109 protein-coding genes, 3 tRNA genes and 1 pseudogene (1 of these 113 cut by a window edge) are annotated in these 114,571 nt (G+C 60.3%); 40 read left to right on the forward strand and 73 right to left on the reverse strand.

Features of this window, described 5'->3' with window-relative positions; translation table 11 throughout:
- Positions 1–147 precede the first annotated feature (147 nt).
- Positions 148–1,341 (reverse strand): hypothetical protein, encoded by a 1,194-nt coding sequence (locus HQL44_12685; GenBank protein MBF0269437.1) that lies wholly within the window; start codon positions 1,339–1,341, stop codon positions 148–150.
- Between the two features lie 10 nt (positions 1,342–1,351).
- Positions 1,352–1,858, reverse strand: a complete 507-nt coding sequence (locus tag HQL44_12690; protein MBF0269438.1) for a toxin-activating lysine-acyltransferase — start codon at positions 1,856–1,858, stop codon at positions 1,352–1,354.
- A gap of 313 nt (positions 1,859–2,171) precedes the next feature.
- On the opposite strand from HQL44_12690, the gene HQL44_12695 reads away from it, so the two are divergent.
- Positions 2,172–2,684, forward strand: a complete 513-nt coding sequence (locus HQL44_12695) for a hypothetical protein (protein ID MBF0269439.1) — start codon at positions 2,172–2,174, stop codon at positions 2,682–2,684.
- 162 nt (positions 2,685–2,846) lie between these two features.
- Positions 2,847–4,154, forward strand: a complete 1,308-nt coding sequence (locus tag HQL44_12700; protein ID MBF0269440.1) for an HD domain-containing protein — start codon at positions 2,847–2,849, stop codon at positions 4,152–4,154.
- Positions 4,155–4,196: 42 nt separating this feature from the next.
- Here the strand turns inward: HQL44_12700 and HQL44_12705 are convergent, their stop codons facing one another.
- The 3 genes from HQL44_12705 to HQL44_12715 form a co-directional block, all read right to left on the reverse strand.
- On the reverse strand, positions 4,197–4,541 hold the full coding sequence (locus HQL44_12705) for a type II toxin-antitoxin system HicB family antitoxin (GenBank protein ID MBF0269441.1): 345 nt from the start codon (positions 4,539–4,541) through the stop codon (positions 4,197–4,199).
- Positions 4,534–4,749: a type II toxin-antitoxin system HicA family toxin gene (locus HQL44_12710; GenBank protein MBF0269442.1), complete on the reverse strand. Its 216-nt coding sequence runs from the start codon at positions 4,747–4,749 to the stop codon at positions 4,534–4,536. Before HQL44_12710 ends, HQL44_12705 begins: the two co-directional genes overlap by 8 nt.
- Before the next feature lie 67 nt (positions 4,750–4,816).
- Complete coding sequence (locus HQL44_12715; protein ID MBF0269443.1) at positions 4,817–5,038, reverse strand: hypothetical protein; 222 nt, start codon at positions 5,036–5,038, stop codon at positions 4,817–4,819.
- Between the two features lie 175 nt (positions 5,039–5,213).
- On the opposite strand from HQL44_12715, the gene HQL44_12720 reads away from it, so the two are divergent.
- The 3 genes from HQL44_12720 to ychF are packed head-to-tail and all read left to right on the forward strand — an operon-like array spanning position 5,214 to position 7,632.
- Complete coding sequence (locus HQL44_12720; protein MBF0269444.1) at positions 5,214–5,915, forward strand: 50S ribosomal protein L25/general stress protein Ctc; 702 nt, start codon at positions 5,214–5,216, stop codon at positions 5,913–5,915.
- A 15-nt stretch (positions 5,916–5,930) separates the two neighbouring features.
- Positions 5,931–6,530: an aminoacyl-tRNA hydrolase gene (locus HQL44_12725; GenBank protein ID MBF0269445.1), complete on the forward strand. Its 600-nt coding sequence runs from the start codon at positions 5,931–5,933 to the stop codon at positions 6,528–6,530.
- A 1-nt stretch (position 6,531) separates the two neighbouring features.
- Positions 6,532–7,632, forward strand: coding sequence for a redox-regulated ATPase YchF (gene ychF, locus HQL44_12730; protein ID MBF0269446.1), 1,101 nt, complete (start codon positions 6,532–6,534; stop codon positions 7,630–7,632).
- Positions 7,633–7,676: 44 nt separating this feature from the next.
- Here the strand turns inward: ychF and HQL44_12735 are convergent, their stop codons facing one another.
- The 3 genes from HQL44_12735 to HQL44_12745 are packed head-to-tail and all read right to left on the reverse strand — an operon-like array spanning position 7,677 to position 9,660.
- The gene (locus tag HQL44_12735; GenBank protein ID MBF0269447.1) at positions 7,677–8,018 is read right to left on the reverse strand and encodes a hypothetical protein; all 342 of its coding nucleotides are present in this window, start codon (positions 8,016–8,018) and stop codon (positions 7,677–7,679) included.
- A complete protein-coding gene (locus HQL44_12740; GenBank protein ID MBF0269448.1) occupies positions 8,015–8,362 on the reverse strand; it encodes a hypothetical protein in 348 nt (115 codons plus the stop codon). The genes HQL44_12735 and HQL44_12740 overlap by 4 nt, the downstream gene beginning before the upstream one ends.
- A gap of 17 nt (positions 8,363–8,379) precedes the next feature.
- Entirely contained in the window at positions 8,380–9,660 is a 1,281-nt protein-coding gene (locus HQL44_12745; GenBank protein ID MBF0269449.1) for a hypothetical protein, read from the reverse strand.
- Positions 9,661–9,854: 194 nt separating this feature from the next.
- Here HQL44_12745 and HQL44_12750 point away from each other — a divergent pair, with 194 nt between their 5' ends.
- Positions 9,855–10,280, forward strand: a complete 426-nt coding sequence (locus HQL44_12750) for a DUF933 domain-containing protein (protein MBF0269450.1) — start codon at positions 9,855–9,857, stop codon at positions 10,278–10,280.
- Positions 10,281–10,284: 4 nt separating this feature from the next.
- On the opposite strand, the gene HQL44_12755 is transcribed toward HQL44_12750, so the two are convergent.
- The 3 genes from HQL44_12755 to HQL44_12765 all read right to left on the reverse strand — a co-directional run bounded on the left by HQL44_12755 (position 10,285) and on the right by HQL44_12765 (position 11,993).
- Positions 10,285–10,983 carry a DUF1223 domain-containing protein gene (locus tag HQL44_12755; GenBank protein MBF0269451.1) on the reverse strand — a complete coding sequence of 233 codons (699 nt, stop codon included), beginning with the start codon at positions 10,981–10,983 and terminating at the stop codon, positions 10,285–10,287.
- Positions 10,984–11,009: 26 nt separating this feature from the next.
- Positions 11,010–11,252 (reverse strand): hypothetical protein, encoded by a 243-nt coding sequence (locus HQL44_12760; GenBank protein MBF0269452.1) that lies wholly within the window; start codon positions 11,250–11,252, stop codon positions 11,010–11,012.
- A gap of 138 nt (positions 11,253–11,390) precedes the next feature.
- Positions 11,391–11,993: a TetR/AcrR family transcriptional regulator gene (locus HQL44_12765; protein MBF0269453.1), complete on the reverse strand. Its 603-nt coding sequence runs from the start codon at positions 11,991–11,993 to the stop codon at positions 11,391–11,393.
- Between the two features lie 122 nt (positions 11,994–12,115).
- On the opposite strand from HQL44_12765, the gene HQL44_12770 reads away from it, so the two are divergent.
- Both HQL44_12770 and HQL44_12775 read left to right on the forward strand, forming a co-directional pair.
- Positions 12,116–13,366: an amidohydrolase family protein gene (locus tag HQL44_12770; GenBank protein MBF0269454.1), complete on the forward strand. Its 1,251-nt coding sequence runs from the start codon at positions 12,116–12,118 to the stop codon at positions 13,364–13,366.
- A 1-nt stretch (position 13,367) separates the two neighbouring features.
- Positions 13,368–16,811 carry an acyl-[ACP]--phospholipid O-acyltransferase gene (locus HQL44_12775; protein ID MBF0269455.1) on the forward strand — a complete coding sequence of 1,148 codons (3,444 nt, stop codon included), beginning with the start codon at positions 13,368–13,370 and terminating at the stop codon, positions 16,809–16,811.
- Between the two features lie 60 nt (positions 16,812–16,871).
- On the opposite strand, the gene HQL44_12780 is transcribed toward HQL44_12775, so the two are convergent.
- A tRNA-Lys gene (locus HQL44_12780) sits at positions 16,872–16,947 on the reverse strand.
- Between the two features lie 327 nt (positions 16,948–17,274).
- Between HQL44_12780 and HQL44_12785 the strand changes: the two genes are divergently transcribed.
- From HQL44_12785 to HQL44_12795, 3 genes are read left to right on the forward strand one after another with little or no spacing between them, the layout of a single operon-like run.
- Positions 17,275–18,123: a MoxR family ATPase gene (locus tag HQL44_12785; GenBank protein ID MBF0269456.1), complete on the forward strand. Its 849-nt coding sequence runs from the start codon at positions 17,275–17,277 to the stop codon at positions 18,121–18,123.
- Positions 18,124–18,141: 18 nt separating this feature from the next.
- Positions 18,142–19,329 (forward strand): VWA domain-containing protein, encoded by a 1,188-nt coding sequence (locus HQL44_12790; protein MBF0269457.1) that lies wholly within the window; start codon positions 18,142–18,144, stop codon positions 19,327–19,329.
- Entirely contained in the window at positions 19,326–19,739 is a 414-nt protein-coding gene (locus tag HQL44_12795) for a hemerythrin domain-containing protein (GenBank protein MBF0269458.1), read from the forward strand. The genes HQL44_12790 and HQL44_12795 overlap by 4 nt, the downstream gene beginning before the upstream one ends.
- A 4-nt stretch (positions 19,740–19,743) precedes the next feature.
- Here HQL44_12795 and HQL44_12800 read toward each other — a convergent pair whose 3' ends face one another.
- The 18 genes from HQL44_12800 to HQL44_12885 form a co-directional block, all read right to left on the reverse strand.
- Positions 19,744–20,496 (reverse strand): tetratricopeptide repeat protein, encoded by a 753-nt coding sequence (locus HQL44_12800; protein MBF0269459.1) that lies wholly within the window; start codon positions 20,494–20,496, stop codon positions 19,744–19,746.
- 104 nt (positions 20,497–20,600) lie between these two features.
- Positions 20,601–21,593, reverse strand: a complete 993-nt coding sequence (locus tag HQL44_12805) for a UDP-3-O-acyl-N-acetylglucosamine deacetylase (GenBank protein MBF0269460.1) — start codon at positions 21,591–21,593, stop codon at positions 20,601–20,603.
- Positions 21,594–21,828: 235 nt separating this feature from the next.
- Positions 21,829–23,469 (reverse strand): cell division protein FtsZ, encoded by a 1,641-nt coding sequence (gene ftsZ / locus HQL44_12810; protein MBF0269461.1) that lies wholly within the window; start codon positions 23,467–23,469, stop codon positions 21,829–21,831.
- Positions 23,470–23,523: 54 nt separating this feature from the next.
- Positions 23,524–24,777 carry a cell division protein FtsA gene (gene ftsA / locus HQL44_12815; protein ID MBF0269462.1) on the reverse strand — a complete coding sequence of 418 codons (1,254 nt, stop codon included), beginning with the start codon at positions 24,775–24,777 and terminating at the stop codon, positions 23,524–23,526.
- A gap of 4 nt (positions 24,778–24,781) precedes the next feature.
- Positions 24,782–25,651, reverse strand: a complete 870-nt coding sequence (locus HQL44_12820) for an FtsQ-type POTRA domain-containing protein (protein ID MBF0269463.1) — start codon at positions 25,649–25,651, stop codon at positions 24,782–24,784.
- The gene (locus HQL44_12825) at positions 25,639–26,550 is read right to left on the reverse strand and encodes a D-alanine--D-alanine ligase (GenBank protein MBF0269464.1); all 912 of its coding nucleotides are present in this window, start codon (positions 26,548–26,550) and stop codon (positions 25,639–25,641) included. Before HQL44_12825 ends, HQL44_12820 begins: the two co-directional genes overlap by 13 nt.
- Complete coding sequence (murB, locus tag HQL44_12830; protein ID MBF0269465.1) at positions 26,547–27,470, reverse strand: UDP-N-acetylmuramate dehydrogenase; 924 nt, start codon at positions 27,468–27,470, stop codon at positions 26,547–26,549. The genes HQL44_12825 and murB overlap by 4 nt, the downstream gene beginning before the upstream one ends.
- The gene (locus tag HQL44_12835; protein MBF0269466.1) at positions 27,470–28,894 is read right to left on the reverse strand and encodes a UDP-N-acetylmuramate--L-alanine ligase; all 1,425 of its coding nucleotides are present in this window, start codon (positions 28,892–28,894) and stop codon (positions 27,470–27,472) included. The genes murB and HQL44_12835 overlap by 1 nt, the downstream gene beginning before the upstream one ends.
- The gene (murG, locus tag HQL44_12840) at positions 28,894–30,018 is read right to left on the reverse strand and encodes an undecaprenyldiphospho-muramoylpentapeptide beta-N-acetylglucosaminyltransferase (protein MBF0269467.1); all 1,125 of its coding nucleotides are present in this window, start codon (positions 30,016–30,018) and stop codon (positions 28,894–28,896) included. The genes HQL44_12835 and murG overlap by 1 nt, the downstream gene beginning before the upstream one ends.
- Positions 30,009–31,133 (reverse strand): putative lipid II flippase FtsW, encoded by a 1,125-nt coding sequence (gene ftsW, locus HQL44_12845; GenBank protein ID MBF0269468.1) that lies wholly within the window; start codon positions 31,131–31,133, stop codon positions 30,009–30,011. Before ftsW ends, murG begins: the two co-directional genes overlap by 10 nt.
- Positions 31,130–32,521 (reverse strand): UDP-N-acetylmuramoyl-L-alanine--D-glutamate ligase, encoded by a 1,392-nt coding sequence (locus HQL44_12850; protein MBF0269469.1) that lies wholly within the window; start codon positions 32,519–32,521, stop codon positions 31,130–31,132. The genes ftsW and HQL44_12850 overlap by 4 nt, the downstream gene beginning before the upstream one ends.
- 5 nt (positions 32,522–32,526) lie before the next feature.
- Positions 32,527–33,615, reverse strand: a complete 1,089-nt coding sequence (locus HQL44_12855) for a phospho-N-acetylmuramoyl-pentapeptide-transferase (protein MBF0269470.1) — start codon at positions 33,613–33,615, stop codon at positions 32,527–32,529.
- A 10-nt stretch (positions 33,616–33,625) separates the two neighbouring features.
- On the reverse strand, positions 33,626–35,044 hold the full coding sequence (gene murF, locus HQL44_12860) for a UDP-N-acetylmuramoyl-tripeptide--D-alanyl-D-alanine ligase (GenBank protein MBF0269471.1): 1,419 nt from the start codon (positions 35,042–35,044) through the stop codon (positions 33,626–33,628).
- Positions 35,041–36,486: a UDP-N-acetylmuramoyl-L-alanyl-D-glutamate--2,6-diaminopimelate ligase gene (locus HQL44_12865; GenBank protein ID MBF0269472.1), complete on the reverse strand. Its 1,446-nt coding sequence runs from the start codon at positions 36,484–36,486 to the stop codon at positions 35,041–35,043. Before HQL44_12865 ends, murF begins: the two co-directional genes overlap by 4 nt.
- A 1-nt stretch (position 36,487) precedes the next feature.
- Positions 36,488–38,245 carry a penicillin-binding protein 2 gene (locus tag HQL44_12870; GenBank protein ID MBF0269473.1) on the reverse strand — a complete coding sequence of 586 codons (1,758 nt, stop codon included), beginning with the start codon at positions 38,243–38,245 and terminating at the stop codon, positions 36,488–36,490.
- A 26-nt stretch (positions 38,246–38,271) separates the two neighbouring features.
- Positions 38,272–38,802: a hypothetical protein gene (locus HQL44_12875; protein ID MBF0269474.1), complete on the reverse strand. Its 531-nt coding sequence runs from the start codon at positions 38,800–38,802 to the stop codon at positions 38,272–38,274.
- Positions 38,799–39,731: a 16S rRNA (cytosine(1402)-N(4))-methyltransferase RsmH gene (rsmH, locus tag HQL44_12880; protein ID MBF0269475.1), complete on the reverse strand. Its 933-nt coding sequence runs from the start codon at positions 39,729–39,731 to the stop codon at positions 38,799–38,801. Before rsmH ends, HQL44_12875 begins: the two co-directional genes overlap by 4 nt.
- Positions 39,728–40,183 carry a division/cell wall cluster transcriptional repressor MraZ gene (locus HQL44_12885; protein ID MBF0269476.1) on the reverse strand — a complete coding sequence of 152 codons (456 nt, stop codon included), beginning with the start codon at positions 40,181–40,183 and terminating at the stop codon, positions 39,728–39,730. Before HQL44_12885 ends, rsmH begins: the two co-directional genes overlap by 4 nt.
- A 397-nt stretch (positions 40,184–40,580) precedes the next feature.
- Here HQL44_12885 and HQL44_12890 point away from each other — a divergent pair, with 397 nt between their 5' ends.
- The 4 genes from HQL44_12890 (at position 40,581) to HQL44_12905 (ending at position 44,825) form a co-directional block, all read left to right on the forward strand.
- Positions 40,581–41,945 carry a phosphoglucosamine mutase gene (locus HQL44_12890; GenBank protein MBF0269477.1) on the forward strand — a complete coding sequence of 455 codons (1,365 nt, stop codon included), beginning with the start codon at positions 40,581–40,583 and terminating at the stop codon, positions 41,943–41,945.
- A 106-nt stretch (positions 41,946–42,051) separates the two neighbouring features.
- On the forward strand, positions 42,052–42,861 hold the full coding sequence (gene thiD / locus HQL44_12895; GenBank protein MBF0269478.1) for a bifunctional hydroxymethylpyrimidine kinase/phosphomethylpyrimidine kinase: 810 nt from the start codon (positions 42,052–42,054) through the stop codon (positions 42,859–42,861).
- Between the two features lie 7 nt (positions 42,862–42,868).
- Positions 42,869–43,678, forward strand: coding sequence for a methyltransferase domain-containing protein (locus HQL44_12900; protein MBF0269479.1), 810 nt, complete (start codon positions 42,869–42,871; stop codon positions 43,676–43,678).
- A 106-nt stretch (positions 43,679–43,784) separates the two neighbouring features.
- Complete coding sequence (locus tag HQL44_12905) at positions 43,785–44,825, forward strand: hypothetical protein (GenBank protein ID MBF0269480.1); 1,041 nt, start codon at positions 43,785–43,787, stop codon at positions 44,823–44,825.
- Between the two features lie 5 nt (positions 44,826–44,830).
- Here the strand turns inward: HQL44_12905 and lysA are convergent, their stop codons facing one another.
- Both lysA and argH read right to left on the reverse strand, forming a co-directional pair.
- A complete protein-coding gene (lysA, locus tag HQL44_12910) occupies positions 44,831–46,102 on the reverse strand; it encodes a diaminopimelate decarboxylase (protein ID MBF0269481.1) in 1,272 nt (423 codons plus the stop codon).
- A gap of 130 nt (positions 46,103–46,232) precedes the next feature.
- Positions 46,233–47,618, reverse strand: a complete 1,386-nt coding sequence (gene argH / locus HQL44_12915) for an argininosuccinate lyase (GenBank protein MBF0269482.1) — start codon at positions 47,616–47,618, stop codon at positions 46,233–46,235.
- Positions 47,619–47,642: 24 nt separating this feature from the next.
- Here argH and HQL44_12920 point away from each other — a divergent pair, with 24 nt between their 5' ends.
- From HQL44_12920 to cobA, 4 genes are all read left to right on the forward strand, one after another.
- Entirely contained in the window at positions 47,643–48,218 is a 576-nt protein-coding gene (locus HQL44_12920) for a TlpA family protein disulfide reductase (GenBank protein ID MBF0269483.1), read from the forward strand.
- A 37-nt stretch (positions 48,219–48,255) separates the two neighbouring features.
- On the forward strand, positions 48,256–48,831 hold the full coding sequence (locus HQL44_12925) for a TlpA family protein disulfide reductase (GenBank protein ID MBF0269484.1): 576 nt from the start codon (positions 48,256–48,258) through the stop codon (positions 48,829–48,831).
- Positions 48,832–48,890: 59 nt separating this feature from the next.
- Positions 48,891–50,945: an excinuclease ABC subunit UvrB gene (gene uvrB, locus HQL44_12930; GenBank protein ID MBF0269485.1), complete on the forward strand. Its 2,055-nt coding sequence runs from the start codon at positions 48,891–48,893 to the stop codon at positions 50,943–50,945.
- A 110-nt stretch (positions 50,946–51,055) separates the two neighbouring features.
- Complete coding sequence (gene cobA, locus HQL44_12935) at positions 51,056–51,811, forward strand: uroporphyrinogen-III C-methyltransferase (GenBank protein MBF0269486.1); 756 nt, start codon at positions 51,056–51,058, stop codon at positions 51,809–51,811.
- Positions 51,812–52,059: 248 nt separating this feature from the next.
- Here cobA and HQL44_12940 read toward each other — a convergent pair whose 3' ends face one another.
- The 9 genes and pseudogenes from HQL44_12940 to gluQRS all read right to left on the reverse strand — a co-directional run bounded on the left by HQL44_12940 (position 52,060) and on the right by gluQRS (position 60,148).
- Complete coding sequence (locus tag HQL44_12940; GenBank protein ID MBF0269487.1) at positions 52,060–52,929, reverse strand: M48 family metallopeptidase; 870 nt, start codon at positions 52,927–52,929, stop codon at positions 52,060–52,062.
- 39 nt (positions 52,930–52,968) lie between these two features.
- Complete coding sequence (locus HQL44_12945) at positions 52,969–53,325, reverse strand: DUF805 domain-containing protein (protein ID MBF0269488.1); 357 nt, start codon at positions 53,323–53,325, stop codon at positions 52,969–52,971.
- A gap of 152 nt (positions 53,326–53,477) precedes the next feature.
- Positions 53,478–53,771 (reverse strand): hypothetical protein, encoded by a 294-nt coding sequence (locus tag HQL44_12950; protein ID MBF0269489.1) that lies wholly within the window; start codon positions 53,769–53,771, stop codon positions 53,478–53,480.
- Between the two features lie 60 nt (positions 53,772–53,831).
- Positions 53,832–54,122, reverse strand: a pseudogene (locus HQL44_12955) (integrase).
- A 34-nt stretch (positions 54,123–54,156) separates the two neighbouring features.
- The gene (locus tag HQL44_12960) at positions 54,157–54,684 is read right to left on the reverse strand and encodes a biliverdin-producing heme oxygenase (protein MBF0269490.1); all 528 of its coding nucleotides are present in this window, start codon (positions 54,682–54,684) and stop codon (positions 54,157–54,159) included.
- Positions 54,685–54,707: 23 nt separating this feature from the next.
- Entirely contained in the window at positions 54,708–56,948 is a 2,241-nt protein-coding gene (locus HQL44_12965; GenBank protein ID MBF0269491.1) for a GAF domain-containing protein, read from the reverse strand.
- 315 nt (positions 56,949–57,263) lie between these two features.
- Positions 57,264–58,682: a pentapeptide repeat-containing protein gene (locus HQL44_12970; GenBank protein MBF0269492.1), complete on the reverse strand. Its 1,419-nt coding sequence runs from the start codon at positions 58,680–58,682 to the stop codon at positions 57,264–57,266.
- A gap of 177 nt (positions 58,683–58,859) precedes the next feature.
- Positions 58,860–59,099, reverse strand: coding sequence for a hypothetical protein (locus HQL44_12975; protein ID MBF0269493.1), 240 nt, complete (start codon positions 59,097–59,099; stop codon positions 58,860–58,862).
- A 206-nt stretch (positions 59,100–59,305) separates the two neighbouring features.
- Positions 59,306–60,148, reverse strand: a complete 843-nt coding sequence (gluQRS, locus tag HQL44_12980; protein MBF0269494.1) for a tRNA glutamyl-Q(34) synthetase GluQRS — start codon at positions 60,146–60,148, stop codon at positions 59,306–59,308.
- A gap of 86 nt (positions 60,149–60,234) precedes the next feature.
- Here gluQRS and HQL44_12985 point away from each other — a divergent pair, with 86 nt between their 5' ends.
- Positions 60,235–60,789 carry an HNH endonuclease gene (locus tag HQL44_12985; GenBank protein MBF0269495.1) on the forward strand — a complete coding sequence of 185 codons (555 nt, stop codon included), beginning with the start codon at positions 60,235–60,237 and terminating at the stop codon, positions 60,787–60,789.
- Here HQL44_12985 and HQL44_12990 read toward each other — a convergent pair.
- Both HQL44_12990 and HQL44_12995 read right to left on the reverse strand, forming a co-directional pair.
- Positions 60,786–61,271 (reverse strand): disulfide bond formation protein B, encoded by a 486-nt coding sequence (locus HQL44_12990; protein ID MBF0269496.1) that lies wholly within the window; start codon positions 61,269–61,271, stop codon positions 60,786–60,788. The genes HQL44_12985 and HQL44_12990 overlap by 4 nt on opposite strands.
- 11 nt (positions 61,272–61,282) lie before the next feature.
- Positions 61,283–61,873, reverse strand: coding sequence for a DedA family protein (locus tag HQL44_12995; protein ID MBF0269497.1), 591 nt, complete (start codon positions 61,871–61,873; stop codon positions 61,283–61,285).
- A 146-nt stretch (positions 61,874–62,019) separates the two neighbouring features.
- Here HQL44_12995 and HQL44_13000 point away from each other — a divergent pair.
- Positions 62,020–62,105 (forward strand) — tRNA-Leu (locus tag HQL44_13000).
- A 22-nt stretch (positions 62,106–62,127) separates the two neighbouring features.
- Here HQL44_13000 and HQL44_13005 read toward each other — a convergent pair.
- The 10 genes from HQL44_13005 to HQL44_13050 form a co-directional block, all read right to left on the reverse strand.
- Positions 62,128–63,507: an anion permease gene (locus tag HQL44_13005; GenBank protein ID MBF0269498.1), complete on the reverse strand. Its 1,380-nt coding sequence runs from the start codon at positions 63,505–63,507 to the stop codon at positions 62,128–62,130.
- Between the two features lie 2 nt (positions 63,508–63,509).
- Entirely contained in the window at positions 63,510–66,170 is a 2,661-nt protein-coding gene (gene alaS, locus HQL44_13010) for an alanine--tRNA ligase (protein MBF0269499.1), read from the reverse strand.
- A gap of 199 nt (positions 66,171–66,369) precedes the next feature.
- Positions 66,370–67,446 carry a recombinase RecA gene (recA, locus tag HQL44_13015; GenBank protein MBF0269500.1) on the reverse strand — a complete coding sequence of 359 codons (1,077 nt, stop codon included), beginning with the start codon at positions 67,444–67,446 and terminating at the stop codon, positions 66,370–66,372.
- Positions 67,447–67,596: 150 nt separating this feature from the next.
- On the reverse strand, positions 67,597–70,035 hold the full coding sequence (locus HQL44_13020; protein MBF0269501.1) for a PAS domain-containing protein: 2,439 nt from the start codon (positions 70,033–70,035) through the stop codon (positions 67,597–67,599).
- On the reverse strand, positions 70,007–71,077 hold the full coding sequence (gene flhB, locus HQL44_13025) for a flagellar biosynthesis protein FlhB (GenBank protein ID MBF0269502.1): 1,071 nt from the start codon (positions 71,075–71,077) through the stop codon (positions 70,007–70,009). The genes HQL44_13020 and flhB overlap by 29 nt, the downstream gene beginning before the upstream one ends.
- Positions 71,078–71,080: 3 nt before the next feature.
- Positions 71,081–71,839 carry a flagellar biosynthetic protein FliR gene (gene fliR / locus HQL44_13030; GenBank protein ID MBF0269503.1) on the reverse strand — a complete coding sequence of 253 codons (759 nt, stop codon included), beginning with the start codon at positions 71,837–71,839 and terminating at the stop codon, positions 71,081–71,083.
- An 8-nt stretch (positions 71,840–71,847) separates the two neighbouring features.
- The gene (fliQ, locus tag HQL44_13035) at positions 71,848–72,114 is read right to left on the reverse strand and encodes a flagellar biosynthesis protein FliQ (GenBank protein MBF0269504.1); all 267 of its coding nucleotides are present in this window, start codon (positions 72,112–72,114) and stop codon (positions 71,848–71,850) included.
- Positions 72,115–72,143: 29 nt separating this feature from the next.
- Positions 72,144–72,458: a flagellar hook-basal body complex protein FliE gene (gene fliE / locus HQL44_13040; GenBank protein ID MBF0269505.1), complete on the reverse strand. Its 315-nt coding sequence runs from the start codon at positions 72,456–72,458 to the stop codon at positions 72,144–72,146.
- 70 nt (positions 72,459–72,528) lie between these two features.
- Positions 72,529–72,939 (reverse strand): flagellar basal body rod protein FlgC, encoded by a 411-nt coding sequence (gene flgC / locus HQL44_13045; protein MBF0269506.1) that lies wholly within the window; start codon positions 72,937–72,939, stop codon positions 72,529–72,531.
- A 12-nt stretch (positions 72,940–72,951) separates the two neighbouring features.
- Positions 72,952–73,356 (reverse strand): flagellar basal body rod protein FlgB, encoded by a 405-nt coding sequence (locus HQL44_13050; GenBank protein ID MBF0269507.1) that lies wholly within the window; start codon positions 73,354–73,356, stop codon positions 72,952–72,954.
- A gap of 395 nt (positions 73,357–73,751) precedes the next feature.
- On the opposite strand from HQL44_13050, the gene HQL44_13055 reads away from it, so the two are divergent.
- Positions 73,752–74,141, forward strand: coding sequence for a hypothetical protein (locus tag HQL44_13055; GenBank protein ID MBF0269508.1), 390 nt, complete (start codon positions 73,752–73,754; stop codon positions 74,139–74,141).
- A 90-nt stretch (positions 74,142–74,231) separates the two neighbouring features.
- On the opposite strand, the gene htpG is transcribed toward HQL44_13055, so the two are convergent.
- Positions 74,232–76,100 carry a molecular chaperone HtpG gene (gene htpG / locus HQL44_13060; GenBank protein MBF0269509.1) on the reverse strand — a complete coding sequence of 623 codons (1,869 nt, stop codon included), beginning with the start codon at positions 76,098–76,100 and terminating at the stop codon, positions 74,232–74,234.
- 94 nt (positions 76,101–76,194) lie between these two features.
- Between htpG and HQL44_13065 the strand changes: the two genes are divergently transcribed.
- The gene (locus tag HQL44_13065) at positions 76,195–76,677 is read left to right on the forward strand and encodes a hypothetical protein (GenBank protein ID MBF0269510.1); all 483 of its coding nucleotides are present in this window, start codon (positions 76,195–76,197) and stop codon (positions 76,675–76,677) included.
- Positions 76,678–76,765: 88 nt separating this feature from the next.
- On the opposite strand, the gene HQL44_13070 is transcribed toward HQL44_13065, so the two are convergent.
- From HQL44_13070 to HQL44_13080, 3 genes are all read right to left on the reverse strand, one after another.
- Positions 76,766–77,389, reverse strand: coding sequence for an NYN domain-containing protein (locus HQL44_13070; GenBank protein MBF0269511.1), 624 nt, complete (start codon positions 77,387–77,389; stop codon positions 76,766–76,768).
- Between the two features lie 114 nt (positions 77,390–77,503).
- Positions 77,504–79,642, reverse strand: coding sequence for a bi-domain-containing oxidoreductase (locus HQL44_13075; GenBank protein MBF0269512.1), 2,139 nt, complete (start codon positions 79,640–79,642; stop codon positions 77,504–77,506).
- Positions 79,639–80,268 (reverse strand): LysE family transporter, encoded by a 630-nt coding sequence (locus HQL44_13080; GenBank protein MBF0269513.1) that lies wholly within the window; start codon positions 80,266–80,268, stop codon positions 79,639–79,641. Before HQL44_13080 ends, HQL44_13075 begins: the two co-directional genes overlap by 4 nt.
- 88 nt (positions 80,269–80,356) lie before the next feature.
- Between HQL44_13080 and clpS the strand changes: the two genes are divergently transcribed.
- Both clpS and clpA read left to right on the forward strand, forming a co-directional pair.
- Complete coding sequence (gene clpS / locus HQL44_13085; protein ID MBF0269514.1) at positions 80,357–80,680, forward strand: ATP-dependent Clp protease adapter ClpS; 324 nt, start codon at positions 80,357–80,359, stop codon at positions 80,678–80,680.
- Positions 80,681–80,684: 4 nt separating this feature from the next.
- The gene (gene clpA / locus HQL44_13090; GenBank protein MBF0269515.1) at positions 80,685–82,982 is read left to right on the forward strand and encodes an ATP-dependent Clp protease ATP-binding subunit ClpA; all 2,298 of its coding nucleotides are present in this window, start codon (positions 80,685–80,687) and stop codon (positions 82,980–82,982) included.
- Between the two features lie 7 nt (positions 82,983–82,989).
- Here the strand turns inward: clpA and HQL44_13095 are convergent, their stop codons facing one another.
- The 3 genes from HQL44_13095 to HQL44_13105 form a co-directional block, all read right to left on the reverse strand.
- Positions 82,990–88,197, reverse strand: a complete 5,208-nt coding sequence (locus HQL44_13095; GenBank protein MBF0269516.1) for a FecR domain-containing protein — start codon at positions 88,195–88,197, stop codon at positions 82,990–82,992.
- Between the two features lie 281 nt (positions 88,198–88,478).
- The gene (locus HQL44_13100; GenBank protein MBF0269517.1) at positions 88,479–88,928 is read right to left on the reverse strand and encodes a cupin domain-containing protein; all 450 of its coding nucleotides are present in this window, start codon (positions 88,926–88,928) and stop codon (positions 88,479–88,481) included.
- The gene (locus HQL44_13105; GenBank protein ID MBF0269518.1) at positions 88,925–90,007 is read right to left on the reverse strand and encodes a ribulose 1,5-bisphosphate carboxylase; all 1,083 of its coding nucleotides are present in this window, start codon (positions 90,005–90,007) and stop codon (positions 88,925–88,927) included. The genes HQL44_13100 and HQL44_13105 overlap by 4 nt, the downstream gene beginning before the upstream one ends.
- A 74-nt stretch (positions 90,008–90,081) precedes the next feature.
- Here HQL44_13105 and HQL44_13110 point away from each other — a divergent pair, with 74 nt between their 5' ends.
- Both HQL44_13110 and HQL44_13115 read left to right on the forward strand, forming a co-directional pair.
- Positions 90,082–91,704, forward strand: a complete 1,623-nt coding sequence (locus HQL44_13110) for a cation:proton antiporter (protein MBF0269519.1) — start codon at positions 90,082–90,084, stop codon at positions 91,702–91,704.
- A 72-nt stretch (positions 91,705–91,776) separates the two neighbouring features.
- The gene (locus HQL44_13115; protein MBF0269520.1) at positions 91,777–92,961 is read left to right on the forward strand and encodes an EAL domain-containing protein; all 1,185 of its coding nucleotides are present in this window, start codon (positions 91,777–91,779) and stop codon (positions 92,959–92,961) included.
- 1 nt (position 92,962) lies between these two features.
- Here HQL44_13115 and HQL44_13120 read toward each other — a convergent pair whose 3' ends face one another.
- Positions 92,963–93,688 (reverse strand): MgtC/SapB family protein, encoded by a 726-nt coding sequence (locus tag HQL44_13120; GenBank protein MBF0269521.1) that lies wholly within the window; start codon positions 93,686–93,688, stop codon positions 92,963–92,965.
- 109 nt (positions 93,689–93,797) lie between these two features.
- Here HQL44_13120 and HQL44_13125 point away from each other — a divergent pair, with 109 nt between their 5' ends.
- Positions 93,798–94,340, forward strand: coding sequence for an LEA type 2 family protein (locus HQL44_13125; GenBank protein ID MBF0269522.1), 543 nt, complete (start codon positions 93,798–93,800; stop codon positions 94,338–94,340).
- Here the strand turns inward: HQL44_13125 and HQL44_13130 are convergent.
- The 6 genes from HQL44_13130 to HQL44_13155 all read right to left on the reverse strand — a co-directional run bounded on the left by HQL44_13130 (position 94,337) and on the right by HQL44_13155 (position 99,839).
- Positions 94,337–95,140: a hypothetical protein gene (locus tag HQL44_13130; protein ID MBF0269523.1), complete on the reverse strand. Its 804-nt coding sequence runs from the start codon at positions 95,138–95,140 to the stop codon at positions 94,337–94,339. The two genes, HQL44_13125 and HQL44_13130, sit on opposite strands and share 4 nt — an antisense overlap.
- 48 nt (positions 95,141–95,188) lie before the next feature.
- Positions 95,189–95,686: a CarD family transcriptional regulator gene (locus HQL44_13135; GenBank protein ID MBF0269524.1), complete on the reverse strand. Its 498-nt coding sequence runs from the start codon at positions 95,684–95,686 to the stop codon at positions 95,189–95,191.
- A 289-nt stretch (positions 95,687–95,975) separates the two neighbouring features.
- Entirely contained in the window at positions 95,976–96,308 is a 333-nt protein-coding gene (locus tag HQL44_13140; GenBank protein ID MBF0269525.1) for a ferredoxin family protein, read from the reverse strand.
- A 76-nt stretch (positions 96,309–96,384) separates the two neighbouring features.
- A complete protein-coding gene (locus HQL44_13145; protein MBF0269526.1) occupies positions 96,385–97,134 on the reverse strand; it encodes a TerC family protein in 750 nt (249 codons plus the stop codon).
- Positions 97,135–97,404, reverse strand: coding sequence for an RNA-binding S4 domain-containing protein (locus HQL44_13150; protein MBF0269527.1), 270 nt, complete (start codon positions 97,402–97,404; stop codon positions 97,135–97,137).
- A complete protein-coding gene (locus HQL44_13155; GenBank protein ID MBF0269528.1) occupies positions 97,401–99,839 on the reverse strand; it encodes a disulfide oxidoreductase in 2,439 nt (812 codons plus the stop codon). The genes HQL44_13150 and HQL44_13155 overlap by 4 nt, the downstream gene beginning before the upstream one ends.
- A 167-nt stretch (positions 99,840–100,006) precedes the next feature.
- Between HQL44_13155 and HQL44_13160 the strand changes: the two genes are divergently transcribed.
- From HQL44_13160 to fliP, 5 genes are all read left to right on the forward strand, one after another.
- Entirely contained in the window at positions 100,007–100,162 is a 156-nt protein-coding gene (locus HQL44_13160; GenBank protein ID MBF0269529.1) for a hypothetical protein, read from the forward strand.
- 129 nt (positions 100,163–100,291) lie between these two features.
- Positions 100,292–100,564, forward strand: a complete 273-nt coding sequence (locus tag HQL44_13165) for an EscU/YscU/HrcU family type III secretion system export apparatus switch protein (GenBank protein ID MBF0269530.1) — start codon at positions 100,292–100,294, stop codon at positions 100,562–100,564.
- Complete coding sequence (locus tag HQL44_13170) at positions 100,561–100,887, forward strand: hypothetical protein (protein ID MBF0269531.1); 327 nt, start codon at positions 100,561–100,563, stop codon at positions 100,885–100,887. Before HQL44_13165 ends, HQL44_13170 begins: the two co-directional genes overlap by 4 nt.
- Complete coding sequence (locus tag HQL44_13175) at positions 100,838–101,185, forward strand: flagellar biosynthetic protein FliO (GenBank protein ID MBF0269532.1); 348 nt, start codon at positions 100,838–100,840, stop codon at positions 101,183–101,185. Before HQL44_13170 ends, HQL44_13175 begins: the two co-directional genes overlap by 50 nt.
- A complete protein-coding gene (gene fliP / locus HQL44_13180; protein ID MBF0269533.1) occupies positions 101,182–101,916 on the forward strand; it encodes a flagellar type III secretion system pore protein FliP in 735 nt (244 codons plus the stop codon). Before HQL44_13175 ends, fliP begins: the two co-directional genes overlap by 4 nt.
- Here fliP and rnd read toward each other — a convergent pair.
- Both rnd and HQL44_13190 read right to left on the reverse strand, forming a co-directional pair.
- Entirely contained in the window at positions 101,913–103,094 is a 1,182-nt protein-coding gene (rnd, locus tag HQL44_13185) for a ribonuclease D (protein MBF0269534.1), read from the reverse strand. The genes fliP and rnd overlap by 4 nt on opposite strands.
- Positions 103,094–104,071 (reverse strand): magnesium transporter CorA family protein, encoded by a 978-nt coding sequence (locus tag HQL44_13190; protein MBF0269535.1) that lies wholly within the window; start codon positions 104,069–104,071, stop codon positions 103,094–103,096. The genes rnd and HQL44_13190 overlap by 1 nt, the downstream gene beginning before the upstream one ends.
- A gap of 149 nt (positions 104,072–104,220) precedes the next feature.
- On the opposite strand from HQL44_13190, the gene dctP reads away from it, so the two are divergent.
- The 3 genes from dctP to HQL44_13205 all read left to right on the forward strand — a co-directional run bounded on the left by dctP (position 104,221) and on the right by HQL44_13205 (position 109,424).
- Positions 104,221–105,246: a TRAP transporter substrate-binding protein DctP gene (gene dctP / locus HQL44_13195; GenBank protein ID MBF0269536.1), complete on the forward strand. Its 1,026-nt coding sequence runs from the start codon at positions 104,221–104,223 to the stop codon at positions 105,244–105,246.
- Positions 105,243–107,675, forward strand: coding sequence for a PAS domain S-box protein (locus tag HQL44_13200; GenBank protein MBF0269537.1), 2,433 nt, complete (start codon positions 105,243–105,245; stop codon positions 107,673–107,675). Before dctP ends, HQL44_13200 begins: the two co-directional genes overlap by 4 nt.
- 729 nt (positions 107,676–108,404) lie before the next feature.
- Positions 108,405–109,424: a GHKL domain-containing protein gene (locus HQL44_13205; protein MBF0269538.1), complete on the forward strand. Its 1,020-nt coding sequence runs from the start codon at positions 108,405–108,407 to the stop codon at positions 109,422–109,424.
- Between the two features lie 25 nt (positions 109,425–109,449).
- Here the strand turns inward: HQL44_13205 and HQL44_13210 are convergent.
- Positions 109,450–109,523, reverse strand: a tRNA-Gly gene (locus HQL44_13210).
- A 201-nt stretch (positions 109,524–109,724) separates the two neighbouring features.
- On the opposite strand from HQL44_13210, the gene dapD reads away from it, so the two are divergent.
- The 3 genes from dapD to HQL44_13225 are packed head-to-tail and all read left to right on the forward strand — an operon-like array spanning position 109,725 to position 112,272.
- Entirely contained in the window at positions 109,725–110,567 is an 843-nt protein-coding gene (gene dapD / locus HQL44_13215; GenBank protein ID MBF0269539.1) for a 2,3,4,5-tetrahydropyridine-2,6-dicarboxylate N-succinyltransferase, read from the forward strand.
- On the forward strand, positions 110,564–111,691 hold the full coding sequence (dapE, locus tag HQL44_13220) for a succinyl-diaminopimelate desuccinylase (protein MBF0269540.1): 1,128 nt from the start codon (positions 110,564–110,566) through the stop codon (positions 111,689–111,691). Before dapD ends, dapE begins: the two co-directional genes overlap by 4 nt.
- Positions 111,688–112,272 carry a hypothetical protein gene (locus HQL44_13225; protein MBF0269541.1) on the forward strand — a complete coding sequence of 195 codons (585 nt, stop codon included), beginning with the start codon at positions 111,688–111,690 and terminating at the stop codon, positions 112,270–112,272. The genes dapE and HQL44_13225 overlap by 4 nt, the downstream gene beginning before the upstream one ends.
- Here the strand turns inward: HQL44_13225 and HQL44_13230 are convergent.
- Genes HQL44_13230 through apaG form a run of 3 tightly spaced genes read right to left on the reverse strand, consistent with a single transcriptional unit; the run spans position 112,269 to position 113,941 of the window.
- Positions 112,269–112,766 carry a hypothetical protein gene (locus HQL44_13230; protein ID MBF0269542.1) on the reverse strand — a complete coding sequence of 166 codons (498 nt, stop codon included), beginning with the start codon at positions 112,764–112,766 and terminating at the stop codon, positions 112,269–112,271. The genes HQL44_13225 and HQL44_13230 overlap by 4 nt on opposite strands.
- Positions 112,767–112,823: 57 nt before the next feature.
- Positions 112,824–113,492, reverse strand: coding sequence for a GTP cyclohydrolase I FolE (gene folE, locus HQL44_13235; protein MBF0269543.1), 669 nt, complete (start codon positions 113,490–113,492; stop codon positions 112,824–112,826).
- Positions 113,493–113,548: 56 nt separating this feature from the next.
- Entirely contained in the window at positions 113,549–113,941 is a 393-nt protein-coding gene (gene apaG, locus HQL44_13240) for a Co2+/Mg2+ efflux protein ApaG (protein ID MBF0269544.1), read from the reverse strand.
- Between the two features lie 219 nt (positions 113,942–114,160).
- Here apaG and rpsD point away from each other — a divergent pair, with 219 nt between their 5' ends.
- On the forward strand, positions 114,161–114,571 hold the 5' portion of the coding sequence (rpsD, locus tag HQL44_13245) for a 30S ribosomal protein S4 (GenBank protein ID MBF0269545.1). It continues 204 nt past the right edge of the window; 411 of the gene's 615 nt are visible here — the first part of the coding sequence; its start codon is at positions 114,161–114,163; the stop codon falls past the right edge of the window.

A 114,571-nucleotide genomic window follows, 5' to 3' on the forward strand; every position in this document is an offset into this window, starting at 1 on the left:
CCCTTTGAACCGATTCAACAAACCCTGTGGGACAGCAGTGACTCTGACCCCAATTCTCCCGCAGATTGGCTCCATTTGGTGGAGTATCAATATAAGCAAATCCAGAGAAGAAGGCAGCCGTTGATTGAGACGCCATTTTTATCTCCCTTATTGTAGATTTGTTATGTCGCTAATTTTTAGTGCACTTCCAGAATATAAAATGCGGCTGCCATCTGGATTTTCACAAATATTAACCGGGCCTATTCTATGAGATTTGTTATCATTATCCGTAGCCACACGTTCATAGCTACACACATTTTCAATAAATTTTACATATCCGTTAATTGACTTATAATAAACAGGAATGGATACCGAAAGGCGCATTCCCCTATCTTTTCTTAAGAAAACCTGCACTTGATCAATTTCAGAAAACGAGCTGCCCTTAATAAATATTTCGTGCGGATATTTAACAGATGTATTGTTATGAAAGTTTTCAATTGATATATGACGATACCAAGGAGGAAAGTTGTGCTCTATTTGCAAAGGGCATTTGTGAGAATTATCTTTTTCCTGACATGCAACGATAATGTTCGTGCTTTCATGATGTAATTTTGTTTGGAATCTATCCCAAATTTCTTTTCTAATTTTAACCCCTGCCACTCCAATAAACCTATTGGCGGGACTAATCAGTTCCTTTCTATTTTGCTCAGTCCCCAGTTGCCTCCCATAGTCTTCCTGAGCTTTAACTTCGTATGCCTCGACCTTCTCAAGAACAATAGATCGAGATTCGTCGGGAAGTTCTTCCAATTCATAGTGAATCTCAACCACATTCGGATCGTCGAGATTATCGATCCACAAAATTGGTGGACGAAATCCCTTTCTAACTTCCTTTGCTACCGGAAAGGTCCAGAAAAAACCTGTAATATAATGGCTTGGGGTTAAAAAACAGTTGGAACCCAATAAAGGAATAACCAGCCCGCCGTTATCCAACTGGTGGGTTAAATACGCTCTGCTCATACGATATCTTCTCTTCTGGTCGAAGATCACGAATGGGATAAGCAGGGCTGTCCCAATCGCCTCGTCAGGCGCCCAATAGCCATCACAACGCACCCTTTTGGTTACAACCATGGGCTCGTTGTTATAACGCAGGTGAAACTTCACCTCGATTACTGCGCGTCGGTCCAAAAGGAAGCTGAGCAGCCAGATACCCTTGCCGTCATCGTAATATTCGGTCACGGCGACCAAAGCCGATAGAGCCAGCACAGAGGCCAAGAGCCACCGACGAAAACGACGTGGCTTCTTCCCCGTGCCTTCAACAAGGGGGGCCTGATCCTTCGGCATGTTCTGCAGTTCAGTCATCATCTTCCCTTATTCACGCTGCCTTTTCCTTGACCCGCACTTCGCCTGCGACCGGCTTGCCGTCCTTGCCGGGTTGCAGCAGCTTCAGCGGCTTGTCAGCGAACAGGCGTTGCTTGATTTCTTTCAGCACCGCCTCTTGCCCACCGAAGGGTGCGACGAGATCGACGATCCAGGCGCGGTCGCCCGAGTTCCAATCAGATGGCCTCAGGCGCGTGTGACCCGCCATCAGACGTTGTTCGGCTTCCTCGTTCAGCATGGCCCAGGTAACGAAGGCCTGTGGTTTGTCTTTGCCGCGCACCAGCCTGAACTGGCGCAGCATGACCGGCGGCAGCACCAGCCATTCCAGATCGGCGATGAACAGGTGTTTGTGGTTGGGTGATTGCGTCATCAGCCAGACCACGTCGCCCAATACCTCGGCAGGTCCATTGGGCTGGCGCAGTGGCGTTGGCGGGGCCGCGTCGGCTACCTTGGCTTCTGCTTGCTTGGCGGATTTATCTTTTGAACTAGCCTTGCCGGACATACCGATCTCCCTGAAGAACACAGACTCAACCGCAAGAGATCGCCTATTCCATTCGGAACAAGGCCCCTCTTTTCAGCGCATTCATGGTCCCGCAGGCAGGCTTGTTTTTGTTTGATAAGCTGGCTGAAACTCTAGCCAAAGGCCTTAGAGAGTCAACACATGAAGCGGGGTCATCCTGGACGGCGCATAGGCACAGATGATGGAAGGCGCCGGGGCTGTCTCAGTGCAAGGGAGGTTGGCTTGCTTTCTGCCGCGGCTCGGTTAGGCTTGCTCCCGCTGAAATCCAGATGAAACTCAGCCTAAGGGTCAATCGATGAGCCGTTTTCTATCCGATGGACGCAGCCTTGATCAATTTTTTCATAGCCAGTTGGTTGCCTGTCCGCAATGCGGCAAGCGGACGGAACTGTTCTATCGGAACCAAGAGGTGCGGCTTGCCTGTTTGATGTGTGGACACAGCCGGAACATGGGTTGCCTTTCCAACCCCGAAGGCGACCCTGCCATTGTCAACGGAACGCCGGGGGTTGATTTTACAGCTTCCCGGTTTTCATGGTCGCTTGCGGCATGGAAGTCGGTCAGGCTTTGGCTGAGAACGCCTTGCTGCGGCGAGGAGCTGTGGGCCTATAATTTGGAGCATCTTTTGTATCTGAAGGCATATATTACCGCCAGCCTTCGAGAACGCCGTCAAGAACGGCGCACCCCCAAAAGTCCTTTGGCCTGGCAGAATACGGCTTTGATCAGCCGCATGCCGCAATGGATGAAGGATCGTAGGAATCGGGATGCCATTCTGTCCGCCATCGCCAAACTGGAGCGGATGGCGCGGTCATAGTAGGAAGGGCCAACCGCCACCAGAAGTTATAGACCTTAATCTGCCATTTATTTTGTGGGCGAAACGGGTTGGGGCGCTTCCTATCTTTACATCAATACAACTCCGGGAATTCAAAAACGGATGACATGACGTTCGGGGCGTCGCACAGCCAAGGAGGCGTCGATGCCGATGCAGGGGGAAATGGATATCCACTTCGACACGCAGGGGCGGCATGCTCTGCCGCGCGCCCAGCAGGGGGGCGGCCTTCGCTTCGATTTGTCGCAGGCAGTGACGGCCCTGTCTTCATCGCTTGATCTGATCGGCCAGCAACATGTCTATCATATGCGCCGGGTCGCCGTGATGGCCCTGGCCATGGCGCATGAGATGAACTGGAGTTCGGAACGCAAACGCGACGCCATGTATGCCGGGCTTGTCCATGATTGCGGCATCAGCTCGGAACGCGAATTCAACGATTTGTCCGTCGCCGTCGAATGCGCCAATCCGCATCCTCATTGCGAGCGAGGCGCTGCCTATCTGGCCGAATGTTTGCCGCTGTCGCGCTTTGCGCCCATCGTTGCGCACCATCACACTTCCTGGAAGGCGCTGTGCCGGATGGAGGAGATGCCAAGCGACACCCGTTTGCTGACCAATCTGGTGCAACTGGCCGATCGCGCCGACGTCATGCATCACGGCATGCGTCTGAAGGGCCGTCACGAATGGGAAGTCATCGGGCGCGAGCTGGCGCCCTATGCGGGCAGGCTGTTCAACAAGGAACTGGTCGAATGTTTCAGAGGGCTGGCCGAAACCGACGCCTTCTGGCTGCGCCTGTTGCCCGAATATGTCGAAACGGTTCATTACGATTTCGATCTGCCCGACGATCTGTCGTCGCACGGATTTGCGGAAACGCGCAGCCTGGCCCATCTGTTCGCCCGCATCGTCGACGCCAAAAGCACCTTCACCGGCGAGCATTCGCTGGGCGTCGGGCGTCTTTCGGTATCGCTGGCGCAAAGATCGGGCCTGGGCGATGAATTGTGCAACCAACTGGAAATCGCCGGGCTTTTGCACGATATCGGCAAAATGCGGGTCCCTATCGAGGTGATCGACAAGCCGGGCAGCTTCTCGCCCGAGGAGCGCCGCCTGATCCGACGCCACAGCTATGACAGTTTCCGCATCCTGGCCCCGGTGTTCCAGGGCACGCATATTCCCCGCTGGGCCAGCCAGCATCACGAGCGTTTGAACGGTTCGGGTTATCCTTTCGGCCTGAAGGCCGACGACCTTGATTTGGGCGCCAGAATCATCGCCGTCGCCGACGTGCTGCAAGCCCTGGCCCAGACCAGGCCCTATCGGCCGGCCTTCTCGCGCCCCGAAATCATCAAGACGATGAAGGAAATGGCGGATCGCGACGAGCTGGATTTCGGCCTCGTCTGCTTTGTGGCCGAGGATTTCGAGAATCTTTACGCCCAGGCCATCGGCGCCGAGGGCAAGGGGTAGGACATATCCGATATTTCCGAGATGAAGGATAAGGAACCCGTACTACTCCCGCTTCCCGATTCCTTCCGCCAGCAGCGCCACGCACAACGTATTGAAACTGACGCCTTCCAAGGCGGCTCGTCGCGCCAGGGCGGCATGAAGCGACCGGGGGACGCGCTGGCTCCACTTGCCGCTGAAGGCTTCCTCGCCCGCCTTGGGGATGGGGCGGCCCAATTCCTTCAAGGTCTCGACATAGGATTGCAAGGCGTCTCGCCCTTCCTCAATAGCTTCCTCCGGCGTCTCGCCATCGGCAATGCAGCCCGGATAATCTGGAAAACGGATCAGATAACCGCCTCCGTCTTCCTGGGAAAGCGGCTCTATTTCAAAACGCGGCAAACTGTTACCCATGGTCTTCACTTTCAATCTGGTCGATCATGTCGAGAAACAGCTTCACATAAATCGGCTTGATCGGCTTTCGAGCGGGAACCGGCAGCGGCAGCAGACCTGGGTAGCTGAAAGTTACGTGGCTGGTGCCGGGTTGGCGGTAGTCGATGCCGTATCGGCCGGCAATCCGCTTCAAATCCTCAATCCGCTGATCTCGCGGATTGTTGCGCATACGGGCGAGCGTTTTCTCGATTTTCATCACGCCAGAATGGTATCATATATGGTGCCAATTTCAAGGCCTACCCCACCCTGTTCCCGGCTTCCAGCTTGCGCCCGTCATGGGTCCAGCGCGTATCCGAAACCAATTCGGCATATTCCAGCCAGCAGCAGCCGTCGCAAGGGCATTCCCTGAATTCCCATTCCACCGGCCCCTCGCCTTTCCAGGCGAAGGGCGGCGCATCAATCTTCTGAACTTTCAAGGGCGTATTGCAGCGGGGGCACATGGGAATGGGGCGGGTCATGCCGGCGTTTCCTGATGGTATTTCTATGAAATAGGCGTCTTTTGTAGCGTTCCGCCCGCCTTGAAAGCAATTAAATCTGGCCTTTCCGGCCAAATCGTGGCATTAACCCCGCCTTCAAGAGCCGTGGCACCCCTGGAGGCCCGGTTCGGCATCTCGCATTCATTAGGAGAGAGCAATGACCGATATTCATGTCCTCGCGGCCAGTTCGCGAGAGCGGGCCGGAAAGGGGGCCGCCCGCGCCACCCGTCGTTCTGGGCTGATTCCTGCCGTCATTTATGGCGACAAGAAGCCCCCGGTGATGGTGGCGCTGGAGCCCAAGACCTTGATGACCGAATTGCACAAGGCCGGATTCCGCACCACCCTGTACGACGTCAAGGTCGGCAACGAAGCGTACCGCGTTCTGGCGCGCGACGTTCAGTTCCATCCGCTGACCGACAATCCCTTGCATGTCGATTTCCAGCGCGTGGGCGCCAGCTCGACCATTCACGTCGCCGTGCGCGTCTTGTTCGAAAACGAACTGAAGTCGCCGGGCCTGAAGCGTGGCGGCGTGCTGAACGTCGTGTTGCACGAAATCGAACTGGTTTGCCGCGCCGACAGCATTCCCTCCAAGCTGGTCATCGATCTGGCCGGTATGGACATCGGCGATTCGGTTCACATGAGCCAGATCGCCCTGCCCGACGGCGTTCGCCCTTACAACACCAGCCAGAACTTCACCGTGGCGACCATCGCGCCGCCCACCGTGATGAAGGCTTCCGACACCCAGGCCGAACAGGCGGCGGCGGCGGCGGCTTCGGCGGCTTCGGCGGCGGCGGCCGGCAAGGCTCCGGCTCCGGCGGCGGCGGCCAAGGCGCCTGCCAAGGCGCCCGCCAAGAAGTAACGCGCGGCTTTCGCAATGTTCCTCCTGGTGGGCCTTGGCAATCCGGGACAGGAACATGCCAAAGACCGGCACAATATCGGATTCATGGCGGTGGACGAAATTGTCCGCCGCCATGATTTTTCGCCCTGGCGCAAACGCTTCCAAGGCGAAACGGCGGAAGGCAACATCGGCCAGCAACGCGTGCTGGCTCTGAAACCCGCCACCTTTATGAACCTGTCCGGTCAGGCGGCGGGCGAAGCGGCGCGTTTCTTGAAAATTCCGCTCGAGAACATCCTGGCCTTGCATGACGAGTTGGACCTGTTGCCCGGCAAGCTGCGCGTCAAAACCGGCGGCGGAGCGGGCGGACATAACGGCCTTAAAAGCCTGGATGCCCATCTGGGCAACGGCTATAAGCGTCTGCGCCTGGGCATCGGCCATCCGGGGGACAAGGACACCGTGACCGGCTATGTGCTGTCGGGTTTCTCCAAGGTCGACAAGGACTGGCTGGACCCGTTCTTGGAGGCGCTGGCCAAACATATCGGCCTGGCGCTGTCGGGCAATGACAACGAATTCATGAACAAGGTGGCGCTGGCTTTGAAACCGCCGCCGCCCATAGAGAAAAAGAAGGACGCGTAAGATGGGATTCAATTGCGGCATCGTCGGCCTGCCCAATGTCGGCAAGAGCACGCTGTTCAACGCGCTCACCAACACGGCCGCCGCCCAGGCCGCCAATTATCCCTTCTGCACCATCGAACCCAATGTCGGACGCGTGGCGGTTCCCGATCCCAGACTGGAGCGGCTGGCGGCAATTTCGAAAAGCCAGAAGATCATCCCCACCCAGCTTGAATTCGTCGATATCGCCGGGCTGGTGCGCGGCGCTTCCAAGGGCGAGGGTCTGGGCAACCAGTTCCTGGCCAACATCCGCGAGGTGGACGCCATCGTGCATGTGCTGCGCTGCTTCGAAGATTCCGACATCACCCATGTCGAGGGATCGGTCGACCCGGTGCGCGACGCCGAAACGGTGGAAACCGAACTGATGCTGGCCGATCTGGACAGCGTGGAAAAGCGCGTCATCGCCGCGCAGAAAAAAGCCAAGACCGGCGACAAGGAAGCCAAGGAACTGCTGCAGGTTCTGGAACCGGTGCTGACCGCCCTGCAAGCCGGTCTGCCCGCGCGCAAGGCCAAGATCGATGCCGATCTGAAACCTCTGCTGGCCAAGCAGCAGCTTCTATCCGCCAAGCCGGTCTTGTACGCCTGCAATGTCGAGGAAGCCTCGGCTTCGACCGGCAACACCTTCTCGGCCAAGGTGGAAGAGATGGCGGCAAGCCAGGGCGCCGCCACCGTCATCATTTCCGCCGCCATCGAGGCCGAGGTGGCGCAGTTGGCCAGCGACGACGACAAGCGCGAATTCCTGGCCGCCCTTGGCCTGGACGAAACCGGACTGGCCCGCGTGATCCGCACCGGCTACGAGTTGCTGCATCTGGTCACCTTCTTCACCGTCGGCCCCAAAGAGGCCCGCGCCTGGACCGTGCACAAGGGCGCCAAAGCCCCCGAAGCCGCGGGCGCCATCCATACCGATTTCGAGCGCGGCTTCATCCGCGCCGAAACCATCGCCTTCGACGACTTCGTCTCGCTGGGCGGCGAAACGCCCTGCAAGGAAGCGGGCAAGATGCGACTGGAAGGCAAGGAATATGTCGTCGCCGACGGCGACATCTTCCATTTCCTGTTTAATGTGTAGCCATTGAATAGATTTGCGCGCAACTACTCATCAGAAGCGATGTTTTATAGGTTACACATTTTCAATCCACGCTGAATAAGTTTGTCCGTCGCTCCTAATATTATGTGCTCGAATTGGGGGTGTCGTGCCATTTGACTTTTCGCGTCTGGGAAACCACCGACCCCCATCGCCACCCCATTCAAACCGTAAACGGTTCCCCCTAGCTCGATCAAGACAAGTGGTCGAACAGTTCCTCCAAATGATTTTTTCTTGCACGAAAGTCTACCGTTATCAAAATTGACAAAGGGCCACTCATCACCATATTCCTGTTTTCCAACGGTTAAGGCGCTGTCCCCACAAGCCGTGACGAAGAAGAATAGGAAAACAACTAGAACCAAGTATCTCATTTCGGTTCTCCATGCACAGCGCGGCACGCAAACCGCATCATCTGGATGTTGTTTTCCAAGTGCGTATCGACAAGAATCGGGGCTTTGCTGCCACACCTCCCATCACTAAGAATCTCTTTAGCTGCCTCCGTACGGTTGGAGCGTCTATCGAGTACGTATGGATTGGGAAAGAGTCTTACTCCCATGTTAAACACGGCCACATCATAAATGCCTTCTTCGCGGGGCCAGACAGCAATCTTGATTTCACCTTCTACGGGATGGTTGATTAAATGCGTCTCAACCCCTGGAGCATCTTGTGCGCATGCGCCAAGAAGTAGTAAAGCGATCAACGAACGCAGTCTCATAGATTTCTCCGATTCTATCACTCCTGAGCAGACTCCAGGCGGTCCTTGTAGGCCTCGAAAGCTCGCAGGAACTCGTCTTGTTTGTCGAGCATGGTGGAAAGGTGAATGCCATAATAGTGAGGTGGCTCGGCCACGTAGGGCTCCCTCATCGGCTTGCCATCTTTTCGTATATCCACAACCTTCCCGCCAACGACTTCGGCAATATCGCTGAAGTAGGCCATATCCGCATCAATCCTGCCAATATCCCGCCCTCTCCTGGCCGTGTAGCAAGTAAAGTACGGAGTTCCTTTCGGCTCACCCCAGCCTGCTTCCGCATAGATATGTCCTAAAGGCGCGTCGCCTTGCTCAGTTCTTAAGATCAACTTCATGCCACGTCCAAATAGGTAATAGGCATTCAGGGTCTCCGACATTTTGTCGAGGAAAGTCTGTAGCCGCTCGGACATGCCGGGTGCCAGCTTCGCAAGAGTTTCAAAAAACTCGTCACTGCTGATGGAATAACGTTGCGAGACCGCTCCGACCAACCTCTTGCCGTCATTCTCCAGCGGCGCAACTTCGACACGCCCGTCGCTGGCAATCCGGACGATGCCGCGTTCGATCAGAACGGTACGGGCCATGACGCTTGGCAGGACCAAATGGCCGCCCATGGATTGCGAAAGCGCATACACCGCCATTTCGACAAGCCCTAGCGTGAAGTGAGAACCCGCATGATCCTGCAAGAAGCCGGTCAGGGTTTCAACGTCTTCCCTTATGCCGTCGCCGACGATCAACAAGAGTATCCGACCCAGCCGCAGATTCCTGGAAACCGCGTCGATGAAGGAAACTTCGTCGCCGCCCTGTTCTCTTGTCACGATGTCGAACAAGGACTTTTCCGTCTTCCCGCGATTTGCCTTCGCAATCGCCGCTTCAAGGTCTTGATAGGACCAATCCGACATGCTGTGTGCATAGTCGATGGCCTGCATGACTACCTCGCGCCGGGCTTGCGGATTGCGCCACAGCTTGCATTCGACCAGAACGATATCACCATCCGGCGTCATGAACAGATTATCGGCGTATCCCGCTGTCGTCGGAAGCTCCATGCAGACGGGCACCACTTCCTCAAACCTCGGTTCGATATCCGTAATCGGTAGGGACTGGGGAAATGAGTAAATGAGCCTTTGCAGCCACCCCTCGTCATACGATTTTCCCTCGTTACCTTGGGTGAGAGAGACCCTTCGCAAAACTCGCGCCGTTTCAAAATCATCTAGGTCGTCAATGGTGACTGGCAACCCCTGTCGGCGCCGCTCGAATTCGCCACTCATCGCTTTATCCCCCCAAGACCACAACTCAGCAGCACTCGGAATAATATACATAACGTTTTATACAACCAAGGATTTGTTTTGCGTTACCAGCCATTGCTGTTTGAGGATTGGCAATAAACCTTCCCGTATACTGTTATCCTCGCGTACTATTCGTAGTCGCAATCTTCCCAATAGCCGCCCTTGCCGCTGCCCAGATGGGCGAAGCTGCCAGTCAGTTCGATCCGCATCACGTATTTCGCCATCTTGTATCAAAGCTGGCGCAGTTGGCCAGCGACGACGACAAGCGCGAATTCCTGGCCGCCCTTGGCCTGGACGAAACCGGACTGGCCCGCGTGATCCGCACCGGCTACGAGTTGCTGCATCTGGTCACCTTCTTCACCGTCGGCCCCAAAGAGGCCCGCGCCTGGACCGTGCACAAGGGCGCCAAAGCCCCCGAAGCCGCGGGCGCCATCCATACCGATTTCGAGCGCGGCTTCATCCGCGCCGAAACCATCGCCTTCGACGACTTCGTCTCGCTGGGCGGCGAAACGCCCTGCAAGGAAGCGGGCAAGATGCGACTGGAAGGCAAGGAATATGTCGTCGCCGACGGCGACATATTCCATTTCCTGTTTAATGTGTAGTCCACTACTTCGTGAAATCGAGCTGGGCGGCGCCCAGAATGGCGCCCTGATTCTTTTCTTGCAGCAGCAGGGCGACCGCCTTGGCGTCAGCGGGCAAGGACGCAAGGGGATAAGTTAGGCGCGCCGCCTGCCCCTTCCATGCCCCAAGATGCTCAAGCCCGCGCACGATATTGTATTCTTGCAAACGACGCCCTGAATTTTCGCCCCGACCGACCGGCGTTTCCGCTTTTGGAAGATAGGCGACAAGAAGTATATCGGCAGGAATGGCCGCAGACGCTTGGTCGATCTCAATGTTCAATTCCGACCCGACAATGGCCAACCGAACCGCGACGCCTTCTCTTTTGGTTGAAAGCAGAGCCTGCGCGCGGCGACGATCCGAGCCGACCAAATCATTCACCCCATCGATCACCATCTGCGGCGTATAGACCGAGCGTAGGGACAGGCGGGTTTTATAGGTCTTCTGGCGTTCGACCGCCTCGGGCATGGAATAGCGGTCCTTCCAGCCGATATAGTCCCAATAGCTGACATGGTAGGCTAGGGCCACCACATCCTTGCGCTGGGCCAACTCGCCCAGAAAGGCGTCGGCCGGCGGGCATGAACTGCATCCTTGCGAAGTAAACAGCTCAACCACCGCCGGCCTGTCGGTCGCCAGGACTTCATGCGACGCCATTACTATCACCAGCATGGCTATCAGGCGTTTCATCGTCCTGGCCGCCCTTGCGCCATCCGTTACATCTTCTTGTCCATCTTGTCCTTCTTGTCCATGGCGTCCTTCTTCATGGAGTCCGGCTTCTCCATGCTGTCCTTCTTCTCCATGGGTTCCTTCATCATGGAATCCTTCTTTTCCATCCCCTCTTTCTTCATGCCGTCCTTCTTGTCCATGCTTTCCTTTTCCGGCGCGCCGTATTGCGCCTGCGCAGGGACAACGGTCGCCGCCAAAAGCATGGCCGCCAAAATTGCTGGAATCGTCAATATACGTGCCTGCATTGAAGCCTCCTGTCGATGGATCCAGGCGGCCCGCAAGCGCAGGCCCGCCGAAGAGATGCGATACCCTTCACATGGTCTTTCGCAACCTTGCGGCCCAGGGTTACAGGCGGAAGATAATTTTGTTCAGGAAGACCGGCTCAGACCGGCAACGAAATTGACAATCAGCGTTCTGACAAGACTGTCTTGCTTGCAGGATGTCACAATGTCGAGCTTGCCGCTGGAGGCCAGCGATCCGATGCCATGCAGGCTGGCCCACAGCACCAAGGCAGCCTCGGCCCTTTTCTGACCTTGCCTTGGTCCGAACAGAGGTGCCAGGGCGGCCTCGACCTTTTGCAGCAATTCCTGAACGCGCGCATTGAACCAGTCGGGAAGCGGGTTGTCCTCGCCCAGCCGGTATTCGAACAACAATTCCCACAGGCGGGGATGCCGTTCCAGAAACGACAGATAGGCCATGGCCTGGGCCAGCAGATCGTCTTCCGGTTTACCTGACAAACGCACGCCAGCCAGGGCCTGGTCCAGCATGGCCAGGGTTTGCGCATTCAACTGCACGACCAGATCGTCTTGATTGGCAAACAGATTATAGAGCGTGCCCGGCGAATAGCCGATGACCTCGGCCACCCGCCTGGCCGTCAGGGCCTTGAAGCCGTCGCGCTCCACCAATTGGCGGGCAGCCGACAAAATCAGCTCGTGCAGTTCTTCGCGGCTGTGATCGGAACGGCGGGCCATGAAGTCCCCTTTCGGAAAAATGTACGCTGTTCAAAAAAATATATTGAACGACGTTCAGTTACAAGCTATATTCGGATTATGAACGCTGTTCAATATATTGGATTGATCAGAGGAGGCGCAATATGGGAACTTCATTGACCATCGCCGTACCCGCAGCAATCGCCCTGGGTGTGCTTATGATGACGTCATCCGCCAATGCCGCCATTCGAAACAATGGCCTTAGCGACAAGGCCCAGACCCTGCTCGAACAATCCTTCCAAGGCCTTGAAGGGCAAGAACTGGTCGATTACCACGCTCATATGCTGGGGCTGGGCGTGGGCGGCACCGGCGCTTCGGTCAATCCAAAGCTGCTAAGCTGGCGCCATCCTGTGGCCCGTCTGAAGGCCAAGATATTCTTCAAAAGCTCGGGCATTCAAAGCGAGGCCGACGCCGACCGTCAATATGTCGAGCGTCTTCGCCAGTTGGCGGGCGAATTTCCCCGGCCCAAAAAACTGGTCATTCTGGCGTTCGATTACCGGCGCGGAAAAAATGGCCACATCTTGCAAGACGACAGCGAGTTTCACACGCCCAGCGATTATGTGCTGGATCTGTCCATGCGCCATCCCGAACATTTCATCCCGGCTGTCTCGGTGCATCCTTACGATCCAGAAGCGCTTTCCAAGCTGGAAATCTATGCAAACCAAGGGGTGCGCATCGTCAAATGGCTGCCCAACGCCCAGGGTATGGACCCTTCCGACCCCGCCATCGATCCCTATTACCGGCTGATGGCCAAGCACGACATGATCTTGCTGTGCCATACCGGGGAAGAATCGGCGGTGCATTCCCCGGACGATCAACGGCTGGGCAATCCGCTGCTGCTGCGCCGGGCGCTGGATAATGGGGTACGGGTGATTCTGGCCCATGCGGGCAATCGCGGCATGAACGAGGATTTGGACAATCCCGGACGGCAAGCCCGCAATTTCGATCTGTGGCTGCGCATGATGGACGACCCCAGATACGAACATCTCCTGTTCTCGGACATCTCGGCCATCACCCAGACCATCCGCAGCCACAAGGATTTGCGCATTTTGCTGGAACGCGCCGACTTGCATTCCCGTCTGGTCAATGGCAGCGACTATCCCCTGCCCGCCATCGACATCTTCATCCAGCCATGGCTTTTGCAAATGGGTGGTTTCATCACCAATCAGGAGCGCAAGTCCTTGAACGAAATCCGCCGACACAATCCGCTGCTGTTCGACTTCGCCCTGAAGCGCACGATGAAACATCCTAAAACCGGCGCCAAGTTCCCGACCCAGCTGTTCGCCGCCCATCCCGCCCTTGCCGGGCTGGCAGAACCCCTGCACAATCCAAGCGTCGCCAAGGGGGAGAAGTGACATGACCTCGGATTTGACCAGCGTGCTGTTCAAGCGCCGCTTCTGGCCGCTGTTCGTCAGCCAGTTCCTGGGGGCGGCCAACGACAATCTATTCAAGAACGCGATGGCCATCCTGGTCATCTACCGTTTAAGCGAACAATCGCCCATCGCGCCGCAAATTCTGGTCACGCTGGCGGCTGGCATCTTCATCCTGCCCTTCTTTCTCTTCTCGGCCACGGCAGGCCAAATCGCCGACCGCTTCGAGAAATCCTTCCTGATCCGCATCATCAAGTTCGCCGAAATCCTGGTCGCCTGCCTGGGCGCCTGGGCGCTGCTGATCCCCAGCGTGGTGGGCATGGTCTGCGTCCTGTTCTTGCTGGGCGTTCAGGCGGCCTTCTTCGGCCCCTTGAAATACGCCATCATCCCCGAGCAGTTGGAAGAGAACGAACTGGTCAGCGGCAACGCCGCCATCGAGGGCGGCACGTTCCTGGCGATCCTACTGGGCACCATCGCGGGCGGCGTTCTGATCTTGCAGAATGGCGGCACCGTGATCATCGCCGTCCTGGTCATCTGCCTAGCGGCTCTGGGCTTTGCCGCCAGCCTGTTCCTGCCCAAGGCGCATCCCGGCAACGCTTCGGTGCGCATCAACCCGAATTTCGCGGGCGAAACCCTGCATGTGCTGGGCATGATCCGCCGCCAGCGCGCCATCTTCCTGTCGGTGCTGGGCATTTCCTGGTTCTGGCTGGTCGGCGCCACCTATCTGTCGCAATTTCCCGCCTTCGCCAAGGACGTGCTGAACGCCGACGAGCAGGCGGTAACCTTGATGCTGACCATCTTCTCGGTCGGCATCGGCATTGGATCGATGATCTGCACCCGCCTGCTGAAAGGCGAAATCTCGGCCCGCTTCGTGCCTTTCGCCGCCCTGGCCATGGCCCTGTTCGCCTTCGACCTGTGGCTGACCAGCCGCGCCATGACGGCTGGCGGAACCAACGCCATCCGGCCCCTGCTCGACTTCCTGGGCGACTTTTCGTCCTGGCGCGTGCTGGCCGATCTGCTGCTGCTGGCCATCGCGGGCGGCATCTACATCGTGCCGCTGTACACGATCTTGCAATCGCGCAGCCTGGAGAGCGAACGGGCGCGCATCATCGGCGCCAACAATATCGTAAACGCCGCCTTCATGGTGCTGGCGGCAGGGGCCAGCGCCGCCATGCTGTCCATGGGATTCTCGGTGCCCGAGGTGTTTCTGACCATCGCGGCGGCGACGCTGGTGGTGGCGGTCTATATCTGCGGCCTGCTGCCCGACGCTTTCTTGAAGGGCGTTTTCTCATGGCTTCTGAGCCGCCTGTACGGCGTCGAGGTCAAGGGCATTGAGAATCTGAAATCCATCGGCAACAAGGCGGTGATCGTGGTCAATCACGTCTCGTTCCTGGATGCCGTGCTGATGGCCGCCTTCCTGCCCATGAAGCCGACTTTCGCCATCAACAGCTTCATAGCAAGGCTGTGGTGGGTGAAGCCCTTTTTGTCGGTGGTCGATGCCTATCCGATGGACCCCACCAATCCGATGTCGACCAAGGGCCTGATCCACGCCGTGCAGGAGGGCCGCAGCTGCGTCATTTTCCCCGAAGGCCGCATCACCGTGACCGGGGCCTTGATGAAGATCTACGAAGGCCCCGGCATGATCGCCGATAAGGCGCAAGCCCCCATCGTCCCGGTGCGCATCGACGGCGCGCAGTTCACGCCCTTCTCGCGGCTGAAGGGCAAGATCAAGCTGCGCTGGTTTCCCCATATCACGATCACCATTCTGCCGCCCTGCCGCTTCGATTTGCCCGAAGAGATCAAGGGACGCGCGCGCCGCCAGAAGGTCGGCGTCGCCCTTTACGACGTGATGTCGCGCATGATGTTCGAAACGACAAACAGCCAGCGCACCTTGTTCGAGTCCTTGCTGGACGCCAAGCGCACCCATGGCGGCGATGCCTTGGCCTGTGAGGACATCAACCGCAAGCCCCTCAGCTACGACCGCCTAATCATAGGGGCCATCGCCCTGGGGCGGCGGATTTGCGAAGGCACGGCGCAGGGCGAAGCGCTGGGCCTGATGCTGCCCAATTCCAATGCCGCCGCCGCCGCCTTCTTTGCGGCGCAGTCGCAAGCGCGCGTTCCGGCCATGCTTAATTTCTCCACCGGGGCGGCCAATGTTCTGTCGGCTTGCGAAACCGCCAGCGTCAAAACCGTGATCACGTCTCGCCGCTTCATCGAACAAGCCCGTCTGGGCGTTCTGGCCGAAGCGCTGGAGGCCAAGGTCAGGCTTATTTATCTGGAAGACGTCAAGGATGCGATGGGATTGTCCGACAAGTTCTACGGCCTGCTGGCCAGCTTGTTCGCGCGCAAAATCGTCAAACGCCAAGACATCTCGCCGCAAGCGCCTGCGGTGATTTTGTTTACCTCGGGTTCCGAAGGAACGCCCAAAGGCGTGGTGCTGTCGCATGTCAACCTGCTGGCCAATCTTTCCCAGATCGCGGCCCGCGTCGCTTTTTCCTCGACCGATATCGTCTTCAACGCCCTGCCCATCTTCCATTCCTTCGGCCTGACCGGCGGCATGCTGCTGCCCATCTTGTCGGGCATCAAGACGTTCTTATATCCATCGCCGCTTCATTACCGCATCGTGCCCGAGATGGTCTACGACACCAACGCCACCATCATGTTCGGCACCGACACCTTCCTGGCAGGCTATGCGCGGGTGGCCTCGCCCTATGATTTCTACAGCGTGCGCTATATCTTTGCGGGCGCCGAGAAAGTGAAAGACGAAACCAGGCGCATCTGGATGGAAAAATTCGGCGTGCGTATCCTGGAAGGTTATGGCGCCACCGAAACCGCCCCCGTGATCGCCGTCAACACGCCCATGCATTTCAAGGCGGGAACGGTGGGGCGTATTCTGCCCGGCATCGACTACCGGCTTGAACAAATGCCGGGCGTCCCCGAGGGCGGAAGGCTGTGGGTGAAGGGACCCAACATCATGCTGGGCTACTACCGCGCCGAAAAGCCGGGCCTGCTTGAACCTTTGAATGATGGCTGGTACGACACCGGCGACATCGTTTCCATCGACGAGTTGGGCTTTGTGCGCATCCTGGGCCGCGCCAAGCGATTCGCCAAGATCGCCGGAGAAATGATCTCGCTTGGCAAGGTGGAAGGCGAGATCGCCGCCCTATGGCCGCAGCAGCATCATGCCGTGATCGCCCTGCCCGACGAGCGCAAGGGCGAACAGCTGATCTTGATCACAGAAAACCAATCCGCCGCCCGCGACGCCATCCTGGCCCATTTTCGCGCCCAGGGCTTGTCAGAACTGATGGCCCCCAAGGCGATCTTGAAAGTGGATCGTCTGCCCATCTTGGGAACCGGCAAAACCGACTATCTGGGCGTAAAGGCCCTGGCCGAAGCCTTTGTCAGCCCGGCGACAGACGGAGAGAATTAGCGGCCCGGCCAATAAAAATGAAAAAACCCGTCAATTCAGCGAATTAACGGGTTTTTTAGGTGGTGGGCGCTGTAGGATTCGAACCTACGACCCGCTGATTAAGAGTCAGCTGCTCTACCAACTGAGCTAAGCGCCCTGAAAGGGAGGCCCGGGGTATAGCAAAGCCGGCCCCCCTTGTCGATAGACTTTGTTGAATTTCCCCAACTTGCTCCAAGCCCTGGCTTGCGCTGGCCGTCCGGCTTGGCTACCCTCGCCTTCCCGCCGGTATTTCGTCAGGCCCAAGGATGGCCGCTGGCGGGCAATTTCATTCTTCTGCTTCACCAAACCGGCGCGGCAGCCTGCCGTTATTGTTGCAATGATGGCGCGGTCCTCGCCGTTCAAAGCGTTGCAATTCCGTTTATTGTATGTTCGCATCGCGTGGCATTGCCCATCCGCTGTTTATCCAAGGGAGGCCCTTCATCCCATGAGCCGGTTTCAAGGCACCGATTCTTACGTCGCCACCGAAGACCTGAGGGTCGCGGTCAACGCCGCCATCACGCTGGAACGCCCCTTGCTGGTCAAGGGCGAGCCGGGCACGGGCAAGACCGTGCTGGCCAGGGAGGTGGCCAACGCGTTGGGCCGCGACCTGATCGAATGGCACATCAAATCGACGACCAAGGCCCAGCAAGGCCTGTATGAGTACGACGCCGTTTCCAGACTGCGCGATTCCCAACTGGGCGAATCCAAGGTTCACGACATCTCGAACTACATCAAGCGCGGCAAGCTGTGGGAAGCCTTCGAAGCGCCCAAGCCGCCCGTGCTGCTGATCGACGAGATCGACAAGGCCGACATCGAATTTCCCAACGACTTGCTGCTGGAACTCGACCGCATGGAGTTCCACGTCTACGAAACCGGCCAAAGCGTTGCGGCCAAGGTGCGCCCGGCGGTCATCATCACGTCGAACAACGAAAAGGAATTGCCCGACGCCTTCCTGCGCCGCTGCTTTTTCCATTACATCCGCTTTCCCGACGCCGACACCATGGCCGCCATCGTCGAAGTGCATTATCCGGGCATCAAAAAGGCGCTGCTGTCGGAAGCCCTGTCCATGTTCTTCGAGGTCCGCGAAGTGCCCGGCCTTAAGAAAAAGCCGTCAACCAGCGAGTTGCTGGATTGGATCAAGCTGCTGCTGGCCGAAGACATGACGCCCGGCCAGTTGAAGGAACGCGACGCCAAGAACATTCTGCCGCCCCTGCACGGCGCCTTGTTGAAGAACGAGCAGGACGTGCACATGTTTGAGCGCTTGGCCTTTCTGTCGCGCCGGGACGGGCGCTGACTGGCCAGGGCAAGCAACGTGTTCGTCCCCTTCTTTCTTGAACTGAGAAAGGCCAAGGTTCCGGTCTCGCTGATGGAGTATCTGACGCTCCTTGAGGTGATGGCCAAAGGCCTGGCCGACTACGACGTCGAAAAGTTCTATTACTTGTCGCGCGCCACCCTGGTGAAGGACGAGCGCAACATCGACAAGTTCGACCGTGTTTTCGGCCAGGTTTTCAAGGGGATTGAAGGCAACCTGGACGGTGTGGAAAGCAGTACGGCCCTGATCCCCGAGGAGTGGCTGAAGAAGATGGCCGAACGCCACCTGACGCCCGAGGAAATGGCCCATATCCAGTCGCTGGGCGGCTTCGAGAAGCTGATGGAGACTTTGAAGAAGCGGCTAGAGGAACAGAAGGAGCGCCATCAGGGCGGCTCGAAATGGATCGGCACGGCGGGCACCTCGCCCTTCGGGGCTTACGGCTACAATCCGGAAGGCATTCGCATCGGCCAGGATCGCTCGCGCCATCGCCGGGCCGTCAAGGTCTGGGACAAGCGCGAATTCAGGAATTACGACGATTCGGTCGAGATCGGCACGCGCACCATCAAGGTGGCCTTGCGCCGTCTGCGCCGTTTCGCCCGGGAAGGGGCGGCCACCGAACTGGATTTGCCCGGCACCATCCGCGCCACCGCCCATCAAGGCGGCCTGCTCGATCTGAAAATGCGCCCCGAGCGCCACAACAAGGTCAAGGTGCTGCTGCTGCTGGATGTCGGCGGGTCGATGGACGATCATGTGCGCCTGGTCGAGGAACTGTTCTCGGCGGCGCGTACCGAGTTCAAGCATTTCGAACACTTCTATTTCCATAATTGCCCTTACGAGGCTTTGTGGAAGGACAACCGGCGCAGAAACAGCGACATCGTCCCTACGCAGCAAGTCTTGCGCACTTTCGGCCCCGACTGGAAATTGGTGATGGTGGGCGACGCCAGCATGAGTCCCTATGAAATCGCCTATGCCGGAGGGGCGGTCGAACATTGGAACGAAGAGGCGGGATCGGTCTGGATGCACCGGCTGGCGGACGCCTATCCCAGCATGGCCTGGATCAACCCGGTGCCGAAATCAAGCTGGTCTTATACATCCTCAATTGGCATGATGGAGCGGCTGACCGAGGGGCGCATGTTTCCGCTGACCCTGGAAGGCCTTGATCTGGCCATGCAAAACTTGAACCGATGAACGAACAGACAAAACAGTTCGGCTGGAGAGACGAATACAGCGTCGGTCATCTTGGCCTGGATGGCGAACATCGCTACTTCATCGAGCTGATCAATCGCCTGTCGCTGGCCCTGACCAGCAATTTTCCGCGCCAGGAGATTCTGGACATTCTGATCATGCTTGAATCCGAAACCGAGGTTCACTTTCAGCATGAGGAAGAGGTGCTGAAGCTGACCGGATATCCCAGCGTTCGCGACCATGCGGAAAAGCACCGAAAACTGCTAGGCGACATCATCGACGCGCGCCACGCCGTCGAGAAGAGAACGGAAATCGATATCAAGGCGGAAAGCCACAGAATTTCGGCGCTGCGTTCGCAGATGTTCGAACATATCCTGAGCGAGGACATGGCGCTGCGCCACTCACAAAGATAGGCTTTTACCCAAGTTCCTTGCGCAGCAATGCCAATTGGCTTTGCGATTCGGCATCCAGCGGATCAATCTCGGCCGCTTTTTCCAGATGCGCCGCCGCCTCTTCCGGATCGCCGAAAGACAGCCAGGACAGACCCAGCCCCTTATGATATTCCGCAGGTTTGGGATCGGCGGCCACGGCCTGATCGAATTCGGCAATCGCCTTGCCCGCCTCGCCGCGCTTCAAAAGAAAGAAGCCCAGCCTAGCATGCGCTTCGGCATTGATGGGATCAAGCGCCAGGGTTTTCTTGAAGCGTCCCTCGGCGGCGGCGTCCTCGCCCAGGGCCAGCAACGCCTTGCCAAGCTGAAGCTGGTAGGCAGCCTTGAACGGATCGAGATCGACAGCCCGCTTGAACCATTTCGCAGCTTCGACCTGCTCTCCTTCCTCGACCAGCAGGGCGGCCAGATTGCTGGCCCCCTCGCCCGAGGGGCGCGGCGCTTCCGCCGACGCGCGAAAATGCCCTTTGGCGGAATCGATATTGCCCAGCGCCCGATGCGCCTCGCCAAGCGTGTTGTGAAAATCGGCGCTGGAGGGCGACAGTTCCAGGGCCTTCGAAGCCAGATCGACCGCCTGTTGGGCGTCGCCGTCTTGCAGGCGGGTCAACCCCAGAAGATGCAAGGCTTCGGCGTTGTGCGGTTCGATGGTGAGTATCTCGCCATAGATCTCAGCCGCCTCGGCAACCTTTCCGGCCCGATGGCGCCTTAAGGCACGTTTCATCATTTCTGCGGTCGCTGCGCCCATGCTCACCCCTAAAAGACAGGCGCATTGTAGAACGCAAACCGGTGGCTCTGTCCACCGGTTGTTTTACGAAAGGGGAGGTTGCTTTAAGCGCTGGCGGCGGCGACGGCGCGAACGGGAAGCACTTCCGCTCCCGAGGCTGGTACGACCAGCGTCTCACACATCGGTTCCAGGCGATAGGCCGTCGGATCGGACAGCAGGGCGCGCAGCAGCAGATTGTTCATGGCGTGGCCGGAACAACGGCCCTGGAAACGGCCCAGAATGGGATGGCCGGCCAGATACAGATCGCCAACAGCGTCCAGCACCTTGTGACGCACGAACTCGTCGTCATAACGCAGGCCGTCTTCATTCAAAATCTTGTTGTCGGCGCCAATCACCACGGCATTGTTCAGCGAACCGCCCTTGGCAAGGCCAGCCGCCCTGAGCATGGCCACTTCCTGTTCCAACCCGAAGGTGCGCGCCCGGCACACTTCCGAGCGGAAGGCGCTGGAAGTGATTTCGACCTGCATTTCCTGGCGGCTGATGGCGGCGCTGGCGAAATCGATGGCCAGATCGACCTGGAAACTGTCGGCAGGCTCCAACGACACCATGCGGTCGCCGTCTTGCAGCTTGATCGGGCGCAGCACGCGAATGGCCATGCGGGGCGCATCTTGCTCGACCACGCCCGCGCAATCGATCAGGAAGACGAAGGGCTGGGCGCTGCCGTCCATGACCGGCACTTCAGGCCCGGTGATTTCGATCAGAAGATTGTCGATCCGGCTGCCCGCCAGGGCGGACATCAGATGTTCGATCGTGCGCACCACGGCGCCGTTCGCGGAAACGCCGGTGCACAGGCGGGTGTCGTCCACCATGTCCCAGCGGGCGGGGATCAGGGCGCCGTTGCCCGCGATGTCCGTCCGCTTGAAGACGATGCCGTGATCCACCGGAGCAGGTTTCAGCGTCATCGTGACCTTGACGCCCGAATGCAGGCCAACGCCGGTGCAGGAGATGGGATTTTTGAGGGTGCGCTGGCTGATCGGGTGACCGGAGAGCTTGACGCCGCCAGCAGCCTGGCCGTTCTGCCCGTACCTTCTGGTCATCGCATCGAACATGCCGTTATCCCCTAATCAAAACCGAACCACTAAATGCGCACTTTCACGACATCCTTGTAACAAGACCTGGGGCCAGCAACAAATCACTTCATGTTACGGATTGTTACGCATGCGCAAGGATGTTCGCGCTATGAACAACAAACGAAATCAATGACATACAAAAACGAACCCGGCCACCCATGACTTGGGTGGCCGGGCAATGTTTCAAGGCTTGCCGATAGGCTTAATTGGCCTGACGGCGCAGGAAAGTCGGAATGTCCAGCGCATCCTCGTCGCCCTTCGACAAGGTGGGCCGGTCCAAAGGATCAAGGCCGCCCAAACGGGGCTGCGAGGTCTGGATCAACCCGGCCTGCGGCGCTTGCGGCGATGCTGGGGCCGGAGCGGAAGGACGCTTGGCCGCCCCGGTGACCAGACCGAACAGGCTGGACGACTTCTTGGCCTGCGGCTCGGCCTTGGCCGGATCGGGCCGCAGCAAGTCGGGCAGACGATCTTCCTCGGCCCGCATCCTCGGCTGGGCCGCCCCATTCATCACGGCGGCTTCGGCGAAGGGATCCGCCTTGGCCGCAGGCGCGTCCTCCAGCGTCGCCGGAGCGGGCGGAATATAGGCTTCCGCCTTGGGCGGCTCCTGGGCATGGCGCTCGTGGGCGACGATATCCAGGCTGGGCTGGAGAACGGTGCGCATCGGCTCGACGGGCCTCGCCATGGCGACCATGGTTCGGGTCTGAACCTGAAGCGTTTCGGGCTGCGGCTGGGCTTGCGCCAGAGCCGGAGCCGGAGCGCTTGTCATCGTCGGAGCATGGACGGGGCTGGGCGCTTGCACAGGTTCGCTGGCCTGACGCTGTTCGCGATTGGCGATGAAGTCGAACACGCTGGGCTTGCCGCGCACAGCACTTTCGGCATCGATGCCGGTCGCCACCACCGAAATGCGGATCTTTCCTTCAAGTGCGTCGTCGAAGGTTGAACCGAAGATGATGTTGGCGTCGGGATCGGCCTCGTCGCGGATGCGGTTGGCCGCCTCATCCACTTCGAACAAGGTCAGATCGGAACCACCCGTGATGTTGATCAGAACGCCCCTGGCCCCCTTCATCGACGTGTCGTCGAGCAGCGGGTTCGAGATGGCGGCCTCGGCGGCGTCGAGTGCTCGCCGCTCTCCAGCCGACTCGCCCGTCCCCATATGGGCCTTGCCCATCTCACCCATCACGGTGCGGATGTCGGCGAAATCGAGATTGATCAGGCCGGGCACCACCATCAGGTCGGTGACGCCGCGCACGCCCGAGCACAGCACGTCGTCGGCCATCTTGAAGGCCTCGGCGAAGGTGGTTTTCTGGTTGGCGACGCGAAACAGATTCTGATTGGGAATGATGATCAGCGTATCGACGATGGCCGCCAACTCCTCGATCCCGGCTTCGGCCAGGCGCATGCGGTGATGGCCTTCGAACTGGAACGGCTTGGTGATGACGCCGACGGTCAGAATGCCCTGTTCGCGGGCCGCCCGGGCAATCACGCCCGCAGCCCCCGTGCCGGTGCCGCCGCCCATGCCCGCCGTGATGAAGGCCATGTTGCAGCCCGACAATTCGGACAGAATTTCTTCCATCGCCTCTTCGGCGGCGGCCCTGCCGATATCGGGCCTTGATCCTGCGCCCAAACCCTGCGTGGTGCCGACCCCCAATTGGATGCGCCGGTTGGTTTTCGATTGCGAAAGCGACTGGGCATCGGTGTTGGCGACAACGAATTCGACGCCTTCCAGGCCGGACTGGATCATGTTGTTGACCGCATTGCCGCCCGCACCGCCCACGCCGATGACGACGATGCGCGGTTTAAGCTCGGGATGCCCCGAGGGCAGAGAACTAAAATTGATCGCCATAAGTCCACCTCCTGCAGAGCGCCGGATCAACCGGCACAGCTTAAAAGCTAAAAGTTAAAAATTATCCCTCAACCACTGCCCGAAGCGTCCGAATTTGCCCGCGGACGCCACATTTTGTTTAGAACTCTTCTCGGGGGCCGCGGCGAGGCTGCTGGCCCCATAGCGCAGCAACCCGGCGGCGACGGCGAAGGCGGGTCCCCCGGTGGCTTCGGCCAGACCGGCGAATCCTTGCGGGCGGCCCATGCGCACCTGCTTGTCCAACACTTGGCCCGCCAGATCGCGAACCCCCGACAATTGACTGGCCCCGCCCAGCAGAACGACGCGCCTGCCCGCGATGCGGTCCATGCCCGATGCTTCCAGATGGCTACGCACCATTTCGAAGGTTTCCTCGATCCTGGGCCTGACGATCTGCACCAGCATCGAGCGCGGCATCTGGGCCGGAGCCTGATCCTCTTCCTCGCCGACCAAGGGAACGCGCAGCATTTCGCGATCGTCGGATGCCGACGGCATGCAGCTTCCATACAGCGTTTTCAGCCGTTCGGCCTGGGACAAAGGCGTTGAAAGGCCCCTGGCGATGTCGTTGGTGACGTGGCCGCCGCCCACCGGAAGCGTATCGATGTGAATCACCTCGCCATTCAAGAAGACGGCGATGGTGGTGGTGCCGCCACCCATGTCGATCACGGTGGCCCCCAAATCCTTTTCGTCATCGACCAACGAGGCCAGACCGGCGGCGTAAGGGGCGACAACCAAGGCTTCGATGTCCAGATGGCCGCGAGCGACCACGGTCGATAGATTCTTAAGCGCCCCAGACGCCGCCGTGACCAGATGAACGCCCACGCCCAGCTTCTCTCCAAACATCCCCCTGGGGTCGCGAATGCCTTCGCTGCCGTCCAAACGATAGCCCAGCGGGATGCAATGGATCACTTCGCGGTCCGGACTTTCCGCCGGCTGCTGGCGCGCATGGTCCAACATGCGTCGAATGTCGGAATCGTTCACCTCATGGCCCGCCACCGCCACATCGATATCGACATGCCTCGACTGTGGCTGACCGCCCGTAAAGCCGATCACAACTTGGCCCACGCGCTCGCCCGCCATGTCCTCTGCCGCTTCGACGGCCTGGCGCACCTGGGTTTCCGCGGCTTCCATATCGACGACCAGTCCGGCCCGCATGCCGCGCGAGACCTGATGGCCGATGCCGACGATCTTGATGGCGCCGTCGTCTTGAACGCGCGCGATGAAACAACAGACCTTGGTGGTGCCCACATCAAGAGCGGCAATCAATCCATTTCTTGGACGAGGCTTGGCCATGCGATCAGGCATCCTTATCGTGCGTTTTGGTCTTCTTGCCGGTTTCGGTGCGCCCTTCCGGATCATTGGGCGTTCCCACCACCAGCCGGTCGGGCAGGCGCAGGTCGATCATCAGCAAGTTCCGCTCAAGCAACTGGTGATCGCGCTCAAGGCGGGCCAGGCGCGACCAGGCGGCGGCGGTCTGGGCCTCGGGCAAGCGCACGTCGACGCCAGCGGCGATGTCGTCGAGCTTCACGTTCCAGCGGCGATTGCCGACGCGCACCGCCGCCTTCACGCGCCCGGCCAAATCAGGCTCCGCCGACAGGGCGGCGAACAAGGCGCTGGCGTGCTGGGGCGCATCGGGTCCGACGATCACCGGCAGATGCGCGAACTCGCCGGTCGCATCAGGGCCGATTTCAGCGCCATCGCGATCGACCAGCACGAAGCGGCCGCTTCTTTGCCATTGCGCCATCGGTTCGCGCTCGACCAAACGGATATGCACATGCCCCGGCAAACGCCGCTCGACCGTGGCCTGTTTGACCCAGGCCAGATTCTCGAGGCGCGCGCGCACCAAGGGCAGATCGGCGGTTAGGATGGGATCGCCTCGCTTAAGGCCAAGGGCGGCCAGAATGGCTTCGGGTTCCTGGCGCTTTCGGCCTTCGACCGTGATGTCGGCCACCACCAAACCAAGCCGGGATGCCGTATCGTTCAACGCCTTGTGCGCCATGTCGTTGGCGCGGCGGAAATGTCCTTGCTGGTCCAGCCACCACAGGCCGAATGCCGCCGAGCCGCTGCCAGCCAGGATCAGGGATACCAGCAAGACCGGCTTTAGCCAACGTCGCCTGGGCTGCTGACGGCGCGCATTCTGCGCGTCTTGTTTCTTCACGCGTCGCATGTCGCCTCCTTGACCATCCAATCGACCAGTTCGGCAAAGGAGATTCCGGCGGCCTGGGCGATTTCCGGCACCAAGGACAGGTTGGTCATGCCGGGCTGCGTATTGGTTTCCAGAATGATCAGTTCGCCCTTGGCTTCGTCATAACGGAAATCCGAACGCGACACGCCCCGGCATCCCAGGGCCTGATGGGCCAGAACGGCCAGTCGGCAAACTTCGTCATAGATCGCCTTGGAAACTGGGGCGGGTACAATGTGGTCGGCTTTGCCGTCGGTGTATTTGTTGGTGTAGTCGTAGAAACCCTGCTTGGGGCGGATCTCCAGACAACCCAAGGCGCGCTCGCCCATGACCGCCACCGTCAACTCGCGCCCCGGCACATAGCGTTCGACCATCACCGAGCCGCCATAAGGCCAGCTTGTCTCTTCGAACAGATTCATGTTGTCGCCGGGCTGGACGATGCGCACGCCGACGCTTGACCCTTCGTTCGAAGGCTTGATGACGTAAGGCCTGGGAATCGGATCGCCCTTGATCAGCATTTCGCGGCTCGCCATCACATCCTCGGCCACCGGAATCCCGGCTTGCGCGAAGACCTTCTTGGCCGACGGCTTGTCCATGGCCAGCGCCGAAGCCAGAAGGCCGGAATGGGTGTAGGGAATGTCCAGGATGTTCAAGATGCCCTGAATGCAGCCGTCCTCACCGAAGCGCCCGTGCAGGGCGTTGAACACCGCGTCGGGCCTGGGAAACAGCCGGGTCAGAAGCTGGGCGATGTCGCGTTGAACGTCGATGGCCGTCACCTGATAGCCAAGGCTCATGAGCGCCTTGACCACCGAAGCGCCGGAATTGAGCGACACTTCGCGCTCGGCCGACCATCCACCCATCAGAACCGCAATGCGCTTGCTCATGACGCTCTCCGTCCCAGGCGGCGGATTTCCCATTCAAGCTCGACGCCGCAGGCATCTTTCACGCGCCAGCGCACCTCTTCTCCCAGGTCCTCGATATCGGCCGCCGTGGCGTTGCCGATGTTGATCAGGAAATTGCAGTGCTTGACCGACACCATGGCCCCGCCTTGCTTCAAGCCGCGGCATCCCGCCTTGTCGATCAGCTCCCAGGCTTTCATGCCCGGTGGATTCTTGAAGGTGGAGCCGCCGGTGCGGGTCTTCAGCGGCTGCGCTTCATCGCGCGTCGAGCGGATTTCATTCATGCGCGCTTCGATCAAGTCGGGATTCCCCGGAATGCCGCGCAGAACGGCGCCGGTAAAAATCCAGTCCCTGGGCGCTGACGAATGGCGATAGCCGAAAGCCATGCCGTTGGCGTCCACAGCGTGGATGTTTCCCTTCAAGTCCACGGCTTCGGCTGAGAGAAAGACGTCCTTGATTTCGGCCCCATAGGCCCCTGCGTTCATGACGATGGCGCCGCCGATGGAGCCTGGAATGCCAACCAGAAATTCGAGGCCTGCGATGCCCGCCTGCTGGGCGGCGCGGGCCACGTTGGCGTCCAGCGCCGCAGCGCCGCAATGCACTTCCAACCCGATGGTGGCCGCGTTGCCGAAGGATTTGCCCAGGCGGATCACCACGCCTTCCAGGCCGCCGTCGCGGATCAACACGTTCGATCCGATGCCGATCACCGTGACGGGAACGTCCTTGGGAAGGCCCTTCAGAAGGGCCGCCAGATCGTCTCGATCCTCGGGCTTGAACAAGACCTCGGCCAAACCGCCGGTTCCAAACCAAGTCTGAGCGCCCAAGGGCGCATCGGCTTCCAAGCGCCCCCGCGTGGGAGGCAACCGATCAATCAATCTGTCTTGCTTGCGTGCGGCTGCGGCCATCAGGCCCCCCCCTTCTTTTCGCCCAGGCTTTCCAATTCGCCCGGCAACGCGTTGGCCCAAGCGGAAATGCTGCCCGCCCCCAGGCACACCACCATGTCGCCCGGCCTGGCCATGCCCTGCACCAGCCCCGCCAGTTCCTTCTGGCTGGGAAGCGCCACCACCTTGCGATGCCCATGCGACAACAAACCCGCCACCAGGGCGTCTTTGCCCATGCCTTCGATGGGGCTTTCGCCTGCCGCGTACACGTCGGCCACGATCACGCAATCGGCGTCGTTGAAGCAGGTGCAGAATTCCTCGAACAGATTGCTGAGCCTGGAATAGCGATGCGGCTGCACGACTGCGATCACGCTGCCGGTGGTGGCCGAACGCGCCGCCTTCAAGACGGCGGCGATCTCCACCGGATGATGGCCGTAATCGTCGATGACGGTGATGCCCAACGCCTCGCCGGTACGGGTAAAGCGGCGTTTGACGCCCGAGAAGCCGGCCAACGCCTTTTTGACCACTTCGTCTTCGAAACCCATTTCGGCGGCGATCGAGATGGCGGCCAGCGAATTTTGCACGTTATGTTCGCCGAACATGGGCAGGCGCACATCGGCGATCAGGCGCGAAGAGCCGCTCTGGCGGTCGGCGATCAGCACGTCGAACTTGGCCCCCGACGTTCCCAGACGCAGATTGATCGCCCGCACATCGGCCTGCGGCGTAAAGCCATAGGTAATGATGCGCCGGTCGGAAACCCTGGGAATCATCGCCTGCACTTCGGCGTGATCGATGCACAGGGCGGCGAAGCCATAGAAGGGAATGCTTTCGACGAAATGGGCGAAGCCTTCCTTCAGCCGCTCGAAATTTCCCCAATGATCGAGATGCTCGGGATCGATGTTGGTCACCACCGCGATGGTGGCGGGCAGTTTCAGGAAGGTGCCGTCCGACTCGTCGGCCTCGACGACCATCCATTCGCCGCTGCCCAGCCTGGCATTGGTGCCATAGGCGTTGATGATGCCGCCGTTGATAACCGTTGGATCGTAGCTGGCCGCGTCCAGCATGGCGGCCACCATCGAGGTGGTGGTCGTCTTGCCATGCGTGCCCGCCACCGCGATGGCCCATTTGAGCCGCATCAGCTCGCCCAGCATTTCGGCGCGCTTAACCACGGGGATCAGCCGCGCCCTGGCGGCCACCACTTCGGGATTGTCCGCCTTGACCGCCGACGAGATCACCACCACATGCGCGTCGCCCAGATGCAGCGCGTCATGACCGATATAGACCTTGACCCCCAATTCGCTTAGGCGGCGCACATTGGCGTTTTCCGCCACGTCGCTGCCCTGAACCGTATAGCCGAGATTGTGCAGAATCTCGGCGATGCCGCTCATGCCGATGCCGCCGATGCCCACGAAATGCAGCGTGCCGATGGAAAGGGGCAGCGTGCGCATCAGGTAACCTCCAGATGTTGGGGAACGAGTTCGAGAACCAGATCGGCCAATTTGCGGGCCGCATCGGGCTGACCGACCGCCTTGGCGCAGGCCGCCGAACGGACCAGCGTGGACGGGTTCGACAAAAGTTGCGACAAGCGCCCGGCCAGCGCCTCGGCAGACAGCGTATCCTCGCGCATCAACCAACCGCCGCCCGCCTCGTCCAATTCCTGGGCGTTCGCGGTCTGGTGATCATCGATGGCGTATCGATAGGGGATCAGTAGGGCGGGACGGCCAATGCAGGCGATTTCGGCCACGCTGGATGCGCCCGCCCTTGAAATCACCAGATGCGACGCGGCCAGACGGGCCGGGATGTCGGCAAAGAAACTTTCGCATTCGGCGTCGATTCCGGCGCGCATATAGGCGGCGCGGGAAAGGGCCAGCGATTCCGGCCTGCTCTGCTGGCTAACCTTCAAGCGGGCGCGAAGCGTTTCGGGCAAACGGGCCAGCGCATCGGGAACCATTTCGGAAAGCGCCTTGGCGCCTTGGCTTCCGCCCATGACGAGAATCGATATCCGCCCATTGTCGTCCATGGCGGGATAGGGCTTCTCGCTTTCGTTCAAGATGGCGGGGCGCACCGGCATGCCGGTGCATGCGATGCGCTTGTCCGACGAATCAATGAACTTCACATGGCGAAACGAGGTGGCGATGCGCCGAACCCTGGATGCCAGAACCCGATTGGCCCGGCCAAGCACGGCATTTTGTTCATGCAACATGGCGGGCACGCCCAACAGCAGCGCCGCCAGCATGGCGGGCAACGAAGCGTAGCCGCCGAACCCCACCACCACGGCAGGCTTCATGCGACGGATCAGTTGCAGGGCCTGGATCGTTCCCAGCCCCAGATCGACGACGGCTTTGATCTTGGAGGAGAGGCCGCGCCCGGCAATGCCGCCAGCCCTGATGCGAAAAGTTTCCACGCGCCCAAGAACGCCGCCATAGGCTTGGCCGCGCCGGTCGGTCGCCAAGGCCAAACGATAGCCGCACTGCATCAATTCCTCGGCCAGGGCCTCGGCGGGAAAGACATGGCCGCCGGTTCCTCCGGCGGTCAGCATGATCAGGGGGGCGGCGGCGGCTCTCACGACCATGCTCCGCCGCCGAAACGTTTGCGCGACAAAGCCAGCATCATGCCCATGCCGAAGGCCAGGGCCAGCATCGACGAGCCGCCATAGGAAATGAAGGGCAGCGTCATGCCCTTGGTCGGCATCAAGTGCAAAGTGGACGCCATATTGATGACCGCCTGAAGACCGAACTGCACCAGAAGACCGGACACTGCCAGCAGCACGAACAGACTGTCCTCACGATACATGCGGGCAAAGCCGCGCAGCACGATGAAGGCGAACATCACCACCACGAACAGGCACAGGAACAGGCCGAACTCTTCGCCCGCCACCGCCAGAATGAAGTCGGTATGCGCATCGGGCAGCACTTCCTTGATGCTGCCCTCGCCGGGGCCGCGCCCCAAAAGGCCGCCATTGCCGAAGGCCTGCAACGCCGTCGTCACCTGATAGCTGTCGCCCGATTGCGGATCGAGGAAGCGGGCAACCCGGCTTTGCACATGCGGAAACAGAAAATAGGCCCCCACGGCCCCGCCGCAACCCAACAGGCCAAACAGGGCCACCCAGATCATCGGCAGGCCCGCCAGAAAGAATTCTGCGAAGAAGACGACGCAGAGCACTAGCGTCATACCGACATCGGGTTGCAGCAGCAGCAATCCGGCCGTCAGGCCGAACAGGCCGATGGCGATCCAGTTGCCTGGCATTTCGGGCGACGTTTTCTGCGCCGCGAACAGCCAAGCGATGGTGACCGCAAAGGCGGGCTTCATGAATTCGGACGGCTGAATGGAAAGCCCGCCCAGATTGATCCAGCGCGTGGCGCCCTTGACTTCATGCCCCACCAGAAGGGCCAGCCCCATCAAAATCAGCGAGCCGAAGAAGCCGATCACGGCCAACCGGCGCACGGATTTGACGTCCAGCATCGAGACGCCCAGGATCACCACGATGGCGGGCAGCAGGAAGATGAACTGGCGGCGCACGAAATGGAAGCTATCGACATGAATGCGCACGGCGACCGATGGGCTGGCGGCCATGGTCAGGAACAGGCCGGTGCCGATCAGCACGAACAAGGCGGCCAAGGTCCAGCGATCGACCGTCCACCACCAGCGGCCTACGATGCTTTTGTCGGTGCGCCCGCCGAAGCTCATGCGTCGCCTCCAGCGTTTCCGGGAAGCGCATTCACCAATGCCCGAAACTGATCGCCGCGATCCTCGAAACTTTTGAACTGGTCCCAACTGGCGCAGGCGGGCGACAACAGAACGACCGCCCCCTCAATGCCCTCGCGCCTTGCCATGTCGTAGGCGGCCTCGGTCGCCCTGGCCAGATCGCCGCAATGCGTGTAGTCGGCCAAGCCTTCCAAGGAATGCGCAAAGGAAAGGGCGGCCTCGCCGATCAGGAAGGCGTGGCGCACGCGCCCGAAATGTTCGGACAAGGAATCGATGCCGCCTTCCTTGGCCTGACCGCCCAATATCCAATAGATCGCGTCATAGCAGACCAGCGCCTTTTCGGCGGCGTCGGCATTGGTGGCCTTGCTGTCGTTGACGAAACGCACGCCATCCTTGATGCCCACGAATTCCTGGCGATGGGCCAATCCCGGAAAGCTGCGGATCGCCTCGACCACCGCGCCCTGATCCAAACCCGATTCCGTGGCGGCGGCATAGGCGGCGGCGGCGTTCTGCCAATTATGGCGGCCGGGCAGCGTCCGCACGCTGTTCAAATCGATCACTGTTTCGTTCTGGCCCTTGCGGTCATCCACCAAAAGCCCATTCGCGGCGTGAACGCCGCCTTTCACCTTGGTCTCGGCCGAGATGGGCACCACGGAACGGGCCAGCGCCTTCAGTTCGGAACAGATGCGCCTGCCGTGATCGTCGTCGATGCCCACGATGGCGGTGGCGGGCGGCGCTTGATGGTCGAAGATGCGCCGCTTCGCGGCGATATAGCCATCCATTCCGCCATGGCGTCCCAGATGGTCGGGGGTCATGTTCAACAGTACGGCGACGCCGAAACCCGCCGACGGCACCAATTCCAACTGGTAAGAAGACAGTTCCAGCACATAGGTTCCCTGGCTGCTTAAAGGTTCCAGATCAAGCGCCGGAGTTCCCAGGTTGCCGCCAACCGCCACCTTGCGCCCGGCCTTCTTGAAGATATGCCCGATCAGCGAGGTCGTGGTCGATTTACCGTTGGTGCCGGTGATGGCGACGTAGGACGCTTCGCTCCTGGCACGCAGCAGCAAATCGATGTCGCACAGAATGGGCCTTCCGGCTTTTCTGGCCAGCTCGGCGATGGGGTGCGGCCTGGGCCAAGTGTGCGGAATGCCAGGACTCCAAACCACGATCTCGGGGCGCTTCCAGTCGCAAGACGTCAGATCGACCAGGGGAATGCCAGCTTTCCTAGCGCTTTCGCGCGTCTCTTCCTTGTCGTCCCAGGCCCAGACTTCGGCGCCCGAAGCCAGCAACGCCTTGGCCGCCGACAGGCCCGAACGCCCCAGCCCCATCACCGCCGCCACATGACCTTTCAGGAAAGGAAGATCGATCATCCGGCCTACCTCAGCTTCAGGGTTGAAAGGCCGATCAAGGCCAGGACGCCTGCGATGATCCAGAACCGGACGACGATGGTCGGCTCGGCCCAGCCCTTCTTTTCGAAGTGATGATGCAGGGGCGCCATGCGAAACACGCGCCTGCCGGTCAGCTTGAAGGACGCCACCTGCACGATTACCGACACGGTTTCCAGCACGAACAAGCCGCCCACGATGGCCAGCACGATTTCGTGATGCGTCACCACGCCGACGGCGCCCAAGGCGCCGCCCATGGCCAGCGATCCGGTATCGCCCATGAAGACCATGGCGGGCGGCGCGTTGAACCACAAGAATCCGATGCCCGCCCCCACCAGCGCGCCGCAGAACACCGACAATTCGCCCGAACCTGGGATGTTTTGGATTTGCAGGTAATTGGCGAACACCGCATGGCCGACCAGATAAGCAATCAAGGCGAACACGCTGGCGGCGATGATCACCGGCACGATGGCCAGACCGTCAAGCCCATCGGTCAGGTTCACGGCGTTCGAAGCCCCCACGATGACGAAGACGGCGAAGGGCAGATACAGCCAACCCAGGTCGATCGAGAAATTCTTGGTGAAGGGGATCATCAAGGCGTCGGTTAGTGGCTCGCGCGTCAGCGACATGATCCAGCTGACCGCCACGACGGCGATCACGACTTGGCAAACCAACTTCAGCTTGCCGGGCAGGCCCTTGCTGTTGCGCTTGGTCACTTTCAGGAAATCGTCCATGAAGCCGATCAGCCCATAGCCGATGGTGACCAACAGCACGGCCCAGACATAGCCGTTCTTGATATCCGCCCACAAAAGCGTTGAAACGGTCAGCGCCAGCAAGATCAGAATGCCGCCCATGGTGGGCGTGCCCTTCTTGGTCAGAATGTGCGATTCCGGTCCGTCGTCGCGGATGGGCTGGCCTTCCTTCTGCTTCCTGCGCAGCCAACGGATCATCGAGGGGCCGAACAAAAGGGCCACGATCAATCCGGTAATCACCGCGCCGCCGGTGCGGAAGGTGAGATACTTGAACAGATTGAGGACGGCCAATTCGTCCGAAAGAGGATAGAGGAGATTATATAGCACCGTCTTTCTCCTAATGACCGTTTGCGGCCTGCGCCTGAACGCCCTTGGGCCGCTCCAGCGCTTCAACCACGCGGCCCATGCGGCTGCCCGCCGAGCCTTTCACCATGACAATGTCGCCCGCCTGCACTTGCGCCGCCACCAAGGGGGCCAGTTCGACCGAGCTTGCGGCATGCCCCGCGCGCATCGATGGCGGCAATGCCTCGAACAAACCTTCCATCAGCGGACCCGCGGTATAGACGCGATCAATCCCGGCTTCTTCCAGAACCGTTTTCAGGCCGCGATGCAGGGCTGGACCTTGCGTGCCCAATTCCAACATGTCGCCCAGCACGACGATGCGCCGTCCCCTGCCCTGAAGCCGTATCTGGGCCAGCGTGACAATCGCCGCCTTCATCGAGGCGGGACTGGCGTTGTAGCTTTCATCGATCAATTCGAAGGTTCCACCCTGCGCCATCTCGATCTCGCGCCGAGCGCCACGGCCCTTGGGCGGCGTCATGGCTTGCAGGCTTTGCGCCCCCTTGGCCGTATCGGCGCCCACGGCGTGCAGCGCCGCCAACACGCCCATGCTGTTGACCGCCCAATGATGGCCGGGCACGCCGATGCGATAGGCCAGCGGCTTTTCGCCCGCCAAGGCCAGAACTTCCGTGGAAGCGCCGACGATCTCGCTGTGCAACAGCCTGAATTCGGATTCGATATGGCCGCCAAAGCTGATCACGCGCACGCCCTGCGCGCGCGCCCGTTTGGCCAGCAGCCCAAAGAAGGGATTGTCGCGGTTCAAGACGGCGATGCCACCTGGCGACATGCCCTTGAAGATTTCAGCCTTCGCCTCGGCAATGGCCGCCAGGGACGCGAAGAATTCGATATGCACAGGCTCGACCGTGGTGACGACGGCGACATCCGGCTTGGCAAGTTCGGACAGCGGCGCGATTTCCCCGGCATGGTTCATGCCCATTTCAAGAATGGCGTAGGCGGCATCCTGGGGCATGCGCGAAAGGGTCAGCGGCAATCCGTAGTGATTGTTGAGATTTCCCTGGGTGGCGTGCACGGGTGCTTGGGCCGACAAGGCCAGGGCCAACATTTCCTTGGTCCCCGTCTTGCCGACGCTGCCGGTAACGGCGATGCGCTTGGCCCGGCTTCTGGAAACGGCAAAACTGGCAAGGTCGCGCAGGGCCTGGAACGTGTCGCCAACCACGATTTGAGGCAGGCTGATGCCGGGAATCGGATGATCGGTCAGGATGGCGGCGGCACCTTTCGCCTCGGCCTGGCTTGCAAATTCGTGTCCGTCCATCTTCTCGCCCCGCAGGGCGATGAACAGATCGCCTTCGTTCAGGCTGCGCGTGTCGATGGAAACGCCGCCAGCCACGATGCCCAACACTGCCTGAGCGCCGGTCGCCTTCGACAAATCCTCGGAGGTCCACAAACCGCGCATCACTTGCCCAACCTTTCAACGGCCCGTCTGGCTTCGGCCACATCGTCGAAAGCGATTTTTTGCGACCCCACGATTTGATGGGTTTCGTGGCCCTTGCCCGCGATCAATAGAACGTCGCCGCCTTTCAGGTCGGCCACCGCAGAAGCGATCGCCTCGCCACGGTCGCCAATTTCCACGCCCTTCGGGCAGGCTGACAGAATCGCCTTGCGGATCAGCGCGGGATTTTCACTGCGCGGATTGTCGTCGGTCACATAGGCGCGGTCGGCAAGATTGGCGGCGATCTCGCCCATCAGGGCGCGCTTGCCGGAATCGCGGTCGCCGCCGCAACCGAAGACGACGGCCAACTGGCCCCTGGCATGCGGACGCAGATTGACCAGCGCCGTCGAAAGCGCATCGGGCGTGTGGGCGTAATCGACATAGATGGCGGCATCCTGGGCCGTGACGGCCGCCAGTTGCATGCGCCCCGGCACGGACTCGACGGTCTCCAAGGCTTCCAGCGCGTGATCGGCCAGAAGCCCCGTCGCCACCGCAAGCCCCAAAGCGGCCAAGGCGTTCATGGCCTGGAAGCCGCCCGCCACCGGCAACAGAATCATATGGCGGCTGCCCAGCACATCCAGGGACAGGCGCAGTCCCTCGCCCTGCGCATCGACCGAATTCAACTTCAGCACGGTCGCTTGACGTCCATAATCGATCACATGCAAACGGCGTTGATGCGCTATCGATCTCAAGGCTTCAAATTCTGGAATGTCGGCGTTCAGCACGGCGACGCCGCCCTCTGTCAGCAACTCGGAGAACAGACGCGACTTGGCCGCCAGATAGTCGGCCATGTCCTTGTGATAATCCAGATGATCGCGGGAAAGATTGGTGAAGGCGGCGGCGCGAAGACGCACGCCGTCCAGCCGGAATTGATCCAGCCCGTGGCTGGAAGCCTCCATCGCCAGATGGGTAATCCCTTCGCCAACCAATTGCGCCAGAATGGCGTGCAGCGCCACCGGATCGGGCGTGGTTAGGCTTTCGCCGCCCGCATGACCGGGGCCGACCAGCCCCAGCGTGCCCAGGCTGGCCGCCTTAAGATGGCGGTTCGTCCAGATATGGCGCAGGAAAGTCACGGTCGAGGTTTTGCCGTTGGTGCCGGTGACGGCGGCCACGTTTTCCGGCTGGGCGCCATAAAAGCGCGCCGCCAGACGGGCCAGCGCCTGCCTGGGTTCGGGGTGAATCAGCAAGCTCGCCTTGGCGCCGGAGGGAAGCGACGTGCCCGGCGGGGCAAGAATGGCCGAAGCCCCCTGGGCCAAGGCCTGGGGAATGAATGAGCGCCCATCGACATGCAAGCCCGGCAGGGCTGCAAACAGAAAGCCGGGTCCGGCCAGCCTTGAATCGGCCGTCAATCCGGTCACGTTCTGGTCAGGCATCCCCTGCACGTCTTCAAATCCCCCCTGATGAATCATCTCAGTTAGATGCAACCTTGCGCACTCCCGTGCCCCACGATGCCTGCCTGCCCGGCTGCTCGCTTCCCACCGGCTCGAAACTGGGAGCGACGCCCAGCAGCGGGCCGATCCTGGCCACAACGCGACTGACCACGGGTGCCGCCACCCAGCCGCCGGTGGCGAAGCCGAACGTTTCCTTGGTTCCCTTGGGTTCGTCGATCATGGCCAGAACGACATAGCGCGGATTGTTGATCGGAAAGGCGCCGATGAAGGAGGACAACAGGGCCTTCTTGGCGTATCCGCCATGAACAGACAGCTTCTCGGCGGTTCCCGTCTTGCCGCCCACTTCATAGCCGTTGGTGCCCGCCTTCGATCCCGTGCCCGCTTCCACGACGGCGCGCATCAGCTTGCGCATGGATTCGGATGTCTTGGCCGAAATGACCCGCGAAGCCTCAACAGGCGCGCCCGGCTCGCGCCGGATCAGCGTGGGTGGTACATGCATGCCGCCATTGACCAGCGTGGCGACACCCATCGCCAGATGCACCGGCGTCACCGACAGGCCATGGCCGTAGGAAATGGTCATGGTGTTGATCTCGCGCCAAGTTTGCGGCACCTGCGGCGAGCCAACTTCCGGCAGTTCAAGACTGCTGGCGGGCTTCAGCATGCCGATGCGCGACAGAAAGGCCTTTTGGCCCGCCGTGCCCAGATCGAGCGCCATGCGCGCAGCGCCGATGTTCGACGAATGGATGATGATCTCCTCGATGGACAGGAACTTGTTCATCGGGTGGTAATCCTTGATCTCGAAGCGCGAGATCTTGATCGGCGCCCTGGCGTCGAAGGTGCTGCCCATGTTCGCCACACCGGCATCCAGCGAGGCTGCGGCCGTGAACAGCTTGAAAGTGCTGCCCATTTCATAGGTGCCCAGCGTGGCGCGATTGAACATCGCCTCGGGCAACTGGGTGGCGGGCAGATTGGGGTCGAAATCCGGCAATGACACCATGGCCAGCAATTCGCCGGTCTGGACATCCATCACCATGCCGGTGGCGCCGATGGCGCTCGACTTGGCGATGGCGGTCTGCAACTCGCTGCGCAGGCTTTCCTGCACGCGAAGATCGATCGACAGGCGCAAAGGCTCGGCTTCCTGGCGCAACGCGCCATCGAAGGTCTTCTCGACGCCAGCGATGCCCTTGTTGTCAAGATCGGCCAGCCCGACGACATGCGCCGCCAGCGGGCCTTGCGGGTAGACGCGCCGCTCGGAAGATTCGAAATCCAGCCCCGGCTGGCCCAGGCGGTTGATTTCGTAATGCTGCTTGGGCGTCAGGTTGCGCTTGACGTAAACGAAGGTCTTGTCCGACGAAAGTTTGGCGAACAGGTCGGCCTCGGACAATTCCGGCAGCACGCGATGAATGCCCGCCGCCGCCGCCCTGGCGTCGCGAATGTCCTTGGGATGGGCGAACAGCGAAACCGTGGGTAGGCTGGTGGCCAGGATTTGCCCATTGCGGTCCAGGATGTCGGCGCGTTCCATGCGCAATTCGGCAGGGCCTTGGGAAGCGGCCACCGGGCGGACGCGGTTCTCGGGATCGATTACCGTAACATCGACCAGCCGCACGCCAATGACCGAAAAGGCGAAGACGAAAATCAATCCCCCCAGCAGCAGGCGGGTGCGCCCGGTCTCGATGGCGGTTTTGCTCTCGCCTTCCAGGTGGACCGGCCCCTCGCAAGCCCTGTCCCTGGATATGGGCAAGGGCCGACCGGTTTTTCCGGCGGCCCGTTCTCGCATCGACATCCATTTCAAGATGTTCATGGCTACCTCGCTTCCGCCAGTTCCGGCGGCCTTTGCAAGGCGCCAGCCAAGACTGGCGCTTGCGCGGGTGGGGGCGTTGCCTGTTTCTGAAGCGTCTTGGCGGCACCTGCGCTTGGAACCTGCAAGACCGGCTTTGGCGGTTGCGCCGCGGCGGGCAGCATCCTGGGCTTGTCCAGGACGGGGGCGGCGGGCCTGGGCATGATCTTCGCTGACGGCAAAGGATCGCTAGACGGCAGCGGCAATTGAGGGCCGATCACTTCCCGCCTGGGCAGATCGGCGATCATCGCCACTTGGGTGGCCGACATCGGCTCCATATTCAAGTGACGTTCGGCCAGGGCCTTTAAGCGCGCCGGTTCGTTCAGGAAAGTCCATTCCGCCTTCAAGACGTGAATGGCTTGCTGATCGGCGAAAGTCTGCCTGCGCGTTTCGGCCAGGCTGGCTTCCATGGCCTGCACTTCATGTTTAAGAAGATATATTCCAACGCCGCCGCTTAAGCCCAGAACCATCCAGAACACTGTGACAAGACGAATCATGACGCCCCGCTTTCCCAGGCCATCGCCTGACTGCGCGTGGCAAAGCGCAAACGGGCCGAGCGGGCGCGCGGATTGGCCTGCACCTCGGCTTGCGAAGGCATGCGCCGTCCGACGTCCACGAAGCTGGGTTCGTGGCTTTGCCTGGTTTCGGGCAGATGGCGCGAACCACCCGGCCCCTTTTGCGAACGTTCTTTGACGAACTCCTTGACGATGCGGTCTTCCAGAGAATGGAAGGCCACCACGGCCAGACGACCGCCCGGCTTTAGAATGCGTTCGGCGGCGCGAAGCCCCCGCTCAAGCTCGCCCAATTCGTCGTTGACCGCGATGCGCAGCGCCTGGAAGGTGCGCGTCGCCGGATCGATTCCATCGTGGCTTTTGCGCATGACCGAACGGATCACTTCGGCCAGCTGCGAGGTGCGGGTGATCGGCCTGGCCTTCACGATGGCCTTGGCGATCCGCCTTGAATGGCGCTCTTCGCCCAGGCGATAGATCAGATTGGCCAGATCCTCTTCTTCCATGTCGTTGACCAGATCGGCGGCCGTCGTCCCGCTGGCGCTCATGCGCATGTCCAAAGGCCCGTCGAAGCGGAAGGAAAAGCCGCGCTCGGGATTGTCGAACTGCGGCGAGGAAACGCCGATATCCAGCGTCACCCCATCGACGGCGCTGACGCCGCGCTCTGCCAGCAATTGATCCATCTGCCCAAAGCAGCCATCGATCACCTGCAAGCGCCCATTGTAATTTCCGGCCATGTCGCGGGCCGCTTGCACGGCTTCTGGATCGCGATCGATCGCCCAGACGGTGCATGCCACGCTGTCGAGCAAGGCTCTGGCATAGCCGCCACGCCCGAAGGTTCCGTCAACGAACACCTCGCCCGCCTGCGGCTTTAGCGCCGAAACGACCTCGGACGCCATGACGGAAAGATGGGTCATGCCCCACCCCCCAGCTTCAGCGTCGGGCGCTTTAGCTTGGCACGCTCCATCGCCTCGGCCCTGAAAGCCTTGAAGGCGTCGGGTTGCCAAAGTTCGAACGTTTTGCCCAGCCCCACCATCTGGACTTGATCGGAAATGCCCGCATGAGCGATCAGCTCCTCGGGCAACACGACGCGCCCGTCGCCGTCGAAGGACAATTGATGGGCGCTGGCGAAAATCAGGGCGGCCAGATCGTCCTGCTCGGACGAGAAAGCGGGCAATTCATCGGCCCCCTCGGACAGTTTGGCCATGCGTTCGATGCCGCCCGCCTCGATGGCCTGCTTGGAAAAGGACGGAAAGGCCACCACGCCCGCGAAAGCGGACCCGGACAAGGCAGCGCGGAAGGAAGCCGGGATGCTGACGCGCCCCTTCTTGTCCAACCGATTGAGAAAGCTGCCCATGAACAGCTGCATCTCAGGCGTCCCCTGCCCTTGTGGCCGTTGACCAAGCCGCCCTTAACCCTCTGATCGGATAAGCCTTATGCCGATTCAGAGGGGCCTAGTGGGCGGCAACCCCACCCAAGCCGGACCTGATACGGGCGCGGTATGGGCTTGTATGGGATAACATGGTACTGTCTGGGAGTCAATGGACTTTCTAAGTAAAAACATGGGAAATCAACGGATTTAGATAAAACTCGAAGCAATTGGGCAGGCAAAATGGCCGTTCCAGGCCAAGCTCGGAAAGAGGAACCGGCCACGAATCGCATCGGTTATTGTGTACTTGATTTGTTCCTGTCGGCTTCCAAGTGGCGTCCGCCAAGAAGGGCGGCTAAACTGCCCGGACAAGAATTCAGAAAGGTTCCGACCCGACATGACGCGCAAACTTTTCGGTACCGACGGCATCCGCGGCACCGCCAACACCGAACCTATGACCGCTGAAATGGCCCTGAAACTGGGCATGAGCGCCGGGGCTTTGTTCATTCGCGGCGATCACCGCCATACGGTGGTCATCGGCAAGGATACCCGTCTGTCCGGCTATCTTCTGGAACCGGCCCTGACGGCAGGATTCATCTCGGTCGGCATGGATGTGGTGTTGCTGGGACCCTTGCCCACGCCCGCCGTCGCCATGCTGACGCGCTCGCTGCGCGCCGATCTGGGCGTCATGATCTCCGCCTCGCACAATCCCTATCAGGACAACGGCATCAAGCTGTTCGGCCCCGACGGCTTCAAACTGTCCGACGAGATGGAACTGGATATCGAACGGCGCATGGAAAACGGCCTGACCGAGGGGCGCGTCGGTCCCGATAAATTGGGCCGCGCCCGCAGGCTGGATGACGCGCTTGGCCGCTATATCGAATATGTGAAAGGCACTTTTCCCAAACACTTGCGGCTGGATGGCCTGAAGATCGCGTTGGATTGCGCCAATGGCGCCGCCTATCGCGTGGCTCCCACCGTGCTGTGGGAATTGGGGGCCGAGGTGGTGAAGATCGGCGTCGAACCCGACGGCCTCAACATCAACCGCAATTGCGGCTCGCTGCATCTGGATGCGCTACGCACCGCCGTCGTGACGCATGGCGCCGATCTGGGCATTGCGCTCGATGGCGACGCCGACCGGGTGGTGATGTGCGATGAAAACGGCAAGGTGATCGATGGCGACCAAGTGATGGCCCTGATCGCGCAGAATCTGGCTATTCAGGGCAAGTTGAAGGGCGGCGCCGTGGTCGCCACCGTCATGTCGAACATGGGGCTTGAGAAATTCCTGCGCGGCCTGGGAATCGGGCTTCTGCGCACCCCGGTGGGCGACCGCTATGTCATGGACCGCATGCGCGCCGATGGGTTCAACCTGGGCGGCGAGCAATCGGGACATATCATTCTGGGCGATGTCGCCACCACCGGCGACGGGCTGCTGGCCGCCCTTCAGGTTCTGTCCGCCCTGATCGAAATAAGGAAACCGGCCAGCGAAGTCCTGACCTTGTTCAAGCCCTTCCCGCAATTGCTGGTCAATGTGCGGCTGAACTCGCCGCACGACGCCAAGATGGTCATGGATGACGACCGCGTGAAGGCGGCCATCGATGCGGGCGAAGGGCAGCTTGACGGCATCGGGCGCGTTCTGATCCGCAAGTCGGGCACCGAACCCCTGATCCGCGTGATGGCCGAGGGCGAGGATGAAATGCTGGTGCAAAGCGTCGTCGACGACATCGCCAAAACCGTGCGCAGCGTGGGCCAAGTAGGATGATGGATTCGAACCAACTTTACGCGGGCAAGGCCCGCGCGCCGCGCTCCGTCGCGGCGGGAGCCAAGGGATGCGGAGCATCCCGCCCGGCACATGAGGGGCGAATATAATGAAAGGCCGCGTCTTGATCATCGCCGGTTCCGATTCAGGCGGCGGAGCGGGCATCCAGGCCGACATCAAGGCAGTGACGGCGCTTAACGCCTATGCCGCCACGGCGATCACCGCGATCACGGTGCAAAACACGCTGGGCGTTAGCGATGTTTTCGCCATTCCAACCAAGGTCATTCAGGCTCAGATGGAAGCCGTGCTGTCCGACATCGGCGCCGATTGCCTGAAAACCGGCATGCTCAGCCAATCCGACGTCATCGAAACCGTGGCCTCCACCATCCGCCATCATGCGCCGCATGTGCCGCTGGTGGTCGATCCGGTGATGGTGGCCAAGGGCGGCGCCTCGCTGCTGGCCAAGGAAGCGACGATGGCCCTGATCGAGGAATTGCTGCCGCTGGCCAGCTTGATCACCCCCAACGCCCCCGAGGCAGAAGCGCTGACCGGCATGAAGATCGAAAGTCCCGCCGATTTCGGACCCGTGGCCGAACGGCTGGCCCAGATGGGTGCCAAGGCGGTTTTGCTGAAGGGCGGGCATGTGTTGGGCGAAACCGTGGTCGATCTGCTGTATATGGGCGGCAAGACGCAGCGCTTCGCCTCGCCGCGCATCGAAAGCAACAATACGCATGGCACCGGCTGCACCCTGGCCTCCAGCATCGCGGCAGGCATCGCCCAAGGCTTGGCCTTGCCGCAGGCGGTGGCCCGCGCGCGGGCCTATGTCTGGCAGGCCATCGCCACCGCCCCCGGCTACGGCCATGGCCACGGCCCGCTGAACCACGCCCATACGGTGGGGGAATTCACGGGGATGGAGTAGGCGTTGCATGAATGAAACCCTTTCCTACCAACTTCTTCATCTAAATGAGTTGAAGAAGCGCATTGACCTTCGCGGAAAATGCGTTCTTGAAATCGGCGGATGTTTACCTCGTTCGCATGCAATCGAAGCAACCGGCGCCAGCCGTTGGATCGGGGTCGATCTTCCAGACTATTGGCAGGAAAGTGGCGACGACAATCCGTCGCAGAGCTACGAGGCCCCCCGTTTCCCTATCGGAAAGGCGGATGACTGCGCCGGGCTGGATTACGCCCTGTTGTTGGGCGACGCAATCGATCTGCCAAAGGGAACAGGCCCCTTTAATGCAGTGTTCTCAAGCTGCGCTTTCGAGCATATCCAAGGCCTGGAAGAGAGGCTGCGGGCGATAAGGAACTTCCTCGCTCCCGGAGGAGTCCTGCTCGCAGTCGCCATGCCCATTTGGTCTTCGCCTCATGGAGCGCATTTACTGCCCATCCGCGACAATGACGGAAAAACGTGGCAGCCAGAAGAACTTCACTTGCCGGACTGGCATCAGCTTCTTCTTACGCCAGAAGAAATGGAAAAGCATCTTTCTGAACGGAAGATACCAGTTGAGATCATTGACAAAGCTGTGGATTGGGTTCACCGCTCCCCTCATCTTAACCGCCTCTTCGCCGGTGATTACGTTCAATTGGCTGAAAGCGCCGGTTATTCAACGTGCTCCACATTTTTTCCGGAAGCTGTCGGCTGGGCCAACCGGGAAACCATGCAAGTCTTAGAAATGCTTTATCCAGGCAAAGGCCCTTTCGATAGGGCAGGAATTATGATTGAGCTTTGGAAATAAGACCGGCCCTTCGCTTAAACGAATTTCTACTTTTGGGCTTGCAAGATACGGCACTGCCTGTAGAAGTGTATTGGTAATTAATTAATCCGCAATCGGGATGCCGCTTATGACATCGCAAGTCAGCATCGGCGAGCAGGTCGCGCAGATGGTGGATCTTATCGGCGCTTTCTATGGCCTTCCACAATCGCCCGCTTTATCCAGTTTGATCGAAACCCGCTCTTTTGAAACCCGCAACAGGCTAGCGCGTCTGCGCTCCAAGCCCAGCCAAGATAGAATCCGCATTGCCATCAGCATCAAGGGGATCGGGGCCAAGGAAGAAGAATGCTTGGAGCGCAACAATCCCGAGATAGCGCTTGTCCAGCCATCCGACGCCGACATCGTCATTACTGATCCGCACACGCCCGACTTGGACGCCCTGCTTTCAGCCGATGCGTTGCGCGTTTTCTGGGCCCACGATCATCATCATACATTCGCCCATTATGTGATGCACCTTATCAAGACGAACATTGTTGTACCCGCGCATTTCTGTCGGCGCGACCATCTGGCGGCCTTCAATCGGCATATCGCCGACACGGTTCCCGCCACCACCAATCAATGGTCTCAAGAGGAAATCGCCGCTTTCTCGGCAAGGCCAGCGGCGCTTGCGCGCCACAACGCCTTGTATGGCGGCTTCGGGGCCTATGATGTCTGCCTAGACAGAAGCATGTTCGTCGGCGCACTCATGGAACGCCTGCCTGAACACGCCCTCTCCGTCAGGCGCATTCAAAATGCCGACGATCCCTTTTTTAGCATGTCGGCGCGGGAACGCTATGATGAATGGCGCGGGTATAAAGTTTCGCTTGCAGCGGCGATCAACCAAGACATACCCATCCGCATTTTTGACGCCTTGGCGACCGGGCAGATTCCCATCATTCCCGATTCCATCGTCAATCTGAACTGGATCATCTCTGTGGAAGACCAGCAGCGCCTTGGCATCGAGCGCTACCATTTTGAAGATCCAGATTCAGCCATCAGCGCCTGGCGGCGCGCGCTCACAAATTTCGACCGCCTGGGCGAACAGGGCATCCAGACTAGGATCGAGTATTTTCTGAAGAATCACAGCCTGATACAGCGCGTCGAGAAAATTCTTCGCGCTCTTCCAATTTGAGCTGACTACCCCATCCAATCGGGCAGTTTTTGCGCCGCGATCATGGCGTCGTAGGTTGGGCGCGCGCGGGTGACGGCGAACTGGTCGCCCTTCACCATCACTTCTGGAATCAAAGGCCTGCCGTTATATTCGCTGGCCATGCTGGCGCCGTAAGCGCCCGCCGTGCCGAAGGCCAGCAATTCGCCCTTGTACAGCATGGGCAACAACCGCCCGGCTGCGAACACGTCCGAGCTTTCGCAGATCGGCCCCACCACATCGACGGCGCGCTTGGCCGCCCCCGGCTTTGGTTCCTTGACCGGCAGAATGTCGTGATAGGCGTCGTACAGAGCGGGGCGCATCAGATCGTTCATGCCCGCATCGACCACGACGAAACTTTTCACCGCCCCTTCCTTGAGGCGCACGATCTTCGTGAGCAGAATGCCCGCATTGCCGACCAGCAGGCGTCCGGGTTCGAAGACCAGCTTGCAACCCAGGTCGCCAACGCAGGATTTGACCACCTTGGCATAGTCGCTGGGCAGAGGCGGCGTTTCGTTGACGCCCGGCTCGTAGGGCACGCCAAGCCCGCCGCCCAGGTCGATTTTGCGGATGGGAATGCCATCGGCCTGCAACATCAAGGTCAGGTCGCGCAGGCGCAGGAAGGCGTCCTGGAAAGGCTGCAAGTCGGTCAGCTGCGAGCCGATATGAACGGCCACGCCCGCCACTTCGATGCCGTCCAGCTTCATGGCCTGCTTGTAAACGGTATGGGCCTGCGTCCAGTCGATGCCGAACTTGTTTTCCTTCAGACCCGTGGTGATCTTGGCATGCGTTCCGGCGTCGATATCCGGATTGACGCGCAGCGCGATACGCGCCGTCTTTCCCAGGCGCTGAGCCAGGTGCGACAGTTCCAGCAATTCTTCATAGGATTCCAGATTCAACTGGCCGATGCCGGATTCCAGGGCGAAGATCAGTTCTTCCTCGGTCTTGCCGACGCCCGAAAAAACGATTCTCTCGGCTGGAATGCCCGCCGCCATGGCGATTCTGGCCTCGCCTTCGCTGACCACATCGGCGCCAGCGCCCAATTTGCCCAACGCCGCCGCCACGCCCAGGCTGGGATTGGCCTTCATGGCAAAGCAGATCAGATGGTCGGTTCCCGCCAGCGCTTCGTCGAGCACCTGGAAATGGCGCTCCAACGTGGCCTGCGAATAGACGTAGACCGGCGTGCCCACCTGTTCGGCGATCAAGGTCAGCGGCACGTCTTCGGCATGCAGAACGCCGTTCCTATACTGGAAATGGTTCATGGTCAGCGCCTGGGATAGGTGTTGGGAAAGCTGGTGCCTTCCGGAAATTCCGGCTTCACCTTCTTGCCGCAAGCCGAGACGGACAGCGGCAGGGCCAGCACAGCCAGCGCCAGGATCAATCGCAGAATTCTCATTTCGCCCCCCTGGCGGATTCAACCGCATGCCTCACATTGGCGGGCGCGGTGCCGCCGAAGCTGGTCCGACTATTGACCGATTTTTCCACCGTCAGCACGCCGAACACGTCAAAGGTGATCCCTGGCTCAATGGCCTGCAGATCGGAAAGCGACAATTCTTCAAGCCCGCAGCCCTTCTCCTCGGCCAGCTTCACGATGCGTCCCGTGACATGATGGGCCTGGCGGAAAGGCATGTTCAGCTTTTGCACCAGCCAATCGGCCAGATCGGTGGCGGTCGAAAATCCGCTTCCCGCCGCCGCCTTCATGCGCTCCTTGTTCACGGTCAGATCCGACATCATGCCCGCCATGGCGGCCAGCACCAGTTCCAACGTGTCGGCGGCCTCGAAGACCGGTTCCTTGTCGTCTTGCATGTCCTTGGAATAGGCCAGCGGCAGGCCCTTCATGACGATCAAGAGCGCGTTCAGATCGCCGATCACCCGGCCAGCCTTGGCCCTGGAAAGCTCGGCGGCATCGGGGTTACGCTTTTGCGGCATGATGGAACTGCCGGTCGAGAAAGCGTCGGACAGGCGCACGAAGCCGAATTGCGGCGTCGTCCACAGCACCAGTTCTTCGGCCAAGCGCGACATATGCACGGCCAGAATGGCGCCGGCGGCCAGGAATTCGATGGCGAAATCGCGATCCGACACCGCATCCAGCGAATTGGCGGTGGGACGGTCGAAGCCCAGCCTTTGGGCCACGAAATGCCGATCCACCGGAAATGAGGTTCCGGCCAGCGCCGCCGAACCCAGCGGACACTCGTTCAAGCGCTTCCTGGCGTCTTGAAAGCGACCGGCATCGCGCGCCAGCATCTCGACATAGGCCATCAGGTGATGGCCGAAAGTCACCGGCTGGGCGGTTTGCAGATGGGTAAAGCCCGGCATCACCGTCTCGGCATGTTCCTGGGCGCGGGTCAGCAGCACCGAGCGGAAGGCCTCGATCTGGCCCAGCAGGCGGTCGATGGCGTCACGCACCCACAGTTTGAAATCGGTCGCCACTTGGTCGTTTCGCGATCTGGCGGTATGCAGGCGTCCGGCGGCGTCGCCGATCAACTCGCTCAAACGGGTTTCGACATTCATATGGATGTCTTCATAGGCGTTCTTGAATTCGAAGCGTCCGCTCTCGATCTCCAATAAGATGGCGTCCAGCCCACCCAAAATGGCCTGGGCATCGCTGGCGGCAATGATCCCCTGCTGAGCCAGCATGGCGCAATGGGCCTTGGACTGGGCGATGTCCTGGGCGTAAAGTCGTTGGTCGAAACCGATGGAGACGTTGATTTTCTCCATCACGGCCGAGGGTCCGCCTTCGAAGCGTCCGCCCCAGATGGTGCTGGCCTTGCTGGTCATAAGGAGAGTTCCAAAATGCGGTTCATGATCGGTCTTGTTGCGCTGCTGGTTCTGGGAACAAGCGATGCCTGGGCCGCCATGCCCCTGCCTCGCGCCTTCGGCCCCAACACCTACACTATTCCGGCTGCGCTCGAAAGCCTGCTTGCACTCGATCCCCCTAAAGCGATGCCTAAAACCGCTTTTCTCGACCCGTCAGGAGCGCCGGTCAGTTTCTCCCGCTTCAAGGGCAAGCGGGTCCTGGCCTTTTTCTGGTCGCAAGCCTGCGTGCCTTGCCTGAAAACCATGCCCGAGTTGAACGCCATGGCCGAGAGCAGCGGCAAATATTTCGAGGTCGTGCCGATCGCCATCGATTCCCATGGTGCTGTGGGTACCAAGTCCCTGCTGACCCGCCAGAAATGGAGCCATTTGAAAGGCTATTCCGACCCCAATCGGGAATTGGCGACGGCGCTTGGCATCAGTATGCTGCCAACCAGCGTGCTGATCGATCCATCCGGCATGGCTACGGCGATCCTTCTGGGGCCGCAGGCCTGGAACAGCCAGGAAACCCTCAGCCTGATCGTCAACGGCCCCTCCACCCCCCTCGTTCCCTCTGGCAAATAGACGGATTTCCATGTTTTCGAAGAGATATCAACTATTTGTGGCTGTCGCCATGTTTCTGGCTGGCATTGCCATGGCCATGCTTTTGTCCCAGGGCGGCCCTGAACCAAGCCAGCCTTCCACCAGCGTCTCGGGCAAGCCGGTCCCCACCCAGGGCGAAGGACTGGCCGCCACCGTTCCGCCCCAACTTCCCTCGCCCGTCGCCTTCGAAGGCCCCGACGGCAAGGATGTGACGCTGGACGATTTCAAGGGAAGTTGGGTGATCGTAAATTTCTGGGCCACTTGGTGTTCGCCCTGCGTCGCGGAAATGCCCGCCTTCAAGCGCATGCTGGACGGGCTGGGTGCTGACGCCCCGAAATTCGTCGCCATTTCCATCGACGCCATGGGGCGCGCCGCCGCCGAACCTTTTGCCCAATCCAAGGGTTGGACGCATGTCAAAGCCTATGCCGACCCCAAAAGCGATCTCTACCGCACCTTCCAAAGCCCCGGCATTCCCTTGACCGTGCTGATCGATCCAGAGGGGCGCGAAGTGGCCAGACGCCTGGGACCGGCCAAATGGGACGGCGACTTGGCGACCGGCCAGATCAAGCGGCTGATGGCTGGTGAGAAGTTGTGAATAGCCCTGTCATTCTGCCCCTTTATACCCGCCCGCCCAGGCCGCCGGATGGCAAGCCGCTGCGGGTGGTCAGCGACTATCAGCCAGCTGGCGACCAGCCCAAAGCGATTGCCGACCTGACCGATGGGCTTATGAAGGGCGAACGCGATCAGGTGCTGCTGGGCGTCACCGGCTCGGGCAAGACCTTCACCATGGCCAATGTGATCGCCAACGTGAACCGCCCCACCTTGATCCTGGCTCCCAACAAGACGCTGGCCGCCCAGCTTTACGGCGAGATGAAGGGCTTTTTTCCCGACAATGCGGTCGAGTATTTCGTCTCCTACTACGACTATTACCAGCCCGAAGCCTATATCCCACGCACCGACACCTATATCGAAAAGGATTCGGCGATCAACGAGCAGATCGACCGCATGCGCCATGCAGCCACCCGTTCGCTCTTGGAGCGGCGCGACGTGGTGATCGTGGCCTCGGTTTCCTGCATCTACGGTATCGGCTCGGTCGAATCCTATGCCCGCATGACCATCGCGCTTGAGATCGGCCAGACCATCGAGCGCGACGACCTTTTGAAAAAGCTGGTCGAGTTGCAATTTAGGCGCAACGACATGGCCTTCGAGCGCGGGGCCTTTCGTGTGCGCGGCGATTCCATCGACATCTTCCCGACGCATTACGAAGACCGCGCTTGGCATGTTTCGCTGTTCGGCGACGAGATCGACGGCATTCATGAATTCGACCCGTTGACCGGCGAAACCACGGTGCGTCTGGACCGCATCGTGGTCTATCCCAACAGCCATTACGTAACGCCGCGCCCGACCATCACCCAGGCCATCAAGGGCATCAAGGAAGAACTGCGCTTGCGCCTGGCCGATTACAACACCCAGGGCCGATTGCTGGAGGCCCAACGCCTGGCCGAGCGCACCGGCTTCGATCTCGAGATGATGGAAACCACCGGCCACTGCAAGTCGATCGAGAATTATTCGCGCTATCTAACTGGCCGCAAGCCCGGCGAAGCGCCGCCGACCCTGTTCGAATATCTGCCCGAGGACGCGCTTTTGATCGTCGATGAAAGCCATGTCACCGTGCCGCAGGTGGGCGGCATGTATAAGGGCGACTTTGCCCGCAAATCGACGCTGGCCGACTATGGCTTTCGCCTGCCGTCATGCATCGACAACCGGCCCTTGAAGTTCGAGGAATGGGACGCCATGCGCCCGCAATCGCTGTTCGTTTCGGCCACGCCGTCTTCTTGGGAATTGCAGCGCACCCAAGGCGTTTACGCCGAACAGGTGATCCGACCCACCGGGCTGGTCGATCCGGTTTGCGATGTTCGCCCGGTGGAAAATCAGGTCGATGACCTGATGAAGGAATGCCGCGAGATGGCAAGGCGGGGCAGCCGCGTGCTGGTGACCACGCTGACCAAACGCATGGCCGAGGACTTGACCGAATATCTGCACGAACATGGCGTGCGGGTGCGCTATCTGCATTCCGACATCGACACCATCGAGCGCATCGAGATCATCCGCGATCTGCGCATCGGCGCCTTCGACGTCCTGGTCGGCATCAACCTGCTGCGCGAAGGGTTGGACATTCCGGAATGCGCACTGGTGGCTATACTGGATGCCGACAAGGAAGGCTTCCTGCGCTCGAAAACATCCTTGGTGCAAACCATCGGACGCGCCGCGCGCAATGTGGACGGCCGCGTGCTGCTGTACGCCGACAAGATGACGGATTCCCTGACCTACGCCATCGGCGAAACCAACCGGCGGCGCGACAAGCAGATGGCCTATAATCAGGCGCATGGCATCACGCCGGAAAGCATCAAGAAAAGCATCGGCGACATTCTAGACTCGGTGGCCGAAGCCGATTACGTCACCGTCAGCACCGGGGCTGGTGAGGTGCAGCATCTGGTCGGGCGCGACATCGATTCCTACCGGGCCGAGTTGGAAAAGAAGATGCGCGCCGCCGCCGCCGATCTGGAATTCGAGGAAGCGGCCCGCTTGCGCGACGAATTGCGCCGCGTCGAAGCCATTCAGCTTGGCGACGGGGTTGCCTTGGGCAAGGCGGGCCTGCCCCGCGGCATGGGCGAGAAGCAACCAAAACCCAAGAAGCGGCGCAGGTAGTTGTCAGCTTTCAGCTTTTTTTTGCTGAGGGCTGATGGCTGAATGCTGATAGCTTGCCTTTCTGCCTTTGGTCTTATATATAAGAATTATCTAATATGGAGTCTCTTCCCATGCCCAAGTCGGGTTTCGTCCATCTGGTTGGCGCCGGTCCCGGCGATGCGGACTATCTGACCATCAAGGCGGCCCGCCTCATCACCCAGGCCCGGCTGGTGGTGCATGACCGGCTGGTGGGCCAGGGCGTGATGGACCTGATCCCCAAGGACGCAGAAGTGATTTCGGTGGGCAAGGAAAGCGATCATCACATCTTGCCGCAGCCGCAGATCAACGAATTGCTGCTGAAACTGGCCATGGACGGGCGCGACGTGGTGCGCCTGAAGGGTGGCGATCCTTTCGTCTTTGGGCGCGGCGGCGAAGAAGCCATGTATCTGGCCGCCCATGACATCGGCTTCGAGATCGTGCCCGGCGTTTCCGCCGCCGTGGGCTGCGCGGCCAGCACCGGCGTGCCGCTGACCCATCGCGGACTTGCCACCTCGGTACGCTTCGTCACCGGCCATCTGCGCGAGAATGACGGGCTGGACCTGGATTGGAAAAGCCTTGCCGACCCCGCCTGCACGCTGGTGGTCTATATGGGCATCGCCAATGCGGGCAAGATCACCGAAGGCCTGCTGGGGGCCGGACTGGCGCCCCAAACTCCCGCCATGCTGATCGAGAACGGCACCACGCCCCAGCAGCGGGTGATGCGCACAACGTTGGCCGAGCTGCCCCAAACCATCGCCCAGCACCATTTCCACCCGCCCAGCCTGATGGTGATCGGCAAAGTGGTCGATGTCGGCGAAGAACTGGCGGCGGGGCTGGGGAAGCGATAGGAAGCCCCCTCTTATATTTTCGTCATTGCCGGGCTTGACTCACGGCTGTCCGGTTTAAATGACGCGTTGCTATTTTTGCCTCATCCTGAGGAGCGAAGCGTCTCGAAGGATGGGGCAAAACAAGGAAAATGCAGCACCTCGCCCTTCGAGACAGCCGCTTCGCGGCTTCCTCAGGGTGAGGTCACATTTTTCGTCTCTGTCTTCCGTTTCAGACGGAGAGATCTTCATTCAGCCGCAAAAGCCAACGCTTAATCTTGATTCCTGGGGCGCATTTTCCTCAGATTCTGGGGGCTACTCGATTGTACCGTCTGACTTGCGCCAGAAGAGCGATAGAACGTCATGGCCTCAGCGATGGCGCTTTCAAGGTCTTTGACTCGCGTCTCATCCGAAGGGTGGGTGCTCAAGAATTCGAAACCCTCGCCGCCCTCCTCTTCCTTAGCGGCGGCCATGCGTCGCCAGAATTTCGGCGCTTCATGCGGGTCATAGCCGGCCATGGCCATGAAGATCAGGCCAAGCCGATCCGCTTCGCTTTCATGCAATCGGCTGAAGGGAAGCAGCAAGCCCAACTCGGAGCCAAGACCGAAGGCGGCCTGCAAGGCGAATTGCGTCGTCGAATCCTCATCGGCGACCGCCGCCATCAGGGCTGTGCCCGCAAGATCGACCAAGAGCGCCTGACTCATTCGCTCGTTGCCGTGATTGGCAATCGCGTGGGCCACTTCGTGCCCCATGACCACGGCAAGTCCCGCCTCGGTCTTCGTGATGTCCAGAATTCCAGTGTTGACCGCAACTTTTCCGCCCGGCAGGCAGAAGGCATTTGCCTCATCGTCATCGATTAGGCGGAATTCCCATCGATATCCCTTCAGGCGATCAGCTTGCCCATTCTGAGAAAAGTAACTTGCGACGGCGTTCCTTATCTTGCCGCCAACCTCGCTGACCAGTTTGGCATCCTTTGTGCCGGTGATGACGTCGCTTTCCTCGATAATCCGCTTGTATTCACGAGCGCCGAGCGCATGCATCTCGGCATCGCCATGGAAGCTGATCTGCTGACGCCCGGTGATGGGAACGGTTTCGCAGGCCGCAAGCAACACCAGCAGGAACGCAACGACTATTCTGCGCATGCCTTCACTCAATCCGGTCTAGAGGTGGAAGAGTGGTGGTCAGGGCGCTGGCGAAGGTCCGAAGCGATTGTCCCCTGGGGTGCCCGGCAAAAAGCCGTTTTCGACAAAGGCCCAGATGGGGCCTACCAGCGGCACGAAGACGATGAACATCCACCAACCCGGCTTGTCGCGGTCATGCCAGCGCTTCACCTGGATCGCGATGCTGGGCCAGATCACGGCAAGAGACGCCAGCAGCGAGCCGATAGGAACGCCCTCCCCCTCTTCGTCCATCATGGCGAAATCGACGCCCAACGCCAACATAAAGACCACAACGCAGCCCAACGCGAACATCCAATAGGTCTTTCGCGAAATGCGGCCCTGCAGACTGAAAAGAACTTGCCCCATTACTTCCCCCATAGAAAAAAATTCGCCACACAATCGGCCCGGAATAAAGCGCTCCCCCATCCGAGGCGGCTACCAAAAAGGCCATTTTATTGGACTTTTGGTACAGCACAACAAAGCCTACAAGCGCGGGGTCGATGAAATGTGGATGGTCTGTGGATGGCCGTTCACATCATAGACAAAAGGGCGACACCACCGCCGAGTTCCGCCCCAACGAAAAAGGCCGCCCAAGCGGACGGCCCAAATCTATTTGGCGCAGGGGATGTCCGGTCAATCGCTTTATTGTCGTATCCGCGATTGTACCCGTACCCTGCCTGCATGATCTGGGCATCGGTCATGCCGCCGCCGCTGAACCCAAAATTATCCCGCATTCCGTCTTTGATGTGCTTGGCGACAATATCCAGGTTGGCTGTTTCATCACCCAACTTTCCAATGAGCTTCTGACGATCCCAAAAGCCCATCTTCTATCGTCATGCCCGTGCTTGACACGGGCATCCATTCTTTGTGGATGCGCGGATCAAGTCCACGAACTCCCACTTCAAGGTCATGATCTCGTTCAGGCGGCAGCCGGTAAGGATCAGCAGTCGCACAGCCAGGATCGCCGAAGGCAGTTCAATCCCTTCGATTTCCACATCCTTCAGTACCTCGCCGACCCGACGCAGCTCGGCCGCGCTCAGGAACCGCTCCCGCTTCTCCTCCGGGTATTTCTTGATGTGCTTCCTGGGGTTCGATCCGTCCGGGCGGAGCTCCCACAGTTCCGCGAGGCTGAACATCTTGGAGACGACCTCGAGGCAGCGGTTGGCCTGGTAGGGCCCGCCACGACCGGGGCTGCAAACCTCAATACGGCTAAAGTGTCAGCGCCCGATGAAACATTTGGAACGTATCGTTCGCCCCAGCTTTTGCTTTATCTAACATTTCACGCCGTGCAAGAGACCCTTCTAGATATTCTAGAAAGCTTTGCCATCTCTCTGCTGTGTTATTTCCGTGTGGGAGGAAAAACCCCAGGACTTCGGAAGGGTATCTGGAAATGAGGTGGCGATAGATCAGTTGCCCGCCCATGGACGAGCCTTCAATGACGTAAAATGCTCCGATTCTGCTTGGTGCATCAGCCAATTTAGGCGCAGGAAGATCATGTGATGGCAGCTCACATCCAAGCACCGCCAGCCCAGATAAAAGCTTGGGCATTCGTGGCGTATAATTTAGCGCTTGGGCTTGTTCGGTATACATCAGCGCGGCTTCAAGTGTGCGATAGACCGTGACGAACCGCTGCAGTAACTCTCCGAGCTCTAGCGTAGAAAAGTCATCTGCAAACAAACGACGGTTGATCGGAGCTGCTTCAAGCTCCGCGTGAGCGGAGGCGGTTGATGCGCGCAACAGCCTCCAAGCTTGCCCCGTGCTCAAGACGCCGCGGCCTCGGCGGGGAAATGCAGGCTGACCGTTGTTCCGCGGCCCTCCTCGCTTTCCAGTTCCAGCTGCCCGCCGTGCAGTTCAATCAGCGACTTGACAATGGGCAACCCCAAGCCAGTTCCGGAGTGGCTGTGCGTTATATCGTTGTCCGCCTGACGAAAAGGTTCTAGGACATGTTTATGCTTATTCTTGGGAATCCCAATCCCAGTATCTGCCACCGACATAATTAAGCAACCGTCATGACCGCTCCGAGTGATAATCGTTACTGAGCCTCCTCGGGGAGTAAACTTGATCGCATTCGACAAAAGGTTCATCAGCATCTGCTTGATAAGACGCTCATCAACTAACGCAAACGGCAAGTCTGGTTCGTAGGATGTTTTAATGGTCACCCCTTTTTCTCGGGCGATACCGACCATCAGTATAACAACGCGCTTCGCCAACTCGGATAAATCTTCTTTTCGAACCGACAGCTCAAGTTTTCCAGCCACCACTTTGGACAGGTCGAGCACGTCATTAATCATTGTGAGTAGGTGGGAACTCGCTTCGTGGATCAGCCCGAGACATTCCAGCTGTTTCGCCCCCATATGTCCGTAGATGCCCATTTCAAGCATCTCTGTGAACCCCAACACGGCGTTCAGCGGCGTGCGCAGTTCGTGGCTCATATGGGCCAGGAAACGTGATTTTGCTTGGTCGCTTTCCTCTAGGCGCACGTTCAAGCTGCGAATGGTCCGCATCTGTCGAAGGATTACGTCGTTAAGTGCATTCCGCAGTGAGTGAGCAATCTCAATCTTCCAAGGAGCCCACGGCCGTGAATGGCCCCGCCGCTCCTCTACCCAGCGAGCAAAAGACCGTCGCGGAAGATAATTACCAGCTTCCTTATGCCGCGCCACTTGGTCGGGTGTCGCGCCGCCCCAGATAGTGGTGCGCACCGTCTCCGGCCGAAACCACAGGATCATGTGACGTCCTTCCTCACCGACCGTCATGGCGAGAACGCCAGATGCATACTCAGTATGGACAGAAAAAGGAGGCAGAATGGAGGCCGTATGGTCGGTTGCAAAGACGCCGTCACTAAGATGTTGACGGCAGGCATGAGCAAGGGCAACCACTGAATCTTGGTCTGGAGCACGACCAATGGTTCGAACCTCCACATGCTCATCTGCATCCCGTTCATCGCGGTAAACGACAGCCGCCCCTGAGGATGCGAAAAACAAGTCGGTAAGCTTGATGTCGCCGGAGATCAAGGGCGAAACAAAATCATCCGCTCCAGCAATCTGTTCGAGCAGTCTGGCATGTAGCACTACATGTTTGGCACGTGCATCGCGCTCGTCAGCAGTCTCCGTCGCTGAAAGACGCATGGATAACCCCGTAGTGATCGAAAGAATCCCCGTGCGAGCAGGAATAGATACGCGATGAGGGCGACGGTGGTGGCCAACCACTAAACCCCAGAGCCTTCCCTCATTGATGACTGACACCGACATGGCACCGTCAACACCCAGATTTTCCTGATATAACCTGTGTACTGGAGACAAACTTCTCAATTGGCATGGCCCCAAGTCAAAAGGCCGTCCGTCTCTGGGATCCAGTGCTGGAGCTATAGGAACTGGCTCATAATCTCGGTACGGTACAAAACGGCAGCGACTCGTGAGGTAAAGTGCCCGGGCCTGTGCCGGAATGTCAGCAGATGGAAAGCTGAACCCGATAAAGCTCTCAAGCCAGTCGTTCACCTTTGACTCGGCAACCACCTCTCCATGCCCCTCCTCAGTGAAGCGGTAGATCAGGACCCTTTCCATGCCTGATAATTGTCGGATCGCTCTGGCTGCCGTGTCTGAAAGCAACTCCAGTGTGTCCGAAGCATTTAGTGCGCTCAGCGTCTCATCCAGGTCGATCATGTGCTGAGGATCGGAGTGATCGACTTCGGTCAGCGGTTCTATTTCGATCAGGAGTGTTCGAGCAAGATGGTGGGTGTGAGCCATGTAAGCGCCTTCTACCAAGAAGGCTGGAGTGCCACAGTTCGGCACGAGTTCCGGCCAGACATCATCGATGCGTCGGCCCAGTAACGACCCACTGAGGTGTGGAATCATCTCATGGTTGGTGCTTGCAGCCAAAATTAATCTTGTTTGCGGGTCAACGCAAAGCAAAACCCCTTGGGGTTGAATACAGGCCGGAAAGTGAATGGGTTCGCGCTCGCATTCGTCTGACTGCACTGTCGATAAGCAAGTTTGATGTTTCAATCCAAACCTCCTGCCTGAGATAGCGAACGGGCCTATCGATGATTTATTCCAAAAGCAGTATAACATCCGCTGGCGTAACTGGCGACAAGGGAGGTATCTTGCAGGTCGCGCCTATGCGAGCTTCGGCACTCTCTATGCACCGGATCGCAAGAGCGCAGCCTGCAAGGACTTTAGGTCTGTTAACATTGGCTTGCGTTGTTGAGCGATAAAACTGGTGATGCAAGAACTTTTCACGAATCATTGTTTGCGACCTAACCGAGCCCAAGTTCGGTATAAGCCAATGCATGTCCGCGCACGACGATTTGTGGCGATGGCTTAGCGAAGCCGAAAATGATTGCGGATGGCTTGCAGGAACAAGAACAGCAGCAATGCGCCGATGAGGGATTGGATGATGGATAGAAGTTCGATGCATAACGGCATCTCAAGTTCTTTGCCAAACAATCGTTCCATCACCTTTGCCTGAACCGGGCTGAGGCTGGTGGCGAATGGCAACGCATGACCCAGCGTGAAGCTGAAAATGTCTTTCAAGTATCCCCATGGCATCGGACGAACACCGCTTGGTGCGAGAAATATTTCAAACAATTTTGTGCTGTCGGCTAGCAATAAATATAGCGGGAGAAAGAACGTAAGATTGAGACATGCGAACTTGCCAAGCGGCCTTTTGGCACTTCGCCCGCAATCTGATAAACGATCATAAGCCTCCAACAGAAGGATTGGCCCCCAGGGGGAACGCAGAGAAAGCAGCAACCTCAGCTTCAACAACAGAAGCTTCGAGTCCCATTGAGTTTCTGCCCGACGGATAAGCCCCCTCTTTCCAAAAAGAAATCTAAGATTTGCACCTCTCCATGCCTCAATTTTGACTCCTCGTTCGGATTTGCGCTCAAGGACAAAAAGATCATGCGCAACATCGTGGGCATTGGCTTCTTCCATTATTTTTCTTAAGCGGCGAAGACGGGTGGGATAATTCACAACATTCCCAGCCCAACCATCTGCGAGTTTATTCATTTCAAACCACATATATTTTGGCCGCGGCCCAAATATCTTGAAACTAGCTCCTATCCAATCAGCTTTTTCAGCACCTTCCCAGCCGTCGAATTCCGGCGGCTCATGGAAAATTGCATTTGTGAAAATGGCGAACCGCTTAAATTTGCATGCACTGAAATCGGAGTGAAGGAATACCGCACCGTTGAAATCAACTCTGGTTATAAAATTTGCATTTTTGAACTGGGCCGCATAGTAGAACCCCGCCCCTTGGAATGAGACATCAGAATTGAACTTCACGCTTTCAAACGTTGCCTCATTGCCAAATCTTGCGCTGATAAACTCAGCGAACATTCCAAAAACCGCATCGGAAAAATCAGCTTTCAACCCAAATTCTGCTCTATTGAAATTCGCGCCGATTCCAAAATTTGCCTTCCTAAAATTTGCACCAGAGAAAAAGTGTGTCCCTTCAAAATTGGCGCGATTTCCCATACAGGCCCCGCTGAAATTTGGCGGGCCGGGCTGAATAAATTGGACCCCTGAAAAATTGACAGGGTTAGTTGTATCGACCTCGTTTTCTCCTCGAGTTGGCGGCGTCGGCACCGGCGTTGGCGCCAATTTTTCCGCCAAGTCAGCCGCCTCTTCCTCCGTCAATTCCCCCTTGATCCACTTGTTCCAGGTCGGAACGCCAAGCCGGATCAGCTTGAGGTAGGGGATGGCGTGTTCGGGGTCTTTGTAAGGTTCATCGGCCATGCGCAAAACTAACACGCGCAGGATGGATTGGAAATTCCCTTGTGAACTCGAGGGGCAGCCCCCCCTCACCCGGACGCTTGCGCGTCCACCCTCTCCCGAAGGGGAGAGGTTTTCTTGCCCCCCAACGAAAAAGGCCGCCCAAGCGGACGGCCCAAATCAATCAACCTGTTTGTTGGTTTACGCGCGCAATTGATCGCGCACGCGGGCGACCAAGGTGGCCAGATCTTCCTGGGCGATGCCGTCGCTGGCCAGCATGCGGGCCATCATGGGATCGCCCAGCACCTCGGCCATGCTAGGTTCGTCATTGCCCGAGAAGCGGCGGCCCTCGCCACTTAGCGAATGGGGTCCCCAGGCACAGTTCTGCAACGACATGGACAGAGGCGAGAGCGCCGGTGATCGGCGGGCAAGGTGCGGCATGGCGTTTCTCCTTCCCACGGCTGGTTGTTGCAAAAGAGACTAAACGAAATCAAATAAAAAGTAAAGCAAAGCAAATAATCGCAATTAGTTAAAATTTGATTTAATGAAGAGACAAAACTAATATTGCATTGCAAAAACTGAATGCGTCATCTCTTCTGCCATATGGTTGGCATCGCCCTGGGTTTCAACCCTTGAAGATGCGGGGGTTAGCCTTTTTCCTGCGCCAAAGCCAGGGAACGCACGGCATCAACCGATAGCCCACCCTCTCGCAGCGCACGCAAACTTTGCGCCCCATCGCGCTTGGCCAAACGCTGCCCCAAGGGTCCCATCAGCAACGGATGATGACGCCACTGGGGGACAGTCAGCCCCAGCAGGGCTTGCAGCAGGCGGTGGATATGCGTGGCCTCGAACAGATCCTGCCCTCTGGTCACCAAGGTCACGCCTTGCAGATGATCGTCCAGCGTCACCGCCAGATGATAGCTGGTGGGCGTGTCCTTGCGGGCCAGCACCACATCGCCGAAAATTTCCGGCCTGGCAAGCTGTTCGCCTTGATCGAGATCGCGCCAAGTCAGCGCGCCCGCCATCGCTTGGGCGCGTTCCATATCCAGGCGCAGGGCAAAGGGCTGGCCCTGGCCGATCCGCTCCGCCCGCTGGCCCGCATCCATCCGCTTGCATAGGCCGGGATAGATGGGGCCATCCGGGCCGTGCGGCGCCTGGCCCGACGCAGCGATATCCTTCCTGGTGCAAAAACAAGGATACAGCAGCCCCATGGATTCCAGCCTGTCCAGCGCCGACTTGTAATCATTCATCTCAGCCGACTGGCGGCGCACCGGCATTTCCCAAGACAGGCCCAGCCAGGACAAATCTTCGTAGATGGCGGTTTCGAAGTCGGGCTTGCAGCGCACGGGATCGATATCCTCGATGCGCAAGATGAAGCGCCCGCCCGTTCTTTTGGCCTCGCGCTCGGCGAACAGAGCAGAATAGGCATGGCCCAGATGCAGCCATCCGGTCGGGCTGGGCGCGAAACGGGTAACGAGGGCGGATGAAATGGTCACGCAGGCGTCACAACTTCCTTAGTGTCATCTTAACCTGAACCTACTATATTTAGCGAACCTAAGCGATAGCTGGAGGACGGATGTTCGATGGCTGCCAAGCTCTTGTCCTGAACGCCGATTTCAGGCCGCTCTCTTATTTTCCCTTGTCCTTGTGGGCGTGGCAGGACGCCGTCAAAGCGGTGGTGACGGATCGCGTGCATGTGCTGAGCGAGTATGATCAGGTCATTCACTCGCCCCGCCGGTCGCTTAGCCTGCCCAGCGTCATCGCGCTCAAGGATTTCGTCCCGGTGGCCAGACGCCCGGCCTTCACGCGCTTCAATGTGTTCCTGCGCGACCGCTTCACCTGCCAATATTGCAACCAGCCCTTCGCCTCGCATGACCTGACCTTCGACCATGTGATTCCCCGCTCGAAGGGCGGGCGCACCAACTGGGCCAATGTGGTCACCGCCTGCCAAGCCTGCAATCTGGTCAAGGGCTGCCGCCTGCCGCAAGAGGCGGGCATGCATCCCAGAACGCCGCCCGCCCCGCCCAGCTCGATTCAGTTGCGCGAAAACGGGCGTGGCTTTCCGCCCAACCACCTGCATCAAAGTTGGCGCGATTATCTTTACTGGGATAGCGAATTGGAAAGTGTTTAGGGGACTCGTTTCTTAGCGCCCCACAGGGCAATCGCCGCGAACAAGGGCGAGAAAACCGCGTTCCAGCCCGCCATCGACAGGCCCAGCAGATAGAAGGGTGGCTCGTCGCAACGCACCACCGGGGCCGCCATCAATTGACGACGCAATTCCTCGACGGTTTGCGCTGGACTGGCGTTGCCGGTGCATTCCGATTCCCAGCGCCACCAATGCGCCTCGACGCCCGCGTGAAACAGGGCGATGCCAGCCCCGACGGCGAAAAGCGCGCTGGCGCCGTACAAGGCCAAGCGCCGATTTTCCTCGCCATGCCAAGGCCCCAGCGCATAGGCCCCCAAAGCCAGGGCCAGCACATAGGGAACGCGCTGCCACAGGCACAAAATGCAGGGCGGGAAGCCCAGCACATGCTCGCTGAACAAAGCGCCCGCCAGCGCCGTGACGGGGATCAGGAAAACCAGGGCGGCGGCGGCATCCAGGCGCTTGATCATGAGAGCTGGCCTCATCCGTGATTCAGCAGCACCTTGACCAGCACGAAGCCGCCGATCAGGCAGACGGCGAAAACGGTGGTCACCAGCCCCAGGCGCTTTTCGATGAAGTCGCGCACCGGAGCGCCATATTTCCACAACAAGGCGGCCACCAGATAGAAACGCATGGCCCGCACGATGATCGAAGTGATGGTGAACAGAAAAATATCCATCTTGGCGACACCCGCCGTGATGGTGATCAGCTTGTAGGGGATGATGGGGATCATGCCCTTGATCATCATGATCTTGATGGCGTTGTCGTTGAAGGCCTGCTTGGCGACCTCGAATTCATGCTGCAGGCGATAGGCCGAGACGATCCATTCACCCACCGTCTCATACAGAAAATAGCCGATCGCATAGCCGAAACAGCCGCCGATCACCGAGGCCAGGGTGCATATGCCGGCGTAACGCCAGGCCTTCTTGCGGTCGGCCAGCACCATGGGCACCAGCATGACGTCGGGCGGAATGGGAAAGAACGAGCTTTCAATGAAGGAGACCATGGCCAGCCACCAGGCGGCATGCCGATGCTGGGCCAATTCCATGGTTTTATTGTACAGACGGCGCATCGGGGCTTGTCCTTTGGCGGGGTGGGCCTTGGGTTTAACAGGCTAGCCCTTGGTCAGCAATTAAGAAAGAAGCGGAAAACACCAGATAAGCCGTTGACCTGGGATGATCTGTGGCTATGATCGCCGCCTGCGTCCAAGCGCCCGGTGCCCCAGTGGCGGAATGGTAGACGCGGCAGACTCAAAATCTGTTGTAGGCAACTACGTGCTGGTTCGAGTCCGGCCTGGGGCACCAAGCTTTTCAAGCGGTTATTTTGCTAGCCGCCCATTTTTCCAATCAGGTTCAGCCACAGATAATCAAGCGGCCAAAGCAGCACAGCCGTAAGGGCGGCCATGATCAGGCACAATCTGGCGAAATCCCAATAGCGGGCCTGGGCGAGTTGAAGGCCGGTCATCACCGGCGGCGCCTGATAGGGCAGAATCAGGGTCGAGTAGCCTGCCACCTGGGTCATCAGAACGGCGGCGATGGGCAGTCCGGTGGCCTCGGCCAGCGTCGGGGCAAAGGGCGTCAGAACGGCGGGCACACCCGGCAAGGTGGTCGCCATGCCCACCCCGCTGGCCAGAGCGGCCAGGCTCATGAAATTCAGGAAGCCGCCGCCCGCTTCCAACGGCAGAACGTCGATCAGAACATTGCCGACCAGCCGCCCCACACCCGCATGATCGATCACCGCCCCCAGCCCGATCACCCCCGCCACATAGAACAAAGGTTCGAAATTCGTGGCGGCCAGACTTTTGGGCGGCAAAATGCCGGTCTTGGGCGTCAGGCATAAGATGGCGACGGCCAAACCGACCCAGGCCGAGGAAATGTGGTGCAGCGTATCCGTCATCCACAAGCCGATGGCCAGGGCCAGCAGCAAGGCCAGCCGACGCTCGGGTGCCGACATCGGTCCCGGCGGCGGTTCTTCCAGCTTCGTCGGTTCCTGCCCGCGATAAAGGCCCCAGAGCACGGCATAAAGGATCGCCAGTTTCGCCAATCCCAGGACAGGGAATGTGGAGACAAAATAATCGCTGTAGCCCAGCACGATGCCCAGCATCGCCTCGGCTGAACCGGCCAGCACCATATTGGGAATGTTGGAGGGCAGGATCGAGAATGCGAACAGGAAGGTCGACATGATTCCGCCCAGCACCAGCCCGTTCCAGCCCTTGCCGCCGGTTTCATAGCCCAGATGGCTGGCCAGCGCGGTCAATAGGGGCACCAGCAGAACCACGCGGCCCAGCGACGATGGCATCAGAAAAGCCAGTCCTACGCCCAGCAGAATGACGCCGAAAAGCGCCTGGGCGAACGAACGGCCCATGGCGCGCCCAATGGCATGGGCGGCGCGGTCGCCAAGCCCGGTGGCCTTGATGGCGGAACCGAAAACCACGCCCGCAAACAGCAGCCAGAAAGCCTGCGAGGTAAAGCCCGAGAAGACCACCTTGGCGGGGGCGGCCTTGAACAACATGCAGAACAGAAAGAACAGCAGCGCCGTCAGGGCCTCGGGCATGGCGCCGGTGGCCCACAAGCCGATGGCGGCCAAGGCCAATCCGGCAACGACCGCCTCGGAAGGCGAGAAGGCCTGTGGGGGAACAAGCGCGATCCACAGACCAAGGGCGGCCAAGACAACCGCAATCAGTTGAGCGCGGCTGAGGCGTAGCAAGATTATCCCGCCTTGGCGGCGATGGCAGCGCGGATGGCCTCCAGCGCGTCATTGGCCTTGGCGCCTTCGGGTCCGCCCGCCTGCGCCATGTCGGGGCGCCCGCCGCCGCCCTTGCCGCCCAAGGCTTCGGAACCGGCGCGCACCAGATCGACCGCAGAAATCTTGGCCGTCAAATCGGCGCTGACCGCGATGACCAGCGACGCCTTGCCTTCGGCAACGCTGATCAGGGCCACGATGCCCGAACCAAGGGCTGCCTTCATCTCGTCGGCCATGCCCTTCAAATCTTTGGCGGGCACGTCTTCCACCACGCGCCCATCGAAGGCGACGCCGTTCACCTGTTGGGCCGACGGAGCCGCAGCGCCACCACCCATGGCGGCCTTTTTGCGGGCATCCGAAAGCTCGCGTTCCATCTTCTTGCGGTCATCCAGCAGGGCGGCCACGCGATCGGCCAATTCGCTGGGCGCGATCTTTAGTACATTGGCGGCCTTGGCCAACTGTTCTTCCTGCTCAGACACATGGGCCAGCGCCGCCGCTCCCACCACCGCTTCGATGCGGCGCACGCCAGCGGCGACAGCGCTTTCGGAAACGATCTTGAAGAAGCCGATATCGCCGGTGCGCTTGGCATGCGTGCCGCCGCACAGTTCGACCGAGAAGGGTTTGACGGCATCGTTGATCTTCGACCCCATCGACACGACGCGCACTTCTTCGCCGTACTTCTCGCCGAACAGGGCCATGGCGCCCGCCTTGATGGCATCGTCCGGCGTCATCAGGGTGGTGGTCACCTTGTTGTTGCCGCGCACTTCGCGGTTGACCTCAGCCTCGACCAAGCGGATTTCCTCGGCCGACAGCGCCTTGGGATGGCTGATGTCGAATCGCAGGCGGTCAGGGCCAACCTGCGACCCTTTTTGCGAAACATGTTCGCCCAGATATTTCTGAAGGGCGGCGTGAAGAAGATGAGTGGCCGAGTGATGAGCGCGTAGCGCCGCCCTGCTTTCGCCATCGACCTTCAATTCCACCGCATCGCCGATCTTGGCCTCGCCCTCTTCCACCTTCACCTTGTGGATGATGAGATCGCCCAATTTCTTATGCGCGTCCGAAACGCTGAGGCGCGCCCTGCCGGGCACGGCGATCAGGCCGGCATCGCCCATCTGGCCGCCAGATTCGCCATAGAAGGGCGTTTGATTGGCGATCAGCCAGCCCTCGTCGCCCAGCTTCAATGATTCGACCGGCTTGCCATCCTTGATCAGCGCGGCGATCACGCCCTCTGCGCTTTCCGTGTCGTAGCCCAGGAATTCCGAGGCCCCCACCTTCTCGCGGGTTTCAAACCAGACGGTTTCGGTGGCCGCCTCGCCCGATCCGGCCCAGGCCTTGCGGGCTTCCGCCTTTTGGCGCGCCATGGCGGCGTTGAAGCCGTCGGTGTCGACGCCGATGCCCTTGGCCTTCAAAGCGTCCTGCGTGAGGTCCAAGGGGAAACCATAAGTGTCGTACAGCTTGAAGGCCACCTCGCCCTCCAGCGCCGCGCCTTTGGCCAGCTTGGCCGTTTCCTCGTCGAGCAACTTCAAGCCGCGATCCAGCGTCGCCTTGAAGCGCGATTCTTCCAGCTTCAAGGTTTCGGTGATCAGTGCGCTTGCGCGGATCAATTCCGGGAAGGCGGTTCCCATATCCTTGATCAGGGCCGGAACCAGACGCCACATCAAGGGATCGACGCAGCCCATCAGATGGGCATGGCGCATGGCGCGGCGCATGATGCGGCGCAAGACATAGCCGCGCCCCTCGTTCGAGGGCAGCACGCCGTCGGCGATGAGGAAACACATGGCGCGCAGATGGTCGGCGATCACCCGATGCGAGACCTTGTGCGGGCCATCGGGTTCGGCGCCCGAAGCCTCGGCCGAGGCCATGATCAGATGGCGCAGCGCGTCGGTGTCGTAATTGTCGTGCACGCCTTGCATGACGGCGGCCAGACGCTCCAACCCCATGCCGGTATCGACCGAGGGCTTGGGCAGATTGATCCGCTCGCCGCCCGGCAACTGTTCGAATTGCATGAAGACGAGATTCCAAATCTCGATGAAACGGTCGCCATCCTGGTCAGGCGAGCCCGGGGGGCCGCCGGGAATATGATCACCGTGATCGTAAAAGATTTCAGTGCAGGGACCGCAGGGGCCGGTGTCGCCCATGGCCCAGAAATTGTCGCTGGTCGGAATGCGGATGATGCGCTCGTCGGCGAAGCCGGACACTTTTTTCCACAGGTTCCAGGCCTCGTCGTCGGTGTGATAGACCGTCATGCACAGACGGCTCTTATCCAGGCCGAAATCCTTGGTCACCAGATTCCAGGCGAATTCGATGGCGTCGGACTTGAAATAGTCGCCGAACGAGAAGTTGCCCAGCATCTCGAAGAAAGTGTGGTGGCGGGCCGTATAGCCGACATTGTCCAAGTCGTTGTGCTTGCCGCCGGCGCGCACGCATTTCTGCGAGGTGGTGGCCCGCACATAAGGGCGCTTTTCCTGGCCGGTGAAGACGTTCTTGAATTGCACCATCCCGGCATTGGTGAACATCAAGGTGGGATCGTTCCGGGGCACCAGCGGACTTGAATCCACGATCTCGTGACCGTGTTTCTTGAAAAAGCCCAAAAAGGCCGCGCGGATATCGTTGCTGGTTGCTGGCATGGGTTGATCCTGGCCGGTTGGTTGCCGCTTGAAAAGCCTGCCTTTCTAGCGAATTGGCAGGGTTTGGTCCAGGGCATCGTCACGATGTCGACCAAAGGGGTTGCCCCGACAGCGCAACGGGGCTGGTCACCCAGCCCCGCTACATTCCTAACCCAATGAAAATGTGGAGAGATTTTCCTGAGGGGTCAAGATCGCCCGATCAATCCTCGGCTGGGGTTCCGTCCAGATCGCCCGGCCCGCCCGCCAAAGCCTCGCTCACCAACCCGGCATTGGCCCGGATTTGCGTCTCGATCTCCTCGGCCATTTTGGGATTGTCGCGAAGATATTGCTTGGCGTTCTCGCGGCCCTGGCCGATGCGCGTTCCGCTATAGGAGAACCAGGAGCCGGACTTCTCGACCAGATTGGCCTTGACGCCCAGATCAATCAACTCGCCCATTTTGGACACGCCCTCGCCGTACATGATGTCGAAATCGACGACGCGGAAGGGCGGCGCCAGCTTGTTCTTGACCACCTTGACGCGGGTTTGGTTGCCCACCACCTCATCGCGTTCCTTGATGGCGCCGATGCGCCGGATTTCCAGACGCACCGAAGCGTAGAATTTGAGCGCGTTGCCGCCGGTGGTGGTTTCCGGATTGCCGAACATGACGCCGATCTTCATGCGAATCTGGTTGATGAAGATAATCATGCATTTCGACTTGGAAACCGATCCGGTGAGCTTGCGCAGCGCCTGGCTCATCAGGCGGGCCTGCAGGCCGACATGGGAATCGCCCATTTCGCCTTCGATTTCCGCCCTGGGCACCAGGGCGGCCACCGAATCGATGACCAGAACGTCGATGGCGCCCGAGCGCACCAGCGTATCGGCGATTTCAAGCGCCTGTTCGCCATTGTCGGGCTGCGAAATCAGCAGGTCGTCGAGATTGACCCCCAATTTGCGGGCATAGATGGGGTCGAGCGCATGTTCGGCGTCGATGAAGGCGCAAGCGCCGGCGCGCTTTTGCGCCTCGGCCACCACATGCAAGGCCAGGGTGGTCTTGCCCGAGCTTTCCGGCCCGTAGATTTCCACGATCCGCCCGCGGGGAAGGCCGCCGATGCCCAACCCCAAATCCAGGCCCAGCGAGCCGGTGGGGATGACGTCGATCTCGACGGCTGACTTCTGCCCCATCTTCATGATCGATCCCTTGCCAAAGGCGCGTTCGATCTGGCTGACGGCGGCATCGAGTGCTTTCTGACGGTCCATCGTATCTTTTTCCACCAAGCGCAAAGCTGTCTGACTCATAACGGCGTACCCCTTATTCCACGGTTGGCTAACAGGCGCAACTGAGGCCAATGTACGCGAAATGTTCCGGAACGCAAGCAGAACTTTTAATGCCCTGATTTAATTAATAATTATCACTTTTACCCTACCAATGTTCCTGTCTGGTACCGGTCAATGTTCCTGACTCGCCAGAACCTGCTTCACGGTCCCCGCCAGTTGTTTCAGGCTGAAGGGTTTCGCCAGGAAATGTACGTCCTTAAGGTCGTCGATCTTTCCCCTGGCGGCATCTTCGGTATAGCCGCTCATCAACACCAGATGAATGGCGGGATGTTCGACGCGAACCAGCCTTGCCAGAGTGATTCCGTCCATGCCCGGCATGACGATGTCGGTGATCAACAAGTCTACCGGCTCGGAATTCAACAGATCAAGCGCCTGTTCGCCGCTTCTGGCTTCGAGAACCCGATAGCCCTTGTTGCGCAGCGCGCGCAGGGCGAACATGCGCACGGCGTCTTCGTCCTCGACCAGCAGAATGGTTCCCACGCCGGAAAGGTCGCCTGACGTTTCCGCCTTGGACGCGCTTTCCGCCAGCGGCGGCGACGGCGAATCGCCCACCGCGTAGCGCGGCAACAGAATGGTGAAGGTGGTGCCCTGGCCGGGCGCGCTATCGACCAGAACGAAACCATCGGTCTGTTTCAAGATGCCATAGACGGTCGATAAGCCAAGGCCGGTGCCCGATCCCACCGGCTTGGTGGTGAAGAAAGGTTCGAAAATCCGCCCGATATGTTCCTTGGGGATGCCGGTTCCGGTGTCCGCCACTTCGATCAGCACATATTCGCCCTTGGGTATCAGTTCGGCGCCGCGCTGGGTGGGGCGCTCGAATCTGGCCGTTCCCGTGCGAATGGACAAGGCACCGCCGCCCTGCATGGCGTCCCTGGCGTTGACGGCCAGATTGATCACCACCTGCTCGAACTGGCCGGGATCGACGCGCACGAAGCCCAGATCGCGCCCGTGATCGAGCTTCAGCTCGATGGTTTCGCCCAGCAGGCGGCGCAGCAGATGCGACAATTCGGACAACGAGTCCGTAATGTCGACCAAGCGCGGGCGCAAAGTCTGGCGACGCGAGAAGGCCAGCAACTGGCGAACCAGACTGGCGGCGCGGTTGGCGTTCTGCTTGATCTGCATGATGTCGGCAAAGGACGGATCGCCCTGCCCGTGACGCGCCAGCAGCAAATCGCAAAAACCGATCATGGCGGTCAGCAGGTTGTTGAAGTCGTGCGCGATGCCGCCCGCCAACTGTCCCATGGCGTGCATCTTCTGCGCCTGGGCGAACTGCACTTCCAGATTTTTCTGTTCTGTGGTGTCGATGAAATGCAATAGCAAGCCGGCAGGGCCGTCGCCATCGCCTTCGCAAGACGAGGACAAGGGCGAGGCGAACATGGTCGCGGCGGCTTGCCTGGCCCCCATCAGGCGCACATCGATCTGTGCGCCGCGAGCCGCCCCCATGACCAGTTTTGACAGTTGCGCCGCCACGTCCATGCGGTCCTCGGGAGCAAGCCGCTCGGCCAAGGCATGACCGGCGATCTGTCCAGGTTCCAACCCCATCATCATGGCCAAGGCGCGGTTGCAAGCGCTGACGCGGCCATCGAGATCGACCAGCGCCATGCCGACGGGCGAATTGGCGAACAGGCTGCCAGCCCCGCCTTCGGCCAGCGACATGGATTCCAGATTAATCTGAGGCGCATCCATTCCTTCGCGGCGCAAAGCGACCACGGCGCCGCCATCCTGGCTGGCGATGCGCCAAGTCTCCACCCGCACTCCGGCGCCATCCGCCGTCTTCAATCTGGTCAGCCGACCAAAGCCGCCCGCCTGCGGCAAGGTCTCGACCATTGCGTCGAAGGACTGGCCCGACAAGGTCACCGCCGACACGCCCGCCCATTCCGCCATGCGTTGGTTGGCGAAGGTGATTCGGCCCACATCGTCCAAGGCCGCCAGCCCGAACGGCGCCTGATCGACGATGTCGGCCAACAGATCCAACTCGTCACGCAGGGCGACATCGATGGCGGTGCGCGCCGTCATGTCTTCAAAGCGCGCCAACAGCAAGGGCGTGCCGCCGCTCTCCAACGGCTCGAGGCGCACCATGAACAATTCGTTTCCGCCAGCAGGCGTCATCAGATGCAGCAGCCCCTCGCCTTGCTGACGCAACTCGGCCAGACGGATCAGGCGCTGCGCCTCCTCTCGGCTGGATTCGTCGCAGGCCATGGGAAGCAGTCTTGCCAGGGGAAGGCCGCTGGAGCCGAAGATGTTCCGCGCCGCCGAATTCGCGAAAACGATCTTGCCGCCGACGTCCAAAAGATATCTGGCGCCCTGATCGGCGTTCAGCACGCTGGCCAGATGGCGCATCTCTTGGTGATCGCGCTTCAAACGCCACCCCATGAAACCCAAGGCCAGGGCGGCGGGCAGAGCCAGAACGACGCCCATCAGCGAGCCAACCTCGGGCGACGATGGCCAGAGCAAGGGCGCTGCGGCAGGCGTCAGCGCCAGCGCGCCAGCGCCCACCGTCAAAACCGCAAGAAAGGCGATATCAGATTTTCTTTTTGAGCTTGAAGACATAACCAATCACTTCCGCCACCGCCTTGTAATGTTCCTGGGGAACGGGCTGGTCCAACTCGACCGATGCGTACAGGGCGCGCGCCAAGGGTGGATTCTCGACGATGGGCACCTCATTCTCTTCGGCCAATTCACGAATTTTCTTGGCCAGAAAATCCACGCCCTTGGCGACCAGAACGGGCGCTTGCATGGTTTCCATATCGTAATGCAAGGCCACCGCGTAATGGGTGGGGTTGGTGATGACGACCGTCGATTTGGGCACGGCGACCAGCATGCGCTGACGCGCCCGCTGCATGCGGATGCCCTTCTGCTTCGACTTGACCATCGGGTCGCCTTCGTCGTCCTTATGCTCCTCCTTGACCTCTTGGCGGGTCATGCGCAGCTTCTTCTTGTAGCTGTAACGCTGATAGAGCATATCCGCCACCGAGATGACGATATAGGCCAGCAGCACCCAGAAGACCATTCTGAGAACCGTGTCTTGGATCAGCGCCATGACCTGAAGAGGCGTCAGATCGGGCATTTGCGCCAGGGTTCCGATTTGAGGTTCCAACAGCAGCCAGACGATCCAGCCGATCAGGGCGACCTTCAGAAGACTTTTGACGAATTCGACAACGGTCATGACCGAAAAAAGCCGCTTGGCGCCGGCCAGGGGATTCAATTTCGAGAAATTGGGCTTGATGCGCTTGCCCACCATCAACCAACCGACCTGCGAAATCGTGCCCATGACGCCAAGGAAAAGCAGCACCCCGAAGGGCAGCGCCATAATCATCCCGACCTTAAGCCCCAATTCGATGCTCATCGTGCGCAAGGCACCCTCGCTGGTGTCGATGGCGTGGGGCGATTCGATATATTGACGCAGCATGGTCAGCAGGCTTTTGGACATCGGGGTGGCCAGCATGCCGACCAGAATCAAGGTCCCCGTCAGGCCCAGCCACAAGCGGACCTCTTGGGAAATGGGAACATTGCCCTCGCCACGCGCCTTGCCAAGCCGTTTCCCGGAAGGCTCTTCTGTTTTTTGTGATTCGTCTGCGTCTTCGTCAGCCATGGATCACCTTAGGAAGGGCGTAAAAACCCCCTCGAAGTGGCGCAAGAACCAAAACATGATGCCCGGCAACGCAACGCTCAGCAAGGCCAAGCTGGCCATCAGCTGCAGGGGCATCATGACGAAGAACACCTGAATCTGCGGCGCCAGCTTCGAAAGGACGCCCATGGCGGAATAAAGCACGATGGTGAAGACCACGAACGGCGAGGCCAGCTTGGCGCCCAGCAGGAAACTTTCCGAAATCTGGCGAATGATCACCTCGGTCATGTCCCCGATCGGCGGCATTTGACCCGGCAGGAACAAATAATAACTGTCGATCACGGCGCTCAGAAACAGGTGATGCATGTCGGTCACCAAGATCAGGGTGATGGCCACCGTATCGAACAGGCCGGTGATCACCGAACCTTGCTGCTGGGTGATGGGATCAATGATCAGGGCGTTGGCGAAGCCGCCCTGGAAGCTGATCAGCGTTCCCGCCACATGCAGAGAGGCCAGAACGATATCGACGATGGCGCCCAAAAGGACGCCGATCGTCACTTCGGACACGATCATAAGAACCCGCGCATAGAAATCCTCGGGCATGGCGGGCAGCATGGGGGAAAGAACGGGGGTCACGGCCAGCGCTATGCCCAAGGCCAACAACAGCCGTGCATTGGCGGGAATGTAGCGCCCGCCCAGGGCTGGCATCAGCATCAAGGCGGCGCCCAGCCGGGAAAAGACCAGAAAGAAATGAAAGATGTTGAGTTCGAGAAAGGCCGACAGCATGAAAAGCCTTATCCCCCACCGACCACCCTATCCATGACCATATGGGTGAAATCGATCACTTCATGGAGCATGAACGGCATGAAAATCAGCAGCGAGATAAAGACCACCAGAACCTTGGGAACGAAGGTCAGGGTGGCCTCTTGAATCTGGGTCAGCGTCTGAAAGACGGAAATGACGAGACCAATCGCCAAGCCAGCCAGCAAAGGGGGGGCCGAAACCTTGATCAGGACGATCATGCCTTCCCGGATGACGTCCATCACCTCGGCCTCGTTCATGGAACCTCCGCCAGGATGCTGGGCCGCCCTTAGATGGGCATGCGCATGATTTCGTTATAGGCCGTAATGACCTTGTCGCGCACCGCCATCACGGTCTGCAGCGTGACTTCGGCGGCTGAAACGGCCGTAACCACTTCGGTCAGGTCGGCCTGCCCCGCAATCGCCTTCATGCTCATGCGCTCGCCGTTCTTCATGGTATCGATGGATGTCTGGACGGCTCCCTTGACCAGCCCCGCGAAATCTTCGGGGGCGTCGGTCTTGTCTTGCAAGCCCAAACCCATCGTCGCCGCAGGCCTTGACGCGGCGTTGTAGGCGCTGATCGCATTGTTGATGTCGACTGCCATATCGTCCTCGGTGCCCTGGTTTTGGGGCGTCCCTACACTCTATATATATACGTATAGCACAGATGCGGCCTTAACGCAGCAGCTCCATCGTCCGCTGGATCATGGCCTTGGAGTTGTTGATGGCCGTCAGATTGGCCTCGTAGCTGCGCTGGGCCTCCCGCATGTCCATCAGCTCGATCAGCGGATTGACGTTGGGGGTCAGCACATAGCCGTCGCGGTCGGCCGCCGGGTGCGTGGGGTCGAAGCGCTTGCCAAAATCGCCCTGGTCCGTGGTGACGCGATTGACGCGCACGGTATTGGCGTCCAACTCGCGGTCGAGGACATTCTTGAAGGTCACCACCTTGCGCCGATAGGGAAGCGTGCCCGGCGAGCGGGCCAGCGAGTCCGAATTGGCCAAATTCTCCGAAATGGTGCGCATGCGCATGCCCTGGGCATGCAGGCCTGCGGCCGAAATCTTGACGCTGCTGCGAAGGTCGTCCATTGCCGGTCTCCTTTACCGCCCGCTGCCCACTGACATCTTCAGAAGCATGATCTGCTTCTGGTACAGGCTGGCGGCCATATCGTATTTGCCCTTGGTGTCGCCCACCTTCATGATCTGGTCTTCCAGCGTCACCCCATTGCCGTCCGGCTTGATCTCTTCGGGATGACGTTCCTTCTCGACGCGCAGGCTGGATGTCTTGCTGGGCGATCCCATCAGATGGTTGCCATCGGTCACCGCCAGTTGGGGCGAAGTCACCTCGGCGATGGTTTTCTTGAAATCCAACGGCTTGATGTCGCTAGGCAGATAACCCGGCGTATCGGAATTGGCGATGTTGCGCGACAGGACCTGCTGTCGCTTCGACGACCAGTCCATCTGGTCCTTGATCATGCCAAACAGGGTGAACTGCTGTAGGTCCATCGTTATAAGCCTTGCGAGACGGGTTGCTCGTAGCCTGATTCCACCCTTGCAGTATGACGCGCTCGGCTTAACAAAGGGTAAAACCGAACTCCCGTCAGCGACTCGAGTCGCGATTTTTCTTTGGATTCGCCGTTTCCAAACCCAAGGAAGCGCCTTGGCTTCAGGGTGCGGCAAAGTTCGTCGTGTGATGATCGTCACACGCACCGGAATCTTCGCAAGGCCTTGTATTCCGCGCTTCTCGCAATTTCGATGCGTTGCTGATGCGCAACAGCGAGCGCGGATTGCGATGACAACGGAATCGCGTCAATCATTTTTTTTTGCAAAGAGCGAAAAAAGTTTTTATTGTGTTAGTGCGGTGGACGTCACCGCGAAATGTGGAGAGAGAACCAATGGCTATGTGCAAAACCAAGGCGGCCACTGCCGCCAAGCCGGCTGCTAAGAAGAAGCCGGCCGCCAAGAAGGCCGCGGCCAAGAAGCCCGCTGCCAAGAAGGCGGCTGCTAAGAAGCCGGCTGCTAAGAAGAAGCCTGCTGCCAAGAAGAAGCCGGCTGCCAAGAAGGCCGCGGCCAAGAAGAAGCCCGCTGCCAAGAAGCCCGCTGCCAAGAAGCCTGCTGCTAAGAAGAAGCCGGCTGCTAAGAAGGCCGTGGCTAAGAAGCCTGCTGCCAAGAAGGCCGCGAAGAAGCCTGCTGCTAAGAAGCCGGCTGCTAAGAAGGCCGCGAAGAAGCCCGCTGCCAAGAAGGTTGCCAAGAAGGCCGCTCCCGCTCCGGTGGCAGCTCCTACCGTCTAAGAAGACGGGTTTTCTGCGGCTGCTTTCGCCGCAGGGCACTTCTCAACAGCCCAGGGACCTCAAAGTCCCTGGGCTTGTTTTTTGCGGATATTACCCTTCCAGCATCACTGCCGCCAAGCGCTTGGCGAAATCGTGCGGATCGGGAAGCGGATCGCCTTCCACGATGCGAGCCTGGTCCAGCAGCAGGTGAATGCGGGCACCCAGCCTTTCGCCTGCGCCGTCTTCTCCGGCCTGCGAGGCCAAACGCAAGATCACCGGATGCGAGGGATTGACCTCGAGCACGCGGGCGGGCGTCATGTCCATCTGCTTGTGCGCTTTCAGCATGCGCTCCAGATGCAGGCTCATCTCGCCCTCGGCGGCGACCAGACAGACAGCACTTTCGGTCAAGCGATCCGAGCGCCTCACATCCTTCACCGCTTCGCCCAGCACGCTTTTCATGACGCCCAGTAAAGCCTCGATCTGTCCTTCGCCTTCCTGGCTTTCCTCTGCGGGCTTGTCCTTCTTGTCCTTGGCTGCCAGTTTCGACAGGTCGGCCCCAGCCTCGCCCACCGACTTGAAGGGCTTGCCCTGATAGTCGTGGATCCCACGGGCCCAGAATTCATCGACCGGATCGGTCAGCAACAGCACCTTGACGCCCCTGGCGGCGAAACCCTCGATCAGCGGGCTTTTCTTCAAGGCTTCGACGCTGTCGCCGCTCAGCGTATAGATGGCTTCCTGGCCTTCCTGCATGGTCTCGACATAGCGGGCAAGCGAGATCTGCCCCTCCTCGCCCGTCGCAGAGAAGCGCATCAGATCCAGCATCTCTTCCTTGCGCTCGGGTTCCTCATATAGCCCTTCCTTCAGCACGGCGCCGAAATTGGACCAGAAGGCCAGGTACTGCTCGGGTTCCTCGTCGGCCCGCTTTTTCAATTCGGACAGCACCCGTTTCACCAAGCCCGAACGCATCTTGGCCAGCACCGGATTGTGCTGCAGCATCTCGCGGCTGATGTTCAAGGGCAGGTCGGAACTGTCCACCACGCCCTTCAGGAAGCGCAGCCACGAGGGCAGCAATTCGTGCCCGTCGTCGGTGATGAAGACCCGCTTCACATACAGCTTCACCTTGCTTTTGCGCTCGGGGTTGAACAGGTCGAAGGGGCGCATGGTGGGCACGAACAACAGGCCGGTATATTCCAAAGCGCCTTCGGCCCGGTAATGGATGGTCATCCAGGGTTCGTCGAAGGCATGGCCGACATGGTGGTAGAATTCCTTGTATTGTTCCTTGCTGATCTCATTCTTTGAGCGCGTCCACAGGGCCGAGGCCGAGTTCAAGGTCTCTTCCTTGCCCTCGTGATCCAGCACCACCGGCACGGCTATATGGTCGGAATAGGTTTTCACGATATGGCGCAGGCGATGGGGGTCCAGGAACTCTTCCTCGCCGTCACGTATATATAAAGTGATGGCCGTTCCGCGGGCGGGCAGATCGATGGCTTCCACCGTGAAGCTGCCCTGCCCGTCCGAAATCCAGCGCCAGCCCTCGACTTCGCCAGCCTTGCGGCTGTCCACCGACACTTTCCCCGCCACCATATAAGAAGAGTAGAAGCCGACGCCGAACTGGCCGATCAGACCGGCATCCTTCTTGGCGTCACCCGACAGGCGGCTTAAGAACTCGGCGGTGCCCGACTTGGCGATGGTGCCCAGATTGGCCACCAGATCGGCGCGGTTCATGCCGATGCCATTGTCCGAGATGGTCAGCGTGCGCGCTTCTTTGTCGGGCTTAAGCGTGATGCGAAACTCGGCCCCGCCTTCCAGCAGGCGGGGGTCGGTCAGACCTTCAAGACGCAATTTGTCGCAGGCGTCCGAGGCGTTGGAAACCAGTTCCCGCAGGAAGATTTCCTTGTTGCTGTACAGCGCATGGGCGACGATATCGAGCAGTTTGCCGACCTCGGCCTGGAAGGAAAGCGTTTCAGCAGCGGCGCTCATGGGGCAATATCCCTTCTCATGTCCTTGAAACCGGTCCCCATATGGGGCAGAAAGTGGCCTGACGCAAGCCCCAACCCTTAGCCATCCGGCCCCCATGACCGAGAAGCACCTGCCCAGCCCCGATCAGCACGCCGACATCGTGGTGCGCCAGTTGGAGAAATTCATCCGCGAACAGCGCGGGCCGAAGGGCTTGAACTTCTCGTCTTGGCAATCGATGGCGCGCAAGGAAATCGCCGACGCCATCCGCGCCCATAAGAAGGGCCGCTTCGAGATCGAACGGGTGCGACGGCGCATGGCGGCCGTGGTGTCTGCCTGCTTGGTCACCGTGGGTTTCTGGGCCATGACCATCTTCGTCGACAAGGCTTACGGTGCCGCCGCCGCCATGATCGCCGGAGCCGCCGGGCTGATCCTGGGCGCCATCTTTCTGGAATGGATCATCAGGCGCGCCGTGGCCCAGCATCTGGCCGAATCGAGAGTGTCCGACCTGACGGCCATCGAAAGCCTGGACCGCAAGATCAAACGCCTGAAACGCGACATGGAAAAGAAACTGTCCGACCTGGAGGAAGAGGCGGGGTAAGTACACCCTGAATTCCTTGACCCGCATAATATTTGGGGGTACGAAAATAGATGTGGGCGGGAGTGCAGTCGCCTTGTTCCGGCAGAGATCACCACCCCGTAGGCTTGCGTATCTTGGTTCCTGGAATTGGATCCGGCAGTTGGCTGGACTGAAGGGCCGAGATGCGGATGTGGCGCGAGAAATCAGCATGCGCCAGCAATTGACGCGAAGGGTGGCTAGAACCAGGCGTCAACAAGCCGACACGCTTCTGACAATGAGCTTTCACCAATCGCATGGCTTCTGCGATGTCACTGTCATTCGAAACCACTATGGCGCAATCGTATTTGTCCTGCCATGCGTCATTCAACAAATGAACTGCCAGATTGACGTCCGAACCCTTTTCCTCGGTCTTGATAATTTCGGCATATTTTGGACCGCTGCCAGGATTGGCCAGTGGCGCCTTTACAGTATGGCTGAGGAAGTGGCCGAAGTGGATTTCGACTTCGGGGCGATAGGTTTGCAAGGCTCGCAGGTACACATCTTGGCGTTGAGGCTTAGAGGGATCGGCGAGCGTCGCATTCACTCTGGCAGTGAAATATTTGACGGCGAGAATTTGATGCTGCGGATGAAGAACTGCCTTAAAAAGGGTAGGAAGATCAATCCATTTACAGGCTATTCCCTTAAGGGCCCGGTAATAAAGATTGAAACCATCGACATAGACATATGTCCGCATGTTCTCTCCCCAAAAAAGCAGGGGCCTCCGAAGAGGCCCCGCGCCCTGCGGTCGAAACCACAAGGGGTGTTGTCATGACTATATATATTTCAAGTCAGGCCCGTCAAGAAGCCTTTACCCCACCTCAATCTTCAATCCCGTTCGCAAACTCTCCACCAGGGCCAGGGTGGCGAGAGACGTCTCGAAGGTCTCGGCCTCGTCCACCGGTGCCTTGCCGCCCGCGATCACCGCCTTGGCAAACAACTCGATCTCTCTGCTGTGGCCCTTGTCCTGGCCCAGCGTCTTCGTGGTTTTCGTGCGCCCGCCCTTGGTGACCGAGAGCGATAGGAAATTGTCCAGACATACCGCCATGCCGCCCGCGAAACCCTCGAAACGCTCCTTCGAATAAGCGGAATCGCCCTGGGCGGTATAGCTGAACGAGGCTAGACTGCCATCGGCGAAGGACAGGGTGGCGGCCAATTCATCGGCTCCCTGGCTTGATCCTTGCGCCTGCACGGCCAAGATCGGCGATCCCACCAGGGCGCGCGCCAGATCGACGAAATGGCATCCTTCGCCCACGATGCGCCCTTGCCCTTCGTCGGCCACGTTCAACCAGCTTTCTCGGGGAAGCGCGCCCGCATTGACGCGGATGGTTAAATTCTTGGGACCTTGATGGGTCGCCAGTTCAGCTTTCATCTTCTGGGCCAAGGGGGCGAAGCGGCGATTGAAGCCCACCATCAAGAAGGCGTTCGAAGCAGCCCTGGCTTCGGCGACGCGGGCCAGTTGCTGGGCCGTCACCGCCAGCGGCTTTTCGACCAGCACATGCTTGCCCGCCTGCAAGGCGGCGATCACCAGATCGGCATGGCTGGCGTGGCGCGTTGCGATCAGCACGGCGTTGATGGCGGGGTCGGCCAACAGCTCGGCGCTGTTGGTGGTGCAGACGTCGAAGCCGAACAGCGTCTTCGCATGTTCCGCCGTCATGCCGCGTTGAGTGGCGATGGCGCGCATTTGCACATCCGCCCGTTTCTTGAATTCGGGCAACAAGACCGTGCGGGCGAAACTGCCAGCCCCGATCACACCCAACACGCATTGGCCGCCCGCAGCCCTGGGCGCTGGGAAGGATTTGGGCAGGCTGGTTTCCTGCGCCGCCGCCCTTGGATAATCGAGGACGATGCCGAGATAAGGCTCGGCCCCCGCCATCACCATCGCATAGGCGTCTTCTGCCTGTTCCAGCAAGAAATGATGCGTGGTCAGCAGGCCGACATCCAGCCCATGCGCCATCAAGCGCACGCATTCGGCCAGATTGGCGGTTTCGGTCCAGCGCACGAAGCCTTCGGGATAGGCCATGTTGCGGCCCTCATAGGCTTCGTCATAGCGCCCCGGCCCGTAGGATCGCGACACCGTGACCGACAATTCCTTTTTCATATAATCGGCGAAGGGAAATTCGGTGCCCGTCTTGCCGACCAGCACCACCTTGGCGCGGTCGCGGGCAATTTGCGCCGCCACCTGAAAAGGTTCGCTGGAATCGGTGGCCGCGCAAATCAAGATGCCATCGCATCCCAGCCCCCCCGACAGGGCCGCTACCGTGGCGTCCAGTCCGTCTTCAGCCAAATTCCAAACCGCGTCGGCGCCCATGCGCTTGGCCAGGTCCAGGCGGGCGGGATTGTGGTCGAGGGCCAGCACCCGGCAGCCCGACAATTTCAAAAGCCGCACGGCCAGTTGGCCGATCAGCCCCACGCCCAGCACCGCCACCACATCGCCCAATTGCGCAGACAGATTGCGCATGCCCTGCAGCGCGATGGCCGCCACCGTGCCGTAGCAGGCCTGATCGAAGGGCACCGAATCGGGCACGCTTGCGGCCAGATTGCCGGGCACCAGATCGAACTCGGCGTGATTGGCGATGCCAGCCCCGCACATCGCCACTTTCTGTCCCACCTGGAATCGGCTTTCCAGCCCGGCTCCCACCTCTTCCACGATCCCGGCGGCCGAATAGCCCAGCGGCAAAGGCTCGTCCAACCGGGCCATCACGGCCTTCAAGGTGGCGCCAATGCCGTCGCGCTTGGCTTTGTCCAACACCTTCTTGACAAGATCGGGACGTTCCTTGGCCTTGCCCGCCAGACTTTTCTTGGCAAAATCGACTACCATGCGCTCGGTGCCCGCCGAGATCAGGGAAGCCTGAACGCGAACCAGCAGATGGCCTGCCCGCGCCCTGGGGGCCGGGACGTCCTTAAGGGATAATTTGCCCGTGCGGGCGCTTTGGATGACTTGCTTCATGACAGCGCTTTTAACACCAAATGGCCCAGAACGCCCAGACCGAACAACATAAGAAGGACGCCAGAAACATGGTTGATGCGCGAAATCCAGCTTTCGGGCAGCTTGCCTTTGCTGGCGGCGGCCAGACTGGCCAGGGTAAACCACCACAGGGCCGAACCGAAGAAGACGCCCGCCACCAATTGGCTTACCGCCCGGAAATCGCCCTCCAGCCCGCCCAGGCCAAGGGCCGCGAAAGCTCCCACCGTGCCCGCCACCGTAGCCGGATTGGCGATCGCCACGACAAACGTGCCGGTGAAATCCCTAAGAAACCCCAGAGGCGTCAGGGGCACAGGGTCCATTTTGACCGGGGAACGCCACGTGTAGCCCCCCAGACCCAGCAGGAACAATCCGCCTAGAAGGGCCAAAATCGCCTCATGGCTTTGCAAAAAGCCCGAGACCAGCCCCATGCCCATGGCCCCCATCAGGCCGAAACTGGTATCGGCCAGGGCGGCCCCCAGGCTGGCCAGAAAGGCGGCGATTCGCCCATCGGCCAGGGAACGGCGGATGCACAGAACGCCGACCGGCCCCACCGGGGCGGCCAGGGCGAAACCGACGATCAGGCCCTTGAAAAACAGAAATGAATCCATCCCGGGCTTCCTATCACAAGGATGGCCCTTTTCCCACCCGGCAATCTGCCCATATGATAGAGGAAAGAGAAGAAAGCTGAGGTTGAGCATGAGCGGCGACAAACGCACGGACGACGGACCGGCCACGGGGGTGGTCATCAAGACCAGGCCCAAGACCAAGAAGCCGTCCATGTACAAGGTCTTGATGCTGAACGACGACTACACGCCGATGGAATTCGTCGTGCATGTGCTGGAGCGTTTCTTCGGCAAAAGCCACGAGGAAGCCAACCGCATCATGATGCATGTCCATATGCGCGGCGTGGGGCTTTGCGGCGTCTACACTTACGAAGTCGCCGAAACCAAGGTGACGCAGGTGATGGATCTGGCTCGCCAAAGCCAGCATCCTTTGCAATGCACAATAGAAAAGGAATAGAGCCATGCTGGGGCGCAATCTGGAACTGACCTTGCGCCGCGCGCTGGCGCTGGCCACCGGCTCGCATCACGAATATGTGACGCTTGAACATTTGCTGGTGGCCCTGTGCGAAGACCCCGACGCCATCGCCGTTTTTAAGGCCTGCGGCGTCGATGTCGACCGCTTGAAGCGCGAAACCAGCGCCTTCATCGAGGAAGCGCTGCAAGGCCTGCATGCGCCCGACGGAGAAGACCCCAAGCCCACCGCCGGTTTCCAGCGCGTGATCCAGCGCGCCGCCATTCATGTGCAAAGCTCGGGGCGCGAGGAAGTGACGGGGGCCAATGTCGTGGTCGCCATGTTCTCGGAACGCGAATCGCACGCCGTCTGGTTCCTGCAAAGCCAGGAGATGAGCCGCCTGGACGCGGTCAATTACATTTCGCACGGCATCGCCAAGGCGCCGGGCCAATCGGCCTCGCGCCCGGTCAGCGGCGCCGAAGAAGACGCCACGCCTGAAAAGGTGGTCAAGAAGGGCGAACAGGCGCTGGCCAATTACTGCGTCAATCTGAACAAGAAGGCGCTGGAAGGGCGCATCGACCCCTTGATCGGACGCGACGCCGAAATCGAGCGCACCATCCAAATTTTGTGCCGCCGCACCAAGAACAACCCCCTTTACGTGGGCGATCCGGGCGTGGGCAAGACCGCCATCGCCGAGGGTCTGGCCAGGCGCATCGTGAAAAGCGAAGTGCCCGAAGTGCTGCGCAACGCCACCGTCTACGCGCTGGACATGGGGTCCTTGCTGGCCGGAACCCGCTATCGCGGCGATTTCGAGGAACGCATGAAGGCGGTGATCACCGAGATCGAGGCGACCAAGGGCACCATCTTGTTCATCGACGAAATCCATACGGTGATCGGCGCCGGGGCCACGTCCGGCGGATCGATGGACGCTTCGAATCTGTTAAAGCCCGCCCTGGCCCAGGGAACGCTGCGCTGCATCGGTTCGACCACCTACAAGGAATATCGCAACCACTTCGAAAAGGACCGCGCCCTGGTGCGCCGCTTCCAGAAGATCGACGTGGACGAACCGTCGGTCGAGGACACGGTCAAAATCCTGACCGGCATCAAAAGCTATTACGAAAAGCACCACAAAGTGCGCTACACGCCCGATGCGCTGCGCGCCGCCGTGGAATTGTCGGCCAAATACATCCATGACCGCAAACTGCCCGACAAGGCCATCGACATCATCGACGAAGTGGGTGCTGCGCGCATGCTGCTAAGCGAGAGCAAGCGCAGGAAAACCGTGACCGTGGCCGACATCGAAGGCGTGGTCGCCAAGATCGCGCGCATTCCACCCAAAAGCGTTTCCACCAACGACGCCGAAGTGTTGAAGAATCTGGAACGCGATCTGAAAACCCTGGTCTTCGGCCAGGACAAGGCCATCGAGGCCTTGGCTTCGGCCATCAAACTGGCCCGGGCGGGATTGCGCGAGCCGGAAAAGCCCATCGGCAGTTATCTGTTCGCAGGCCCCACCGGGGTCGGCAAGACCGAAGTGGCCCGCCAGCTTTCCAAGATCATGGGCATCGAACTGACCCGTTTCGACATGTCGGAATATATGGAACGCCATTCGGTGTCGCGCCTGATCGGCGCACCGCCGGGCTATGTCGGCTTCGACCAGGGCGGCTTGCTCACCGACGCCATCGATCAGCATCCGCATTCTGTGCTGCTGCTAGACGAGATCGAGAAGGCGCATCCCGACCTGTTCAACATCCTGCTGCAGGTGATGGACCACGGCAAGTTGACCGACCACAACGGCAAGACCATCGATTTTCGCAATGTCGTGCTGATCATGACCACCAACGCGGGGGCTGCCGATCTGGCCAAGAACGCCATCGGCTTCGAGCGCACGACGCGCGAAGGCGACGACAAGGAAGCCATCGAGCGTCTGTTCACGCCGGAATTCAGGAACCGTTTGGACGCCACCATTACCTTCGCCTCGCTCAGCCCCGAAATCGTGGCCCAGGTGGTCGATAAGTTCGTGATCCAACTGGAAGTTCAGTTGGCCGACCGGCATGTGGTGATCGAACTGTCGGATGAAGCGCGCCAGTGGCTGGCCAAGAAAGGCTTCGACCGCCTGTACGGCGCCCGCCCGCTGGGCCGCGTCATTCAAGAGGAAATCAAGAAACCGCTGGCCGAAGAACTGCTGTTCGGGCGTCTGGCCAATGGCGGCACAGTGCGCATCGAGGTTCAGGACAACAAGCTGACCTTCGCCTATCCCGAGGCCAAGCCGCCAGCGGTCCGCGAAGACAAACTGCCGGTGCCGGTTTAACGCCGGTTCAAGCCAAGCCGGAAGAGACGGTGATATTCGTATCGACCAGCACGGCGGCGCTCTCGCCATAACTGCTGTTGGTGTAGACCGAATAGCTTTCACCGCCCAGCGAAACCGTGCTTTGCGACTGCGACCAACCGAGATCGTTCAAGATGAGCGAATCTCCCGTGTCACCGGCGATAATCAGCGCTTCGCCATAATCCAGTCCGGACAGCAGCCCGTTGGAATCTTCCGCCACGCTCAGCAGATTAGCACCCGTCAGCCTTAAGGTATTGTCGCCGCTGCCGGTAAGGTCGATCTTCTCAAGGTTGCTGAACGAGATGCTGCTGGTGGAGAAATTGAGATCCAGGCTGGCCCCGCTGAACAGCAGCGTGTCGTTGCCGGTTCCGCCATTGATAGTCAAGGCGTCGGACTGATAGATCAGCACATCGTCGCCGGCCTCGCCATACAGCTTGTCGGACCCGCCGCTGCCGGTCAGCGTATCGTTCCCACTGCCGCCATAAAGGACATCGTTGCCGGTTCCGCCGTCAAGGCTGTCATTGCCTGCGCCACCATACATGGTGTCGTTGCCGCCGCCGCCAGACAGCGAATCATCGCCGCCATCGCTGCCGCCGCTTCCGGAAACCGCATCGCCGCTGGACGACAGAACGCCATCCCTGAACGACCAAGTCCACAGACCGGCGATCCCCGTATTGCCTGCGTCGGTTTCAAGATCAATCATGTCGGAACTGTGCGAGGCGGGCAGTTCATAGTTGTTGCTGCCGCCATCGCCATCCGACCAACCAGCACGGGCGATGTTGCTGTAGGTGTAGTTGATGTCTTCATAGCGGAAGACGAGGTCGAAGTCGCCAGCATCGCCCATGTCATAGATTTGCATCTGGAAAGCGTTCAAGGCGTCGGTGCCGTACGAGTAATAGCCGACGTCATCCCAGGTGACGGTGAAAACGCCGTTGGTGGTATCCAGATCGTACCAGACCAAGTTGCTGCCGGTCGAATTGCCGCCTGCGGTCGCCGTCAGCGTGCCGCTGCGCGTATCGACGTCATTGAAGAAGGCCGCGAAAATCGCCGGAAGACTGGCGCTGCTCAGCGGCAGGCTGTTGGGGTTATAGGTGGAATAGGTTTCGCCAAAGGTGACATGACCGTTGGTGTTGACGCCCAGCGACGTATAGCTGGCGCCGAAGTAGGTAATGCCGCTTGCGCCAAAGATCGAGGTGATATTGACCAGCGAATTCGACGAATCATCGCCCCGTTCCAGGCTGTTCTCGCCAAAGCCGCTCGATCCACCCAGGCCATTGACCAGATTTCCATTCGTACCGGTAATAGACGACGAACTGTCGCCATACATGATGTCGTCGCCATCGCCGCCCGAAAGCGAATCATTGCCGAGACCGCCGGTCAACGTATCGTTGCCGCCGTTGCCTTCCAGGGCATCGTTTCCGGACGAGCCGGTGATCTTGTCGGCATAGGCGCTGCCCGTTACCTTCTCGATATTGCTGAGCGTATCCGTGCCCTCGCCGGTCGCCGTGCCGGTTGCCAAGCTGACCGTTACCGCCGCAGCCGCCGAAGCGTAAGTGATGCAGTCGGTGCCGCCACCGCCGTCGATGACGTCGTCACCGGTGCCGCCCGAGAAGGAGTCGTTGCCCAGGCCGCCGGAAAGCGTGTCGTTGCCCGTGCCGCCATACATGCTGTCGGCATAGTCGGAGCCGGTGAAGATTTCGATATTGGCGAACGTATCCAGCCCGATGCTGGTTCCGGCAACGCTGTTGTCGGACAGCGTCAACGTGACGCCCTCGCTCAGGTTAGAGAAACTGAAGGTGTCGGTGCCAGCGCCGCCGTCGAAATAATCGCTGCCGCTGCCGAGGGAGAACGTGTCGTTACCAAGGCCGCCCAGCAATGAAGCTGTTCCAGAGCCACCGGTCATGACGTCGTTATAATCGCTGCCCAGAACGACTTCGATCCCACTCAGGCTGTCCGTTCCCGCCGCGCCGGTCACCGAGCCGTAGCCCAGATTGACTGTCACCGCGCCGCTGGCCGATGCGTAAGTGGCGGTATCCGTCCCGGCGCCGCCATCCAGCAGATCGTTGCCCAAGCCTCCAGCCAACGTATCCGCACCGCCATTGCCATACAGTGTATCGTCGCCTGACGAACCCGTGATGCTGTCGTTAACTCCGGTTCCGCTTACGATCTCGAAATTAGCCAGCGTGTCATTGCCAAAAGCGCCGGTCGCCGTGCCGGTTGACAAGTTGACCGTGACGCCGCTTTCTTGCTGAGAGTCGAAATAGACGGTGTCGGTGCCCGAGCCGCCATCAAGGAACTCGTTGCCCGTGCCGCTGATTAGCGTATCGTTCCCGCCGCCGCCATAAAGCGAATCGGCACTGCTGCTGCCAGTCAGCGTATCGGCATAGTCGCTTCCGATGGCGATTTCGATGCCGCTTAAGCTGTCATTGCCAGCCCCCCCGGTCACCGAACCCGTTTGCAGGCTTAAGGTGATACCGGCTCCCGCAGCCGCGTACGTCGCGATATCCGTTCCGTCTCCGCCGATCAGCGAATCATCGCCGGCCAATCCAGCCAGCGTGTCGTTGCCGCCCAGACCGCTAATAGTATCGTTACCGCCGGTGCCGGTAATCGTGTCGTTGGCACTGGAACCGATCAGGCCGCTGCTGGCCGAAGAAATGGCGTTGGTGAGATTCGTGCCGCTAAAATCGCTGCTTAGGGACGTCAGTGACGTGCTCAGATCGCCCGAGGTGAAGGCATTCTGAATCGCCGAAGTGGCAGAACCCTGCACAACCGTCGCCACATTGGCCAACGAGGTCAATAGATCGGTGCCGCCCGTCGGGTCGGCATTGAAAGCGGTGTTGACCGCCGAAGTCACGTTGGCGATGACCGTGGCAACTGACGCCTTGGCCGTTGCCAAGTTCGCATTTCCGGTCAGAGACAGATTGCTGGCCACCGAATCGATCAGGGTGGAAACATTGGACGAATTCGAGAAATCAACCGACCCGCTCGCTGACGTCGCCTGCGAGGCCAAGGCCTGGAAAATAGCCGCCGTCGCCGCTGCCGCCGTCACGCCGCCAGCGCCCGTCATCAAGGCGCTCATGGTCGTCACCATATTTTGAACCTGAATGGCGGCCTTCATGACCTGGGCCGCTTGCGTCACTTCCGCGCCGCTTCCCGAGGAAGAGGTCGCCACCGGATCGAAACTGTTCAAATCCGGCAAGCTGGTGATTCCCAGCAGGGTCGCAATCTGCGTCTGAGCCGACGCTTCGCTCAAGCCCGAGGCCATCATCGACTGCATCATGGTGGTCAGCGGCGTCACCACCGTCGAACCGGCGGGCGCCTTCAAGGTGCCGACCAAGGGCTGATTGGTGGAAATGTCGGTGCCGCCGAACAAAACGATCGGCACATTGGTGTTGGTGCTAGACAGCGTGTAATTGCCCTGGCTGTCGGTGGTGGTCCAGGTCTCGCCCGCATCCAGACTGCCGTCGTTGTCGGTATCCAGGAACACCGTGGCGCCGGAAATGTAACCGTCAATCGCCTTGCCCGACAGGGAAACCGCTACTGGCGCCGTAACAACCTGCACCACGACAGGAGGGGGTGGCGGCGGCGGCGGAGGGGGAGGAGGTGCCACGACAATGATCGGCTCGGGCGGAGGCGGCGCCGACACAATCACCGGCGGCGGAGGAGGCGGCGGAGGCGGCGGAGGCGCTGCCGTGACCTGGATAACAGGCGGCGGCGCATTGGTCACCACGCTATTGTCGACAACCGGACCCACGACGTTGGAAAAAACTGTTCCCGTCAGAACGCCCGACTGCTGAGCCGCCAAGCCAGCAGCATTCAAGGCTTGCTGGTTGGATGCGCCCTGGCCGACTGCCTGATTGAAAGCCTGCTGGGCCTGCATGGCCGCCTGAACGGCCTGATCGATCGAGGTGCCCTGTTGCAGCGCCTGATTGATCGCCTGCTGGGCCGCCTGGGCGAATCCGCTATTCGGACCTTGCGCGCCGCTGGCCTGTCCAGCCGCGCCGCTTTGGAACACGCCCTCGACCGTGGCCGCCGGTGCGGCTGGGCCTTGCTGGGCTGCCGGACCTTGCCCCTGCTGAGCGCCCGCCGCCCCTGGCTGCGTCGCCGCATCGCCCGGTTGCGCTGGGCCGGTCTGCTGACCGGGAGCGCCTGCCGCCGGTTGCTGCTGGGCGGCCTGATTCAAAATCTGCTGCGCCGAGCCGCTGGCGTTGCCGCTGGACGATGTGTTGGCCGTTTGGTTCAGCGCCTCGCGGAAACTGTTGGCGATCTGCGCCGCACTGACCGTAACCACATTCGAAGGCACGGTGAAGAAGTTGCCGATATGCACGGCGCCGTTGGCGGTATTGTTGGTGACCGTGCCCGCCGCGTTGGTGAGCGTGATTTCGCCGACGCTGCCGCCGGTTTCGGACAACAAGGCCGTCGTCAATCCCGATTCAGGCGTGTAACCGCCCGCCACCATGGTGCCGCGAATGCCGATGGTCGCCACCGGCGTCTTCAGCGAAGCGGCGTCAGGGGCCGATTTGGCGATCTCGCCCGAAACGAACGAGAAAGTGCCCTGCACCAGCGAGAAGGCCGATTTGCCGGTGTGGGTCGAAGCGTCGTAAACCATCTGATCAAGCACCAAGCGGCCATTGCCGCCCAGGGCCAAAGTGGTTCCGTCCATGAAGACAAGGCCGACCGAAGCGCCCTTGGGCGTTTGCAGCACGTCACCTTGGAAAACCGCGTCGCCCTTGTTCAGCACGCCCTTGGTGCCGTCGGCGTGAACAACCGTCACGCTGCCGCTAAGCGTATCCGCCCGCCCGATGGACTGTCCCGCAGCCCCCGCCTTGGCTTGGGCGAAGTCGCCGGGCGCCATGTTGCCCGCCAGCCGCAAGGCCAGATCGCCATCGATGGTGGCGCCGTTGTCGCCGATCAGATTGCTTGGATCATCGCTGGCGAAGTAGTCGCGCACCAGAACGCGCGTGCCGTCCTCGCCGATCAGAATCAGGTCGGGACCCGAGCGTACATATTCCGCCCCCTCGATCAAACCGGCAACGGGCACCGCCACCGGCTGGCCGGGCTTGGCCTCTATTATGATGTAAGGTTGGGCATCTGTCGCTGGCCGGACGTCGTGCGTCTGCAAGAGAGCGCTAAGCGCTGCTCCCTTGTCCGCCACAGTTGGTATCTGTTCCTGGCCCGCAGAAACTGCTCGTGCCATGACACCCTCTTATCCGCTTGGCAGCGCCCTCAAGCTCGCTGCTAATTCTTTGCAAACTTGCATATGATCTTATGCCGCCAATTCCTTCGCGGTTGACCTGCATCAAATATGAGCCGAATGCGACACAATTCAACCACATCTTTTCTGGAGCTATTCATATACGTTTTCAGCGCCTTAAGCTATAAAACAATCCTTACTATAATCAATCGATTAGCAGCGAATTTAGATTATAGATCGATATTTACGCTATGTATGCAAGGCACCTATGCGGGGAATGGCCGCTAAACGCCGTCTAGAAATCGAGCCAACTGGGGGTGGATTCGCATCTCGGCCAGATCGTCGGCATTTGGCAGTTGGGCCTTGTCGCGCTCGACATTGACGAGGCAAAGGAAGCCCAGGGCCTCGCCCTGGCTGGCCTTGAACTGATGCCAGGTCATGGGGGGAATATCGACCAGATCGAGCGGGGCGACGTCGTAAACGGCATCGCCGACCAGGCATTGGCCTTGACCGCGCAGAATGATCACCGCATGGCGATGGTCGTGGCGCTCGAGCGATGAAAAGCCCTGCGGCGCCACTTCGAAATATCGCAATTCGCCCAATAGGTCGGGGGCTTCGAACAGGATCTGGCGCGTCACGTCCTTGAAGGGCACGCCCGCTTCCTGGCGGTAAGCCAGCAGCGAGGTGTCGTCCCAACGGAAATCCTTGAAACGGCGAACCGGCGGATGGGTCATGGGGCGTCCTTTCCTGCGACGGCTGAAACGAAAGCGCTGGATTCTTCAAGCAACCGGTCGCCCGCCATCAAAAGCGCGCCGCCGATCAGCAAGATGACATCCTGACCATAAAAACGCAGCATCTCGGGCACGCGGGCCAGGGTCATGCCGCCCGCGGGCACCGGCAGGGCGGGCTTCATGCCGCCCCACTCCGCCTTGGCGGCATCGACCAGACTTTGGCAGGTTTGCGGGGAATAGCCGAAACGCCCGCCGTGATTGGGATAGACCAGGGCGTCGGCGCCGATCATGCGAAACAATTTGCCCAGCAGCAAAGTTGGTGCGATGCGCGATGCGCCCGCCATGGCGGGATGGGCCAGCACGGGCACCTTCAGATGCAGGGCCACCAGTTCCTGCACCACCGGCAGTCCCATCAGCATGGGCGAAACCATGACCATGCCAACACCCTCGCCCTCGACGACGCGCAACTGCTCGGCCAAGGCTTTCGGCCCACCGGTCAGATGCGGCGCATAAAGCGTTCGGCTGCCAGCCACCGCCTTCTGGCAGGCGGCGACCCTTGATGCGAAGGGCGCGTAGCTTTGGTCGCCCATGCCGTGATCGTCTTTGATGATGTCGATTCCGGCCTTGGCGAAGACAGCGCACAAACGGGCTAGGTCCTGAGGCGCCAGCCCCTGGGGCTTGATGGCGGTCGCGGTCAGGGGGCGATCCCAGGCCTGCAGCTTTTCCCGCAGGCCCGCGACGCCGAAACGCGGCCCGCCATAGTGTTTCAGCAAATCCTCGGGAAAGTCGGCGTCCAGAAGGCGCACATGGTCAAGGATCGAGGAATTGCCGAACAGCATGTTCAGCAATTGGCCAATATCGCGCCCCATGGTTTCAAACGCCAGCCCGATGCGCACCAGAAAGAAGCCGTCGCCGTCGGCCTCGATGCCGTCGACGCGGCCCACCACATCCTTCAGCACGCCGGGGGCGCGGATGGCGGCCAGCGGCATCTCGACGCTTTGTTCGATGGCCAGCGCCTGGGCGCGGGCCTCGATCTCGCAGGCGGGAGATTCCAGACGATATAAAACGGCAATGCGGTCCATAAGGCGGCAATGTGACGATGACAGATGGCTCTTGCAAGGCCATATTACATGAAGCGTCCTGATCCGGGGTATTCATGAGCTTGCATGCCGTACTGGCCGAAGCGATCGTCTTTCTGGTCGCCACCGTTCTGGTGGTGCCGGTTTTCGAACGCCTGAAGGCCAGCCCGCTGGTCGGCTATCTGCTGGCTGGCGTGGTGATCGGCCCGATCGGATTCGGCGTCGTGGCCCATGCCAGCGAGGTCGAGCATCTGGCAGAGCTGGGCATCATGATGCTGATGTTCTCGGTCGGCATGGAACTGACCTTCGAGCGCCTGAAGGTGATGCGCTCGAAAATCCTGCTGCTGGGATTTCTGCAGATTCTGATCACCTCGATGGTTCTGGGCGGCATCGGCTTTCAGGCAGGCCTGAGCTTCGGCGCGGCTCTGGTGGTGGGGGGCGGGCTGGCCCTGTCCTCGACCGCCGTCGTGCTGCAATTGCTGGCCGAGCGTCATGAACTGGCGACGCGCATCGGCCGCGCCGCCATGGCCATCTTGCTGATCCAGGATCTGGCGATCGGCCCGCTTCTGGTGCTAGTGCCCGTGCTTAGCGCCCATGCGGGCACCATGGCGGGCGCTTTGGGCATGGCTTTTCTGAAGGCGGTGGGCGTGTTGGCCTTCATTCTGGTCATGGGGCGTCTGGCCCTGCGCCCGCTGTTCCACATCGTGGCCAGATCCAGAACGGCGGAACTGTTCATCGCCACCATTTTGTTGGTGATGATCGGCACCGGCCTGACCGTCGCCTGGGGCGGCTTGTCGATGGCGCTGGGCGCTTTCGCCGCCGGACTGATGCTGGCCGAAACGGAACACCGCCACCGCATCATGGAAACCATCCAACCCTTCCGCGGTTTGCTGATGGGCCTGTTTTTCATGTCGGTCGGCATGGTGATCGATTTCAAACTTGCTTACGAGCACTTCGGACTGATCGCCACCCTGACCATCGGCATGATGGCGCTGAAGGCCCTGCTGCTTTTGCCCCTGGCCAGATTGGCCGGGTTCAACTGGACGGGAGCGGCCCGCTTAAGCCTAATCTTGTCGCAGGGCAGTGAATTCGCCTTCGTCGTCTTCGGCTTGGCCGAAAGCCTGAAGGTGCTGCCCTCGGCCCAGGCGCAACCCTTGCTGCTGGCCTTGGCCTTCAGCATGGCGCTGACCCCACTGCTGGCCGTTCTGAGCGGCTGGCTGGGTAGAAAGTTCGAACCCTACGAAGCCCCCGGTTTCGACATGCTGGTCAAGGCGGCCCACGGCATGCAGGATCATGTGATCGTGGCAGGCATCGGGCGCGTCGGGCGCGGCGTTGTCGATCGTTTCGTCAAGCGCGGCGTTCCCTATCTGGCGGTCGAAGGCAGGCGTCACCGGGTGGTCGACGCCAAGGCGGCCGGACTGGCGGCCTTTCACGCCGACGCCACAGACCTTGCCGTTCTGGAAGCGGCGGGAATCGCCAAGGCGCAAGCCTTGGTGGTCGCCCTTGGCGATGCCGAAGGGGCCACGCATCTGGTCGCCACCTTGCGCTACCTGTTTCCCAATCTGCGCATTTTGGCGCGCGCCCGCACCGAAGCCCAAGGGCGACAACTGACCCGAGCCGGGGCCGACGAAGTGATCGTGGAACGCCAGGATGCGGGCGATCGATTGGCCAGCGCGGTGGCCGTCAGCGTCGATCTCTGACGAAGACGAGGCTTGCTAGTTTCAATTGAAACCTCGTAGTCTCTCTTATCCGGGTGAGAGGAACCGGCGAATTTGAACAGGAAAATACTTCTCGTCGATGACGAACCGCACATTCTAGACGGTCTGCGGCGTCATTTGAGCAAACGGTTCGAGGTTCATACGGCGCAAAGCGGCGATGAGGCGCTGCTGCTGCTGGATGGCCACGGTCCCTTCGCGGCGATCATCAGCGATCTGCGCATGCCGGGCATGAGCGGCCTTGAATTGCTGGCCGAGATGCGCGCCCGCGCCGCCAAAACCGTTCGCATGGTGCTTTCGGGATCCAACGATTTTGAAACCGCCATCGCCGCCGTCAACGAAGGCGCGATCTTCCGTTTTCTGACCAAGCCCGTCGCCCCGGACGTTCTGACCGAAGCCATCGAAAGCGCTATCATGCGCTACGAAATGGAAAAGCGGGTCCCCGGCAGTTTCGATCCCAGCATCGATCTTCTGCGTGACGTTCGCGCTCTTCATGATGGCTTGCTGGACGGTCAGTTCAGGGTTTTCTTCCAACCCCAATGCGATCTTTCCAGCGGCGGCATCACCGGCGCCGAAGCATTGATCCGCTGGCAGCATCCAAGGAACGGCCTGCTGTTGCCCGGCCAATTTTTCGGCACCGCCGAGGCGGGCGGCTTGATGGGCGAGATCACCAATTGGGTGCTTGAGGCCACCTGTCGGCAGGCGGGAGAATGGAAGCGGGCGGGCATGCCGCCCATCCGGCTGGCCGTGAATGTCAGCGCGCTCGATTTGCAGCGCTCAACCTTCGCCGATCTGGTCCAAGAAACGCTGAACCGTCACGGCCTGACTGCCGACTGGCTGGAAATCGAACTGACCGAAGGGGCTGCCGTCCAGGACATGGACAGCATCCGCGCCATTCTGGAAAAGCTGATCAATATGGGCGTCAAGCTCAGCATCGACGATTTCGGCACCGGCTATGCGTCGCTGGGCTGGCTGCGCCATCTTCCCTTCAGCAAGCTGAAAATCGACCGCAGCTTCATTTCGGAAATCGACAGCAAGCCGGAAGCCTACCGTTTTCTGGAATCGATGGTTCATATGGGAACCGAGTGCAAGATGTCCATTCTGGCCGAAGGCGTCGAAACCCTGCCCCAAATGGACAAGGCGAAACTGGCCGGTTGCGGACTGATGCAGGGCTTCTTCCTGGCCATGCCTTTGCCGGCTGGCGACTTCCCCGGCTGGCTCAAAAAGCACGGCACGCTCTAATTCAGTTCCTTTGCGGCGACAATCTGAATTCGGTCACGTTCTCCGCCTTGGCCAGCGTCTCGACGATTTTCTGGGATTGATCCTCTCGGGCGCCAGCCAACACCAACTGTCCGTCGAAGCGCTGCACGCCGGGGTCCATGGCCAGGGACCATTCGCTGATTTTGTAGCCCAGTCCGTCGGCCAGTTGACGCACCAAGCCTTCGGGCGACGGGGCGTTGCGCGGCGAAGCGACCATCAGATGCAGGACGCGGTGGTGCGGCAGAACGCGTTCCAACATGCGAAAACTGCTCATGACCAAAATGGCGATCAGGGTTGAGGCGATGGCGGCGGCATAGAATCCCACGCCGATCAGCACGCCGATGGCGGTTGTGGCCCACAGCGAGGCGGCGGTGGACAGGCCGCGGATCGAAAATCCGTCGCGCATGATGACGCCAGCCCCCAGAAAACCCATGCCGGTCAGAATGCCTTGAACCACGCGCGTCGGATCGCCGGTCGATGGAGCTTCGATCAGGCCGCCGTACCACAGTCCGGGAAAGGCGTTGATCACCGTCAAGGCAGTCGAAGTCAGGCAGACCAGAACATAGGTGCGCATCCCCGCCGCCCGACCGTGATAGGTGCGTTCGTAGCCCAGAACGATGCCGACAGCAGCCGCCCCCAGCAAGTGCAGGAGAATGATGCCGTTGGCGATCAGTTCCGGTCCCGACCAGTAGGCCATGAGCAGGTCCATGTCACATCCTTGGAAAAGTGCGTTTTGCCGATCCTATCCTCTCTGCCTTGCTTTTGCCATTCTTGGCAGGCAGTGTGACGTCATTGTCCAGCCGCCCAACGAGGCCCGCATGATCCGCCGCCGTTCTTTCCTGACCCTCGGCCTTGCCTTCCTGGCCTCTTCCTGCGCCATGGTCGGCGATGTCGAGCCGCCCATCGTCTCGCTGGCCGACCTCAGGATCGGCCGCATGGGCCTGTTCGAGCAAGAAGCGTTGGTTACCTTGCGGCTTCGCAATCCCAACGATCAGTCCCTGCCGCTGGATGGCGCCAAGTTCAACATCAAGCTGAACGGCGAGCCTTTTGCGCGCGGCGTCAGCAATGAATCGATCACCGTGCCCCGGCTGGGCGACGCCACCATGAAAGCCACGATGGTGATCAGCACCTTCGACGTGCTGAACCAGTTCCTGAATATGGGAAACATCCAGGCGCTGACCTATGAACTGGACGGTACGGCTTTTTACAGCGGGCTTGGACTGATGCGCCGTTCCGCGCCCTTTACCCAGGTTGGCAAATTGAAATTGGGCGGCAACCAATCTGGCAACCAGATCCCCGGCCTGAACGACAAACCCGGCCCCAAGCCGATGGGCGAGATTCTGATGTTGGAACCGCTTTAGGCTTCGATCAGTTCGGCCAGTTGGCCGCCTTCGTCGAACAGAGCGGCAATCAGGACGCCGCCGAAACCGGCTCCGTTGTCCAGCGAGATGGTGAAAGCGTCGGCCCGGGGTCCGGCATGGCTGCGTTCGAAGCCGCGCACCACGAAACGAAACCCTTCGAACGAGCGATCCAGGGCGGAGAAACCGCTTCCACCGCCCCACCAGAAGGCGTCGCCCTGCGCCGCCAGCGGACGGGCGACGTCGATGCCCGCGCTGACGAACAGCAGGCCTGCCGGATTGGTGTAGGCGGCATGCTGAAGCGACGACAGATACTGCGCGTGTCCGTCACGCACGCGCAAGGACTCGCGCAGACCGTTCGTCCAGCGTGTCAAGGCCAGAATCCCCTCGCGCAGCGACTGACGACCGGTGGCAACTGACGATCCATAGGCGGCGACGGTCGAACCGATGCCCTGGGCTTCCATCCAATCCAACACCTGGCCGGGATTGGGCGCCATCTGCAACATCAGCAGCTTTTGCCACATCTCCTCTTGGGCGCCGCGCAGGAAGTGAACGCAAGGTTCCTCGGCTTCGGAAAGCGCCATGACATGGCGGCGCAGCAGCAGCGCTTCTTCCAACGCCAACCCGGAATTGGGGCCAACACCCAGGATATTGCCCAGAAAGACGATTTGATCCGTAGGCTGGAATTTGCCGGCCAAGGCTTGATGCAAGCGGGCCAGCCGCTCGGCTTCGCCATGCACGCTGGCGATGGCCCATATCCGGGTTGCGGATTTCAGCTCGGCAAAGTTTCTGATCTCGGCCATGGCTGTTGGCTTCCCCCCCACCAACAAGGATGACCGCCCCCGCGGTCGTTACGCCGCTTCGAGCAGGCTTTCCAGCCGCTTGGTCGCGGCGGCGGCGTCGATCCGCTCAACGGCGGCCAGTTCGGCCGCCAAACGATCCAGCGCCGCCTCATAAATCTGGCGTTCGCTATAGGATTGATCGGGCTGGCTGGCGCTGCGGTGCAGGTCGCGCACCACCTCGGCGATCGACACCGGATCGCCGGAATTGATCTTGGCTTCGTATTCCTGGGCGCGACGGCTCCACATGGTGCGTTTGACGCGCGCGCGACCGCGCAGCGTGGTCAAAGCGCTTTCCATCACCTTGCGGGTCGAGAGCTTGCGCAGCCCCGACTTCAGGGCCTTGGCGACCGGCACGCGCAGGGTCATGCGGTCCTTTTCGAAGCCGATGACGTAAAGTTGTAACTTGATCCCGGCAATTTCCTGCGTCTCAAGCGCCATCACCCGACCGACGCCATGGGTGGGATACACGACATAGTCGCCGGTGCTGAACGTGTTGCTGCTGGCCATGCTGGTCAACTTCCCTCAAAAAGCCCGAGTTTTCCGGGCACGCTTCATCTCAAGTCCTTGGCCGTTAATGACGACTCCCCTCCCCGCTCCATCAAGGACTGGCGGTTCAAAGCTCGTCTTAGCGTACCAATGGGGCGAAACGCGCCCGACGGTCCGCGCTCATGATAAGGGGCTTTCCTTAGAGAAAGCCCCTATCGGCGCGTGTCGGTATGTGTATATCACGCAATTCGCCTAAAATACAGCGAAAAGCGTAACGAAGCGTTAAGGATCTCAGTAAGCAGCTGATTTATCAGCGTTTTGCCGGATTGGGACTCAGGTCGCCCTTCTTGCCCTTCTTGCCTTTCCAACTGTCGGCGTCCGGAGCAGCCGCAATCTTCTTGGTGATGTTCGGCCATTCCTTGGCATATTTCCCGTTGGCCTCGGCCCATTCGGTACCCTGGGGCTCTGAATCCGGGAAGATCGCCTCGGCCGGGCATTCCGGCTGGCAGACCCCGCAGTCGATGCACTCGTCGGGATTGATGACCAGGAAGTTCTCGCCCTCGTAGAAGCAGTCGACGGGGCAAACCTCGACGCAATCCGTATATTTGCACTTGATGCAGTTCTCTGTGACGACATAGGCCATTGGACTTATCCCGATACAATGGTGACGAGGCAAAGGCGGGTCTAGCACGCCCCAAAGGGCAACTCAACCCTTTCGGCTAAATGGTCTTTCGTAGCGCCACCGGCTTTCGGCCCTTGCGGCGCCTGGACATCTGGTTGAGCAGTTCGACCAGGATAGAGAAGCCCATCGAGAAGTAGATGTATCCCTTGGGAATGTGGAATTGAAGACCTTCGGCAACCAAGGTCATGCCGACCAGGAACAGGAAGGACAGGGCCAGCATCTTCACGGTGGGGTGGCGGCTGACGAAGGCCGACAGAGGTTCGGCGGCCACCAGCATGACGATCACGGCCACGATCACGGCAGCCACCATGACCGCCAGTTCCTGCGCCATGCCGACGGCGGTAATCACGGAATCGAGCGAGAAGACGATGTCCAGAACGGCGATCTGGGCGACCACCATGCCAAAAGCCGCCTTGGCCTTGGCGGATTTGCCATCCCCGCCCTCGCCTTCGCCTTCCAGACTGTTGTGAATTTCATGAGTCGCCTTGACCAGCAGGAACATGCCGCCCGCGATCAGCACAAGGTCGCGCCAGGAAACGACATGGCCGAACAGTTCGAAGAGTGGTTGGGTCAGTTTGACGATGAAGGCCAGGGCCGACAGCAACAACAGGCGCGAGATTAGGGCCAAAGCCAGACCGATCTTGCGGGCTGCGGGCTGCTGTTCGGCAGGCAAGCGGCCCGACAGGATGGCGATGAAGACCAGATTGTCCACCCCCAACACGATTTCCAGCGCCACCAGGGTCGTAAAGCTGACCCACACCGCGGGATCGTACAGCAACTCGATCATTCAACTCTCCCCTTCCAAAAGCTCGTACAACTGTCTTGCTTCGCTTGGCGGGCCGCGCCTGCTGGCCAAGGCCAGAACGCGCACGGCCCGAATATCTCGCCCCCAGGGCAGGATCAGAACGTCGCCTAAGCGAAGCCCTTGCGACGCCCGGGCGCCCGGTTGGCCATTCAACGTCACCAGACCATCGTCGCACCAGGCCGCCGCCAAAGTCCGGCTTTTCGTGAAACGAGCCAAGAACAGCCACTTATCCAGCCGCTGGGTATCGTTCATCCGAACCGGCTTTTCAAGATGGCAAAGGGCGACGCATCGCTTTTATCCACGCTTTTCCGTCGTTGCGGCCTTCTGGACGGCAAAAAGCCACCGTCCTTGGCGCGATATCCCAGCGCCGAAACCGCGTCTTTCAGAATCTCTGGACGCAAGCCGGTCAGTTGGCACAGTTGGGGCGGCAGTTGAAAGGGTCCTTCCAAAGCCGACAGCCGATCCAACTGCCTAGCCAATTCCTCGGCCTTGTCGGCGCGCAGACAAACGCCGCCCAGCGGGACGAAGCCGATGGCCCTCCAAGCCCCTGGGTCTTGGGGATCGAAGAGACAGGAAATGGATGATGCCGGCGCCATCGCGGGCGCATTTCCCGTCCAGACCGACCACAGGATCGATCTGAGGCGGCGCGGCGCTGGTTTAAGCAGGGCAGGCAGGAAGATGTTCAGCCTGCCCAGGCGCACGCCCAGATGATCCAAGGATCGGCGAAGATCGAGCGTCAGTGCCTTGGCCAGGGTTTCGGCTTGTTTCGCTTCGATCATGCCCAAGCCCTCGACCAACTGATAGGCCAAGCCGCGCGCAGGCCCCTTTAGGTCCGCGCGGGCAAGGGCGAAAAGACCCGGCATGGCCTTTTCAAGCAAGCCGTCCACCCAGTCCTTGAAATGCGAAACCAGCCGCTGGCGCGTCTCCTTGTCCAGGCTGTCGCCGCCGATCAGAACGGGAAGCGGCGCCAGGACCGAGGAACCGCGCGCCAGCCCGGCCACCGCGGCGCCTTGCCACAGGATGCGCCCCGCATCGTCCAAGGACAGACCTGTTCCCTGCTCGCCGATCAGGGATTCTGCCCGGCTGGACAGTTCGTGGGACAGAATGTTCTCGGCCGCTTGGGCAAGGGTGCGCGCCGAACGGGCGTTGTCCGCGGCCTGCGGCGTGAAACTGAAGCCGGACAGATGTCCGACCGCATGCCCCTCGACCTGGACGGCGCCATCCTCGCCCAACTGGGCGGGAAGTCTTCCGCCTTCCTTCATCTTCCGGACCAACACCGAGGTGCGCCGATCGACAAAGCGTTGCATCAGGCGCTCGTGCAGGGCATCCGACAACTTGTCCTCGATGGCCCGCGTGCGTTCCTGCCAGGCCAGCGGGTCGCGGACCCAATCGGCGCGGTGAGCGACATAGGTCCAACTGCGGATGCCGGCGATCCTGGCCGACAGGTGATCGATCTCGCCGTCGATGCGGTCAAGACGCTTCACCTGCTGGTTCAGCCAATCTTCGTCGATATGGCCGTGGTGACTGGTCAGGTGCAGGAATATTTGGGTCAACAGGCGCGCATGCTCGTCGATGCTGAGTTTCCTGAAATCGGGAATCTGCGCCACGTCCCACAGCAAGCGCACGCGGTCGTGATGATCCGCCCTGGCCATCACCGCCTCGTCCTTTGACAGGGCCAGCAGGGCCAAGTGATCTTCGGCGTCGCGAGCGCGCATCAGGCCGGAAACCTTTGGGCTTCGCTCGAGATCGGCCAGCAATGTCGACACGGAAATGAAGCGCAAATCGCTGTTGCGCCACATCAGCGCCTTGATGGGGGGGAAGAAGTGCCCCTCGATGTTGGCGACGGTTTCTGGCGCCAGGTCAGGGCAATCGCCCGTGCTGCCGAAGGTTCCATCCTTCATGTGACGCCCGGCCCGGCCCGCGATCTGCGCCAATTCGCTGGCGGCCAGGGCGCGCGGACCGCGCCCGTCGAATTTGCGCAGGCCCGCAAAGGCGACATGATCGACATTCATGTTCAGCCCCATGCCGATGGCGTCGGTGGCGACTAGGTAATCGACCTCGCCCGCCTGATAAAGCCCCACCTGGGCATTGCGCGTGCGGGGCGACAGCGCCCCCAGCACCACGGCGGCCCCGCCCTTTTGGCGGCGGATCAGATCGGCCATGCCGTACACTTCCGAAGCCGAGAAGGCCACCACGGCCGAGCGGGGGGGCAGGCGCAGCAATTTTCTGGGACCCGCATGTTCCAGCTTCGAGAAACGGGGGCGGCTTTCGAACAAGGTGCGCGGCGCCAGACTTTGGATCAGCCCCTTCATGCTGGCGGCGCCCAGGAACATGGTCTCGCTTAGGCCCCTGGCCTTCAGCAGTCGGTCGGTGAAGACATGTCCGCGCTCGGGATCGGCAGCTAGTTGGATTTCATCGACCGCCAGGAACTCGACCTGACGGTCAAGCGGCATGCTTTCCACGGTGCAGATGAAGTAGCGGGCCTTGGGCGGCAAGATGCGTTCTTCGCCGGTGATCAGGGCCACGGCGTCCTTGCCCTTGACCGCCGCCACCCGCTCGTAATTCTCGCGTGCCAGCAGGCGCAGCGGAAAACCGATCATGCCCGAGGCATGGCCCATCATGCGCTCAAGCGCCAGATAGGTCTTTCCGGTATTGGTGGGGCCAAGAACGGCCACAATGCGCGACATGCCTTTGGTGTCCGTCCGGGAAATTCTGCCCGTCCCAAGGATCGTGACCCGGCCGACATGTTTCAATCCCCATTTTGCCGACAATTCCCGACCACGCAACTATGGTATTGACTCCTCCGTATTCCCGACTATGATAGTCGGAAATAAACCGCCTGTGAGAGGGTGCCATGGGAAAGATCATCGACTACCGCGTTGACGAGAATTGCAAAGTCGTCGTCCGCTTGGCCAATGGCCGCGAGCGCCAAGCCACCAACGAGGAATGGCTGGCCCTGTGGGCCGTGGACCCTGCGCTGACCGTCAAGCTGGCCGTTTGCCGGGTTTAGACTCTGCTTAAACGGAATCTTTACTCGGGAAAGCCACACTGGCCGAGTTCGCACCAATAACCTTGGCCAGATCCCTTGAGCAAAGACGCCGACGACAAGCCCCACGCCTTACCGCCGGTGGACAGCACCATCGCCGTGGCGTTGGACTACGACCCGCATACGTCCGACGAAGCCCCCCGGGTGATCGCCAAGGGCAAGGGATATGTCGCGCAGCGCATCTTGGAAATCGCCTTCGACAAGGGCATCAAGGTGCGAGAAGACGCCGATCTGGCCCAGATGCTGACCGCCGTCGATGTCGATAGCGAAATCCCCATCGAGGCGTATCTCGCGGTGGCGGAAATCCTGGCCTATGTCTACAAGGCCAACAATCAGTTGCCCCCCACGCCCCCAGGTGGCGCATGAGCGCAAACCCCCATCTTGAAGACAGCGCCGCCTGCCTGCTTGAGCGCGACGCCAGCCTAGCCGCCAGCTTGGTCGGGGCGGCGCGCCGTCTGCTGGCCGAAGGGCGGTTCCTGGACCTGGGCGCTTTGGAATCGCGCATCGCCTTTCTGTGCGAACGCATCGCCCTCATGCCCAAGGACGAGGCTTCGCGCTTTGGGGAATTCCTAAACAGCTTGAGCGGCGAATTGGACGCATTGACCCAGGACATTGAGGCCCGCAACACCCTGCTGGCGCTTGAGCGGACCGGCGGCGGCGGCGCCGCCGCCTATCGTCGCCTGGATTGAGGCAAGGATGGAAGCCGACGCCTATATCCGCTACCTTCTGGCCCTTCTTTTCGTCGTCGGGCTGATCATGGCCATCGGATATGCGGTTCGCCGTTTCGGCATGGGATTGAACGTCGCCCCGCGCGTCAAGGGCCAGAGCAAGCGCCTGTCCATCGTCGAGATGGCCCCCTTGGATGCCAAACGCAGGCTTGTCTTGATCAAGCGCGACCAAACGGAACATCTGATTCTTTTGGGCGTTGCTAACGAAACCGTGATCGAAACCGGCATATGCCCTTCCTTGGCGGAGACGAAACCATGAAACGCTGGTCCCTCGCCCTCGTCGCCCTTGGGCTGCTGGCCCTTGCGCCGGAATCAGCCTTCGCCCAGTCGGTGACGCTTGACATGGGCGATGGCTCCTCGACCACGGGCCGCATCCTGCAATTGATCATTCTGACCACGATCCTGACCGTGGCCCCGTCGATCATGATCATGGTGACCAGCTTCACCAGAATCGTCGTGGTGCTGTCCTTTTTGCGCACGGCGCTGGGCACGCAGAACACGCCGCCTCAGATGGTGATGGCCAGTCTGGCCGTTTTCCTGACGTTCTTCATCATGGCGCCCACCTTCCAGGAAAGCTATGACCAGGGCTTCGCGCCGCTCGTTTCGGGCAAAGTGTCGGAAATGGTCGCTTTGGAGCGCGCCGCCAAACCGTTCCACACATTCATGCTCAAGCACGCCCGGGACAAGGATATCGGCCTGTTCCTTGAAATATCGAAAACCCCGATGCCGGAAGCGCGCGAGAACACACCCTATCAGGTCTTGATCCCCGCCTTCATGATCAGCGAGCTTCGCCGCGCCTTCGAGATCGGCTTTTTGATTTTCGTGCCCTTCGTCATCATCGACATGGTGGTTTCCAGCGTGCTGATGTCGATGGGCATGATGATGCTGCCGCCCACCATGATCGCCATGCCGTTCAAGATCATCTTCTTCGTGCTGATCGACGGCTGGTATTTGCTGGCGGGCAGTCTCGTCAAAAGTTTCGGCGGTTAGGAAGAGACGCTCGCACCGTTGCCATCCAACTTCAGCATGCGCACCGCCTTGCCGTCGGGCGTGCAGGTCAGGCCAAGCCGCCCATGCTTAAGTTCAAGCGCCAACTGCCCAAAGACTTCGAAGCGCCAGCCATGCAGGGCTGGAACCTGGGCTGTGTCGTCGGCGGCGATGGCCTCCAGATCGGATTGGCTGGCCACCAGCTTTTGCGCCACGTCTTCCTTGTCACAGGCGGTTTTCAACAGTACGCGCAGCAATTCGACCAAAGGCCCGATGCCTTTGGGCGGCTCCGATTTGGGATCGAGGTGCGGGCATTCGGAATCGGGCAGAGCCTGGGCCGCCGCAACGGCCGCCAGCAGGGCTTGGCCCCATTTCCCCTCGGCTTGCGATCGGGACAGGCCGCGAACCTGGGCCAGTTCATCGATTGATTTGGGCGCGTGCGCCGCAATTTCGACCAGGGATTCGTCGCGGATCACGCGGCCCCTGGGCAGATCGCGCTCGCGGGCCTCGCGCTCGCGCCAAGCGGCAACCTCGCGCAGAATGGCCAGGAAGCGGGGATTGGTCGAACGCGGCTTCAAGCGCGGCCAAAACAGCTCGGGCGGCACGATGTAAGTGTCGGGATCGGCCAGTTGTCCCATTTCCTCGGCCACCCAAACCGTGCGCCCCGTCCGTTCCAGCCGGGCGGCCAGCTTTTCATAGGCGACGCGAAGATAAGTGACGTCGGAAAGCGCATAGGCCAGTTGACGCTCGGACAACGGGCGTCTGGCCCAATCGGTAAAGCGCAGGCTTTTGTCGATGCGGGCCTTGGCCAGTTTGGCGGCCAGCGTCTCGTAGCCAACGGACTCGCCAAAGCCGCAGACCATGGCCGCTACCTGGGTGTCGAACAGGGGCGTGGGCACGGCGCCGAACAGATGCAAAAAGATTTCCACGTCCTGCCTAGCGGCATGGAAGACTTTCAGCACATCGGGATTGACCAGCAGTTCGGCCAAGGAAGACAGATCGACTCCCTCGGCCAAGGGATCGATCACCGCCGCTTCGTCGGGACCCGCGATCTGCACCAAGCACAATTGCGGCCAAAAGGTCTTTTCGCGGATGAATTCGGTATCCACCGTCACAAAAGCCGCAGAAGCCAGACTGCTGCAAAAGCGCTGCAAATCCTGGGTTGTGGTAATCACTTGCATCAAAGCCAGCCACGCCTTTTGAAATAGAGGTAAGGCAGAAAGGCGCACACCACCATCAGCAGCAGCGCCCAGGGATAGCCCAGAACCCAATCCAGTTCCGGCATATGCTTGAAGTTCATGCCATACATGCTGGCGATCAGCGTGGGCGGCATCAAGACCACCGCCATCACCGAGAAGATCTTGATGATGGCGTTCTGCTCGATATTGATCATGCCCAGCGTGGCGTCCAGCAGAAAGGTCACCTTGCTGGAGGTGAAGGTCGCGTGCTCGGACAACGAGCCGATGTCGCGCGTGACCGACTTGACGCGAATCAGGGTATCGACCTCGTTCCATTCCTCGGTCGCCTGATTGAGGAAGGTCAGCATGCGGCTGATGCCCAACAAGCTGTCTCGGGCCTTGGACGCCAGATCGCCGCTGCGGCCCACGCGCAGCAGCGTGGCCTGCAAATCCCTGTCCTGGCGCAGCTTGGCGTGGCGGGCGGGAAGCGACGGGCGGAAAATCTCGCGCGACAGCAATTCCAGATCGCTGCCCACGCGCTCCAGCACGTCGGCCAACCGGTCGACCACGGTTTCGAGAAGCCCCACCAGCACGGCGTCGGCCGAGGGCGAAATGCCCTTCTGGCGAAGCGCTCGCTGCGGAAAGGTCAGGAAAGGCTGCGGGGTGGCGTGACGCACGGTCACCAAACAGGCACGGGCCAGAATGAAGGTAACGGCCGTGCTTTCGGGGTGCGGGCCGTCGGCATAGGTCAGGATTGGCGCGGTCAGATAATAGGTGTTGTCTTCCTTGTACAGACGGCTGGTGGCCTCGATTTCCTGCATCTCCTCGCGGGTCGGCACATCGATGGCCAACAGATTCTGGACGGCCATTTCCTCGTCGCGGGTGGGATCCAGCAGATCGATCCACAAGGGATGGCGGACCAGGGCCGCCGCATCGCCCCGTTCGAGCCGCTCGTTGGAAGGATAGTAAACTGCCATCATGATTGGAACGAACGCCCTATGCCCAAGAATTTCACCAATTCCCGCCCGATCCTAGACTCTTTCGACTCCCGGGTCCATCCTTCCGTTCGGCCAAAAGAAGGAGTAAAGTCGGGCGTCAGCGAACCCTTCGAGCAAGAGGCCTACGACCGATGCTCTGCCCAGCCCGTAATGCATTCCTGGGGCTGTTTCTGTTTTTCGCGCTCTGGTCGCCCTGTGCTTTCGCCCAGGCGGGGGTGCCCGTTCTGCGCATCTCGACCGAGAATTCAGAAGATCATGTTCAGTCCATCGCCGTGGCTGGCTTCATCGAGCAGTTGAAGCGAAGGGCTGGGGATTCGCTGGCCGTCGAATTCCATCCATCGGCCCGTCTGTTTCGCGACCGCGACGTGGTGCGCGCCCTCGAACAGGGGCGCATCGAGATGGCGGTTCCCGGCGTCTGGCAGTTGGACCGTTTCGTGCCTGACGCGGGATTGAGCTTCCTGCCGCTCGCTTACGGCCTGGACGAGGCGCGCATCGACAAGCTGCGCGACGGCAAGATCGGCGCCGACATCAACAGGCGTATCGAGGACAATCTGGGCGTCAAGGTTCTTGGCCGCTGGATCGATTTGGGGGCAGCGCATCTGTTCACGCTGCGAGCGCGCGTGCGCAAGATCGAGGACATTTCCGGCCTGACCATCCGCACGCCCGGCGGCGAAGCCAGCGCGCTTCGCCTGATCGCTCAGGGCGCCAAGCCGGTTGCCGTCCCCTGGCCGGATCTGCCGAACGCCTTGAAGGGCCGCTATCTCGATGGACTGGTGACCACGTCGGAAACGGCGGCCAGCGCCAAGCTGTGGGAACTGGGGGTACGCTATCTTTACGAAGACCGCGCCTATTTCGCCCAATATGTTCCCATGGTCTCGGGGCCATTCTGGAACCGTCTGCACCCCGACTTGAAATCGGCCATCCAGGATGCCTGGGAAGCGAATGTCGACATGGCGCGCCAAGCCGCAAGGCAGGCCCAGGCCCAAGCTCGCGCCGTATTGAGGGCCAATGGGGTGACGATCACCACGCCATCGCCCGAGGAATTGGACAAGTCCCGCAGGCTGCTGATGCAACAGCAGCCGACTATGGTCAAGACCCTGGGCATCGATCCCTTACTGGTTAAACAGGCAGAGCAGTTGCTGGAGGGGTCGCCATGACGCCCCTCGACCTTCGTCAGAAACGCCCAGCCTTAATCAATTTCCTTCTGATCGCCGCCGGTTCCGGCATCATGACGGCGGCCTTGATCGGGTTGTTGCTGAACGGCCTCTACCTGCAGAAAACAGCCATCTTCGACAGCGCCCGCCACAGCTCCGAGCTGAGGGCGCGCATGATGGGTGACCATGCCGCCAGAACCTTGGAGGCGGTGGACCTGATGCTGTTCAGCCTAGCCAGCGAGTTGGGCAAGGCGACCGCCAGCCCGCAGCCGGAACTGGCTCGTCAGAAATTGCACGAGCGGCTGCTGTTCCTGCCCCAGGCGGTGACCTTGTCGCTTTACGACGCCAAGGGCGAGCTGATCGCCGACGCCAAACGGCTGGACGCCAAGGAAAACGTATCCGATCAAACCTTCTTCCACCGCCACAGCCACGACGGAGCGCTGTTCTATCTGGAAGGCCCCCTGCCCAGACGCTTTGATTCGTCGGGCCGCGAATCCATCCGCCTGTCGCGCCTGATCGACAAAGGCAACGGGCAATTCCTGGGAGTCTTGCTGGCCGAGATCGACCCCGGTTTCTTTCGCGCCTTCTACCGCGAGGAAGACCCGCTGGGGCAGGACCATATCGCCTTGCTTGATACCCAGAACCGCATCCTGGCTTCCGAACAACCCAGCCTTATGCCGTCCGGCGCCGATTACTCGAAGCTGCCCCTGTTGAAGGGAATGGCGTTTCCCAAACAAGCGATGAGCGGGCTGCAAAGGCTCGAGAACGACGAGTTGCTGGCCGCCTTTTACCAAGTCAACGACTTCCCGTTGCGCCTTGCCATTCTGCTCGACAAGCCATCGTTGCTGTTCCAGTGGGAACAGACGGCCCAGAAAACGACCTTCGTCATTCTAGGTCTGATCCTGACCTATTTATGTTCGCTGGTTCTGATCGGCCTTTTGCTGCAACGGCGCCAAGCCGCCGAAATGGCCCTGCGCGTCAGCGAGGCGCATCTTCGGGCCATTCACGACACCACCGACATCGGGATCGTCCGCACCGACCCCAAACGGCGCATCCTGGCCGTCAATCCGGCCTTCGCAAAGATGCTGGGAGCGCTGCCCGAGGAATTGGTGGGCCGGGACATCATCGACTTTACCCATCCCGAGGACGCCATCGCCAGCAAGGCCAAATTCCAAGACCTTCAAGACGGTCGACTTCGCCGCTACAGCTTGGAAAAACGCTACCGCCGCCAAGATACCGGCGCCACGGTCTGGGCGCGCGTCAGCGTCGTCTCGGTTCAGCAAGACGACCAGCCCATCCTGACTTTCGCCATGGTCGAGGACATCACCGACGCCAGACGATCCAAGGACACGATCGAAGCGTTGCTCAGGCGCAGCCAGTTACTGCTAAGCGCGGTCGGCGAAGGCATTCTGGGGCTGGACGCCTCGGGCCGCGTGGCCTTCGTCAATCCGGCCGCCGAGAAACTGCTGGGCTACCGCGCCCAGGACATGATCGGCAAGAAAAGCCACAAGCTGGTGCATCACCATCACGCCGACGGATCGCCGCACGAGGAATCGACCTGCCCGATGCATGTCGTGCTTGCCGACGGCAAGCCGCAATTGGTCGGCAACGACGTTTTCTGGCGCAAGGACAGGACGATGATGCCGGTTGAATATGTCGCCACGCCGATGATCGCGGGTTCGGGCATCGAGGGCGCCGTCATCGCCTTTCGCGACATTTCGCGCCGACTGGAAGCCGACAACGAAATCAAGCGCTCGAACGCGGAACTCGAGCAATTCGCCTACGCCGTTTCGCACGATCTGCAAGAACCGCTGCGCATGGTGGCCAGCTATGTGCAGCTGTTGGGACGACGCTATCAGGGCAAGCTGGACAAGGACGCTGACGACTTCATCGGCTTTGCCGTCGATGGCGCCAAGCGCATGCAGCAGATGATCACCGACCTGCTCGAATATTCGCGCATCCAGCGCAAGGGCAGTCCCATGACCCTGGTCGACCTGAATCAACCCTTGCAATCGGCCCTGTTGAATCTCGATCTGTCTATTGGCGAGAACAAGGCGCAAGTCGCCGTGGACACACCCTTGCCAACGGTCAAGGCCGATGCCGCCCAGATGGCCCGCCTGTTCCAGAACCTGATCGGCAATGCGCTGAAGTACCGCGACAAGTCGCGTCCGCCCGAGATCCATGTCGCCGCCAAGCGTGAAGACATGTTCTGGATCGTCAGCGTCTCCGACAACGGCATCGGCATCGACCCCCAATATTTCGACCGCATCTTTCAAATTTTTCAGCGCCTGCACGGACGCGATGCCTATCCCGGCACCGGCATCGGTTTGGCCGTCTGCAGACGTATCGTTGAGCGCCACGGTGGGAAAATCTGGCTCGAGTCAGAACCTGGAAAAGGCTCGATCTTTTTCCTTTCGCTGCCGGTCGCTTGAGCGCCCGCCTTAGCTATTATTTTATTCTCATTTATTTTCAATTTTATTTAAATCCAGTTTAGAAGAGATCGACTATCTCTTTGGTTATATTGCGCAAACTCTATTCGGGGTATAGATTGAAACTTCGCTGTAACACGGCGCCCTGAAAACGACGCCTTGAAATAAGGCTCTCACGTCGATCCCGGCAAGCGAGAGCAAGAAGAGCAAGAAATGCGTTCGGAACAGTCAAAGACTGTTGGCAATGGAAAACGGCGGATGCCGTTGGCGATTTTTACCCTGATCTTGCTGGTGTGGACGTTGGTGGCCTGTCTGTCGGCCTACAGCAATCATGCCCAACTGAAACAGAACTTCCACGCCCTGGCCCGCGAGCGCGGCCAAAGCCTGTTCGACCTGATGGAAGTGACGCGGGAATGGAACGCCCGCCATGGCGGCATCTATGCGCCTGTCTCGTCCCAGAACCAGCCCAACCCGTTTCTGGACGTGCCCAAGCGCGATCTGAAGGCTGACGGCCTGGATCTGACCATGGTCAATCCGGCCTATATGACCCGCCAGATTTCGGAACTCGCCCAGTTGCGCGGCGGCATCGCCTTTCACATCACCAGCCGCAAGCCGATCCGCCCCGCCAATGCGCCCGACGAGTGGGAAAGCATGGCTCTGAAGGCTTTTGAAACCGATAGAACGCCTTTTCTGGAACAGGTGGGATCGGGAGAGAACGCCCAGTTCCGCTTCATGGCGCCCTTGATCGTCAAGGAGTCCTGCCTCAATTGCCATGCGGCGCAGGCCTACAAGTTGGGCGACGTGCGCGGCGGCATCAGCGTGACCATGCCGGCCGCATCCACCCTGGCCGCGATTGAAAAGGAAACCCTGCGCATGCTGGTTCAGCATGGCGCGGCCTATGTCGTCATTTCCGGCCTGATGGTTCTTTTATATTTGCGCGCCCAGGCGCATATCAGAACCCTGGACGAGACGGCGCGCATCCAAGAGGATCTGGTCAAGACGCGTACGCAAGAACTGCTTGAGGCGAATGCGGCGCTTGGGCGTTCGAATGCGGAGCTTGAGCAATTCGCCTATGCCGTCTCGCACGATTTGCAAGAGCCGCTGCGCATGGTGGCCAGCTATGTGCAATTGCTGGGGCGGCGCTATCAAAGCAAGCTGGACGAAGACGCCGACGCCTTTATCGGCTATGCCTCCGATGGCGCCAAGCGCATGCAGCAGATGATTACCGATCTGCTGGAATTTTCCAGGGTGCAGACCAAGAACGATCCATTCTTGCCGGTGGCGATGGACAAGGCGTTGGATCTGGCGCTGGGCAATCTCGATCTGGTCTTGAAGGAGACGCAATGCCGCATCGAGGCCGACCGCGCCAGCCTGCCGCTGGTTTACGGCGACAAAGGCCAGTTGAGCCGCCTGTTCCAGAACCTGATCGGCAACGCCGTCAAATACCGCGACCCGGCCAGAGCGCCGCATATCAGCATCAAGGCCGAACGCCAGGATGGCTTCTGGACCTTTTCCGTCCAGGACAACGGCATCGGCATCGAACCCCAGCATTTCGAACGCATCTTTCGCGTCTTTCAACGCCTGCATGGGCGGGGAACCTATGAAGGCAACGGCATCGGCCTGGCGATCTGCAAAAAGATCGTCGAGCGCCATGGCGGGCGCATCTGGGTGGAATCGAAACCCGGCCAGGGCACCTGCTTCTACTTCACCCTGCCCGGCTATAGCGGACAAATCGCCAAGGCAGGGGAGTGAGGATTGGTGGTGGGGGCGATGCGCTTGGAGCGGGTGAAGGGAATCGAACCCTCGTCGTAAGCTTGGGAAGCTTCTGCTCTACCATTGAGCTACACCCGCAGGATGGCCCGGGAGAATAGGGGGTTCGGTCCTTTTGGGCAAGGGGGCAGGCCGGGCAATTTCCCGGTCGTTATGGCCTGGCTTCCTGGGCGGTTTGTGCCCCTCACCCCCCCGATTTCCCGCCCCAAGCGGTTGACAGGCGGCTTTCAGGGGCTATCTTGGCCCCCAGTTCGCCAACCATAGAAAAAACAAGGACCCGCCATGGATACCGCCCGGCTTGCCGCCGACATCGAAAGCGCTTGGGAAGCGCGCGACACCCTCACCATCGCCACCACCGGCCCGATGCGCGATTGCGTCAACGCAGCGCTTGAGGGCCTTGATGCGGGGCTGCTGCGGGTGGCGGAAAAGAAGGACGGGACCTGGATCGTCCATCAATGGGTGAAGAAGGCGGTTTTGCTGTCCTTTCGCCTGAACGACATCGAGCCGATCCCGGGCGCTCCGGGTGGCGCCACTTGGTACGACAAGGTGCCCAGCAAGTTCGAAGGCTGGGACAAGGCTCGTTTCAAGCAGGCCGGTTTCAGGGCGGTGCCCGGCTCGATCGTGCGCCGTTCGGCCTATATCGCGCCCGGCGTGGTCTTGATGCCCAGCTTCGTCAATCTGGGGGCCAGGGTCGACGCCAACACCATGGTCGATACCTGGGCCACCGTGGGGTCTTGCGCCCAGATCGGCAAGAACGTGCATCTATCGGGCGGGGCGGGGATCGGCGGCGTGCTGGAACCTTTGCAGGCCGGCCCGGTGATCATCGAGGATAATTGCTTCATCGGCGCCAGGGCCGAAGTGGCCGAGGGCGTGATCGTGGAAGAAGGGGCGGTGCTCAGCATGGGCGTCTATCTGGGCGCTTCCACCCGCATCATCGACCGCGCCACCGGCGAAGTGTTCATGGGCCGGGTCCCCGCCTATTCGGTGGTGGTGCCGGGCGCCCTTCCCGGCAAAACCCTGCCCGATGGCGCACCCGGACCCAGCCTGTATTGCGCCGTCATCGTCAAGCGCGTCGATGAAAGAACCCGCTCCAAAGTGTCCATCAACGAGTTGTTGCGCGATTGACCGACCTTTCAGCCCCCCTGGGCCTGGCCCGCGATCTGATCCAAAGGCGCAGCATCACGCCCCAGGACGATGGCTGCCTGGAAGTGCTGAAACGGGCGCTGACCGAGCTGGGCTTTACCTGCCACGATCTGCCCTTCGGCGAGGTGCGCAATCTGTACGCCCGGCGCGGAAGCGCCAGCCCGCATTTCTGCTTTGCGGGCCATACCGATGTGGTGCCGCCGGGCCAGGGCTGGAGCGTCGATCCCTTTGAAGCCCAACTGGTGGATGGGGTTCTGTTTGGGCGCGGCGCGGTGGATATGAAGAGCGCCATCGCCTGTTTCGTGGCCGCCGTGGCGCGCCTGGGAGATGGGCATCCCGGCTCGATCAGCCTGCTGATCACCGGCGACGAGGAGGGGGTCGCCACCCACGGCACGGTCAAGGTGCTGGACTGGATGAATGCAAAGGGCGAAACGCCGGATTGCTGCTTGGTCGGCGAACCCACCAATCCCAAAAGCATCGGCGACGCCGTAAAGGTGGGACGGCGCGGCAGCCTGAATGGCCGTTTGACCGTGAACGGCATTCAAGGTCACGCCGCCTATCCGCATCTGGCCGACAATCCCCTGCCCCGGTTGCTGCGGATTTTGACGGCCCTGACCGCCAACCCGCTGGATCAGGGATCGGCGCAATTCGAACCCTCAACCTTCACGCTGACCACCATCGACACCGGCAACGCGGCCACCAACGTCATTCCCGCGCAGGCCAAGGCGGGCTTCAACATCCGCTTCAACGATCTGCACAGTTCCGCCTCGCTTGACGCTTGGCTGCGCAAAACCATCGCCGAGGCTGGCGGCGACGCGGATTGGAAGCTGGACATCGAAGTATCGGGCGAATCATTCCTCACCCCTCAGGGGCCGTTCGTCGATGCGGTGTGCGACGCCATCAAGGACGTCACCGGCAAAAATCCCGAGCGCTCGACATCGGGCGGCACGTCGGACGCCAGATTCATCACCCGTCATTGCCCGGTGATCGAGTTCGGCCTGGGCGGAGCCACCATGCATAAATCCGACGAGCGCGTGCCGCTTGACGATTTGGAAAGCCTGACCCTGATTTATCGACGCGTGCTGGAACGGGTGTTGGCATCATGAACCCCCAAACCAAGGCGGAATTCGGACGCGGCCTGCTGGCCGCTTGGCTGACCGCCAAGGGCGACCCCAAGGGCGCTCTGCTGGTTTCGGGCAGCTTCGCAGAATGCAAACGCTCGTTCTTCGCGGCCCTGGTCGCCCTGCCCGGCATGCTGGCCCTGATCTCCTTCAAGCTGGACGCCTTGGAGAACATGGACGGGCTGCGCTATCTGGTGGTGGAACTGATCTCATACGTCATGGGCTGGTCGGCCTTCCCGCTGGTGGCCTTTGGCGTATCGCGCCAGATCGGGCGCCTCCATCTTTGGGCGCGCTACATCACGGTGTACAACTGGGCCAGCGTCATCATCCTGGCCGTCACCATCCCCGTCACCTTGCTGATCAATTCGCCCTCGTTTGCCAATGCGTTGGGGGGAACGCTGAGCCTGATGACCTTGGTCATGATCATCGGCTATGAATGGCGGCTGGCCCGTCTGGTCTTGCAGGCCAGCCCCTGGCAGACGGGTTTCCTGATCGCGCTGGACCTGCTGCTGTCCTTCGCCATCGAAAGCATGAGCCACACGCTGGCCCTGGGCAACGCCCTCTAACCTTCCGCCTTGGCGTGGATATAGACCTTGCTGGGCGGCTCTTTCAGAAAGATCAGAATCGGCCAGCATTTCTTGGCCGCCCCGACAGCCCCCAGCCCGACATGCGAGACGAAGTAATCCTGCCCCAGCTTTCCGACCAGAACGTCGTTCTTTTCGGGATTGAAGGTGACGGCGCGCATGAAATAGGGCTGCCCGGCGTCGCGGGCGTCGATTTTGGCCGACTGCGCTTCCTCGTCGGTCAGCCGGTAATAAGAGGCCAGGGCCAGCCGCTCCCAGGCCAGCTTCTGCAACTTGCCGCGCAGAACCGTATAGTCGGAACGCGGCACTGTCTGCACGGCGCCATCGATCAAGCGGTCTGGCAGATGAATCCAGCCTTCTGCGGCGCAGGCATCCACCGCGACGACGTCTTCCTTGGCCCTGGTGAAGTACCAGACGGCCCCTGCGGCCAGAACGGCCAAAGCCGCCAGAACAGCGATTTTCCTGGAAAGTTTCACGGCGTCACCCTGCGCTGAATTCATAGGACTCTGGCATAGCGCCAAAGCGCCCCCGCATCAAGCGTTGCTCAGGCTGCCATGCGCCGTGTTGCCGATCATGGCCAGGAATTCGCGCCTTGTGGACTGGTCGTCGCGGAAGGCGCCCAGCATGCGGCTGGTCACCATGGTCACGCCCGGCTTGCGCACGCCCCTGGTGGTCATGCACTGATGCGCCGCCTCGATCACCACCGCCACGCCCTTGGGGTGCAGCACGTCATTGATGCAGTTGGCGATCTGGCTGGTCAGCTTTTCTTGGATCTGCAAGCGCCTTGAATAGATTTCGACCACGCGGGCCAGCTTGGAAATGCCCACCACGCGCTTGTTGGGCAAATAGGCGACATGCGCCTTGCCCAGGATGGGCACCATGTGATGTTCACAATTGGATTCCAGGCGGATGTCGCGCAACACCACCATTTCGTCATAGCCGTCGGTTTCCTCGAAAGTGCGGCTGAGGATGTCCACCGGGTCGGCCTCGTAGCCGGAATAAAATTCCTCGTAGGCGCGCACCACGCGGTCGGGCGTGCCCTTCAACCCCTCGCGGTCGGGATCGTCGCCCGTCCAACGGATCAGGGTGCGTACCGCCGCCTCGGCTTCCTCGCGCGATGGCTTGATCAAGGTGGCGGATTCGTTTTTGCGCTTCAGCGAGGTTTCGGCGGTCAAGGCTGGTCTCCTGTTTCTCGTCGCCAGTCAGCCTGAGGTGGGATCTTCCCTAAGCAACAACAACCCCTCGCCAGGATTAAACCCTAATTCAGCAAGGAATGCTGATGGGGGCTGTCGAGCGAAAAGGCCGGAATGTTCACGTCGAACACTTCGCCCCGCTCGGTTTCCATCTTGTAGGTGCCGACCATGATGCCGGAAGCGGTGGGTAAAGGCGTTCCCGACGTATATTCGAAACTCTCGCCCGGCTGCAAAACCGGCGTCTCTCCGACCACGCCCGGCCCCTCGACTTCCTGCTGGCGGCCCATGGCGTCGGTAATGCGCCAGTGGCGGCGCAGCAACTGAACGGTTTCCGCCCCCCCGTTCTCGATCTTGACCCGGTAAGCCCAGACGAAATGGTTCTCCTCGGGGTTGGACTGATCCTCGAGATAGATGGGTTCGACCGAAACGGTGATGGCGCGTGTGATCTTGCTGTACATACCTCTATATTAGGAAGCCGTTTTGCCCGCGTCCAGGGGGGCAAAGAGGGTGAAAACGCCCCTGAAAGGCTTGACAAGCCAAAGAAGGCGGGTATTGTGCCGCCTCTTCCTGGGAATGCGGACTGGGCAAAGCCCTGATTCCCGTCTTGCGACGCAAGCCAATGGCTTCGGGTGCAGGAACTACCGGGACATTTGAAACTTTAAACGGGGATAAACCCTATGACGAAGCGTGCAACATCTAAATACAAGCTCAATCGCCGCCTTGGCCTCAATCTGTGGGGCCGCGCCAAAAGCCCGGTCAACAAGCGCGACTACGGTCCCGGCCAGCACGGCCAGCGCCGCAAGAAGCCGTCCGACTTCGGCACCCAGCTGTTGGCCAAGCAAAAGCTGCGCGGCTATTATGGCAATATCGGCGAGCGCCAGTTCCGCAAGCTGTATCAGGAAGCCTCGCGTCGCAAGGGCGACACTTCCGAAAACCTCATTGAATTGCTCGAGCGCCGCCTGGACGCCGTGGTCTATCGCCTGAAGCTGGCCCCCACGGTCTTCGCCGCTCGTCAGTTGGTCAATCATGGCCATATCGCCGTCAACGGCAAGCGCGTCACCATTTCCTCGTATCGCGTGGGCGACGGC

Source organism: Alphaproteobacteria bacterium (assembly GCA_015231795.1).
Taxonomy (GTDB): Bacteria; Pseudomonadota; Alphaproteobacteria; order Rhodospirillales; family WMHbin7; genus WMHbin7.

Coding starts and splice junctions, on each gene's coding strand:
- HQL44_12775 (MBF0269455.1), top strand. CDS start 13,368: ATGACCTCGGATTTGACCAGCGTGCTGTTCAAGCGCCGCTTCTGGCCG.
- HQL44_12700 (MBF0269440.1), top strand. CDS start 2,847: ATGCCGATGCAGGGGGAAATGGATATCCACTTCGACACGCAGGGGCGG.
- HQL44_13110 (MBF0269519.1), top strand. CDS start 90,082: ATGAGCTTGCATGCCGTACTGGCCGAAGCGATCGTCTTTCTGGTCGCC.
- HQL44_12945 (MBF0269488.1), bottom strand. CDS start 53,325: ATGGGGGAAGTAATGGGGCAAGTTCTTTTCAGTCTGCAGGGCCGCATT.
- HQL44_13050 (MBF0269507.1), bottom strand. CDS start 73,356: ATGGACCTACAGCAGTTCACCCTGTTTGGCATGATCAAGGACCAGATG.
- HQL44_12985 (MBF0269495.1), top strand. CDS start 60,235: ATGTTCGATGGCTGCCAAGCTCTTGTCCTGAACGCCGATTTCAGGCCG.
- HQL44_12765 (MBF0269453.1), bottom strand. CDS start 11,993: ATGGCCCGCCGTTCCGATCACAGCCGCGAAGAACTGCACGAGCTGATT.
- HQL44_12905 (MBF0269480.1), top strand. CDS start 43,785: ATGACATCGCAAGTCAGCATCGGCGAGCAGGTCGCGCAGATGGTGGAT.
- HQL44_13135 (MBF0269524.1), bottom strand. CDS start 95,686: ATGGCCAGCAGCAACACGTTCAGCACCGGCGACTATGTCGTGTATCCC.
- rnd (MBF0269534.1), bottom strand. CDS start 103,094: ATGCAAGTGATTACCACAACCCAGGATTTGCAGCGCTTTTGCAGCAGT.
- clpA (MBF0269515.1), top strand. CDS start 80,685: ATGCTGGGGCGCAATCTGGAACTGACCTTGCGCCGCGCGCTGGCGCTG.
- HQL44_12995 (MBF0269497.1), bottom strand. CDS start 61,873: ATGCGCCGTCTGTACAATAAAACCATGGAATTGGCCCAGCATCGGCAT.
- HQL44_13205 (MBF0269538.1), top strand. CDS start 108,405: ATGGCGCCCTTGATCGTCAAGGAGTCCTGCCTCAATTGCCATGCGGCG.
- fliE (MBF0269505.1), bottom strand. CDS start 72,458: ATGGCAGTCGACATCAACAATGCGATCAGCGCCTACAACGCCGCGTCA.
- HQL44_12975 (MBF0269493.1), bottom strand. CDS start 59,099: ATGCCGCACCTTGCCCGCCGATCACCGGCGCTCTCGCCTCTGTCCATG.
- HQL44_13160 (MBF0269529.1), top strand. CDS start 100,007: ATGGGAAAGATCATCGACTACCGCGTTGACGAGAATTGCAAAGTCGTC.
- HQL44_12970 (MBF0269492.1), bottom strand. CDS start 58,682: ATGGCCGATGAACCTTACAAAGACCCCGAACACGCCATCCCCTACCTC.
- HQL44_12755 (MBF0269451.1), bottom strand. CDS start 10,983: ATGAAACGCCTGATAGCCATGCTGGTGATAGTAATGGCGTCGCATGAA.
- HQL44_12770 (MBF0269454.1), top strand. CDS start 12,116: ATGGGAACTTCATTGACCATCGCCGTACCCGCAGCAATCGCCCTGGGT.
- HQL44_12820 (MBF0269463.1), bottom strand. CDS start 25,651: ATGCGACGCGTGAAGAAACAAGACGCGCAGAATGCGCGCCGTCAGCAG.
- HQL44_13070 (MBF0269511.1), bottom strand. CDS start 77,389: ATGCGGACATATGTCTATGTCGATGGTTTCAATCTTTATTACCGGGCC.
- HQL44_13125 (MBF0269522.1), top strand. CDS start 93,798: ATGATCCGCCGCCGTTCTTTCCTGACCCTCGGCCTTGCCTTCCTGGCC.
- HQL44_12690 (MBF0269438.1), bottom strand. CDS start 1,858: ATGTCCGGCAAGGCTAGTTCAAAAGATAAATCCGCCAAGCAAGCAGAA.
- HQL44_12695 (MBF0269439.1), top strand. CDS start 2,172: ATGAGCCGTTTTCTATCCGATGGACGCAGCCTTGATCAATTTTTTCAT.
- HQL44_12950 (MBF0269489.1), bottom strand. CDS start 53,771: ATGGGCTTTTGGGATCGTCAGAAGCTCATTGGAAAGTTGGGTGATGAA.
- HQL44_12865 (MBF0269472.1), bottom strand. CDS start 36,486: ATGATTCATCAGGGGGGATTTGAAGACGTGCAGGGGATGCCTGACCAG.
- lysA (MBF0269481.1), bottom strand. CDS start 46,102: ATGAACCATTTCCAGTATAGGAACGGCGTTCTGCATGCCGAAGACGTG.
- HQL44_12710 (MBF0269442.1), bottom strand. CDS start 4,749: ATGCGCAACAATCCGCGAGATCAGCGGATTGAGGATTTGAAGCGGATT.
- apaG (MBF0269544.1), bottom strand. CDS start 113,941: ATGTACAGCAAGATCACACGCGCCATCACCGTTTCGGTCGAACCCATC.
- HQL44_12735 (MBF0269447.1), bottom strand. CDS start 8,018: ATGAGATACTTGGTTCTAGTTGTTTTCCTATTCTTCTTCGTCACGGCT.
- HQL44_12940 (MBF0269487.1), bottom strand. CDS start 52,929: ATGCGCAGAATAGTCGTTGCGTTCCTGCTGGTGTTGCTTGCGGCCTGC.
- recA (MBF0269500.1), bottom strand. CDS start 67,446: ATGAGTCAGACAGCTTTGCGCTTGGTGGAAAAAGATACGATGGACCGT.
- HQL44_12850 (MBF0269469.1), bottom strand. CDS start 32,521: ATGATCGATCTTCCTTTCCTGAAAGGTCATGTGGCGGCGGTGATGGGG.
- HQL44_12890 (MBF0269477.1), top strand. CDS start 40,581: ATGACGCGCAAACTTTTCGGTACCGACGGCATCCGCGGCACCGCCAAC.
- HQL44_12900 (MBF0269479.1), top strand. CDS start 42,869: ATGAATGAAACCCTTTCCTACCAACTTCTTCATCTAAATGAGTTGAAG.
- ftsA (MBF0269462.1), bottom strand. CDS start 24,777: ATGGCCAAGCCTCGTCCAAGAAATGGATTGATTGCCGCTCTTGATGTG.
- HQL44_13225 (MBF0269541.1), top strand. CDS start 111,688: ATGAACCCCCAAACCAAGGCGGAATTCGGACGCGGCCTGCTGGCCGCT.
- HQL44_13055 (MBF0269508.1), top strand. CDS start 73,752: ATGTGCAAAACCAAGGCGGCCACTGCCGCCAAGCCGGCTGCTAAGAAG.
- murG (MBF0269467.1), bottom strand. CDS start 30,018: ATGGTCGTGAGAGCCGCCGCCGCCCCCCTGATCATGCTGACCGCCGGA.
- HQL44_12685 (MBF0269437.1), bottom strand. CDS start 1,341: ATGATGACTGAACTGCAGAACATGCCGAAGGATCAGGCCCCCCTTGTT.
- HQL44_13145 (MBF0269526.1), bottom strand. CDS start 97,134: ATGATCGAGTTGCTGTACGATCCCGCGGTGTGGGTCAGCTTTACGACC.
- HQL44_13075 (MBF0269512.1), bottom strand. CDS start 79,642: ATGAAGCAAGTCATCCAAAGCGCCCGCACGGGCAAATTATCCCTTAAG.
- HQL44_13190 (MBF0269535.1), bottom strand. CDS start 104,071: ATGATGGCAGTTTACTATCCTTCCAACGAGCGGCTCGAACGGGGCGAT.
- HQL44_12835 (MBF0269466.1), bottom strand. CDS start 28,894: ATGCGCACGCTGCCCCTTTCCATCGGCACGCTGCATTTCGTGGGCATC.
- ftsZ (MBF0269461.1), bottom strand. CDS start 23,469: ATGGCGATCAATTTTAGTTCTCTGCCCTCGGGGCATCCCGAGCTTAAA.
- HQL44_13065 (MBF0269510.1), top strand. CDS start 76,195: ATGACCGAGAAGCACCTGCCCAGCCCCGATCAGCACGCCGACATCGTG.
- HQL44_12920 (MBF0269483.1), top strand. CDS start 47,643: ATGATCGGTCTTGTTGCGCTGCTGGTTCTGGGAACAAGCGATGCCTGG.
- argH (MBF0269482.1), bottom strand. CDS start 47,618: ATGACCAGCAAGGCCAGCACCATCTGGGGCGGACGCTTCGAAGGCGGA.
- HQL44_13155 (MBF0269528.1), bottom strand. CDS start 99,839: ATGTCGCGCATTGTGGCCGTTCTTGGCCCCACCAATACCGGAAAGACC.
- HQL44_12875 (MBF0269474.1), bottom strand. CDS start 38,802: ATGATTCGTCTTGTCACAGTGTTCTGGATGGTTCTGGGCTTAAGCGGC.
- HQL44_13170 (MBF0269531.1), top strand. CDS start 100,561: ATGAGCGCAAACCCCCATCTTGAAGACAGCGCCGCCTGCCTGCTTGAG.
- cobA (MBF0269486.1), top strand. CDS start 51,056: ATGCCCAAGTCGGGTTTCGTCCATCTGGTTGGCGCCGGTCCCGGCGAT.
- clpS (MBF0269514.1), top strand. CDS start 80,357: ATGAGCGGCGACAAACGCACGGACGACGGACCGGCCACGGGGGTGGTC.
- flgC (MBF0269506.1), bottom strand. CDS start 72,939: ATGGACGACCTTCGCAGCAGCGTCAAGATTTCGGCCGCAGGCCTGCAT.
- HQL44_13105 (MBF0269518.1), bottom strand. CDS start 90,007: ATGGACCGCATTGCCGTTTTATATCGTCTGGAATCTCCCGCCTGCGAG.
- HQL44_13080 (MBF0269513.1), bottom strand. CDS start 80,268: ATGGATTCATTTCTGTTTTTCAAGGGCCTGATCGTCGGTTTCGCCCTG.
- HQL44_12885 (MBF0269476.1), bottom strand. CDS start 40,183: ATGCAGCTGTTCATGGGCAGCTTTCTCAATCGGTTGGACAAGAAGGGG.
- HQL44_13100 (MBF0269517.1), bottom strand. CDS start 88,928: ATGACCCATCCGCCGGTTCGCCGTTTCAAGGATTTCCGTTGGGACGAC.
- HQL44_12805 (MBF0269460.1), bottom strand. CDS start 21,593: ATGACCAGAAGGTACGGGCAGAACGGCCAGGCTGCTGGCGGCGTCAAG.
- ychF (MBF0269446.1), top strand. CDS start 6,532: ATGGGATTCAATTGCGGCATCGTCGGCCTGCCCAATGTCGGCAAGAGC.
- HQL44_12705 (MBF0269441.1), bottom strand. CDS start 4,541: ATGGGTAACAGTTTGCCGCGTTTTGAAATAGAGCCGCTTTCCCAGGAA.
- HQL44_12795 (MBF0269458.1), top strand. CDS start 19,326: ATGAACGAACAGACAAAACAGTTCGGCTGGAGAGACGAATACAGCGTC.
- HQL44_12725 (MBF0269445.1), top strand. CDS start 5,931: ATGTTCCTCCTGGTGGGCCTTGGCAATCCGGGACAGGAACATGCCAAA.
- HQL44_13130 (MBF0269523.1), bottom strand. CDS start 95,140: ATGGCCGAGATCAGAAACTTTGCCGAGCTGAAATCCGCAACCCGGATA.
- murB (MBF0269465.1), bottom strand. CDS start 27,470: ATGGCCGCAGCCGCACGCAAGCAAGACAGATTGATTGATCGGTTGCCT.
- HQL44_13200 (MBF0269537.1), top strand. CDS start 105,243: ATGACGCCCCTCGACCTTCGTCAGAAACGCCCAGCCTTAATCAATTTC.
- fliR (MBF0269503.1), bottom strand. CDS start 71,839: ATGCTGTCGGCCTTTCTCGAACTCAACATCTTTCATTTCTTTCTGGTC.
- fliP (MBF0269533.1), top strand. CDS start 101,182: ATGAAACGCTGGTCCCTCGCCCTCGTCGCCCTTGGGCTGCTGGCCCTT.
- ftsW (MBF0269468.1), bottom strand. CDS start 31,133: ATGAGCTTCGGCGGGCGCACCGACAAAAGCATCGTAGGCCGCTGGTGG.
- alaS (MBF0269499.1), bottom strand. CDS start 66,170: ATGCCAGCAACCAGCAACGATATCCGCGCGGCCTTTTTGGGCTTTTTC.
- HQL44_12785 (MBF0269456.1), top strand. CDS start 17,275: ATGAGCCGGTTTCAAGGCACCGATTCTTACGTCGCCACCGAAGACCTG.
- thiD (MBF0269478.1), top strand. CDS start 42,052: ATGAAAGGCCGCGTCTTGATCATCGCCGGTTCCGATTCAGGCGGCGGA.
- HQL44_12750 (MBF0269450.1), top strand. CDS start 9,855: ATGGGCGAAGCTGCCAGTCAGTTCGATCCGCATCACGTATTTCGCCAT.
- dapD (MBF0269539.1), top strand. CDS start 109,725: ATGGATACCGCCCGGCTTGCCGCCGACATCGAAAGCGCTTGGGAAGCG.
- HQL44_12870 (MBF0269473.1), bottom strand. CDS start 38,245: ATGCGAGAACGGGCCGCCGGAAAAACCGGTCGGCCCTTGCCCATATCC.
- HQL44_13140 (MBF0269525.1), bottom strand. CDS start 96,308: ATGGCCTATGTCGTCACAGAGAACTGCATCAAGTGCAAATATACGGAT.
- HQL44_12745 (MBF0269449.1), bottom strand. CDS start 9,660: ATGAGTGGCGAATTCGAGCGGCGCCGACAGGGGTTGCCAGTCACCATT.
- HQL44_12720 (MBF0269444.1), top strand. CDS start 5,214: ATGACCGATATTCATGTCCTCGCGGCCAGTTCGCGAGAGCGGGCCGGA.
- HQL44_12800 (MBF0269459.1), bottom strand. CDS start 20,496: ATGATGAAACGTGCCTTAAGGCGCCATCGGGCCGGAAAGGTTGCCGAG.
- rsmH (MBF0269475.1), bottom strand. CDS start 39,731: ATGACCCATCTTTCCGTCATGGCGTCCGAGGTCGTTTCGGCGCTAAAG.
- HQL44_13095 (MBF0269516.1), bottom strand. CDS start 88,197: ATGGCACGAGCAGTTTCTGCGGGCCAGGAACAGATACCAACTGTGGCG.
- HQL44_12740 (MBF0269448.1), bottom strand. CDS start 8,362: ATGAGACTGCGTTCGTTGATCGCTTTACTACTTCTTGGCGCATGCGCA.
- fliQ (MBF0269504.1), bottom strand. CDS start 72,114: ATGAACGAGGCCGAGGTGATGGACGTCATCCGGGAAGGCATGATCGTC.
- HQL44_12990 (MBF0269496.1), bottom strand. CDS start 61,271: ATGATCAAGCGCCTGGATGCCGCCGCCGCCCTGGTTTTCCTGATCCCC.
- dctP (MBF0269536.1), top strand. CDS start 104,221: ATGCTCTGCCCAGCCCGTAATGCATTCCTGGGGCTGTTTCTGTTTTTC.
- HQL44_12825 (MBF0269464.1), bottom strand. CDS start 26,550: ATGAGCAAGCGCATTGCGGTTCTGATGGGTGGATGGTCGGCCGAGCGC.
- HQL44_12715 (MBF0269443.1), bottom strand. CDS start 5,038: ATGACCCGCCCCATTCCCATGTGCCCCCGCTGCAATACGCCCTTGAAA.
- HQL44_13020 (MBF0269501.1), bottom strand. CDS start 70,035: ATGTCTTCAAGCTCAAAAAGAAAATCTGATATCGCCTTTCTTGCGGTT.
- htpG (MBF0269509.1), bottom strand. CDS start 76,100: ATGAGCGCCGCTGCTGAAACGCTTTCCTTCCAGGCCGAGGTCGGCAAA.
- HQL44_13150 (MBF0269527.1), bottom strand. CDS start 97,404: ATGAACGATACCCAGCGGCTGGATAAGTGGCTGTTCTTGGCTCGTTTC.
- flhB (MBF0269502.1), bottom strand. CDS start 71,077: ATGGCTGACGAAGACGCAGACGAATCACAAAAAACAGAAGAGCCTTCC.
- HQL44_13120 (MBF0269521.1), bottom strand. CDS start 93,688: ATGGACCTGCTCATGGCCTACTGGTCGGGACCGGAACTGATCGCCAAC.